This window comes from Pseudomonas sp. DSV-1 (assembly GCF_035830915.1).
Classification (GTDB): Bacteria; Pseudomonadota; Gammaproteobacteria; order Pseudomonadales; family Pseudomonadaceae; genus Aquipseudomonas.
In genome coordinates, this window is record NZ_JAYMYG010000001.1 from 54385 (window position 1) to 165636 (window position 111252).

The window sequence follows — 111252 nt, forward strand, 5'->3', positions numbered from 1 at the left end:
AGCAAGTCGGGCACCTGGTCGATGTAGGCGCTGACGAAACGTGTCATCACCAGATTGCGGTCGACTTCAGGCAGTTGAATGGCGGTGTGAAGGTGTGGCAATTGAGCGGCCAGATGCTTGGCGAGCAGGCCCGTTTCGGCCTCATGTTCTTGGGCACGCGAGATCTGCACGCGGATGGCGGCGGTGTTCATTGGAACTCCAGGGGGGGTGCTAGGCAGGGAAGTACTTTAAAAGTAGCCCTCCTCAAGTCAAGGAGAGGCTTTTTTTCAGGGGGAGTATTGTTATTCATTTTATGACCGGGCAGTGAGTGCCATTTGTCGATGGGGGGTTATTTCATTGTTTTTGCCCCTCCCATTGCGGGGTTGGACTCGGTGTCTATACTCGTTTTTGTAACCGTTTTTTGATGACGCCCGACTGCTTGAGCAGACGAGGCTCGGCGGTAAGAGTTCGCAGGTTTTGAAACCGCCCCCTTGTAGCGCTGCCCGTAACACAGATGCAGACCGGCGCAATAACAAGAAAAATAAAGGGGAGCACCGCGATGCGACATCCACATCTATGGATGGGTTTGCTGTTGTGGTCAGTGTTCGGCCAGGCTCACGCGGCCTGGACAGTGAACATGTCGCCTGGGGCGACCGAAGTCAGTCATGCGGTCTTCGACCTGCACATGATCATCTTCTGGATCTGCGTGGTGATCGGCATCATCGTCTTCGGTGCCATGTTCTGGTCAATGATCGTTCACCGTCGCTCCACCGGCCAGGTGGCGGCCAAGTTCCATGAGAGCACCACGGTCGAAATTCTCTGGACCGTAATCCCTCTGGTCATCCTGATCGCGATGGCCGTGCCTGCGACCAGGACCCTGATCAATATCTATGACAGCAGTGATTCGGATGTGGATATCCAGGTCACCGGCTATCAGTGGAAGTGGCATTACAAATACCTGGGACAGGACGTCGAATTCTTCAGCAACCTGGCCACACCCGCCGACCAAATCCATAACCAGGCCCCCAAGGGCGAGCACTACTTGCTCGAAGTCGATGAGCCACTGGTGTTGCCCATTGGCGCCAAAGTGCGGTTTTTGGTGACCTCGGCCGACGTTATTCACTCCTGGTGGGTGCCTGCCTTTGCGGTCAAGCGTGATGCCATTCCGGGCTTTATCAACGAAGCCTGGACCCGCGTCGAGAAGCCCGGCATCTATCGAGGCCAATGCGCCGAGCTGTGCGGCAAGGACCACGGGTTTATGCCGATTGTGGTCGATGTCAAAACCCGTGCGGACTACGACGCCTGGCTGGCCGAGCGCAAGGCCCAGGCCGCGCAGCTCAAGGAGCTGACCAGCAAGGACTGGACCCTCGACGAGCTGGTGGCTCGTGGCGACAAGGTCTATCACACCGCCTGCGTAGCCTGTCACCAGGCCGAAGGTCAGGGTCTGCCGCCCATGTTCCCGGCGCTCAAGGCTTCACCGATTGCCACCGGCCCGGCCGCCGATCACCTGCACCGCGTGTTCTTCGGCAAGCCGGGCACGGCCATGGCCGCTTTCGGCAAGCAGTTGTCCGAAGTGGATATCGCCGCCGTCGTGACCTATGAACGCAACGCCTGGGGCAACAACAAAGGCGACATGGTGACGCCAAAAGACGTGCTGGCGCTCAAACAGGCGCAAGGCAAGTGAGCCGCTCAGTGACGTGCGCACGCAACGGTCGGGGGCAATGTGCCGCTGGCTTCTTGGTCCAGCTGTTTGCAGGAGTCAGGACATGAGTGCTGTTATCGATGACCACGGACATGCAGACGGCCAGGCCCATGGTCCGGCCAAAGGCCTGATGCGCTGGGTGTTGACCACCAACCACAAAGACATCGGTACCTTGTACCTGTGGTTCAGCTTCTGCATGTTCCTGCTCGGCGGCTCGTTTGCGATGGTCATTCGCGCCGAGCTGTTCCAGCCCGGCCTGCAGATTGTGGCTCCGGCCTTTTTCAACCAGATGACCACCATGCATGGGCTGATCATGGTGTTCGGCGCGGTGATGCCCGCGTTTGTCGGCCTGGCCAACTGGATGATTCCGTTGATGATCGGCGCACCCGACATGGCCTTGCCGAGGATGAACAACTTCAGCTTCTGGCTGCTCCCCGCAGCGTTCCTGCTGCTGGTATCGACCTTGTTTACCGCCGGTGGTGGGCCTAATTTCGGCTGGACGTTCTATGCGCCACTGTCCACAACGTACGCACCCGAAAGCGTGACTTACTTTATTTTTGCCATCCATTTGATGGGTATCAGTTCAATCATGGGCGCGATTAACGTGATCGCCACCATCCTGAATTTGCGTGCCCCCGGCATGACCTTGATGAAAATGCCGCTGTTTGTCTGGACCTGGCTGATCACGGCCTTCTTGCTGATCGCGGTCATGCCGGTGCTGGCGGGCGTGGTGACCATGATGTTGATGGACATCCACTTTGGCACCAGCTTTTTCAGCGCGGCCGGTGGCGGAGACCCGGTGTTGTTCCAGCACGTGTTCTGGTTCTTCGGGCACCCCGAGGTGTACATCATGATCCTGCCGGCCTTCGGTGCCGTCAGCTCGATCATCCCGACCTTCTCGCGCAAGCCGCTGTTCGGCTATACCTCGATGGTCTACGCCACGGCCAGCATCGCATTCCTGTCGTTTATCGTGTGGGCGCACCACATGTTTGTGGTCGGCATTCCGTTGGTGGGCGAGCTGTTCTTCATGTACGCCACGTTGCTGATCGCGGTGCCGACCGGGGTCAAGGTGTTCAACTGGGCCAGCACCATGTGGCAAGGCTCGCTGACCTTTGAAACACCGATGCTGTTCGCCGTGGCCTTTGTGATCCTGTTCACCATTGGCGGGTTTTCCGGGTTGATGCTGGCCATTGCGCCAGCGGACTTCCAGTACCACGACACCTATTTCGTGGTGGCGCATTTCCACTATGTGCTGGTACCGGGAGCAATCTTCGGGATCTTCGCGTCGACCTACTACTGGTTGCCGAAATGGACCGGTCACATGTACGACGAAACCTTGGGCAAGCTGCATTTCTGGCTGTCGTTTGTGGGCATGAACCTGACCTTCTTCCCGATGCACTTTGTGGGGCTGGCGGGCATGCCGCGGCGGATTCCGGACTACAACCTGCAATTTGCCGACTTCAACATGGTGTCGTCGATTGGCGGATTCATGTTTGGCGTTACGCAGTTTCTGTTCCTGTTTATCGTCATCAAATGCATTCGCGGCGGCCCGAAAGCACCGGCCAAACCGTGGGACGGTGCCGAGGGTCTGGAGTGGAGCGTGCCTTCACCTGCGCCTTACCACACCTTTACGACGCCTCCGGAGATCAAGTGAACATCCCTGCAGGAGACGGTCATGACTGAGTCCTCTTCCATCAAGCGCCTGGTCCTGCGCCTGTCACTGATGGTGGTGGTGATGTTCGCCTTCGGCTTTGCGCTGGTACCTATTTACGACGTGATGTGCAGGGCCTTCGGTATCAACGGCAAGACTGCCGGGCAGTACGAAGGTGAGCAGGTGGTGGACCCGAGTCGTCAGGTACGGGTGCAGTTTCTGTCCACCAATGCCATCGACATGGTGTGGGACTTTTATCCCAAGGGCGATCAGTTGGTGGTCAACCCCGGCTCGGTCAACGAGATGGTCTTTGTGGCCTACAACCCCACCGACCACCCCATGTCGGCGCAGGCGGTGCCGAGTATTTCTCCCGCCGAAGCGGCTCAGTACTTTCACAAAACCGAGTGTTTTTGCTTTACCCAGCAGGTGCTGCAACCGGGTGAACGGATCGAGATGCCGATGCGCTTTATCGTCGATCGGGCCATGCCCAAGGATGTGAAACACCTGACGCTGGCCTACACGCTGTTCGATATCACCGCTCGCCATCCGCCCGTCGCCGCTATCGCTGGCAAGGACGCTGACCAGCCTTCCCGATAAGGAGAAAGCCCCATGGCAACTCATGATCAGTACTACGTCCCGGCGCAAAGCAAGTGGCCGATCATTGCCACGATCGGCTTGCTGGTCACGGTGTATGGCCTGGGGACCTGGTTCAACGATCTGAAGGCGGCGCGGCCTGAATCCCATGGCCCGCTGATCTTCTTTGTCGGCGCCCTGATAGTGGCCTACATGATGTTTGGCTGGTTCGGCGCGGTTATCAAGGAGAGCCGCGCCGGGCTCTACAGCTCGCAACTGGACCGTTCGTTCCGTTGGGGCATGACCTGGTTTATTTTTTCCGAGGTGATGTTCTTTCTCGCGTTTTTTGGCGCGCTGTTTTATGTACGCCACTTTGCGGGCCCCTGGCTGGGTGGCGAAGGCAGCAAGGGAGTGGCGCACATGTTGTGGCCTGACTTTCAATTTGCCTGGCCGCTGCTGCACACCCCCGACCCGGCCCTCTACCCGCCGCCCAAAGGCACCATCAGCCCTTGGGGCTTGCCACTGCTCAACACAGTGCTGCTGGTCAGTTCCAGCATCACGCTCACCATTGCCCACTACGCACTGAACAAAGGTCATCGCGGGGCACTCAAGTTCTGGTTGGCCGTCACGGTGCTGCTGGGCGCCGGTTTTCTGGGGTTCCAGGCCGAAGAGTATGTCCACGCGTACAAAGAGCTGGGGCTAACCCTGGGCTCCGGGATCTACGGTGCGACTTTCTTCATGCTCACCGGTTTTCACGGCGCCCACGTGACCATTGGTGCACTGATTCTGCTGATCATGCTGATTCGTATCGTTCGAGGGCATTTCACTGCCGAGCACCAGTTCGGCTTCCAGGCCGCAACGTGGTACTGGCACTTTGTGGACGTGGTCTGGCTCGGCCTGTTCTTGTTTGTCTACGTGCTATGACGCGCTTTCGTCCCGGTGTTGCACCCACCCTGGTGGTGCTGGCACTGCTGCCTGTGCTGGTGTTTCTGGGGTTCTGGCAGCTTGGCCGCGGTGAGCAGAAACGCGTGTTGCTCGACAGCTACGCCGAGCGCCAGGTGGCCGCGCCGGTAACGGTCGGGCAACTGCTGACCCTGGACGGCCCGGCCTTTCGCCGCGTGCAGTTGCGCGGGCATCTGGATGGGCAACACAGCCTGTTGCTGGACAACCGCGTGCGGGACGGCAAGGTCGGCGTCGAGCTGCTGCAACCTTTTCAGGATCAGGCTAGCGGCCAGTGGCTGCTGCTCAATCGTGGCTGGTTGCCGTGGCCGAGCCGCCAGACACCGCCCGTGTTCACCACCCCCGATCAGATACTGGACGTTCAGGCCTGGGTCTATGAGTCTCCGGGCACGCCCTTTCAGTTACACGCCGATCCGTCGGACGCGCCCTGGCCACGACTGGTAACGGCCGTGATGCCTGACAAATTGTGGGCCGAGCTGGGCCGCGAAGGTTTTGCCGATGAGGTGCGTATCGCCCCCGGCCCCGCAGCGTATCAGGCCGACTGGCCGCTGATCTCCACGGGCATGGGCCCGGAGAAACACACCGCTTATGCCGTGCAGTGGTTCGCGATGGCGCTGGCCTTGCTCGGTCTTTATCTGTACCTCGGTTGGCACACTGCTCAGGAGAAACGCCATGGGAACGGCCATCAATCAGCCTGATACCGCACGCGTCCCGTCCCCGGCTACACGTCGGCGCGGACGGTTGCAGCTGGTCTTTATTTTGCTGCTTACCGTTGGCCCCATGGTGTTGGCCACGGGCATGTACAAACTCAAATTCTGGGTGCCCGACAGCCGCAGCTATCACGGTGAGCTGATTGGCGACGGGCAAAGCCGGGCCGCCCTTGGTGTGGCGGCCGATGAGCAACGCTGGCAATTGCTGGTGACCGCGCCACAAGCCTGCGAGGCGGATTGCCAGCAACTGGTGTATCTGGCCCGCCAACTGCAAATCGGCCTGGGCCGCGATGCGTCCCGTGCAACCCACGGGCTGGCGGTCGCACAGCCCGTGGACGCGGCCTACGCCGCCAAGCTGCAACTCGAGTATCCGCAGTTACAGCGCTACACCCTGGACGTGCCGACTTATACACAGGGCGCCGAGGGCAACGGTGCCGCGCAACTGTGGATCATCGACCCCCACGGCAATCTGGTGCTGCGCTACGGCCCCGGGGTTATCGGCAAGGACGTGCTCAACGACCTGCGCCTGCTGCTCAAGCTGTCCAATATCGGATAGGGGCTCTGTCATGGCCAAAGCTGGATTTCGCCTCGCGTTGTTTGCCACCTTGCTGGCGCTGGTGGTGGTGCTGCTCGGCGCCTACACCCGCCTGACCCACGCCGGGCTCGGCTGCCCGGACTGGCCCGGCTGCTATGGCTTTATCAGCGTGCCCAAGACCGAGGCGCAACTGGCCCATGCCGAACTGCACTTTCCCGATACTCCGGTGGAGGCTGACAAGGGCTGGAGCGAGATGACCCATCGTTATTTCGCCGGCACCCTGGGCTTATTGATCGTGCTGTTGGCGGCACGGGCCTGGCGGCAACGGCATGTGCCTGATCAACCGCTCAAGCTGCCGCTGTTCATTTTGCTGGTGGTGATTGCCCAGGCGGCTTTTGGCATGTGGACGGTGACGCTCAAATTGTGGCCGCAGGTGGTCACGGGCCATTTGCTGGGCGGTTTTGCGACCTTGAGCCTGCTGTTTTTGCTGACCCTGCGCCTGTCCGGCGTCTTGCCCGCGCTGGCTGTGCCCCGTCGCTTGCAGCGCTGGGCCACGGCCGGGTTGGTGCTGGCGATCATGCAAATCGCGCTGGGGGGGTGGGTCAGTTCCAACTATGCCGCCGTGGCCTGTGTCGACGTGCCGACCTGTCACGGCCAGTGGTGGCCCGAAGCTGACTTTGCCAATGGCTTTCACCTGACTCAGCACATCGGTCCCAACTACCTTGGCGGGCAACTGGACAGTGAGGCCCGTACGGCGATCCACCTCACCCATCGTCTGGGCGCGCTGTTGCTGACCCTGGTGTTGCTGGGCCTGGCCTGGCAGTTGCGCAGGGTCGGCATGACCCGCCTGGCGGGGTTGCTGCTGGTGGCGCTGGCGGTGCAAATCAGTCTGGGGCTCAGCAATGTACTGTTTGGCTTGCCGCTGGCGGTGGCGGTGGCACACAACGCCGGTGGCGCGGCGTTACTGATGACGCTGGTACTGGTCAACTACCACGCGCGTACGGCCCTGGTCAGGGTCCGGGCCCCGCGCTTTGCCCGCTGGACCTACAGCCTGAAAGGAGAACAGCCGTGGCGACCTTGATTGGCGAACGGGCGCAGCAAGCGTTGTGGCGCGATTATCTGGAACTGACCAAACCCAAAGTGCTGGTACTGATGTTGATTACCTCGCTGGTGGGCATGTTCTTGGCGACCCGTGCCGGAGTGCCCTGGACAGTACTGATCTTCGGAAATCTGGGGATTGGACTGTGTGCAGGCGGGGCTGCGGCGGTCAATCATGTGGTGGACCGGCGCATTGACGCCGTCATGGCCCGCACCCATAAACGCCCGCTGGCGCAGGGGCGTGTGTCACCGCTTGGCGCGCTGTCATTCGCCCTGTTGCTGGCCTTGGCGGGCATGGGGCTGCTGCTGACGTTTACCAATCCCCTCACCGCCTGGCTGACGCTGGCGTCTTTGCTGGGTTACGCGGTGATTTACACCGGTTTTTTGAAGCGGGCCACGCCGCAGAATATTGTGATCGGCGGGCTGGCCGGTGCGGCGCCGCCATTGTTGGGGTGGGTGGCAGTCACGGGGCACGTCACCGCCGAGCCGCTGCTGCTGGTGCTGATTATCTTCGCCTGGACCCCGCCGCATTTTTGGGCGCTGGCCATTCATCGCAAGGAGGAATACGCCAAGGCTGATATCCCGATGTTGCCGGTGACCCATGGCGAGCACTACACCAAGGTGCATATCGTGCTGTACACCTTCGTGCTGCTGGCAGTCAGCCTGCTGCCGTTTGTGATTCACATGAGCGGCTTGCTCTATCTGGCGTGTGCGCTAGGGTTGGGCGCACGCTTTCTGCATTGGGCGTGGGTGTTGTACCGTGGCACCCAGCCGCACGCGGCGATCAACACGTTCAAGTACTCTATCTATTACCTGTTCTTGCTGTTTATCGCGCTGCTTGTCGATCACTACCTAGTGTTGAACCTATGACTAAAACTCAAAAAACCGTCTATATCCTCGTTGCGCTGGTGGCGTTGGTCATGGGCCTGACGTTTAACAAAATGATGTCGGGTAAAAGTCAGGGCGACAACACGTCTCTGATTGATGCGGGGATCATTTTGCTGCCGCAAAGCCGTCAGTTGCCGCAGGTGACAATGACCAACCAGGACGGCCAGCCGGTGGTGATGAACGAGCTGAAAGGCAAGTGGAGCCTGCTGTTTTTTGGCTACACCTTCTGCCCGGACATTTGCCCGACCACCCTCGCCCAGTTGCGTCAGATCAAAAGCGAGCTGCCTAAAGAGGTGCAGGACAAACTGCAAATCGTGCTGGTCAGCGTCGACCCCAATCGCGATACGCCGCAACAGCTCAAGCAGTACCTGGGCTACTTTGACCCGCAGTTTGTGGGCCTGACGCCGGGCTCCATCGATGAACTGCAAACACTGGCCAACGCGGTGAGCATTCCATTTATTCCGGCGGATACCAGCAAGCCGAACTACACGGTGGATCACAGTGGAAATCTGGCGCTGATCGGGCCGGACGGCACTCAGCGAGGTTTTATCCGCGCACCGTTCAACAACCAGAAGATGGTTGCCCAGTTGCCGGGGTTGGTTGAGCGCAAGTAAAGGAAAGAAGCCTGTAGTCGCTGCCGCAGGCTGCGAAGGGGGGGCGAAGCCCCCCGTTTTCTCGAAGGCTTGGAAACTCCCTCCGCAGTTTGCGGCAGCGACTACTGGTAATGCTTAGAACGCCGGAACGATGGCGCCTTTGTATTTTTCCAGAATGAAGGCTTTCACTTCCGGGGTATGCAGGGCTGCAACCAGCTTTTGCATGTCAGCCGAATCTTTATCGTCCGGGCGAGCTACCAGAATGTTCACGTAAGGCGAGTCGCTACCTTCGATGACCAGTGCGTCTTTTTCCGGGTTCAGCTTGGCTTCCAGCGCGTAGTTGGTGTTGATCAGCGCCAGATCAACCTGGGTCAGCACGCGCGGAATGGTGGCGGCTTCCAGTTCGCGGAACTTCAGGTTTTTAGGGTTCGCGGTGATGTCCTTGACCGTGGACAGGATGTTGGTCGAGTCCTTGAGCTTGATCAGGCCAGCCTTGTCCAGCAGCAGCAGCGCACGGCCGCCATTGGTGGCGTCGTTGGGGATGACAACGGTGCTGCCATCCTTGAGTTCATCAAGTTTTTTGTACTTGCTCGAGTAAGCACCCAGCGGTTCAAGGTGAACGGCTGCAACGCTGACCAGGTGGGTGCCCTTGGCCTTGTTGAACTCATCCAGGTACGGCTGGTGCTGGAAGAAGTTGGCGTCCAGGCGTTTTTCGGCCACTTGTACGTTTGGCTGGATGTAGTCGGTGAAGACCTTGACCTTGAGGTTGACGCCCTCTTTGGCCAATGCAGGTTTCACGAACTCCAGGATCTCGGCGTGCGGCACCGGGGAAGCGGCTACCGACAGGTCGCCCGCGTGGGCCGAAAACGCCGCAACAGCGGCCACAGCAGCAAATAACTTCTTCATTCAGCAACTCCTTGTGAATACCTGGGTTCAGGTATCTGCCAGCCGTGGGCTGGCGGTTACGTTTATTGACGCGGGTCGCGTTTACTTGCGTGAAAAGTGAACCACCAGCCTGTCGCCAACGGTTTGCAGAATTTGCACCAGAATCAGCAACAGCACCACTGTGACGATCATCACGTCAGGCTGGAAGCGCTGATAACCGAACCGGATGGCCAAATCCCCCAGACCGCCAGCGCCAACCACGCCCGCCATTGCGGTGTAGCCCACCAGCGTAATTGCCGTCACCGTGATCGCGGCAAAAATGCCGGGGCGCGCTTCGGGCAACAAGGCATTGGTAATAATCTGACGCGTATTGGCGCCCATCGCCTGAGTGGCTTCGATGATGCCGCGATCCACTTCCCGAAAGGCTGTTTCTATCAAGCGGGCAAAGAACGGTGTGGCGCCCACCACCAATGGTGGAATGGCGCCGGCAACACCCAGTGAGGTTCCTGTGATCACCACGGTGAGCGGGATCATGACGACCAGCAAAATGATGAACGGCAGCGAGCGCAGGATGTTCACCACAAAAGACAGCGCGCCATACAGGGTTTTCTGTTCAAGAAGCTGGCGCGGGCTGCACAGGAACAGCAGGATGCCCAGTGGCAGGCCGAGCAATACCGTGAACAGCAGCGAACCGCCGAGCATGATCATGGTGTCGCCGGTGGCTAGCCATATTTCGTACCAATCAATGTTGGAGAAGAAGCCCAGGAAGGATTCCATTAGCGCAGCACCTCCATATGAACGTCAGCAGCAACGAAGCTGGCGAACGCCGCTTCCATGTCGCCACCGGTGATGGCGAGGGTCAGTTGCCCATAAGGGGTGTCTTTGATGCGGTCAATGCGGCCGGCCAGGATGCTGTAATCCACACCCGTTTCGCGGGCGATGGTGCCCAGCAGAGGCGCGTAGGTAGATTCGCCCTGGAAGGTCAGGCGGACGATGCGGCCAGGGACATGAGCGAAATCGTCGCGCTGCTCACTCTCGTCGATCTGCTCGTCTTCTTGCACAAAACGCTTGGTGGTCGGGTGCTTGGGGTGCAGGAACACCTCGGCCACCGGACCTTGCTCAACGATAACGCCAGCATCCATCACCGCCACTTCGTCACACACACGACGGATGACATCCATCTCATGGGTGATCAGCACGATAGTCAGCTTCAGCTCGCGGTTGATCTCGGCCAGCAGTTGCAACACAGAGGCGGTGGTTTGCGGGTCGAGGGCACTGGTGGCCTCGTCGCACAGCAATACTTTGGGTTTGGTGGCCAGGGCACGGGCAATGCCCACACGCTGTTTCTGGCCGCCCGACAGTTGCGCCGGGTACTTTTTGGCGTGATCAGACAGACCTACGCGTTCGAGCAATTCAGCGACGCGCTGATCAATAGCACTGCGGGACAATTCACCGGCAAGTGTCAGAGGCATTGCAACGTTGTCGGCCACAGTCTTGGAGGCCAGCAGGTTGAAGTGCTGGAAGATCATGCCCACTTGCTGACGGAAGCGGCGCAGGCCGTTGGCGTCCATTGCGGTCACGTCTTCGTTGTCGACGATGATCTTGCCGCCGCTCGGGGTTTCAAGGCGGTTGATCAGGCGCAGCAATGTACTTTTACCCGCACCGGAGTGGCCAATCAGGCCGAACACCTTGCCGCTCTCAACACGCAAACTGGTGGAGTGCAGCGCGGGAATGTCCTTACCGGCAACCCGGTAAGTTTTATGAACGTTATGAAACTCAATCACGTAGCGAACCTTGTGGGCGCGTAAATAGAAGTTCAGCGGTAAGCCGGGCACGCATCTTATCGTGCTCGCATATGCTTGACTTAGCATTTATTAATGGGCATTCCTTTGATTTTGGAATAAGAAATCAAAGGTCATAAAATGCCAATCGCCGCGTGTGCCAGTGTTGCGCTAGGGCGCAATACTCTGGGTTGGCACAGGCGGCGACTTTTTGTATCAAGGCTTGCGCGGTGTCAGTACCAATTGCGCAGGCACATGGCGAATGATCTGACGCTCAAGGCTCAGGTCAAACCCGGGGTCGAGCTTTTTAACGCGCTTGCTGATCAGTGTGGCCAGCCACGGGTAGTCCGCGGTACGCGGAACCTGCAGGCTGACGGCACACTGGTAATTGACGATATCTTGCGCGATCAAATCCAGTTGATGGCGAAGTTTCGCACTATCGGTGATGTTCAGCGCTACGGTGGTGCTCAGGGCCGCCGGATCAATCACCTTGGCCGGTGGACGGGCTTCAGCTGCCTTGAGGGCTGCCTCGGCTTTATCCAGCTCGGCCTTGCGTGCCTGGGCAATGGCGCTGTTGACGCCGCCCGTCAGCGCAGGTGCTTTGGGCATCAGGGCGCGGGCACGGCTCAGGGCTGTGGCTGCGGCGTTGACGTCACCTTTTTGAAGAACGATCTGGCTGCGCTGCAGGTAGGCTTCGGCCAGTTGGCGCTGGTACTGCACCCATTGCGGATCATCCGGCGTCTGGGCCTGCAAGGTGCTCAGTTGGTCTTCAGCGGTCGCGAGTTCGCTGCTGGCCAGGTTTTGCTCCAGCTGTGCGATGGCCGCAGCGCGAGCGTCAACGGCAGTAGTATCGGCCGACGGCGTGCTTTGGCAGGCGCCCAGCAGCAAGGAAAATGCGGCCAGGAGCAAGTAACGGAAGTTGAACAGCTTCATTCCTGCGGCTCTCTAAGTGCGCAAAAAACAAGCAAGTCTACACCCCTCGACGGGGCAGAACAAAACTCAGCAAAAACAGTGCAGCGGCACACACCACAATCGATGGTCCCGCTGGCGTGTCCTTGAACCATGACAAGGCCAGGCCACCACACACGGCCAGTATTCCCAGGGCACTTGCGCCCAGTGCCATTTGCTCCGGAGAGCGCGCATGGCGTTGGGCCGCTGCTGCCGGAATGATCAGCAGGGAGGTGATCAACAGCACGCCGACGATCTTCATCGCCACAGCGATCACCACGGCGATCAAAAGCATCAGGGTCAAGCGTAACGCGGCCACTGGCAAACCTTCCACCGTGGCCAGTTCTTCGTGAACAGTAATCGCCAGCAACGGCCGCCACAGCGCAACCAGAAGCGCCAGTACCGCAGCGCTGCCGCCCAGAATCCACATCAGGTCGGTAGGGCTGATGGCCAGTAGGTCGCCAAACAAATACGCCATCAGATCAATCCGAACTTCATGCATGAAGCTTAGTACGACCAGCCCGAGGGACAAGGTACTCGGGGCGAGAATTCCGAGCAACGTGTCGGATGCCAACGATTGGCGTTGCTGAAGCGTGACCAGCAGCACGGCCAGCAGCAGGCAGCCCACGGTTACGGCAATGGTGGGGCTGATGTCCAGCAAGAAACCCATCGCTACACCCAACAGGGCCGCATGGGACAACGTGTCGCCGAAGTAGGCCATGCGCCGCCACACCACGAACGAACCCAGAGGTCCTGCAACTATTGCCAAAGCCAGACCTGCCAGCAGGGCGTAAAGCAGAAAATCAGCCATGCTTGCAGCCTTCTCCGTGAACGTGGGCGGATGCCGCCGTGGTGTTTTCGTTGACCACCGAACCATGCAAGTCATGGGCGTGGTCGTGATGGTGGTGATAAATCGCCAGGCTTTGTGCGTTTTTGCCAAACAACTCGACAAAGGCCGGGTCGCCGCTCACCTGCTCAGGATGGCCTGAACAGCAGACGTGGCGATTAAGGCACACCACCTGATCGGTTGTGCTCATCACCAGATGCAAATCGTGGGAAACCATCAGCACGCCGCAACCGTGGCGGTCGCGCAGGCGGGTGATCAGGGCATACAGCTCCGATTGGCCAGCCACGTCCACGCCTTGAACCGGTTCGTCGAGCACCAGCAATTCGGGTTTGCGCAGCAGGGCACGGGCCAGCAGCACACGTTGCATTTCACCGCCTGAAACGCTTTGCACCGGGCTGTCGATCACCTTCTCGGCGCCGACTTCCTTCAGTGCCTCAAGGGCCTGGGCGCGATCTACGCCGGGCACCAGGCGCAAAAAGCGCAGCACCGACAGTGGCAGTGTCGGGTCAACGTGCAGCTTCTGGGGCATGTAGCCAACACGCAGTTTAGGCTTGCGCCAGACACTGCCGCTGGTGGGCTTGAGCAGGCCGAGTACGGCCTTGACCAACGTGGTTTTACCCGCGCCGTTGGGGCCGATCAGGGTCACGATCTGGCCCGGCTCAACGCTCAGCTCAATATTGTCGAGTACGTTTTGCCCGGAATACGTCACGGTGACGTGTTGCAGGCGAATCAGTGCAGTGCTCATCAGGCCTCCCGGCAACCCGAACACAAACCGACCACTTCGACGGTCTGGCCTTCGACAGTAAAGCCGACATCTCGTGCGCTGTTGATAATCGCGTCACTGATGGATTTTTGTTCAAGTTCGATCGCGGCGTGGCACGTGCGGCAAATCAGGAACTGGCCCTGATGCGGATGCTCGGGATGGCTACAGCCGACAAAGGCATTGAGCGACGAGATGCGGTGCACCAGGCCATTGTCGAGCAGGAAGTCCAGGGCGCGATAAACGGTCGGCGGCGCGGCGCGGCGACCGTCCTGCTCGCTGAGCACGGCCAGAATATCGTAGGCACCCAGCGGCTTGTGGCTCTGCCACACCAGTTCCAGCACCCGACGTCGCAAAGCGGTCAGGCGCAGGCCTTTTTGCGCACACAGAACATCGGCCTCAGTAAGCGCACTGTGGACACAATGAGAATGGTCATGGGGACGACTGGCAAGCGGTGTTATAGGCATGGGCGGCGACGATTTTTGAGAGAGACGTTATTATGTTACCTGTTTCAGCCACCATGAGTGCTCATCGTGCCCCGTCTTTTTTCCCTTTTTCTAGCTCTAAGTGCCAGTTTGCTTGTGATTAACCCGGCTCAGGCCGAGGTGAGCGTGCTGACCAGCATCAAGCCCTTGCAACTGATTGCCGCTGCCGTACAGGACGGCGTAGGGCACCCGGAGGTACTTTTGCCTCCCAATGCTTCGCCGCATAACTACGCGTTGCGGCCATCCGACGTACGGCGTGTGCAGTCGGCGGATCTCTTGTACTGGATCGGTCCGGACATGGAAGGTTTCTTGCCGCGAGTGATCAAGACCCGCACCTTGCCATCAGTGACGGTGCAAACCCTGCCGGGTTTGAAGCTGCGTCATTTCGCCGAAGATAGTCATTCCCACGAAGAAGATGCCGCCGAACATGATCACGATCATCGTCCTGGCACACTGGATGCGCATTTGTGGCTGGCGCCGGACAATGCACGGGTGATTGCTGCAAAAATGGCCGCAGACTTGAGCGAAAAAGACCCCGCCAATGCGGCCAGATACCAGGGCAACCTCAAGGCTTTCAATGAGCGTCTGGACGAATTGAATGCGCGCTTGAAAGCCCGCATGGCCGGAATTGCCGACAAGCCGTTCTTCGTCTTCCATGAAGGCTACGATTATTTCGAAAGCGCTTACGGTCTTAAGCACACGGGTACGTTCAGCGTGGCTTCGGAAGTGCAGCCGGGCGCTCAACACGTAGCGGCCATGCGCAAGCGTTTGCAGGAAGTGGGCAAGACGTGCGTGTTCAGCGACCCGCCGCTGCGTCCGCGTCTGGCTGACACCCTGACGGCCGGCTTGCCGGTCAAGTTGGCGGAGCTGGATGCATTGGGCGGCTATACCCCCGCGACGGCGCAGGGTTACGAGCAGTTGCTGGAAAAGCTGGGCAATGACCTGGCGGGGTGTCTGGAAAGCTTGTAAGCCGACTCCCACAGATTGTGTGGCGTTCACAAAAGTTGCAGCTTGCCAGAACGTCTGTGGGAGCGGGCTTGCTCGCGATTGGATCGACGCGTCTGTTCAGATACACCGCGCCGTTTGAATCGCGAGCAAGCCCGCTCCCACAATTGATTTCAGTGTTTGTTACAACGCGAACGGCAGTTGTACGGTCACCTTCTGACGCAATGCCAGGCGCTTTTCAAATTCGCCCGGATCGTGAATCAGCACGTCCTGACCGGCAAAGGTCTGAGCGGCGATGAGGCGCGACAGCCAGAATCTCACGCACGCAACGCGCAACATGGTTGGCCACAACTCGGCTTCAGCAGCCGTGAACGGGCGCAGTGCCGCATAGGCGCCGAGCAGGGCGCGCGCGCGCGGGGCGTCGATCTGACCTTCTTCGTCAGCACACCAGTCATTCAGGGCGATCGCCACGTCGTACAGCATTGGACCTGAGCAGGCGTTGTAAAAGTCGATCAGCCCCGTCAGATGAGTGCCTTCAAACATCGCGTTGTCGCGAAACAGGTCGCCGTGCAGGTTGGCCCGGGGCAGTGCCAGGATCTGTGCCTTGCGCTCAGTGATTTCCTGTAGCGCCTTTTGCAGCAAATCTGCCGAGTCAGGCGACAAATCAGCCATCAGGGCGGGTCCTTCAGCCAGCATCCAGTCCAGGCCGCGGTCTGTCTTGCGCTCCAGTACCTTGTTGCGCGTGGCTGTGTGCAAGTGACCGAGCAATTCCCCGACCTGGGCGCAATGCTGGGCGTTGGCCTCACGAATATGCTTGCCCGCCAGGCGTGGTTGCAGCAATGCCGGTTTGCCCTTGAGTTCGCGCAGGGCCAGGCCGTCAACGGTGCGCAGGGCAAAAGGCACCGGAAGGTCGGCGTCATGCAGTACATCCAGCAACTCGATAAAGAACGGCATTTCTTTGACCGGGCCGCGCTCAACCAGGGTCAGGACATATTCACCCTTCTCCAGGCTGATGAAGTAGTTGGTATTTTCGCTTCCCGCGGCAATTCCCTGGAAATCGAGCAGGCGGCCGAGTTCGTAAGGCGCAAGGAAGGTTTCCAACTCGCTGCGAGTCAGTGGGGTGAATACAGACATGATTTAAATTGCCAGTACGGGCGCCGTGCGAGGCGGCGCCAATTAAAGTTAAGACGCTACTTCCATTCGAAGATTTTCCACGAAGGAATCAGCATATCCGGCTGGTCGGAACGGATGTAATTGGCATCAGTACCATCAGCCCGCACCAGAAAGTACGGTTTGCCCCCTTTTGGGGTGACCTTGATGGCGTACAGGAAACCGTTTTGACGGTATTCCTGAATGGTTTTATCGCCTTCCGTGCGAATGGTTACATCTGGATCGGCGGTGACTGCTTCATCGGCTGCAAAGGTTACCAGCGGAGTGAATGCAAACAAACCGGTCAGCAACAGGCGATTGAGTGTACGCATGATAACCTTGTCCCTTTGTCGTCATTGGTCCGGACATTCTAGCGCCGGACTCGCCGAAAAGGTTGATCCTGCTCATGAGCCAAGCTCCCCTCGTCCTGGTGGACGGTTCTTCATATTTGTACCGCGCCTTTCACGCGCTTCCGCCGCTGACTACGTCCAAGGGTCTGCCGACAGGCGCCGTAAAGGGCGTGTTGAACATGCTCAAAAGCCTGCGCAAGCAGTATCCGGACAGCCCGTTCGCGGTGGTTTTCGATGCCAAGGGCGGGACATTTCGCGATGACATGTACGCCGAATACAAGGCCAATCGTCCGAGCATGCCCGATGACATGCGGGTGCAAATCGAGCCGTTGCACGCCAGTGTGATCGCGCTGGGCTTCCCTTTGCTGTGCGTTGAAGGCGTTGAAGCGGACGATGTCATCGGCACGCTGGCCCGCAGCAGCGCAGCAGCAGACCGACCAGTGGTTATCTCGACCGGTGACAAGGACATGGCCCAACTGGTTGATGGCCACATCACCCTGGTCAACACCATGACCGGCAGCGTGATGGACATCGAGGGCGTCAAAGAGAAATTTGGCGTCTCGCCCGAGCAAATCATCGATTACCTCGCACTGATGGGCGATTCGTCCGACAACATTCCAGGCGTTCCGGGGATTGGTCCAAAGACCGCGTCTGGCTTGCTGGTGGGTGTAGGCGGTGGCCTTTCTGATCTGTACGAAAAGCTCGATATCGTGCCGACCCTGCCCATTCGTGGCGCAAAAAACCTGCCCGCCAAACTCGAAGAACACCGGGAAATGGCATTTTTGTCGTATCAGCTGGCGACCATCAAGGTCGATGTGCCGCTGGATATCGGCCTGGAAGACTTGCACCTCAAGGCGCCGGACTGCGAAAAACTGATTGAGCTGTACACCGAGCTGGAATTCAAAAGCTGGATTGCCGATGTTGAGCGCGAGGCCAAGCGCGCCGGTCATGTGATCGTGCAGGAAGAGCTGCCCGCCTCAACGGATGAACAGCACTACGAGACCATTCTCGATCAGGCCCGTTTTGACGTATGGCTGAAGAAGCTCAACGATGCGAAATTGATTGCCTTTGACACCGAAACCACCGGTCTGGACGCCCAGCAAGCACAGCTGGTGGGGCTCTCGTTTGCAGTCAAGCCGGGCGAAGCTGCCTATATTCCGTTGACCCACTCCTATATGGGTGTGCCGGAGCAACTGGATCGCGACACCGTCCTGCGTGCCCTCAAACCGTTGCTGGAAGACCCGAGTAAAGCCAAGGTCGGGCAACACGCTAAGTACGACATGAATATCCTGGCCAACTGCGCCATCGGTGGCGATCAGGCGTGCGGGATCATGGTGCAGGGCGTTGCCTTCGACACCATGCTTGAGTCCTATGTGCTGGACTCCACAGGCAGCCGTCACGACATGGATAGCCTGGCCCTCAAGTACCTGGGGCACACCACCACCAGTTTTCAGGACATAGCCGGCAAAGGCGTCAAGCAGCTGACCTTTGACCAGATTTCCCTGGAGCAGGCAGGGCCGTATGCTGCCGAAGATGCCGACGTGACCTTGCGCCTGCACCATGTGCTGCACGAAAAACTGGCAGCGATCCCTGGCCTGAACAGCGTGCTGACAGACATCGAGATGCCGCTGGTGCCGGTGCTGGCGCGTATTGAACGCCAGGGCGCGCTGGTAGATGCCAACCTGCTGGGCATTCAAAGCGTTGAGCTGGGTGACAAGCTGGTTGCACTTGAGCGTGAGGCTTTTGCCATTGCCGGTGAGGAATTCAACCTGAGTTCACCTAAGCAACTGGGTGTGATTCTGTACGAAAAACTCGGTTTACCGATTATCAGCAAAACAGCCAAAGGCCAGCCTTCGACTGCCGAAGCCGTGCTGGCTGAACTGGCCGAGCAGGATTTCCCGTTGCCCAAGGTGCTGATGCAGTACCGCTCGATGAGCAAACTGAAAAGCACCTACACCGATCGGCTACCTGAGCAGATCAATCCGCGTACGGGGCGCATTCATACGTCCTACCACCAGGCTGTTACGGCGACCGGGCGTTTGTCTTCAAGTGATCCAAACTTGCAGAACATTCCGATTCGTACCGCCGAAGGTCGTCGGATTCGTCAGGCGTTCGTTGCTCCAAAAGGCTACAAACTGCTGGCGGCGGACTACTCGCAAATCGAACTGCGGATCATGGCTCATCTGGCCAAGGACGAAGGTTTGCTGCATGCCTTCCGCAACAATCTGGATGTGCACAGCGCTACGGCGGCCGAAGTTTTTGGGGTCGAGCTGGGTGATGTCACCACTGATCAGCGTCGCAGCGCCAAGGCAATCAACTTTGGCCTGATCTATGGCATGAGTGCCTTTGGCCTTGCCAAGCAGATCGGTGTCGATCGCAAACAGTCACAGGCCTATATCGACCGCTATTTCGCGCGGTATCCGGGGGTGCTGGATTACATGGAGCGCACGCGGACTCAGGCCGCCGAGCAAGGCTATGTCGAGACCATTTTTGGCCGTCGCCTGTACTTGCCGGAAATCAACGCGAAAAACCCTGCGCTGCGCAAAGGCGCCGAGCGTACGGCCATCAACGCCCCTATGCAGGGCACTGCAGCCGATATCATCAAAAAAGCGATGGTGGCTGTGGACAACTGGTTGAGTGCGTCCGGCCTTGATGCCCGCGTCATCCTGCAGGTACACGATGAATTGGTGCTTGAAGTGCGTGAAGACCTGGTGGATCAGGTGCGCGACGAAGTACGTGTGCACATGAGCGAAGCGGCGAAGCTGGATGTGCCACTGGTGGTTGAGGTGGGCGTGGGCAATAACTGGGATGAGGCGCACTAAAACTGCCGAGCCTGGGTAGTCGCTGCCGAGGCACGCAGGCTGCGAGCCCTTGATCTTTGTTGATCTTTAAGGGCTCGCAGCCTGTGTGCCTCGGCAGCGACTGCACGTTTTTACGGCTTGGCGCCTGGTCTGCAAGCGGGCTTATTCCAAATCGTTTTTAGCCTCCGGGAACTAAATCTGCCAATCACCACTCAGATTTATTGAATGGGTGGTGAAGCCCTTCAATGCTCCTAATGTTGTGTTAAGTGTTGGCAGATATCTGGACCCCGCCCTAGCGGTCCAGTACTTGAACCCCGGACCTCCTTCCCCCCATGCGAAGTCCGGGGTTTTTTTTGTCCGGCTTTTTTACTCGCCAGCCTCGACCAGCTCTTCGCCTTTGTTCGGCAGTTCCATCCAGCGTGCAAGGACGGTGTACGCCTCTTCCAGGCCCATGCGCTTAGGGGTGGAGAATAGCTGGATAGTGACTGCGTCGCCCCACTGCTTGCGAATATCCGACTGAATTTTGAGCAGCGTATTTTTTGCAGCGCCGTACGTCAGTTTGTCGGCTTTGGTCAGCAAAATATGCATCGGCATGCCGCTCGACACGGTCCAATCGAGCATCAACAGGTCGAAATCGGTCATTGGATGACGGATATCCATCATCAAAATCACACCCTTGAGGCTTTCGCGGCTGCCGAAATAAGCTTCAAGGTGACGCTGCCAGTGCAGCTTCAGCGGGATCGGTACCTTGGCGTAGCCGTAGCCGGGCAGGTCGACCAGGCGACGTTCTTCGTCCAGCTGGAAGAAGTTCAGCAACTGGGTGCGCCCTGGCGTTTTTGACGTACGCGCCAGGCTGGCGTGGGTCAAAGTGTTGAGTGCGCTGGACTTGCCGGCGTTTGAGCGGCCGGCAAACGCGACTTCGTAGCCTTCGTCATCGGGGCATTGATCGACTTTGGCAGCGCTGAGCATGAAGGTAGCCTGTTGGCACAGACCTAGAATGGGGTTCTTGAGTTGCATGGGATTTCCGATGTGAGCGGCGTCAGGAATGGACGCGGCGAGCGTGTCGTTTCCGTTTCAGTGACGCCAGTATATAATGCCGCAGATTTTGTGTGCGCTTTGTCCCAGCGTAGGATGAAGAACACGGGAGTGAAAAAACCAGGTTGCGCATTAGAACGCAGCAAGCTCCCAACCCTGAAAAGGTCGTTTTATGACGAAATGGCTGCTAGTTACCGGTGTCTTGAGGCCACGTTACAGCATTCAGGCTACACAGGATCCGGAAGCCGTGTACAACCGCGTTTGTATTGTCTGCCATGCTGGCCAGCAGTAAGGCCAAGGTTTGAGCAAGGTATGGAGGCGCTGGTGCAACACGTGACCCAGGGTTTCAAGGCGATGCCGCCGCGTGGTTTGTGCATGGACTGCAGTGTCGAGGATTACCGATCTGTCCTACAGTGGATAGGCGAGTGAGCCCGGCCCATAACTCTTTAACCCTTAGCCGTAGTTGGATTAGCTGATGAACAAATTACTCGTGAGTCTGCTGTTGACCTTGGGTGTCACCGGTATTGCCCAGGCTGCAGGCACCGCTGTTGTAGGCGATGCTGCTGCAGGTCAGGCAAAAACCGCTGTGTGTGGCGCTTGTCACGGTCCAGACGGCAATAGCATGGCCCCAAACTTCCCAAAACTGGCCGGGCAAGGTGATCGTTACCTGCTCAAGCAGTTGCATGAAATCAAGGACGGCAAGCGTCAGGTGCTGGAAATGACCGGCCTGCTGACAAACCTGAACGATCAGGACCTTGCCGATATCGCGGCGTACTACTCAAGCCAGAAAAACTCGGTTGGCGCTGCCGACCCGGCACTGGTTGCCCAGGGTGAAGCCCTGTTCCGCGGCGGCAACCTTGAGAAAGGCATGCCAGCATGCACCGGTTGCCACTCCCCGGATGGCCAGGGTAACGCGGCTGCAGGCTTCCCGCATCTGGGCGGTCAGCATGCAAGTTACATCGAGAAGCAACTGACAGACTTCCGTGAAGGCGATCGCACCAACGATGGTGACTCGATGATCATGCGCGGCATTGCGGCCAAGATGAGCAACAAGGACATCAAGGCGCTGGCCAGCTATATTCAGGGTCTGCACTAAGGCCGTTACGATCGCTGGAGACAGTCCTTGAAACGACTGGTCATCTTAACGATCGTTTAATCCTTGAATGTGAACCTCAAAGGGCAGCTTCGGCTGCCCTTTTTCATGGCGTCTACCGTTACACTATCGAACTCAAGTCAGCGCGGGCCTGTCTGAATACAGGTCACGTTGAAACGACCTTATCTGCCCAGGAGTAAAGCATGCGTAATCTGATTCTCAGCGCCGCTCTCGTCAGTGCCAGCCTTTTTGGCATGACCGCTCAAGCTGCCGAACCGCTTGAGGCGGGTAAACAATATGTAGAGCTGAGCAGCGCCGTTCCGGTTGCAGTGCCTGGCAAGATCGAAGTTGTCGAACTGTTCTGGTATGGCTGCCCGCATTGCTTTGCATTCGAGCCAACCATCAACCCTTGGGCTGAAAAGTTGCCGGCTGATGTGAACTTTGTACGTATCCCTGCCATGTTTGGCGGGATCTGGAATGTTCACGGTCAACTGTTCATCACCCTGGAAGCCATGGGTGTAGAAAACAAGGTTCACAAGGCTGTTTTCCAGGCGATCCATGACGGCAAAAAGCTGGCTACCCCGGAAGAAATGGCTGAGTTCCTGGCAGGCGAGGGCATCGATAAAGACAAGTTCCTGAGCACCTATAACTCGTTCGCCGTTAAGGGCAAGGTTGAGGATGCCAAGAAAAAGGCCCAGGCCTATCAGATCTCCGGTGTACCGACCATGGTCGTTAACGGCAAGTATCGCTTTGACCTGGGCACTGCCGGCGGTCCTGAGGGCGCATTGAGTGTTGCCGATCAGTTGATCGCCAAAGAGCGCGCGGCGAGCGCCAAGAACTAAGCGGCGCCCGCCCCCGTGCGTCGCTGGAAAAGCGAGCGAATCGTTGGTCTGCACGAACCGCAGATCAATGAGGACCATCTGGCAACCTGCGGGATGCCGGATGATCGGCGTCTGCGATTGCTCAGTTTCAATATCCAGGTCGGTAACAGCACTCAAGGTTACCGACACTACCTGACCCGCAGCTGGCAGCATGTGCTGCCACACAAGGGGCGGGCCGGTAATCTGGAGCGCATAGGCGACTTGCTGGGCGATTTCGATCTGGTTGCCCTGCAAGAGGCGGACGGTGGCAGCCACCGCTCCGGCTACGTCAATCAGGTCAAGTACCTGGCCCAACAGGGCGAATTCCCCTACTGGTATCAACAACTCAATCGCAATCTGGGTCGCCTGGCCCAGCACAGTAACGGGATGCTGAGTCGTCTGCGTCCTAGTGCAATTGAGGATCATCCCTTGCCCGGCCCTGCGGGTCGTGGCGCCATTCTGGTGCGTTTCGGTGATGGCCCAGATGCATTGGTGGTCGTGGTCATGCACCTGGCGCTGGGGACAAAAACCCGCACCCGACAGCTGGCTTACATTCGTGAGCTGATTGGCGGGTATCAGCATCAAGTGTTGATGGGCGACATGAATACCCATGCCAACGACCTGCTGCATACATCGCCTCTGCGCGACCTGGGGTTGCTGGCACCGCAAATGGAGGCCACTTTCCCCAGTTGGCGTCCACAACGCTGTCTTGATCATATTCTGCTCAGTCCCAGCCTGACCCTTGAGCGGGTGCAGGTGCTGGACCAGCCTATTTCAGACCACTTGCCTGTGGCGGTTGATATCCGTTTGCCAGGCTCGGTGGGTGTTGATTCACAGATTGCCTTGCGACCCACAGACAGTGGGCCCCTGGCATGAGTGACGAAGCTGCGCGCTGGAAAGAGAAATACCTTAAAAGTGTTGAGCAGCAAGACAAGCTGGAGCGTCGCTGGAATGCACGCCTCGACTTGCTGCGCCGTGGACTGGTACGCAGCACCCTGGCGGCAGAAGGCACTGATCGCACCGTCGATCAGTGCATGAAGGAAATGCGCGAAGTGGTGCGCACCAATGAGATGGACGCTGCCCTGGCCGCCTTGCTGCCTCGTCTGGAAAAGGCTGTCCTCGACTCTGAACAGCGTCGCGAAACCCGGGTTGAGCAAGTCGGTGTAGCGCTCAACACCCTGGTCACACAACTGCAAGCTTTGCCGTTGCCCCGTGAAGTCAGCAAACCGCTCAAGGCATTTGCCAAGCAGCTCGACAACCGGGTGGCCCATGCCCGTGAAATACCGCTGTTGCTTGACGAGCTAAGCCGCTTGCAGGGACAGGCTCTGGCGCAGCAAGACAATGGCGCAGAACCGCCCAGACCGGGCTTGTTGCAGCGGCTGTTCGGGGGGCACGACGCCGATAAAACCCAGGGCGAGCCCCCTGAACCTGCGCCGGCAGTTCCCGAGGTGCAGCCGGCACGTATCATGGCGCCCCCGGTTGTTGCCAAACCACTTGAAGCCTCTTCGCCAGAGGTGAAGCCGCGGCTGGCAGTTGAAGTGGCCTCTCCACACATCAACGCCCCGCAGCCCAAGACGGAGTCTTTGGCCGACGCCGAGCTCTTTTCGTCCCATGCACCCGAGCCGCAGGTTGTTGGTGAGCCTGAAGAGCCGGAGCCGGGCGGTGCGCTTGAGTCCGTTGTCGCGCAGGTCGACGCTGAAAATAATGTCCTCCACGTGCCGCCTGAGCCTTCCACCCTTGAAATGGCGGGCAGTCCCGAGTCGGTTGAGGGTGAGATTGACGCCGTCTATGCCCTGCCCGAAAGCCCCGAGCCGTCTTACAGTTCGGTGGCGGTGCATATCGAATCCACACTGCTCGGTCTGCTCAATGATCTATCCCTGCCCGAACATCACCGGCCGCAGGCCGAAGCCATGCGCAAGCGTCTCGAAAAGGGACTGAACTGGTACGAATTACTGCCGATTCTCGATGATCTTGCAGTCTTGATGCTAGCCATTACCGATAGCGGCCAGCATGAGTTTGAAGCGTATCTCAAGCAACTCAACGGGCGCCTTGAGTCGTTCCAGAACAACCTTCAGGCGGCCAGTGAAGGCCATGCCGAAGGACGGTCTGCCGCGGACGACCTGCACTCCCGGTTGCTTGAGCACGTTGATGGTTTGCAAAACAGCGTGCAAGACGCCGTTGACCTGAACAGCCTCAAGCACCTTCTGGAAAACCGCCTGGAAGGGTTGCTGGGCACGATGGATCAGTACCAGCAACAGCGAAATGCCCGTGAACAGGAGCTTTCAGCCCACCTGCAAGGGTTGGCCGAGCGCATAACCCACATGGAGCAGCAGGCCCAGGACTACCGCGAACACCTTGAGGAGCAGCGCCAGAAAGCATTGATAGACCCTCTGACCGGCCTGCCTAACAGGGCGGCATGGGGTGAGCGCCTGCAATTTGAAGTGGAGCAGTGGCAAGTTCATGGCAACCCGTTGCTGATTGCCATGCTCGACCTCGATCACTTCAAGCGTATCAATGATGGCTATGGCCACCTGGCTGGCGACAAGGTGCTCAAGATCATCGCCGCACAGTTGCGCAAACACCTGCTTCCCAGCGATTTTGTTGCCCGTTTTGGTGGCGAAGAGTTCGTGCTGCTGATGCCCGGTACAACACTGGCTGACGGCCTGCAGCGGGCCGAAAGGCTTCGGGCGGCCATCGAGGCGTGTCCGTTCCATTTCAAGGGCGAGCCTGTGACTCTGACGGCCTCCATCGGTGTGTCGGCGTTCAAGGCGGGTGATCGCAGCGAGCACGTGATCAAGCGGGCAGATGAGGCGCTGTATCGGGTCAAGGCTAATGGGCGTAATGGCGTTGATCCGTGTCCATCAACTACTGACTTCATTCTTTAAATAAACACTGTCGATTGAAAGTATCTAAGCAAAGCGTGCTGGGAGTCGTAATAGCTTTCCAGCTGCCCAGTAGTACTTATCGGTTTTTAAACAGTATTGCTTAATGATGTTTGTTGATTCTTGACGTGCGAAGGGTGAGCGACTTATATGAAATAACAGGCTGTTTCAGGTTGCTCTAAGGGTGGCCGCAGCACTGTCATCTGTTTATAGGTCGGATGTTTATTGAGAGCGCCATGCCTGCGTGTTCAGGCTGTGTGGTGCCCTGCGCGACTCAAAAGGTAATATATGAAAACGTTAATTCCCTTGTTGTCCGCTCTTGTTTTACTGGTGGGCGCTATTGCGGTTAATGCGGCGGATAAAACTTCTCTGTATTCAGCGTATATCAACAAAGATGGAACCCTGGCAACGCAGTCGCCTTATTGGATTGACCGTATTGAATATTCCAGTCAGCCCGATTATGCAGCCAGTTATAAAGTAAAGTTGAGGCCCGGCAGCTTCCAAAAAGTGCCAAAGTTTTGTGTGGTGTCGGCCGATGATAAATCAAGTTATGAGCACACGCTTTATGGCATGGCAAAGTTGTCGGGTAAACCGACCCGTGAAGAGGTCAATGTGATCGGCCTGATACTGGGGCTCGATGGGCCGTCGGGCGACTCATCGACAAGCTTTTATCTGGTGTGCGGTAAATAGCCGCTTTCCTCCTGCTCGTGCGCGAGCAGGGGGCTCGTTTCAACTCGCTGCCCTGGTACAGCTGCGCGACACGGGCAGTGAGGTATGCTTGATCATTAATTTTCAGCTGTGTTGTCTTTGCCCATGAAATTTTTAACGTTGATCTTGTCCATCGTTTTGCTGGCCGGGTGTGCCAGTGGCCCTCCCATGGACACCCGCCATCCGTCGGTCAACTACGACAGCCGCGTGCAGTTTGTGGTGCTTCATTACACCTCGACCTCTCTGGAGCGCTCTCTGGAGCTGTTGACCCATGGTCCTGTCAGCAGCCATTACCTGATAGGTGATACCCCGCCAACGATCTACAAGCTGGTGGACGAAAACCAGCGCGCCTGGCATGCCGGTGAAAGCCAATGGAAAGGCCGGACATGGTTAAACTCCAGCTCCATCGGCATTGAAATCGTCAACAAGGGTTTTCGTGACACCCCGCAAGGGCGGGTCTGGTATCCCTACACCGAAGGTCAGGTCCAGTCGCTTATTGCACTGCTCAAAGACATTTCGACACGCTACAAGATCGACCCTCGCAACATCATTGGCCACAGCGACATAGCCCCATTGCGCAAGCTGGACCCCGGGCCGCTTTTCCCCTGGAAGCGACTGGCCGAGGCAGGCTTTGGTATCTGGCCAAATGCTCAAGCCGTCGCCCGTGAGCAAGCCCTGTATGCCAGCAATGTGCCGAGCATTACCTGGTTTCAGCAGCAACTGGCGCTATTGGGCTACGAAACGCCGCAAACCGGGGAGCTGGATGTTGCGACTCGCCACGTGTTGTCCGCGTTTCAGATGCACTTCAGGCCTGCATTATTTGATGGCACGCCGGATGCTGAGAGTGCGGCAATCTTGAAAGTGTTGAATACGCAAAAGCACTGATAACCCGTGAGGGCTACAGTAGCGGTAGCGCCATGTAAAACTGCGTGCCTTGGCCGGGCCGCGAGTACACACCGATGCGCCCGCCATGCAGTTGCACAATCTCTTTGCACAGCGCCAAACCAAGCCCGGCCCCGCCCTTTTTGCGACCCACCTGCACAAAGGGTTCAAAAATACGGCCTTGCTGGCTATAGGCAATACCTTCGCCATTGTCTTCGATACTGATGATCACCCGCTCACCATGGCGCCGGGCCTGAAGTCTGATCTGGCCACCACTGGGGGTATGGCGCAAGGCGTTGTCCAGCAGATTATCCAGCACACGTTCAAGCTGGACTTGATCGGCACTGAGCACAGGCAGAGGCTGTTGCAGTTCGACCAATAGCTCGATATTCCTCGCGGTGGCGGGTTCTGCGAAGCGTGCGCGTGCGTCTTCGAGCATCTGGCCGAGGTCACAGGGGGTCAGCGTCAGCTTTTGCATGCCGTTTTGATAACGAGAGAAGTTCAGCAGGTCATTGATCAGCTGCATCAGGCGCTGCATTTCTTCGTTTACGGTGTTGAGCAAATCGGTTTCGCGCGATTGCGGATCAAAGCGCGCGCGCTCCAGAAACAACCCGAACGCCATGTGCATGCCGGTGACGGGGGTACGCAGCTCATGGGACGCCCGCAGTACGAACTCGCTGCGTACACGCTCAAAAGCGCGTTGCTCGGTGACATCATGGAGCACCATGACCGCGCCAAGAATCGGACCTTTGGGTTGGCTGACCGGGGTCAGGCTATAGGTCAGCAGACGGTTCTCGCCCTCGATGTCGACACTCAAATCTTCCGGTAACCGTTCAAGGCTGCCACCTCGCAGCACCGTTTGCAGTTGCTGGTCGAGTTCGGGGCGTTGCAACGCTTCGCCCAGTGGCTGGCCCAGGCGGCTTTCGTCCCAGCCCAGTTGCCGCTGTGCCACCGGATTCAAATGCTCGAGTCGACCCTGCTGATCAATCATCAACAACCCGTCATCAATACTGTCGAGCACTGCCTGCAGCCGTTGCTGGCCCGCCAGCAGCTCGTCGATATTGGTTGCCTGATGTTGGCGCAAGGCTTCGGCCATCGTGCCGAAGCGCCGTGTCAGCAGGTTCATTTCAGTGGCCGAAGAGAGCGGCAGTACCACCTCAAAGTTACCTTTGCCAATATTGTCGGCGGCTTTGGCCAGCGCCTCGATGGGGGCACCAAAACGCCTGGCAATGCCGTGGGCGGTAACAAAGCCGATGATGAGCACCGCAAGGCCGACCAGGCCCAGCAGGGAAGCGATGATTATGGCGCGATCACGGGCGGCGGCCTGTGCGGCATAAATGGTATCCAGTGCTCGGCGGTGTTCGGTGATCAGGCCATTGCGCAACTGATTGAAGCGATTTGAAAGTTCGTTGTCAGTGCTCAGATTGAGTGACGCGCTATTGGCTTGATGGAACGCTTCCAAAAAACTGCCGTAATCTTTGCGTGCCTGAGCAAAGCCGCTGTGCAGATCGTTTTTGCGCTCATGCTCGATGCCCTCGTCGAGCAGGGCCAGATACTCCTGGCTAGAGGCTTGCAGCGCCTGCGGGTCTGGATTGTTGCGCAGCATCAGGATCAATTGATCACCCAGGGACTGCCGCAGCTTGAGCCCCAGATCCAGAGTGATGAAGTTGTTGCGTATCAGAGCCTCCTGGCTCTTGGCCATCTGCATCACGCTGACAACGCCAAGCAAAAGCCCGAGCAACGCCACTGTGATCAGTGCAGAGATGCTAAGGAACAGACGGGTACGCAGCTTGATCGCAAGTCTCATCGGATGCTCACAGGTTGTACTGCTTACGTTTGCGATACAGCGTCGAGGCATCAATACCCAAGGTTTTTGCCGCCTGATCCAGTGTTTCGCTGGTAGCCAGAACGGCGCCGATATGGGCTTTTTCCAGTTGGTCCAGGCTTAATGCCGCACCAATGCGCGGGGCATTGGGTGTGGTCTGTTCGGCCATGCCCAAGTGGCTGACTTCGACCACTTCCTGGGGACAAATGATACTGGCGCGCTCAACCACGTTGCGCAACTCTCGAATATTACCCGGCCAGCGGTAGTTGGACAGCGCCAGGCGGGCTTCCTGGCTGAAGCCCCGGGCAGGTCGGGCGTATTCCTTGACGAAGCGGGCCAGAAAGCGATCGGCCAGGGTCAGGATATCTTCACTGCGCTCGCGTAACGGCGGCAGATGCAAGGTGATTACGTTCAGGCGATAGAGCAGGTCTTCACGAAAGCGACCATCACGCACCATGTCTTCAAGGTTGAGGTTGGTGGCGGCCAGAATCCTTACATCGGCGCGGCGGGTCACGGGGTCGCCCACGCGTTCGTATTCCTTGTCTTGAATAAAGCGCAGTAGTTTTGGCTGGAGTGTCAGTGGGAAGTCACCGATCTCATCCAGGAACAATGTACCGCCGTCAGCCTGGTTAACCCGGCCCAGTGTGCTTTCACTGGCACCGGTGAACGCTCCGCGGGTATGGCCGAACAGCTCGCTTTCCATCAACTCGGCCGTCAGGGACGGACAGTTAATAGTCACGCACGATTTTTTGGCCCGTTTGCTCCAGCCATGAATCGCCCGTGCCAACTCGCCCTTACCAGTGCCGGATTCACCGAGAATCAAGATGTTGGCATCAGTGCCAGCGACCTGACGTGCCGTTTCCAGTACCGCCATCATGGCTGGGCTGTGGGAGTCCAGGCCGTCCTTTGGCTTGCGCACTTCACCTTCCAGGGCTTCAAGACGGGCGGACAACTGGCGCACTTCCAACTGTTTGGCCGTCGCCAGACGCAACTGGTCAGGGCTGCACGGTTTGACCAGATAGTCCGCGGCACCGGCCTGAATCGCATCCACTGCGGTGTCGACCGCCGAGTGGGCGGTGACAATCACCACGCGCATCCATGGAGCTTGAATGCGCATCTGGGCCAACACATCCAGGCCGTTGTCTTCGCCCAGGCGCAAATCGAGGAAACACAGATCGAACACCTGACGTTGCAGGAGCGAGTCTGCCTGTGCCGCGCTGTTGGCGGTGGCAACGGTGTAACCCTCGTCTTCGAGGCAATAGCGGAATGTGCGCAGGATGGCAGATTCATCATCGACCAGCAGAATGCGGCCCTGGTGCTCTTTGGCTGATTCCATGTCCTGCGTTCCTTTATGAGTGATCTTGGTTAGTGTCGGAATAATCGGGCAAGTTGCATGATTTTTCAGGATTCATTCCGAGGCTAGCACTGAAGGCAGTCTGTTGCCCGGAGTAACTGACTGATTTTAAAGCTGAATAGGCTGAATATCAGGTCTTGATCGATCGTGGGAATTTACCCTCGTAGCATCTGACTCGCGGAGCGAGGCTGCGGGGTTTGCGTGGCAGCGGGATCGTGCATAACGCACGACGGGCATTGGGGCTATCGTGCAGGATGCGCGTAAAAGCGGCCTTTTAAAACAACTAAGTATTTGATTTATATAGGTTTTATATCGATTCGAAAACTGGCATGGCACCTGCAATTACCTTTGTATAGAGCGTCGCGGCTTGCGACTTATCCACACATTGACCACCGGGTGGCAGGAGTTTGAACATGAATCGTCAACAATTCTCCAACATGCGTGTTTCGTCATTGCATCTACAGCAGGGTTTGTTTGCCAGCCTTGCCTTGTCGGTGACATTGATCGGTGGTCAACAGTGGAGCCGATTGGAAGCCGCGCCGCAGCCCGTTGCGACCGTTCTGCACTCTGCCGCCCCACAGCAGCATTTCAAGGCTTACGGATCTGTGACTGACTCCGCTGGCCGTTACGAACTGGCGGCTTCGGACGAGACACAAATAGCCAACACTCAACCTGCACCGGAACGTTGGGTGTTTTGAGTGTTCACAACCTTGAGGCCCTGATCGGGCATCGAGCTATACCAGCGGCATCATCCTGTTTCGCACAGTAATAAGGAGAATCACCATGTTGAGTTGGGCAATTACCTTCCTGATTATCGCCATCATCGCTGCTGTTTTGGGCTTCGGTGGTATTGCGGGCACCGCGACCGGCATCGCCAAGATCCTCTTTGTCGTGTTCCTGGTCATGTTTGTGGTGTCCTTCATCTTTGGTCGTCGCGGTCGAGGCTAGGCATGTTCGCCCCATCCTTTAAGGAAGTGGTCGCTGTCCTGTTAATAACAGGCGGCGACCGAGGGGTATGAAACCGGTTACAGGCTTTAATGATGCCAAGGTTTTGCCTTGGTTTTTTTGTGCCTGAAGAAAATCATCCGGTATACGTAATGCCTTATCAGGGTTCATTTTTTTGAAAACAAATGTGGCCTGAACGGTGCTTCGAAACGTCGACCGTATATCGACAAATAGAAAAATAGCCCGGACTTATATCTGATTTGTGTTGTCGGATATTTCTTGGATATATGCGGCTTTATGCCACTCCCTTCTTGGCTAAAAAGACCTTGAAACAGCCGGTCTACGGCGCTTATGTCGTCTATTCTGTGGAATCGCAGGGGGGGCGATTTGAGGTCTTGTCGGACAAAACCCATGCCGATTCGGCATAGGGTAGGCGTTTACGGCATTAGACGGCCACCTCATGCATGGGAATAGTTGCGCCTTTTTTCGCCTGCCAAAGAGCCTTTCTGGCTCGGTTTGGGCGACCTTCTACGGGGGTGGCGGTTTCTGATTTTTGCGCTTTCGAGCGCTCTATTCTGAGCCTCTGCCCGAGTCCACTTGAAGTAAGGGTAATGACATGAAGAAGGCAAAACTTAGCCTCGCCTGGCAGATCCTGATTGGTCTGGTCCTCGGGATTGCAATCGGCGCGCTGCTCAACCATTTCAGTGCTGAAAAGGCCTGGTGGATCAGTAACGTTCTGCAACCTGCCGGCGATATCTTTATCCGTCTGATCAAGATGATCGTAATCCCAATCGTGATTTCTTCACTGGTTGTCGGGATTGCAGGCGTGGGAGATGCGAAGAAGCTCGGTCGTATCGGTTTTAAAACCATCATTTACTTCGAGGTGGTCACCACCATCGCGATTTTGGTCGGCCTGGTGCTGGCCAACGTGTTCCAGCCAGGTGCCGGGATCGACATGAGCACCCTGGGCACAGTCGATATCTCGAAGTATGCGGCCACGGCGGCTGAGGTCACCCATGAACATGCGTTCATCGAGACCATCCTCAACCTGATCCCATCCAACATCTTCGCGGCCATGGCTCGCGGTGAGATGCTGCCGATCATCTTCTTCTCGGTGCTCTTCGGTCTCGGTTTGTCGAGCCTGAACGCCGAACTGCGCGACCCGCTGGTGAAAACCTTCCAGGGCGTGTCCGAGTCGATGTTCAAAGTCACTCACATGATCATGAACTACGCGCCAATCGGTGTGTTTGCCCTGATCGCCGTGACCGTCGCCAACTTCGGCTTCGCCTCCCTGGTGCCACTGGCCAAGCTGGTGGTGCTGGTTTACGCGGCCATCCTGTTCTTCGCCTTTGCGGTACTGGGCCTGATCGCCAAGCTGTTCGGCTTCTCCGTGATCAAGCTGATGCGCATCTTCAAGGACGAACTGGTACTGGCTTACTCCACCGCCAGCTCCGAAACCGTGCTGCCGCGCGTGATCGAGAAGATGGAAGCCTACGGCGCACCGAAAGCGATTTGCAGCTTTGTGGTACCGACCGGCTACTCGTTCAACCTTGACGGTTCGACCCTGTACCAGAGCATCGCGGCAATCTTTATCGCTCAGCTGTATGGCATCGACCTGTCGCTCAGCCAGCAACTGCTGCTGGTATTGACCCTGATGGTCACCTCCAAAGGCATCGCCGGTGTGCCGGGCGTGTCCTTCGTGGTGTTGCTGGCCACGCTGGGCAGCGTGGGTATCCCGCTGGAAGGCCTGGCCTTTATCGCCGGTGTTGACCGTGTGATGGACATGGCCCGTACGGCCCTGAACGTGATCGGTAACGCCCTGGCGGTACTGGTAATTTCCCGTTGGGAAGGCATGTACGACGACGCCAAGGGCGAGCGCTACTGGAACTCGCTGCCGCACTGGCGCAGCAAGGAAGCCCTGCCAAAAGGTGAGTAACCTCGCCTGGTAGTGCAACTCCCACAAACCCCGGCCCAGGCCGGGGTTTGTTGTTTCTGGGGGTAGGCCGCTATCATTCGCACCATCTTCCAGGAGTTTTCTTGATGCTCAACGGCCTATGGCTCAGCTTTTTCGTCGTCGCTACGGTGTCGGCGCTCGCCCAATGGCTGGTGGGGGGCAATGCGGGGATCTTCTCCGCGATCGTGGAAAGCATCTTCGCCATGGCCAAGTTGTCGGTCGAAGTGATGATTTTGCTCTTCGGCACACTGACGTTATGGCTGGGCTTTTTGCGTATTGCCGAAAAGGCCGGGATCGTCGACTGGCTGGGCAGGGCGCTGGGGCCGCTGTTCAAGCGCCTGATGCCGGAAGTCCCGCCCGGCCACCCGGCGCTGGGCTTTATTACCCTTAACTTTGCCGCCAACGGCCTGGGGCTGGACAACGCTGCCACTCCCATCGGCCTCAAAGCCATGCGCGCCCTGCAAGAACTCAACCCGAGCCCGACCAGTGCCAGCAATGCGCAAATCCTGTTTCTGGTGCTCAACGCCTCGTCCCTGACCCTGTTGCCGGTCACCATCTTTATGTATCGCGCCCAGCAAGGGGCTCCTGACCCGACGCTGGTGTTCCTGCCGATCCTGCTGGCGACCAGTGCCTCAACCCTGGTCGGGCTGCTATCGGTGGCCGTGGTGCAGCGTCTGCGGCTGTGGGACCCGGTGGTGCTGGCGTACCTGGTGCCTGGCGCGTTGATCCTGGGCGGCTTCATGGCGCTGCTGGCGACCCTGTCGGCCACGGCGCTGGCCAGCCTGTCCTCGATCCTGGGCAACCTCACCCTGTTTGGGCTGATCATGTTGTTTCTGGTGATTGGCGCCTTGCGCAAGGTCAAGGTTTACGAAGCGTTCGTTGAAGGGGCCAAGGAAGGCTTCGACGTGGCAAAAAACCTGCTGCCATATCTGGTGGCGATGCTGTGTGCAGTGGGGGTGTTGCGGGCATCCGGGGCCCTGGACTTTGGCCTGGACGGCATTCGTCATGTGGTCGAGTGGTTGGGTTGGGACACCCGTTTTGTCGACGCTTTGCCCACGGCGATGGTCAAGCCTTTCTCGGGCAGTGCTGCACGGGCGTTGCTGATCGAAACCATGCAGACCCAGGGTGTGGACAGCTTCCCGGCGCTGGTGGCGGCCACGGTGCAGGGCAGTACTGAAACCACCTTCTATGTACTGGCGGTGTACTTCGGTGCCGTGGGTATCCAGCGAGCCCGGCATGCGGTGAGCTGCGCCTTGCTGGCTGAACTGGCGGGTGTCGTGGCCGCTATTTTGGTGTGCTACTGGTTCTTTGGCTAAGAGCACACCGTTTACAGCACTGTAGTCGCTGCCGAAGGCTGCGAAGGCTGCGAAGGGTTGCGGAGCAACCCGTTATTCTGAATTTCACGCGACCCTCAACGCAGCCTTCGGCAGCGACTACAGGGCTTGTGCAGCGGGCTTGCGCCACACACTCACCAGCCACGGCTGCTGGTCACGGGGCAAGCCCGCCGGGCGATAGTAGTGTTCAAGTTCGGCAAAACCGGCTGCCATCAGCATCGCACGCCAGTTCTCCAGATCGTGATAAGCGCCATAACGTTCACCGTTCCAGCCTTCACGGTTGTCGCCGCGAGGGTTGGAACTGAGCAGTACGCCCCCGGGTTTCAAGGTAGCGTGCAGCTTGCCCAGTACCTGGCCCAGTTCCTGGGTCGGCACATGGAACAACGAGGCGTTGGCAAAAATGCCGTCGAAGCGCTCAGCGGGCAAATCAAGCTTGAGAAAGTCCTGGTGCCACACTTCGCAGCCGCTGTCCTCGCGGGCCATTTGAGTGAAACGCTCGGTGCCGTCCAGCCCGACCGCGACATGGCCCAGCCGGGTGAAGGTTTGCAGGTCGCGACCCGGACCACAGCCAAAATCCAGAATCGAAAACGGCGAACTGCCCTGGATATGCCGCAGCAGAGCGTTGATGTTCTGGCTCACGTCGTGGTCGCGGGTGCCTTCACGGAAGCCTTCGGCACTCTGTTGATAGTGGCCAAGTGTGATGGCAGCAATCTGTTCGAGGGTCTTTGGATCGAGGGTCATCGCAGGCTCAGTCGGCGTCAGTCAGGCCGCCGACTATACCTCAGCGTTTGTTCAGTGCCAGGGCCAGGCGGTCGCCGCCGAGCTGAATCACGGCCACTAAAATCACCAGCAATACGATCACGGTCAACATCACTTGCGAGTCGAAGCGCTGATAGCCGTAGCGGTATGCAATGTCACCCAACCCGCCTGCACCGATCGCGCCAGCCATTGCCGAAGAGTTGATCATGGTCACCAGGGTGATGGTAAAACCGCCGACGATACCGGGTAAGGCTTCGGGCAACAGCACATGCCAGATGATGTGATGACGCTTGCAGCCCATCGCCTGGGCGGCTTCGATTAATCCGTGATCAACTTCGCGCAGGCTGACTTCGGCAATCCGGGCAAAAAACGGTGTAGCCGCGATGGTCAGTGGTACGACTGCAGCCCAGACCCCGTAGGTAGTGCCTACAATCAGGCGGGTAAACGGGATCAGCGCCACCATCAAAATCAGAAAGGGAATTGAGCGAAACAGATTCACGAACGCCCCCAATGCCTTGTTCAGCGCCGGGGCTTCATAAATGCCACCCTTGCCGCTGGTGACCAGAATCACCGCCAGCGGAATACCCAGGATCAGCGCGATCAGCGAAGACACACCGACCATCAAGAAGGTGTCGATCACCCCCTGCCATAAACGATCAAATCCCATAACCCACCACCTCGACCTGTTGTGCCCATTGACCGGCGCGCTTGCGCAGTTCGTCCACGCCCAGGGACGTGCTGGTCACGCTGAGCAGCAGTTGGCCCAGGGCATGGCCCTGGATGTGCTCGACACCGCCGTGCAGCAGTCGCACCTGCCCACCCAGGGCGCTGAACAACGCGCCAAGATCCGGCTCTTGCGCCTGGTTGCCGGTGAAGCGCAGACGCAGGATCACGCTGGATTGCGAAGACAGCGGTTGCGCGCAAATACGCTTTTGCAGGGCTTCGGGCAGGGTGTCTTGCAGCGGCGCGAGCAGGGTTTTGCTGACATCGTGCTGCGGGTCGCCAAACACTTGCCACACCGGCCCTTGCTCCACCACCCGGCCTTGCTCAAGCACCACTACGCGGTGGCAAATATCCCGAATCACAGCCATTTCATGGGTGATGAGGATGATGGTCAGGCCCAGGCGCTGATTGATTTCGCGCAGTAAGCCCAGAATCGACTGCGTGGTTTCGGGGTCCAGCGCCGAGGTGGCTTCGTCGCAGAGCAGAATCGCCGGGTCGTGAACCAGCGCCCGGGCAATGCCGACACGCTGTTTCTGCCCGCCCGAGAGCTGCGCCGGGTAGGCCGTGTGCTTGCCTTGCAGGCCGACCAGCTCCAGCAGTTCGCGGACTTTCTGCTCGCGTTGCAGCTTGGGAACCCCCGCCACCTTGAGCGGCAGTTCGACGTTCTGCCACACGGTCTTGGCTGACATCAGGTTGAAGTGCTGGAAAATCATGCCGATCTTGCGCCGCAGCGCGACCAGTGTGTCTTCGTCAAAACCGGCGATATCCACCTGGTCAATCAGCACGCGTCCGCTGCTGGGGTGTTCGAGGCGGTTGATGGTACGAATCAGCGACGACTTGCCCGCGCCGCTGCGGCCAATAATGCCGAAAATTTCCCCCCGTTGAATCGCCAGGTCGATGCCTTTGAGGGCATCCACCGGGCCCTGGCGGCCCTCATAGGTTTTGCCGATACCGATAAAACGCACATGGGCGTGGCTCAGCTCGGGGTGCAGCTCGGTGTGGTTCGCGCTGGGCTGCGGCTGATCGAGCCGCTCGCGAGCAATGGCCACGCTCATGATCAGCCTCCCCAGCCGGGTTGGTACAGGTTGCCGTAGGTCTTATCCAGTTGGGCCTTGACCACGGGGGAGTGCTGATAAATGTCGATGAACTTGGCCAGGCGCGGGTCGTCCTTGTTTTTAGGCTGGATCACGAACTGAATCACGTACTCGGGGTGATCGATGCCGTCGAACAGCAACGCCGACTCGGCATCAAAGGTCTTGGCCAGGCGGATGTAGGCAGGGTAGCCCTGAACCAGATCGGCATCGTCGTAGGCACGCACCAGTTGCACGGCTTCAACCTGCAGGATTTTGATCTTCTTCGGGTTGGCGATGATGTCTTCTTCGGTGGCCTTGTAGCCGACGCCGGGCTTGAGGGTAATCAACCCGGCCTTGGCCAGCAGTTGCAGGCCGCGCCCGCTGTTGATCGGGTCGTTGGCGATGGCGACAGTGGCGCCTTCAGGCAAGGCGTCGAGGCTTTTGTATTTTTTCGAATACAGGCCCACGTTGTTGATGATGCCTTTGGCGTAAGGCGTCAGGTCAAACCCGGCAGCGGCCTTGGCGTTTTCCAGAAAGGGGATGTGCTGGAAGTAGTTCACGTCGATATCGCCGCTGGCCAGGCTGACGTTAGGTGCGATCCAGTCGGTGAACTCCACCAGTTCGACCTTGAGCCCTTGCTTGTCGGCCTCGGCCACTGCGGTTTCCAGCGGGATGGCGAAAGCGGCGGTGGTGCCGACCTTGAGGGGCTTGTCGGCTGCGTGGATGAGGCCGCTAAACAGCCCGAGGGCCAGAACCAGTGCGTGTTTTTTGTTCATGGTGTTTTCTCAGTCAAATAGTCGGAATTCGAACCCTGTAGTCGCTGCCGAAGGCTGCGAAGGGTTGCTCCGCAACCCGTTTTCTCGAAATCCCCGCAGGCCTGATCGCAGCCTGCGGCAGCGACTACAGGTCTTGATATCTGTAAGCCGCGCCGGTATGGCGTTGTGGCAAGTGCGCATCCCCGTCGACAAACAGCTTTTGCCGCAGGCTGCCGGTGTCATAAGCGGTTTTATAGGAGCCCCTGCGTTGCAGTTCGGGGACCACCAGGTCGATAAAATCGACGTAGCTTTCAGGGGTGACGATGCGGGTCAGGTTGAAGCCATCGAGGCCGGTTTCTGCGATCCACGACTCCAGTTCATCAGCCACGTGTTCCGGCGAACCCACCAGGGTGATGTAGCGCCCGCCCAGTGCGTGCTGTTCGAGCAACTTGCGCCGGGTCCAGTCGTTGTTTTGCAGCACTTTGGTCGCCGACTGGATCGCGTTGCTCTTCACGTACTGGATCGGCTCGTCCAGCTCATAGTCGGCAAAGTCGATGCCCGTGGAGCTGGAAAAGTGCGCCACTCCCGCTTCGGCGCTGGCATAGCGCAAGTACTCGTCACGCTTTGCCTGCGCCTGTGCCTCGGTCGGTGCAACGATCACATTGAGGCCCATGAACAATTTGATGTCGTCAGGGTTGCGACCCGCCGCCACGGCGCTGGCGCGAACCTTGTCGACCTGGGCTTTGGTGGCGGCCTTGGTCTGGCCACTGATAAACACGCACTCGGCATGGCGCCCGGCAAATACCAGCCCGCGATCCGAGCTGCCCGCCTGAAACAGGACCGGGGTGCGCTGGGGCGACGGCTCGCAGAGGTGATACCCCTCCACCTGATAGAACTCACCGTCGTGTTTGACCTTGTGAACCTTGTCGGGCCGGGCGTAGATGCGCTGCACCGGGTCATTGATCACGGCGTCGTTTTCCCAGCTGCCTTCCCAGAGCTTGTAAAGCACTTGCAGGTACTCATCGGCCTGATCGTAGCGACGGTCGTGCTCGACTTGCTCGGTCAGGCCCATGGCCTTGGCAGCGCTGTCGAGGTAGCCAGTGACAATATTCCAGCCGACGCGGCCGCGGGTCAGGTGATCCAGAGTCGACATGCGGCGCGCGAATAAATACGGGGTTTCGTAGGTCAGGTTGGCGGTCAGGCCAAAGCCGAGGTTTTTGGTGACGGCAGCCATCGCCGAAACCAGCAGCAGCGGGTCGTTGACCGGCAACTGGATCGCCTCTTTGAGGGGGACATCAACCGACTGTTGATAAACGTCGTACACGCCCACGATGTCAGCGATGAACAGCCCGTCAAACAGTCCTCGTTCCAATAGCTGAGCCAGCTCTGTCCAGTACTCCAGGGTGTTGAAGGTGGTCGAGTTGTCCCGTGGGTGCGTCCACAGCCCGTGATTGATATGGCCAATGCAGTTCATGTTGAAGGCATTGATCAGGATCTTCTTTTTACTCATCAAATGGTCCCCCGCAGTGGCGGGTTGGCATCGTTGAGGTAGTAGTTGCCCACGGCGTGGTACTTCCAGCGCACCGGGTCATGCAGCGTATGGACCCGGGCATTGCGCCAGTGGCGGTCGAGACCGTGTTCGGCCAGGGTGGCCTGGCTGCCCGCCAGTTCGAACAGAGTGCTGCCCGCGGCCAGGGAAATTTCAGTGCTCAGGGCTCGCGCCTCAGCGATGGCTATCGAGGCGGCTGCCACGGTGCTGGCGCTGGTGTCGGTCTGGGCGCTGTCGAGGAATTCCCCGGCCCGCTCCAGCAGGGCCTCGGCAGCATGCAGGCGTACACTCAAGTGGCCGAAGCTTTTCAGGGTCAGGGGGTCTTCGCTGGCGATATCGGTGGTGGCGTCGATCCAGGGCCGGGTTTTGGTACGCACAAAATTCAGGGCGTCTTCAAAGGCGGCGCGGGCAATACCGGTGTCGATGGCCGCGTGCAGAATCTGCGCCAGCGGGCCAACCGGGGTCGGACGCTCGAAGGCGCTTTGAAACGGGATCACGTCCTGAGCGGCGACCGATACGTTGTCGAATACCACCGAGCCGCTGCCCGTGGTGCGCTGGCCAAAGCCGCTCCAGTCGTCGATCACGCTCAGGCCGTCGCTGTCGCGGTGGACAAATGCCAGGTGCTGGATACCGTTATCGTCCACCACCGAGGTAGGAATCCGCTGCGCATACAGTGCGCCGGTGGCGTAGAACTTGCGGCCGGTGATGCGATAGCCGTGTTCGGCCTTGGCCAAGTGGGTGGTGCGATCGTGTGCAGTCTTGGTGCCGATTTCGGCCAGGGCATTGCCGAAGCGTTGCCCGGCCAGCACTTCGGCATACAGCCGCTGCTTTTGCTCGTGAGTGCCATTGACCCGAAGAACTTCAAGGGCATAAAAGTGATTCTGCGGGATTTGCCCCAGCGAGGCATCGGCCGCAGCGATCAACGCGATAACCTGGGCCAGGGTGACATTGGACACACCGGCACCGCCGTAGGCCTTGGGCACGGTGATGCCCCACAGGCCGGTGTGGGAAAACAGTTCCAGCTCATCAAAAGGCAGGTGTCGCTCACGATCGCGCAGAGCGCTGTCGCGTTTGAAATGCGCCGCCAGCTCACGGGCTACGCTCAGGGCCTCGGCATCGCTGTGGATAACCGGGACCTGTTTGGATATCAGTGACATGGGTGTCTCCAGGGTCAGATCCAGGAATGCCGGGCAGGCAAGGTGCCGTTGAGGCGGTAAGCGCCAATGGCGTGGTACTTCCAGCGCACCGGGTCGTGCAGGGTATGCACCCGGGCGTTGCGCCAGTGGCGGTCGAGGTTGAATTCGGCAAGGGTGGCGCGGCTGCCGGCGAGTTCGAAGAGCTTTTCGCTGGCCAGCAACGACAGCTCGGTGGTCAACACTTTGGCCTCGGCCACGGCAATGGATGCGCGGGCAGCGGCGGGGGCGTCAATCGCGGCGGCGCTGACTTCGTCCAGCACGCGACCGGCTTTGCGCAGCAGGGCCTCGGCGGCGTGCAACTCAATGTGCAGCTTGCCGATGTCGGCGATCACGTAAGGGTCATCGCTGTTGCGTTCGACCTTGGCGTCGATCCACGGGCGTGAGCGTTCGCGCACAAAACTGATGGTGTCGGCGATGGCGCCCCGGGCAATGCCCAGATCGATGGCCGCCTGGATCAACTGCGACACCGCGCCTTGAATATTGGGCGCATCGTTGAGGCGCGAACTGTCGACCACCAGTTCGGCTTCAACTCGAACATTGTTGAGCAGTACGGTGCCGCTGGCGGTGGTGCGCTGACCAAATCCGGACCAGTCATCGACAACGCGCAAGCCCGGTGTGCCGCGACGTACAAAGGCCATGACCGGCTTGCCGTGATCGTTGATTGCCTTGACCGCAATCCAGTGGGCGAACAGGGCCCCGGTGGAATAAAACTTCTGACCGTTGATGACGAAATCGTCGCCATCGGCGGTGATCCGGGCCTTCAGGTCGAGGGTGTTTTTGCTGCCGCGTTCCGGACCTGCATTGCCGATGCGCCAGCCTTGCAGCACGCTGGCGAACAGTTGTTCTTTTTGCGCCTGGGTGGCCGTGGCAGCGATCAGGCTGAGAATGCCGACCTGATTCTGCGGGATCTGCCCCAGCGCCGGATCGGCAGCCGAGATAATCGCGAACACTTCGGCCAGGGTCACGAATGACACCTTGGGCCCGCCAAACTCGCGACCAATGGAGATACTTCCCAGGCCACTACGGGTAAAGGCTTCTATATGCGACCACGGCAGCTTGCGTTGCTGGTCGCGTTTGCCCGCGTGTTCCCGTGCGCTGGCAGCCAGCGCTCGGGCGGCTTCAAGGGCTTCGTTGTCGGTGCGCAGAACCTGCGCTGCCAGCAACAGAGGCGCGACATCCTGGTCGCTTTGCAGGTGTGCATTGGCCAGATTGGACATTAGTACCGCTCCTTGGCTGCACTCAATGCCCTGGCGTTATGCACAAGGGTGATTGTTTTACGGACCATACCTACCTCACGTTTCATGGGAGCGCCGCTTGAGCGGCGCGGATAAAAGCAGAGAGTCCGGTGGTCCGGTCTATATACCCTAATCGAGTATAAAAATTAAAAGAACTAACTTTTAGGAATATGAATAGATGATTCCATTGCGTCCCCGGCCCTAGCTGCGCCAGTCGGGGTGTGTCTCTGCCGCGTGCAGTGCCTCCCGTGGTGTGGGCTTTAGATAGCGTTTTGCAGCGCCTACCTTGAGTATTCGTGCGGGCGCCCAGCGCGAATTGTTGCCTGCACGGTCGATCACGCAGTAGGTGACTTCCAGTTTGGAGTCTTCGCCGGCTTCCTGAATGATGTGTGGGGGGACGAACACGCCCACAGGCTTGTCGATATCCACCTGGCGCAGTTTGGGCAGGTCCAGGCGTACGTCGCCCCACAGCAGGGTGATCGCGTCTTCGCAGGCCATGTTGCGGTAGGGCTCGATGGTCACGGGTACGCCGCGTCTCATCTGGCTGGAGTTAACCCCGTAACGCTGGATAGGCTCGGGAATGATGAGTGGGGCGAGGCCCTGATTTTCATCGCCGACGGCTTCCCCGCCCGGGCAGTCAAGTTTGACAAATACCTTGAGCTGGGCAGAAACAGCAGGGGTACTGCCGATATGCATCACACGGTAATAAAGACGTGCCGAGCCACTTTGAATGAAACTTTCTGGCACTCTTAACAGCACAGGATGGCCAATGTCAGTGTTTAGAATTTTCTGCGAGGTTACATAACAGCCGTCCCAAAACAACTCGATGAGGTCCCCTTCCTCCATGTTTTTATAAGGTGTTATGGTGATAAGCAAATGTTCGGCGGCCCGTGCGCAGATCGTGTTTTTTTCAGGGTTGGAAAGTGCAGGAGGCGCAAGTTTGTTTATGCATGAGGTAAAGGGCATATATAAAAGATTCCTTTCTGGCTGGTCAGTGGGCGACAGGCGTCGCACAGGCGAGTTCCGGGCCTGGTGCCGTGTGATGCAGGGCCTGTGATGAATGTGGAGTGGTGGGCTGGTGTTAGCTGCACAGTAGGCGATCGATATATAACTACTTCAGTAAGTCAGCCGAGCCGGTTGTTTTATTAGATAAGAGCCTGGGAGTATGAGTGTCAAGGGAGAATGGAGTGCGTTTGAATGTCTTTGGGTTATTCGGAAATCTCCTACTGGTAGAGCGTGCAGGTAATGAAAGGCAAGTGCTAGTTGTTCGGTATTAGTGTCTGTGTGGTACTAAAAGTTATAGAGAGTCAGGTCCGAGAATGGAGGGCGTCTATTTTTATAGCTGTGAAGTGACCCGCGCTGTCGATAAATGGCACTCGTTCAATCAGCAAGGACCAGTGCCATCAAGTTTTTTGGCATTTTTACTATTAATTTCACACGCCTTTTGCATAATCATTGCGCGCGAGGCAGTCGGTTTGCCCGCTTTGTGATGTCCAGCATCAGCCAAATCTCATGGAAGCCCACTCAAATGGCAACAGACCCTCAGTTGATTCCGCCTCTCCCCAAGTCCTCTCGCTTGCGCATGCGCTGGTATTACTGGTTATTGCTGCTTGGCGCATTGCTCTATGGATTGGCGTCGATCATGCATTGGGATGACCGCGGTGCATTGTGGGTGCTGGAGCGGTTTGAAAGCCCGTCTGAGCAGAACGAAAGTGTGTGGCTGCCTGACTACACGGCGGTGATTGATGCCAAGGTGCTGCCGGGGATGGAAAAGGACGAAGCATCAGATCTGGCTTATAACCCGCTGAGCAAAACGCTGTTTTCGGTGATGGGCAAGAATCCGTTCCTGGTGGAACTGACCCTTGATGGCGATGTGCTGCGTAAAATTCCGCTGGTGGGCTGGAGCAACCCCGAAGGCCTGACGGTGATGGAAAACGGTCTGCTGGCCATTGTTGACGAGCGTGAGCACATGCTGAGCATCGTTAATATCGATGCCGACACCAAAACCTTGAACATTGCCGACTTCCCCAAGTACGACCTGGGCCCGTCGAAAAACCAGAACAAGGCGTTTGAAGCCATTGCCTGGGATCCACGCCGCCAGCAGCTGTTGCTGGGTGAGGAGCGTCCACCGCAGTTGTTTGTATGGAAAAGCGATGGCGGCCAGGTACTCACCGGCAGCAAGCAAAAAGTACCCAGCGATGAACTGGATCTGCGCAATCTGTCTGCCCTGAGCATTGACCCGCGCACGGGGCACACACTGGTGCTGTCGGCTGATTCGCACATGCTCCTTGAACTTGATGAGCTGGGCGAGCAAGTCAGTTTCATGACCTTGCTCGGCGGTTTCAACGGTCTCAAGAACACCATTCCCCGGGCCGAAGGGGTCGCGATCGATGAGCACGGTACGCTCTACATGGTGAGCGAGCCGAACCTGTTTTATCGTTTCGAGAAAAAGGCCAGGTAACCAGCCGTCTTGCGCGCCAGACACGTTGTGTATTGAGGGTTAAGGTTGAGTTCAGGCAGTGGTGGTATTTCTCCTGCCTGATTTTTTAGAGTTCGACCTCAATGCGCCGTGTCAGCCGTCCTTTTGCTCTTGTTCTGGGTGTAATGCTCGTGGCTCTTGTGGCCGCCGGATTCGCCGCGCAACACTTTCGAATCTTTGAACGAGCCTGGTTTCAGGCCAGCCAGCTGTGGCAACCCGCCGATCCGGCTGCGATCAATCTGGGCGAGTACCGCGCCGTGCTGCAAGGCAAGGTGATCGAGGGACTTGAGGACGATGTGTCGGCCCTGACCTACGATCCGCTGCGCAAAAGCCTGTTCACCGTCACCAATAAAAAAGCCGAGCTGGTCGAGCTGTCCCTCGATGGTCGTCTCTTGCGGCGCATCGCGCTGGTCGGGTTTGGCGACGCCGAGGCCGTTGAGTTTATTGGCGAGAACACTTACGTCATCACCGATGAGCGTCAACAGCGGCTGATCAAGGTAAGGATCGATGACAGCACCCAGGTGCTGGATGCCAAAGATGCGGAGCAATTGACGCTGGGGATCAACCGGTTGGGCAACAAGGGCTTTGAAGGCCTGGCCTATGACTCTGTGGGCAAGCGCCTGTTTGTGGCAAAGGAGCGCGACCCGATGTTGATTTATGAGGTGCGCGGCTTTCCTCAGGCCAATGCGCAGCAACCTTACGCCACCCATGTGGTGACCAACCCGCGACGTGATGCGCGATTGTTTGTGCGGGATTTGTCGAGCTTGCAGTTTGACGAACGCACCGGGCACTTGCTGGCGCTGTCGGATGAGTCCAGGTTGTTGCTGGAGCTGGACCTGGAGGGGCGCCCGATCAGTGTGTTGTCGCTGAAAAAGGGCCGTCATGGCCTGAAAAAATCAGTACCGCAGGCAGAAGGTGTGGCCATGGACGAAGACGGGACGGTGTACGTGGTGAGTGAGCCGAATTTGTTTTACGTGTTCAAAAAAACCTGATTTGTAGTCGCTGCCGCAGGCTGCGATGGGTTTGGTGCGCCACTGCGACGCAGCGACCCTGCTTAAAAGCGAAGGCCCTGCGGTCCTTATCGCAGCCTGCGGCAGCGGCTACAAGTTTTGCAGTTACTTGCTCAGGGTTTTGACGCCTTCAGGCGTACCCAGCAACAGCAGGTCAGCCGGGCGGGCGGCGAACAGGCCGTTGGTCACGACGCCAACAATGGCGTTGATCTGACGCTCCAGCTCAACCGGGTTGATGATCTGCATGTTGAACACGTCGATGATGATATTGCCGTTGTCCGTCACCACGCCTTCGCGGTAGACCGGATCGCCACCCAGCTTGACCAGTTCGCGGGCCACGTGGCTGCGGGCCATCGGGATCACTTCAACCGGCAGCGGGAACGCCCCCAGTACCGGAACCAGTTTGCTGGCGTCGGCGATGCAGATAAAGGTCTTGGCCACGGCCGCCACGATCTTCTCGCGGGTCAGGGCTGCGCCACCGCCTTTGATCAGGTTCAGGTTTTCGTCGCTTTCATCGGCGCCATCAACGTAGAACTCCAGGTCGCTGACAGTGTTCAGCTCATACACCGGAATGCCGTGGCCCTTGAGGCGGGCAGCGGTGGCTTCCGAGCTGGCCACGGCGCCGTCGAATGCGCCCTTGTGCTGGGCCAGGGCGTCGATGAAGCAGTTGGCCGTGGAGCCGGTGCCGACCCCGACGATGCTCTTGTCATCCAGTTTTGGAAGGATGAAGTCGACTGCAGCCTGGGCTACGGCCTGTTTGAGTTGATCCTGGGTCATGCGGGCTCCGGGGCGGGAAGGTTAAACAAACAGAAGGGCGCAAGTATAACCCAAGCATGTAAAACCTTTGGATTCGTATGGTCGCCCGCGTAAACGCTGGGGTAGACTCCTTGGTCCCTGCCAACCCGCCCAGTGAAGCTTTCCGATGCTCGAACAGTACGTTAAGAAGATCCTAAACTCGCGTGTTTATGACGTTGCCGTAGAAACCCCGTTGCAGCTGGCCAACCAGCTGACCGAGCGGTTGGGCAACCAGATTTGGCTCAAGCGTGAAGATTTGCAGCCGGTGTATTCGTTCAAGATTCGTGGGGCTTACAACAAGCTGATGCACTTGAGCGACGCCGAGCGCGCTTGCGGTGTGGTCACGGCCTCTGCTGGCAACCACGCCCAGGGCCTGGCCCTGGCGGCCAAGGTACTGGGTGTCAAAGCCACTATCGTCATGCCGAAAACCACTCCTGAGATCAAGGTCGAAGGCGTGCGTTCCCGTGGCGGCATTGTGGTGCTGCACGGCGATTCCTTCCCGGAAGCCCTGGCCTACTCGCTGCAACTGGTTGAGCAAAAAGGCTACGTCTACGTCCATCCCTACGATGACCCGCACACCATTGCCGGGCAGGGCACCGTGGCGATGGAAATTCTGCGCCAGCACCCGGCGCCGCTGGATGCGATTTTCGTCCCGGTGGGCGGTGGCGGGCTGATTGCCGGTATTGCGGCGTACGTGAAATATCTGCGTCCGGATATCAAGATCATTGGTGTCGAGCCCGATGACTCCAACTGCCTGCAAGCTGCGATGGCGGCAGGCGAGCGCGTAGTGCTGCCAACGGTGGGGATTTTTGCCGACGGTGTTGCTGTGGGCCAGATTGGCCAGTACACGTTCGACATCTGCAAAGACTATGTGGATGAAGTGATCACCGTCAGTACTGACGAGATCTGTGCGGCAATCAAGGATATCTTCGACGATACCCGCTCGATCACCGAACCTGCCGGCGCGTTGGGTGTGGCCGGGATCAAGAAGTACGTTGAGCAGCGGGGCGTGCGTGGCCAGACTCTGGTGGCGATCGATTCCGGGGCCAACGTCAACTTCGATCGTTTGCGCCATGTGGCCGAGCGTGCAGAGCTGGGTGAAGGCCGCGAAGCCATCATCGCCGTGACGATTCCAGAAGAAGCAGGCAGCTTCAAGGCGTTTTGCCAGGCCATCGGCAAGCGTCAGATCACCGAATTCAACTACCGCTACCACACCGGCAGCGAAGCGCACATTTTCGTGGGTGTGCAGACTCATCCTGAAAACGACCCGCGCAGCGCACTGCTGGCCAGCCTGACAGAGCAAGGCTTTCCGGTGGTCGACCTGACCGAGAACGAACTGGCCAAGCTGCACATCCGCCATATGGTGGGCGGGCATGCGGCGAAGGTCAGTGATGAGTTGCTGTTCCGTTTCGAGTTTCCGGAGCGTCCGGGTGCGCTGTTCAACTTCCTGAACAAGCTGGGCGGGCGCTGGAATATTTCGATGTTCCACTACCGCAACCACGGTGCGGCCGATGGTCGGGTCATGGCTGGCCTGCAAGTGCCTGCCGACGAACGCCATCTGGTGCCGGCGGCACTGGCTGAAATCGGTTATCCGTATTGGGATGAGAGCGATAACCCGGCCTATCAGCTGTTTCTTGGCTGATAGCCGCTACGCTGATTGAACGGCTCAAGGGATTAACATATGGAAACGTTCACAGCGTTAAAACTGCTGCATGGCGTGTCGACACTGCTGCTGTTTGTCAGCGCCATTGCCTTGCTGGTCCTGGTGATTCGTCGTTGGCGTGCAGGGGACAAGAACCTGTCGGGCGGGCTGGTGCAGCGGCCCTGGAGCTTTGTCTGGGCGTTGATGGGGGTGTGCTTGCTGGCGTTGCCGGTCAGTGGCTGGTTTCTGGTGCACTTGGCCGGTTGGCCCCTGAGCCAATTGTGGTTACTGGCGGGCAGCTGTTTGTATGTGCTTGGCAGCTTGAGCTGGTTGTGGCTGGTGGTGCGCCTCAACCGGCTGCGGTTGGGACGAATGGCCAGGTATCCGGGCTTTACGCTGGTTTTGGCGATTTTTTGTGCCGTCTGCTTTATCGCCATTGCCGGGCTGATGGGCGCCAAGCCGGTTTAAGCACACTTGCTTGTGTGGGCGCGGGCAAGCCCGCTCCCACACAGGTTGTGTGTCAGTCGCGCAGCGAGATGACTTCCCAGCCACGCTTGATGGCCTCGGCTCGCAAGTTTGGATCAGGGTCCACCGCCACCGGATGGTCAACCTGCTCCAGCAACGGCAAGTCGTTCATCGAGTCGCTGTAGAAGTAGCTGTCTTCAAGGCTGTAGCCGTTTTCGGCCATCCAGCGGTTCAGGCGTGTGACCTTGCCTTCACGGAAGCACGGTACGTCGGTGCTGCGTCCGGTGTAGCGGCCATCGACGATTTCGCACTCGGTGGCAATCAGATGTTCCACGCCAAGTTTCTGGGCAATGGGGGCCGTGACCACGCGGTTGGTGGCGGTGATGATCACCAGCGTGTCGCCTGCTTCACGGTGCTTGGCAAGCAGGGCCTGGGCCTTGGGCAGCATCAGGCCGTCGATGCAGTCGCGCATGAACTCGCGGTGCCACTGATCCAGTTGCGCCATGTCATGGCGGCCAAAGATTTCCATGCTGAAATTAAGATAGGCAGCGTTGTCGAGCTTGCCGGCCAGGTAATCCTGGTAGAACTCGTCGTTGCGCGCCTTGTAGGCGTCGCCATCGAGAATGCCCCGTTGGCACAGGTAGTCGCCCCAGGCGTGATCGCTGTCACCGCCCAGAAGGGTGTTGTCCAAGTCGAATAAAGCCAGACGCATTGAGGTTACCCGTTGAGTTGCCTGAGAAAAGGCCACAAGAATACGGTCTTTTAATAAGAGTGCACATAAGGCAGGAAGGCGCGTTGCTGCTTTCACAACCTTTGTGGAACAATGCGGTGACATGCGTTTGCGAGGTTGTTGCCGTGATCGACCCCGATGGTTTCCGCCCTAATGTCGGGATTATTCTGACAAATGACGCTGGTCAGGTACTTTGGGCTCGCCGTATCAATCAAGACGCCTGGCAGTTTCCACAGGGAGGCATCAACCCTGATGAGACGCCGGAAGACGCCTTGTACCGTGAGCTGAACGAAGAAGTTGGCCTTGAACGCGAAGATGTAGAAATACTCGCCTGCACGCGAGGCTGGTTGCGTTATCGTTTGCCGCAACGACTGGTGCGTACCCACAGCCAACCGCTGTGTATCGGCCAGAAGCAAAAGTGGTTTTTGCTGCGCCTGGTCTCTAACGAGCAACGGGTGCGGATGGATTTGACCGGTAAACCGGAGTTCGATGGCTGGCGTTGGGTCAGTTATTGGTACCCGTTGGGCCAGGTGGTGACATTCAAGCGCGAGGTCTACCGTCGCGCTCTCAAAGAGCTTGCCCCGCGCCTTTTAACGCGCGCCTGACACGGAGTTCGACCCCGAGCCATGCTCAATACGCTGCGCAAGATCGTCCAGGAAGTTAACTCCGCCAAGGATCTCAAGGCGGCGTTGGGGATTATTGTGTTGCGCGTCAAAGAGGCCATGAGCAGCCAGGTCTGCTCGGTCTATTTGCTTGATCCAGAGACCAACCGCTTTGTCCTGATGGCCACCGAGGGCTTGAACAAGCGCTCGATCGGCAAAGTCAGCATGGCGCCCAACGAAGGCCTTGTGGGCCTTGTGGGCACCCGTGAAGAGCCTCTGAACCTCGAAAACGCCGCCGATCACCCGCGCTATCGCTACTTTGCCGAAACCGGAGAGGAGCGCTATGCCTCTTTCCTGGGTGCGCCGATCATCCACCACCGCCGTGTGGTCGGGGTTCTGGTCATCCAGCAAAAGGAGCGTCGCCAGTTCGATGAGGGTGAAGAAGCCTTCCTGGTGACCATGAGCGCCCAGTTGGCAGGGGTTATTGCCCATGCCGAAGCCACGGGGTCGATTCGCGGCCTGGGCCGTCAGGGCAAGGGTATTCAGGAAGCCAAGTTCGTCGGCGTGCCGGGCTCTCCGGGTGCGGCGGTGGGTACTGCCGTCGTCATGTTGCCTCCGGCGGATCTGGACGTGGTGCCCGACAAAGCCATCACCGATATTCCTGCCGAAATCGCGCTGTTCAAAACAGCCCTCGAAGGCGTGCGCAACGACATGCGCGCCGTGTCGAAAAAACTCGCCACGCAGTTACGCCCCGAAGAGCAGGCGCTGTTCGACGTGTACCTGATGATGCTCGACGATGCGTCGCTGGGCAGCGAAGTCAAAAATGTCATCAAGACCGGTCAGTGGGCCCAGGGCGCGCTGCGTCAGGTGGTGACTGATCACGTCAACCGTTTTGAATTGATGGACGACGACTACCTGCGCGAACGGGCGTCGGATGTGCGCGACCTCGGTCGTCGCCTGCTGGCCTACTTGCAGCATGATCGCCAGCAGAGCATGGTCTACCCCGACAACACCATTCTGGTCAGCGAAGAACTGACCGCCACCATGCTCGGCGAAGTGCCTGAGGGCAAGCTGATCGGCCTGGTGTCGGTACTGGGTTCGGGCAACTCCCACGTGGCCATTCTGGCACGGGCCATGGGCATTCCTACGGTCATGGGCCTGGTCGATCTGCCGTACTCCAAGGTCGACGGCATCCAGATGATCGTCGATGGCTATCACGGCGAGGTCTACACCAACCCCAGCGAAGTGTTGCGCAAGCAATACGCCGAGGTTGTCGAAGAAGAACGCCAGTTGTCCCTGGGGCTGGACGCCCTGCGCGAGCTGCCGTGCATCACCCCGGACGGGCATCGCATGCCGCTGTGGGTCAACACCGGCCTGCTGGCCGATGTGGCGCGTGCGCAGCAGCGTGGCGCCGAAGGCGTAGGTCTGTACCGCACCGAAGTGCCGTTCATGATCAACCAGCGCTTTCCAAGCGAAAAGGAGCAGCTGGCGATTTATCGCGAGCAACTCGCCGCCTTCCATCCGCAACCGGTGACGATGCGCAGCCTGGACATTGGCGGCGACAAGTCACTGTCGTACTTCCCGATCAAGGAAGACAACCCGTTCCTCGGCTGGCGCGGGATTCGCGTCACCCTCGACCACCCTGAAATCTTTCTGGTTCAGGCCCGGGCCATGCTCAAGGCCAGTGAAGGCCTGAACAACCTGCGCATTTTGCTGCCGATGATCTCCGGCACCCATGAGCTCGAAGAGGCCCTGCACCTGTTGCACCGTGCCTGGGGTGAAGTGCGTGACGAAGGGACCGACGTGCCGATGCCGCCCATCGGCGTGATGATCGAAATCCCGGCGGCGGTCTATCAGACCAAGGAGCTGGCGCGCCAGGTGGACTTCCTGTCGGTGGGTTCCAACGACCTGACTCAATACCTGCTGGCCGTGGACCGTAACAACCCACGGGTCGCGGATTTGTACGACTACCTGCACCCGGCCGTACTGCAAGCCCTGCAATCGGTCGTGCGCGACGCCCACGCTGAAGGCAAGCCGGCGAGTATCTGCGGTGAAATGGCCGGTGATCCGGCGGCTGCGATTCTGCTGATGGCGATGGGTTTTGACAGCCTGTCGATGAACGCCACCAACCTGCCAAAAGTGAAGTGGATGCTGCGCCAGGTCAGCCTGAGCCGCGCCAAGGAACTGTTGGCTGAAGTGATGACCATCGACAACCCGCAGGTTATTCGCAGCACCATCCACCTGGCCCTGAAAAATATGGGTCTGACGCGGATGATGAACCCGGCGGCAATCAAGCCGTATTGAGAAGCGGCCACGTGTGGGAGCGGGCTTGCTCGCGATAGATTCAACTCGGTCAATCAGTCAGACCGTGGTGTCTGTATCGCGAACAAGTCCGCTCCCACAGGGTTTATGCCCTCAGGCTTCTATCCTCACTTCCCCCAGCCGCCCCCCGAGCGGTCCGAAGCTGTGCTCCACCACCAACCTTGAACCGTCAGCATTGATGATCAGCGCCGTGCTGGCGCGAGTGCCGTAGCTGGGACTGGCAATGAACACACTCGACAGCAGGCTTTCTGTGGCCAGCCCCACACCGGTATCCGGCAGTTCGCTAAAGGGTGCGGTTTGCGAATCTTTGAGCAAGGCCAGCAGGGCTTGCGGTTGCGGGTCGTCGAGTACCTCGGCCAGCGCTGCCTTGGCCTTCATCAGCTTGGGCCAGGGAGTGTCGAGCCCGGCATTCGACAATCCATAAATACCTTCGCTCAGCGGCTGTGGCGCCAGGTCTTTGGAGTTGAAGTGCCAGAGTTGATCGCGGGTGCCCAAAAGCAGGTTAAAGCCGGCATATTCGACGGAACGTCGCCCAACTTGCGTGAAGTACTCTGCAATGGACTGGTTGCCGGTCAAGAAGTCCGCCACCAATTCACCTCGTGAACGCCGCGAAGGTGGCTTGTGGGGTTCGCGGATATTGGTCAGTGCCGCAAAGCGCCCGTCAGCACCAATCCCCAGCCAGGTTCCGCCCGCCTCAAGGTCGCGGCCAGCATACACCTGGGGCGCATTGGCCCATTGGGCAAAGGGTTTGGCGGGGCGCGCATAAAACTCATCGCGGTTGGCCGCAACGACCAAAGGCTGTGCATGGCCGGGGCGCCAGGCGAAGACAATCAGACACATGGGCAGTCCTTAATGTTTTTTTAATCACTCTACTTATAGATTGCTCAGGCCGGTCGCGCCATACCACTGCAGCGCAGTGGAGCCAAAGCCCTTGCTCCGTTACCATGCGGATCAAATTTGGGGGGCGTCATGGAATTTCTGCTCTATCTGGTGCTGGGAGGTTTTGCGGGCGTGCTGGCCGGGCTGTTCGGGGTCGGTGGCGGAATAATCATCGTGCCGGTGCTGGTGTTCAGCTTCACCTTGCAGGGTTTTGACAGCGAGGTGCTGACCCATCTGGCCGTGGGTACGTCATTGGCCACGATCATTTTTACCTCGATCAACTCGATTCGTGAGCACAACCGCAAAGGCGCCGTGCGCTGGCCGCTGTTTGTCTGGATGACACTGGGCATTCTGATAGGCGCGGGTATTGGTGCGATCACGGCAGAAGCGATTGCCGGTCCTCACTTGCAGAAAATTATTGGCGTGTTCGCCCTGCTGATTGCCGTGCAAATGGCCCTGGGGTTGCAGCCCAAGGCCAGCGGCACGGTGCCGGGCAAGTTCGGTCTGACCCTGGCGGGCACCGTGATTGGCTGGGCTTCGGCGATTTTCGGCATCGGTGGTGGTTCGCTGACCGTGCCATTCCTGGCTGGCGCAGTGTGCCGATGCAGCAAGCCGTAGCCACCTCGGCGGCCTGCGGATTGCCGATTGCGCTGGTGGGTGCATTAAGTTTCATGATCATTGGCTGGCATAACCCCGACCTGCCCGCGCATAGTCTCGGTTTTGTCTACTTGCCAGCGCTGCTCGGGATTGCCCTGACCAGCATGTTTTTCGCCCGTTTTGGTGCGCGACTGGCCCACAAGCTTTCGCCACGCCTGCTGAAACGGCTGTTTGCCGCACTGTTGTTCTGTGTCGGTTTGAGTTTCCTGATCTAACAAGGAGTCGCAATGCTGCCTTACCCGCAGATTGACCCGGTGGCACTGGCCATCGGACCGCTGAAAATCCATTGGTATGGCTTGATGTACCTGATCGGCATTGGCGCTGCCTGGCTGATCCTGTCGCGACGCCTTAACCGCTTCGACCCGACCTGGACCAAGGAGAAACTCTCCGACCTGGTGTTCTGGGTGGCCATGGGCGTGATTGTCGGGGGTCGTTTGGGCTATGTGCTGTTTTACGACCTGAGCGCCTACATCGCCAACCCGCTGCTGATTTTTGAAGTGTGGAAAGGCGGCATGGCGTTCCACGGTGGCCTGATCGGCGTGATGCTGGCTGTCTGGTGGTTCGGCAAGCGCAACGGCAAATCGTTCTTCCAGATCATGGACTTTATCGCCCCTGTGGTGCCGATTGGCCTGGGTGCGGGGCGTATCGGCAACTTCATCAACGCCGAACTGTGGGGCAAGGCCAGTGATGTGCCGTGGGCGATGATCTTCCCTACCGACCCGCAGCAACTGGCGCGCCATCCGTCGCAGCTTTATCAGTTTGCGCTGGAAGGTGTGGCACTGTTCCTGATTCTTTGGCTGTACTCGCGTAAACCTCGGCCAACCATGGCGGTGTCCGGGATGTTCGCCCTGTTCTACGGCATCTTCCGCTTTATCGTCGAATTCGTCCGTGTACCGGATGCCCAGCTAGGCTATCTGGCGTTCGGCTGGGTGACGATGGGGCAAATTCTCTGCATTCCGATGATCGCGGGCGGCCTGTTCCTGATCTGGTGGGCTTACCACCGCGATCCAGCGGCTAACAAAGCTGCGCTTTAAATTCGAATCGCAGGGCGCACAACGCCCTGCATTCAAACGGTAGGAAAACCATGAAGCAATATCTCGACCTCGTTGCCAACGTCATCAAAAACGGCACCCTGCAAGCCAACCGCACCGGCGTGAAGACCATCAGTCTGCCCGGCGCCATGTTGCGCTATGACCTCAAGGAAGGCTTCCCGGCCATCACCACCCGACGCATGGCGTTCAAATCTGCCATTGGCGAGATGTGCGGCTTCCTGCGTCCGGTCAACAGCGCCGCCGATTTCCGTGCGCTGGGTTGCAAGGTGTGGGACCAAAACGCCAACGAAAACGCCCAGTGGCTGGCCAACCCGTTCCGCCAGGGTGAAGACGACCTGGGCGAAATCTACGGCGTGCAATGGCGCAAATGGCCGGCTTACAAGCAAATCGAGCGCAGCAACCAGGCGGCTATCGAGTTGTGCCTGAGCCAGGGCTATCGCCAGATTGCCGAAGGTGAAGAAGACGGTCAGGCCTACGTGGTGCTGTACAAAGCCATTGATCAGGTGCGCCAGTGTGTCGACACCATCATCAATGACCCGGGCAGCCGCCGTATTCTGTTCCACGGCTGGAACTGTGCCCAGCTCGACGAAATGGCCCTGCCGCCGTGCCATTTGCTGTATCAGTTCCACCCGAATGTCGAGACCAGGGAAATTTCCCTGACTCTGTACATCCGTTCCAACGACCTGGGCCTGGGCACACCGTTCAACCTGACCGAAGGTGCTGCACTGCTGAGCCTCATCGGCCGTCTGACCGGGTACACGCCACGTTGGTTCACCTACTTCATCGGCGATGCCCATGTGTATGAAAACCACCTGGACATGCTCAATGAGCAACTGACCCGTGAACCGTTCCCGATGCCTAAACTGGTGATCTCGGATCGCGTGCCGGAATTCGCCAAGACGGGCGTGTATCAGCCGGAGTGGCTGGGCCTGATCGAGCCGAGCGACTTCAGCCTCGAAGGCTATCAGCACCACGCGCCAATGACCGCGCCGATGGCGGTGTAAACCCTCAACGCCAACCCTGTAGTCGCTGCCGCAGGCTGCGACCGAGCCCGAAGGGGTCGCGCTTTTTCAAGAGCGAAGGTCCTTCGGCCCTTGTCGCAGCCTGCGGCAGCGGCTACAGGGTGGTGTCAATGCCCGTGGCTTCTGCCTACATGGCTGGGTTCGCCTTCCGGCGTGCTGACCGATCCGCTGACTTCCAGCTGCTGCAAAATTCCGCAATGTTCCCCGTTCGGCCCTTCGCCACACCGTTGGCGCAGGTCGAGCAGTTGTGTCTGCAAGGCCAGCAAGCCGTCGATCCGTGCCTTGACGTGATGAATATGCTCGTCGATCAGCGCGTTCACGCTTTCGCACTGGTCCTGCGGGCTGTCGCGCAGGTTGAGCAGGCTGCGGATTTCTTCGAGGGTCATGTCCAGGCTGCGGCAATTGCGGATGAACGTCAGGCGCTCCACGTGGGCCTGGGTGTATAAACGGTAGTTGCCTTCACTGCGCGCGGGCTCCGGCAGCAACCCTTCGCGCTCGTAATAACGGATGGTTTCGACCTGACAATCGGTCAATTTAGCCAGTTCACCAATTTTCATCGCGTTTATCTCCGAAAGGTTGCTTGACCCTATAGTGGCTACAGGGTCTTTACTTGGCAACAGGCACCTTTTCCGGACGCAACCTGATGAGCGATTCCATTCACACCCCGCACAAGCACGACCACGATCATGGCAAAAAGCATGACCACGCCAGTCATGGCCACAGCTGCTGCTCGACCGCGGCGGGCCCCAGCGTGATCAAGCTCGGCGCTGCCCCTACGGCGGGGGCTCGGCTGAGCAACTTTCGCATCGAAGCAATGGATTGCCCCACCGAGCAAACGCTGATCCAGAACAAGCTGGGCAAGCTGGCGGGTGTGCAGCAGCTGGAATTCAACCTGATCAACCGGGTGCTGGGCGTGACCCACGACCTGCCGTCGACCGAACCGATTATCGCGGCGATCAAATCCCTTGGCATGGTGGCCGACCCCATTGAGTCCGGGGCAGAGGCGGCCCCGGCTGCGCCACCCGTCAAAAAACACTGGTGGCCGCTGGCGGTAGCCGGTGTGGGGGCACTGGCGGCGGAAGTCCTGCACTTCACCGATGCGGCGCCTACGTGGGTGATCGCGCTGGTGGCCTTGGTGTCGATCCTCAGCGGCGGCCTGACCACCTACAAAAAGGGCTGGATTGCCCTGAAAAACCTCAACCTGAATATCAATGCGTTGATGAGCATTGCGGTGACTGGCGCGGTGTTGATCGGTCAGTGGCCAGAAGCTGCCATGGTGATGTTCCTGTTTACCGTGGCTGAGTTGATCGAGGCCAAATCCCTCGACCGCGCACGCAATGCCATCAGCGGACTGATGCAAATGGCACCGGACAAGGCCACCGTGCAACAGGCGGATGGCAGCTGGATCGAGCTTGAGGTCAAAGACATCGCGCTTGGCGCCATTGTGCGGGTGCGCCCCGGCGAGCGGATTGGCCTGGACGGCGAAGTGATCGCGGGCAGTTCGACGATCGATCAGGCGCCGATCACCGGTGAAAGCCTACCCATCGAGAAGACAGTGGGCGATAAAGTCTTCGCGGGCACCATCAACCAGGCCGGTGCCCTGGAGTACCGGGTGACGGCAGCGGCCAACAACTCGACGCTGGCACGGATCATCCACGCCGTGGAGCAAGCCCAGGGCGCTCGGGCGCCAACCCAGCGCTTCGTCGACAGCTTCTCGAAAATCTATACCCCGCTGGTGTTCGTTTTCGCCTTGGCAGTGGCTGTGATTCCGCCCCTGTTCATGGGCGGCGTCTGGTTCGACTGGATCTATCGCGCACTGGTGCTGCTGGTCGTGGCCTGCCCGTGTGCGCTGGTGATCTCGACACCGGTCACCATCGTCAGCGGCCTGGCGGCAGCGGCCCGCAAGGGGATTTTGGTCAAGGGCGGTGTGTACCTGGAAAGCGGCCACAAACTCGACTTTCTGGCGCTCGACAAGACGGGCACCATCACCCACGGCAAACCGGTGCAAACCGATTACCTGCCCCTTGAACCGTTGGTCACCGACAGCGCCGTGTTGTTGGCCGCAAGCCTGGCCTCGCGCTCCGATCACCCGGTCTCACTGGCGGTCGCCACTGCGGCTGTGGATAAAAACCTGCAACTGAGCGCTGTGGATAACTTCGCCGCCCTGGCGGGTCGCGGTGTGCGTGGAGAGATAGACGGCAAGCTTTACCACTTGGGCAACCACCGACTGGTAGAGGAACTGGGCCTGTGCTCGCCTGCCCTTGAAGAAAAGCTGTTTGCCCTGGAAGAGCAGGGTAAAACAGTCATCTTACTGTGCGACAACTCAGGCCCGATGGCGCTTTTCGCGGTAGCAGACACCGTCAAGGAGACCAGCCGCGAAGCGATTCGGGAATTGCATGAGCTGGGCATCAAAACCTTGATGCTTACCGGCGACAACCCGCACACCGCCAGTGCCATTGCGGCCCAGGTCGGCATCGACGAAGCGCAAGGCAACTTGCTGCCGGAGGACAAGCTCAAGGCGATCGAAGCCCTGTATGCCAAGGGGCATCACGTGGGCATGGTGGGTGACGGAATCAACGACGCCCCCGCCCTGGCCCGCGCCGAGATTGGTTTTGCGATGGCTGCTGCGGGCACGGATACTGCGATTGAGACGGCCGATGTCGCCCTGATGGACGACGATCTGCGCAAGATCCCGGCATTCATTCGCCTGTCACGCCAGACCTCCAGCATCCTCAAGCAGAACATTGCCCTGGCATTGGTCATCAAAGCGATCTTTCTTGCGGTAACCTTCCTCGGTATGGCCACCATGTGGATGGCCGTGTTTGCCGACATGGGCGTGAGTCTGTTGGTGGTGTTCAACGGTTTGCGCCTGTTGCGCAAATAGAGCAAGAGAGGCCGCTGTGCTGAGTGCCGAGCTGAAAGCGTTTTACCGGGTGGCCCAGTTGGGCAGCATTACTCAGGCCGCAAAAAAGCTCGGGCTTAGCCAGCCGACCGTGACCACGCAGATCCGTAACCTCGAAAGCCAGTACGCCGTGGAGCTGTTCTACCGTGGCGGCCGGCGCCTGACACTCAGCGATGAGGGCGTGCGTCTGCTGCCGATGGTCAAGGCGCTGCTCCAGCAAGAAGCCGACATCGAGTTCTTTTTGCGCAACAGCGGCCAGGGCAACGGCACCTTGCGTATCGCCGCCACGGCACCGTATTACATCCTCGATCTGGTGAAGGCCTTTCGCGAACGCTTGCCGCAGATCGAAGTGTCGGTGGACATCGGCAATTCCCAGCAGGTGCTTGAAGCGCTGGATGAATACCGGGTCGACATTGCGGCCTCGTCGCAATTACTCGAAGACCCGCGCCTGATTCGCCGCGTACTCGGCGCCGATCCGCTGGTGCTGGCAGTGCATCGCAATCACCCGCTGGCCAACCTAGAGCACGTGCCGTTGAGTGCGCTGGCCGGGCATTGTCTGTTGATGCGCGAACAGGGTTCGACCACGCGCAAGTTGACGGAAGAACTGCTTGAAAGCGCCGGTGTCAGCTTTGGCCCGCTGCTGGAAATCGGTAGCCGGGAATCGATCCGCGAGGCCGTGCTGCGCAACATCGGCATCAGCATCATTGCCCGGCAAGAAGTGCCCCACGACCCGCAGCTTCGGGTGCTGACCCTGGAAAATGCGCCGGTCATCCACGAATACCTGTACTGCCTCAAAGAGCGTAAATCGGCGCGTTTGCCAGCGGCTTTTCTGGGGCTGGCGCAAGAAATGGCCCCGGCCTGAGGCTTTTGTAGTCGCTGCCGAAGGCTGCGATAAGGGCCGAAGGACCTTCGCACGTGAAACAGCGCGACCCCTGCGGGCTCGATCGCAGCCTTCACTACCCAAATCCACCAATACCACTATCGGCAGCTTTGGTCTTGCTGCCATATCCTGTACGCATTGCGTCTCTAGGATGACCCCCATCTGCTTGATGAGGTGCATCCATGAACAGCTCGAACGCAACCGCTTTGACCCAACCCGGCGTACCGATGAGGGTGCGCAATGTCAGCAAACGCTTTGGCGCCTTTACCGCGCTGGACAGCGTCTCGCTGGAGGTGGCCGCAGGGGAACTGGTGTGCCTGCTCGGGCCGTCAGGTTGCGGCAAGACCACGCTGCTGCGGTGCATTGCGGGGCTTGAACGCCAGGACGACGGCGCGCTGTATCTGGGTGATCGCGATGTGTCCGAGCTGGCACCGCAAGCCCGTGACTACGGGATTCTGTTTCAGTCCTACGCCTTGTTTCCCAATCTGACCGTTGAAGCCAACATCGCTTATGGCCTGGCGGGCAGCAATCGTGATGTGGTGCGCAAGCGCGTTGGCGACATGCTCGAACTGGTGGGCCTGACCGGTAGCGAAAAAAAATACCCGGGGCAGCTGTCGGGCGGCCAGCAACAGCGCGTTGCCCTGGCCCGCGCCCTGGCTCCTTCGCCGTCCTTGCTGTTGCTCGACGAGCCGATGTCGGCACTGGATGCCCGTGTGCGTGAGCACTTGTGTACCGAACTGCGCCAACTCCAGCGCAGCCTGGGCATCACTACGCTGATGGTGACGCACAACCAGGACGAGGCCATGTTGATGGCCGACCGCATTGCCGTGATGAACAACGGTAAGGTCGAGCAATACGCCACCCCGCAGGAAATCTACGACAAACCGGCCACCCCGTTCGTGGCCGAGTTTGTGGGGCAGGGCAACTGGCTGCCGTTCCAGCGCAACAGCGCCAGCCACGCCCAGGTCGGCGGGATGAACATGCGCCTGGCAGACGATGCCGGGCGTGCCGCCTCGGGCCGTCTGTTTTGTCGCCCTGAAGCCATCAGCGTGAACCCGGTGCTGCATCAGGAAAATCTGTTCCCGGCGCGGGTGCGAGAAATCACCTTTCTGGGCAATCGTTGCCGCATGAGTTTTGAACTCAACCACTTGCCGGGCCATGCGCTGACTGCCGAAGTCGGTAGCCAGGACTTGCCGCGCCTTGGCGCCCCGGACATTTTCGTCGCCCTGCCCCCGGGCAGCTTGCAGGTGTTTGCCTGAGATGGCTGCTGATATGGCCCTGCCACTGCCCGGCAACTTGCCCCGCAAAACTACCCGCGCTGAGCTCGGCGACCGCATTTTTGTAGTCGGCGGCAAACTGCTTTTACTGCTGCTGCTGGGGGTTGCCGTGTTGATGCCGTTGCTGGCGATCTTCTGGCGCGGCTTGAGCGCCGAAGAGGGGCAGGGCGGTGGTTGGGTTGCCGCTCGGGAGCTGGTCATCAGCGATAATTTCCACTGGCTGGTGGGCAATAGCCTCAAAGTGGCGCTCAGCGTAGCGGCCATTGTCGTGCCGCTGGCCTATCTGTTTGCCTACGCCCTGCAACGCACCCTGATCCCCGGCAAACGCATCTGGCGCGGCATGTCCCTGTTGCCGCTGATGGCTCCGTCGATGTTGCCCGGCATTGCACTGGTCTACCTGTTCGGTAATCAGGGCATGTTGCGCGGGCTGATTTCGGACAACATCTACGGCTTCTGGGGAATCGTGCTCGGCGAAGTGATTTATACCTTCCCCCACGCGTTGATGATTTTGCTGTCGGCCTTGTCGCTGGCCGATGCACGTTTGTTTGATGCGGCATCGAGCATGGGTGCCGGGCCATTCAAAGCCTTTCGCAGCATCACCTGGCCGGGCACCCGGCAGGCGGTGTTCGCAGCGTTCTGCCTGGTGTTCACCCTGACCATCACTGACTTCGGGGTGCCTGTGGTGGTGGGCGGTGACTATCAAGTGCTGGCGCTGGAAGCCTACAAGGCCGTGGTCGGTCAGCAGCAATTCGGTCGCGGTGCCCTGATCGGCATGGTCTTGTTGCTGCCTGCGCTGTTCAGCTTCGGGGTCGATGCCTGGCTGCGCCGCCAGCACGGCGATGCCATGAGCGGCCGCGCCCAAGTGTTCAAGCCCATGCCTTCCAAGGTGCGTGACCGCTGCTACCTGGCCATCGTGCTGCTGATCTGCGCCATCCTGCTGCTGGTGTTCGGCATGGCCGTGTACTCGTCGCTGGTCACGTTCTGGCCGTACAACCTGTCGTTGTCGCTCAAGCACTACCAGTTCGGCGACACGGCCGGCGGCGGCTGGCTGGCCTATCGCAACAGCGTGACGATGGCGCTGTGCACGGCCTTGATCGGCAGTGCAGTCATCTTCACCGGTGCCTACCTGATGGAGAAAACCAGGGGCCAGAAGGGACTGACCCTGGCCCTGCGCATGCTCAGCTTCGTGCCGATGGCGGTGCCCGGCCTGGTGCTTGGCCTGGGCTACGTGTTCTTTTTCAATTTGCCCGGCAACCCGCTTCACGTGCTCTACGGCACCATGACCCTGCTGGTGGTGTGCACCATTGCTCATTATTTGACCACCGCACAAATGACCGCCACCACTGCGCTGCGCCAGCTCGACGGCGAATTCGAAGCGGCCGCGCTGTCGCTGAAAGCGCCGCTGTACCGCCATTACTGGCGCGTCACCGTGCCGATCTGCCTGCCAGCGCTGCTGGACATCATCCGCTACCTGTTTGTCTCGGCGATGACCACCGTTTCGGCGGCGATCTTCCTCTACAGCCCCGACACCATCCTTGCAGCGGTGGCGGTGCTGAACATGGACGACGCCGGCAACGTGGGCGGCGCGGCGGCCATGTCGACCCTGATCCTGTTCACCTCGGCGGGTGTGTCCCTGCTGCTGGCCCGGGCTTCGCGCGGCTTGCTGAGCCGCTCCCAGGCCTGGCGCCAGGGCGCTCCTGCGCAATGATGCGTGCCCACACAACCCTGCCCCTACAACCATAAAGGAACCGCACCATGTTCAAGCCACTTGCCCTTGCCGCTGCTGTCCTCACCGCTTTTAGCTTCAATGCGTTTGCTGCGAAAACCGAGCTGACCGTATACACGGCCCTCGAAGCCGAGCAGCTCAAGACCTATAAGCAGGCTTTCGAGAAGGCCAACCCGGACGTTGAGATCAAGTGGGTGCGCGATTCCACGGGCATCATCACGGCCAAACTGCTGGCTGAAAAAGCCCGCCCGCAAGCCGATGCCGTATGGGGCCTGGCTGCGTCCAGCCTGGCGATCCTGGATCAGCAAGGCATGCTGCAAAGCTACGCGCCCAAGGATCTGGCCAAGATTGGCGTCAACTACCGCGATGCTGCCAATCCGCCTGCCTGGGTGGGGATGGACGTGTGGGCTGCGACCATTTGCTTCAACACCATCGAAGCCGAGAAACAGGGGCTGACCAAGCCGGTGAGCTGGCAAGACCTGACCAAGCCCGAGTACAAGGGCAAGATCGTCATGCCCAACCCGGCTTCATCCGGTACCGGCTTTCTGGACGTGAGCGCGTGGTTGCAGACCTTTGGCGAGAAGCAGGGTTGGCAGTACATGGACGACCTGCACCAGAACATCGGCCAGTACGTTCACTCCGGCTCCAAACCCTGCAAGTTGGCCGCTTCGGGGGAATTCCCGATCGGTATTTCGTTTGAATATCCGGCGGTACAGCTCAAGCGCCAGGGTGCCCCGCTGGACATCGTGTTGCCAAAAGAAGGCCTGGGTTGGGAAATCGAAGCTACTGCCGTGATCAAGGGGACGCCCCACGAAGAAGCCGCCAAGAAGCTGGCTGACTTCTCCGCCAGCCCCGCAGCGATGGAGCTTTATAAAGAGAACTTCGCCGTACTCGCCCAGCCCGGCATTGCCAAGCCACAGACCGAACTGCCAGCCGACTACGAGCAGCGCCTGATCAAGAACGACTTCGCCTGGGCCTCGCAGAACCGCGACAGCATCCTGGCCGAGTGGCGCAAACGCTATGACGGCAAGTCCGAGAAAGCGGCGCAGTAGTTTTGTAGCCACAAAAGACCTGTGGGAGCGGGCTTTCCCGCGATTGGATCGCTGCGGTTGGACAGCCGCACCGCGGCGTTTGTATCGCGAGCAAGCCCGCTCCCACAAGGGAAGTGAAGTTGCCCTTCAGGACATCGTGATGACTCAACCAATCCTTATCGTCGGCGCTGGCATTCTGGGCTTGTCCCACGCCTACGCCGCTGCAAGACGCGGGCTCAAGGTGCGCGTATTCGAGCGTACGGCTACGCCCTTGGGCGCTTCGGTGCGCAACTTTGGCCAGGCCCTGGTCACCGGCCAACCGCCCGGCGTGATGCTCGATCTGGCCCGGGCCAGTCGCCCTGTCTGGGCCGACTGGGCGCAGCGTGCAGGTTTCGAGCTCAAGCGTAATGGCTCATACCTGTTCGCCCGCACCGAAGCCGAAGAGCACCTGCTGGACGCCTTTTGCCAAGGCCGCGCTCGCGAATTCGGCTATCGTGCCGAACTGTTGCGCGGCGCAGACCTGGACGCGCTGTACGGCGGTCAATTCAGCCATCACCGTGCTGCATTGCACGGTCTGGACGATCAGCAGGTCTATTCCCGGGAAGCGATCCCGGCATTGATTGCGTATCTGCAGCGTGACCTGGGGGTCGAGTTTCATTTTTCGACCCTGGTACGCGAGGTCGAGCCCGGTCAAGTCCACACCACGGCGGGCAGTTTCAAGGGTTCGCAGGTGATTGTGTGTTCGGGGCACGATTACCTGACTTTACTGGCCGAGCCGCTGGCCCGGCTCAACCCGCAGATTTGCCGCCTGCAAATGCTGCGTGTGAGACCCAAGGTCGATTTGAAGTTGCAACACGCCCTGCTGACCGGGCTCAGCTGTGTGCATTACGGTGCCTTTGCCGACTTGCCACAAGCAGCGGCGGTGCAGGACGAAATCCTGCGAGCCAGCCCCCATCTGGATCAGCACGGCATACATCTGCTGATCAGCCCAACGCCCTATGGTGACTTGATTGTCGGCGATTCTCACGATTACAGCCGGGATCCAACACCCTTTAACGGTGAACAGGTTGATAACTGGATGCTACAGCTGTGCGAGGAAACCCTTGGTTGTGAAGTCCGGGTGGTTGAGCGTTGGCAGGGTGTCTATGGGGCAAAAGGGGCCAAGCCGTTCACCTGGCTGGAGGTGGAACCGGGGCTGAATGCGGCGCTGATGCACACCGGCGTGGGCATGAGCGTGGGCCCGGCGATGGCCGAGGGCAATATCGCCCGGATGCTGGAGAGCATGTGATGACAGCTGCGCAGCAAGTGGTTGAAGAGGTGTTTGGCTTGTATCGGCAATATGGCACCGACGATTACATCGGCGAGCCGGTGTCCCAGATCGAGCATATGTCCCAGGCCGCACAGTTAGCGTTGGCCGAAGGCTGTGACGATGAAGTGGTATTGGCGGCGTTCTTTCACGATATTGGCCACTTCTGCGTCAATGATGCAAAGAACATGGAGGGCTATGGCGTGGTCAGCCATGAGCGGGTGGGCGCCAATTATTTGCGCCGTGCAGGTTTCAGCGAGCGGGTGGCCAGGCTGGTGGAGTACCACGTACAGGCCAAGCGCTACCTGACCTTGCGTCAGCCGGGGTACTACGACTTGCTGAGCGAGGCCAGCATTCGCACGCTGGGGTATCAGGGCGGGGTGATGAGCGAGGCCGAGGCGGATGCATTCGAGCAAGATCCGCTGTGTGCGTTGAGCCTGCGCATGCGGGTCTGGGATGAGCAGGCCAAACAAGAGAATGTCCCCATCATTGACCTGCAAATGCTTAAGGACAAGGCCATCCGCCTGCTGAACAGTTAAAGACCCGCTCCCACAGAAGATGCCTTTCAGATGTGTGTGGCCAGCCACTCGATCTGTTCCTGGCGCTCGGCCTGGTTCAACTTCGGATGGGGGTTCAGAGACGACCATTGCGGGTGCGCACGGGCTTTGTTCAGGGCTTCGGGCAATTTGCCCTCGCGCCAGGTTTTGTCCTGTGGGGTGGCGACCTTGATGCTGTCGACAGCGGCATGCCCGCGGGCATTGAGGGCGTGCAGCAATTGCCGTTGGCGCAAGGCCAGCAGGCGCAACACGCTGTCGTCCACGGTCAATTCACGCTGGCCCTTGAGTTTGCCCAGCAAGCGGCTGCCATAGCTGCGTGCGGTCTGCAGCGCACCACCGGCAATGGCGCCGGCCAATGCGGCCGCACCCAGGGTCAGGCCGCCGACCATCAAGTCCACACCGGCCCCGGCCGCTGCCCCTGCAGCAATCCCGCTACCGACCCGCACACCCAGTTGCTTGAGGGTTTCGGGGTTGAACAAGTCATCGCCCCAGCGCCCGTCGAGCAACGGCAAATCGCTGGCCGCCGCATCGCTGGTACGAAAGCCATACAGTTTGAGCATGGCTTCAACGCAGCGCTGCTCACGCTGGCGGATGGCTTCGCGCAGTTGCTGGATGGCCTGTTGTTCGGCGGCTTTTTCGCTGATCACGCTACGACGGCATGCGGCGCAGTCGATCAGCAACTCGGCGATCAAGCGCAGCGCACTGTGCTTGCGGGCTTCTCGTTGAGCCTCCTGGTCTGTAATCAGTCGCTGCAACGCCTCCCGTGAATGTTCCAGCAGCAGGGCCAGGCTTTCATACAAGCGGCGCTCGCCATCTTCGGGCGGGGCCACGCTGTCAAACCGCACCAGAGCATGCAAACCAAGGCGTGCCAGGGCTTCGCGCCATTCAGGCTCGCGGTGCTGCGGGCTGCTGACAAAATTGAGCACCGGCAGCAGCGGCTTGCCGCAACTGGCCAGCACACTGAGTTCGTCGCGGTACTTGGCCAGGACCGGCTCGCGGGCGTCGATCACATACAACCCCGCGTCCGATGCCAGCAGTTGGCGCAGTACCTTGGCCTCCTGCTCAAAACGCTGGCGTGCCTCGCTGCCTTCAAGAAACCGGGCCACCCGCGCCGGGCCATCAAGGCGTTCGCCGGGGTGGTCGAGACGCTCAAGGTAGTCGAGCAGGGCGATGGCATCTTCAAGCCCCGGGGTGTCGTAAAGCTCCAGCAGGGGCTCGCCGTCTACCGACAATCGCGCACCTTCGACATGGCGCGTGGTACTGGGACGATGGGACACCTCGCCAAAGCCGACATCCCGGGTCAGGGTGCGCAGCAAAGAGGTTTTGCCGACATTGGTGTGGCCGACTACGGCCAGCGTCAGTGGCTTAGTCATGGCCTGTCTCCAGCCAGTTCAAGGGGGCAGTGGCGGCGAACGGCAGCCCCAGTTGCTGCAGCGCAGTGTGCCAGTCACCCAGGCGGTCGGCGTCCAGCGCCTGGCCGGGCGGGGCTTGCAGCAGCCACACGCGGGTCTCGCTGGCACTGCGGGCCAGTTCGCCGATCAGCGCCAGGCTGCCGCGGTCCGGCGAGCGCCGCGGGTCGCAAGCGATGGCAAGCCGGGCCGGAGGGAAGCGGGTCATTTGTTCGAGCAGTTTTTGCCGGGACTCGCGGCTGTCGAGAATGCCCGCATCCTTGACCGTGGGCGGCAAGGTGGGTGGCCACGGATGCTGGTCGTCCAGCTCAATGGCCACGATCAATGCGCCATCGGTGTGCAGGTCGCTGTGCCCGCCCTGCACGCTGTGCAATTGCTCGGGGGCGATGTCGTTGACGCCCAGGCGTTCGCTGCTGGGCATCAGCCGTTCGCGCAACTGGCTGTAGCCGGGCAGGTTGAGATCCAGCTCCAGAGCGTTGCGCCCGGTTCTCCAGCGCCACAGGCACAAGGCTGCCAGAAGCAGGCGCGGCAGTACGCCGTAAATCAGTACCACGCCAACCAGCCAGACCGCCCAGGCCTGACGCACCAGTTCGTTGTTGTAGAGGCTGGTATCGTTGCTGATGCGGATCATCTCTACGGTCGGCACGCTCATGCCCAGCCAGTTGGGCAATGCGCCAAGGGCGCGGGTGGCGGCGACAAAGACGTCGGCGCCCAGAATAGTGGTCTCCCAGATAAACCCGTAGCGGCGGGTGGCCATCAGCAACAGCATCATCACCAGCGCGCTGAGCATTGCCAGTAGCCACAGGCCATTGACCAGTGTGCCGAGCGCCCAGCGATTGAGTTTGCGCCGTTGCAGCAACAGCAATAACGCGGGAGCCAATTGCGCGGCCTTGGCGTCACGGGCGAGTTTTTCACTGAGCCACAGCCACAGGCGGCCGAGGCTGGCGCCGTGTTCACCGGCAAACAGCAGGCCGGTTGCCCAGCTCAGAAGCAGTATCAGGTTGAGCCCCAGCAGGCTGCCCAGTGCCCAGAACACATTGACCGGGGTTTGCCCGTCGCCCAGGGCCGCAAATGCAAGGCCGGCGCCGCTGATCACGGCCAGAACGGCCAGCACCAGCAACGCCAGCCGGGCGCCTTGCAGCCAGTGCTGCATGGCACTGAGCAAACCATCGCGTTCGGCCAGCCACAGGGCACGGTTTTGCAGGCGTGTGGATAAGTCGCCAGCCGTGGTTCGGGCACGGCGATTGGCTTCCAGGTCGTCCAGCGGGCCTGCGTGTTCTTCGCGCAGGCGCACGGTCTCGGTCAACCAGAGGCGTTGTAATGGGGAAAGTTGAGTCACGCGACATTCCATTCAAGTGAACAAGGAGCATAACCGCTGTTAGTCAGACGAGGTACTGTCCCCAGCGGGGGGCGGCTCTGGTATCCTCGCCGCCATGAAAAAACCATACATTCTCAGCATGATCGCAGCCCTCGGTGTAAACCATGTGATCGGCTTCAATAACAGCATGCCCTGGCACTTGCCTGCGGATTTCAAATACTTCAAGGCCACTACCCTGGGCAAGCCGATCATCATGGGTCGCAAGACCTGGGATTCATTGGGTCGCCCGTTGCCAGGCCGCTTGAATTTGGTGGTCAGTCGTCAGACCGGCCTGCAGCTTGAAGGTGCCGAAGTATTTGCATCCCTTGAGGCGGCTCTAGAACGTGCCGAGGCATGGGCGAATGAGCAGGGCGTCAACGAAGTGATGCTGATTGGCGGCGCACAGTTGTACGCCCAAGGTTTGGCGGATGCCGATAAGCTTTACTTAACGCGGGTAGATCTGAGCCCGGTAGGCGATGCTTGTTTCCCTGAGTTTGATCAGGCGCAATGGAAGCGGGTGTCAGAAGAACTGCATGCCGCCGCGGATGACAAGCCGGCGTTCAGCTTTGAGGTGTGGGAAAGGGTTTAAGGCAAGCCCGCACCCACAAGCGTGGGCGCGGGGTCAGTCAGGTGTTACGCGTGCGCCAGATCACCATGGTCGTCTTCAGCCAGAATGGCCTTGTCGGTCTGGTGCAGAATCTGGCTGGTCACCGTACCGGCGACCATCGAACCGCTGACGTTCAGCGCCGTGCGACCCATGTCGATCAGTGGCTCAACCGAAATCAGCAACGCCACCAGCGATACCGGCAAGCCCATCGCGGGCAATACGATCAGTGCCGCGAAGGTCGCACCACCGCCCACACCGGCCACGCCCACTGAACTCAAGGTCACAATCGCTACCAGCGACGCGATCCACACCGGGTCCAGCGGGTTGATGCCAACGGTCGGAGCAACCATCACCGCCAACATGGCCGGGTACAGGCCGGCACAGCCGTTCTGGCCAATGGTGGCGCCAAACGAGGCGGCAAAGCTGGCGATGGAAGATGGAATTCCCAGGCGACGGGTTTGCGCTTCAATGCTCAGCGGGATGCTGGCCGCGCTCGAACGGCTGGTGAAAGCAAACGTCAGTACTGGCCATACCTTGCGGAAAAAGCGCAGCGGGTTAACGCCGGATACCGACAGGATCACGCCATGAATCACGAACATCAGGGCCAGGGCGATGTAGGACACCACCACAAAGCTGCCCAGTTTGATGATGTCTTGCACGTTGGACATGGCGACCACTTTGGTCATCAGGGCCAGAACACCATACGGGGTCAGTTTCATCACCAGGCGCACCAGGCGCATCACCCAGGCTTGCAGGGTGTCGATGGCGCTGAGGATCTTGCCGCCTTTTTCCGGTTCATCCTTGAACAGCTGCAGTGCAGCAATACCCAGGAATGCAGCGAAAATCACCACGCTGATGATCGAGGTCGGCTTGGCTCGGGCCAGGTCGGCAAACGGGTTCTGCGGGATAAACGACAGCAGCAACTGCGGCACGTTCAGGTCCGACACCTTGCCCACGTAGTCGCTCTGGATCACTTGCAGGCGGCTCATTTCAGCCGCGCCCGCCACCAGGCCATCGGCGGTCAGGCCGAACAGGTTGGTCAGGCCGATGCCCACCAGCGCTGCGATCATGGTGGTGAACAGCAGTGTGCCGATGGTCAGGAAGCTGATCTTGCCCAGGGATGAGGCGTTATGCAGTCGGGCCACAGCGCTGAGGATCGATGCGAAAACCAGCGGGATCACGATCATTTGCAGCAGTTGCACGTAGCCGCTGCCTACCAGATCGAACCAGCCGATGGACGTTTTCAGGGTAGGGCTATCAGCACCGTAGGTCATGTGCAGGCACAGACCGAAGACCACGCCGAGAACCAGTGCCAGCAAGACTTTTTTAGCCAGGCTCCACGCGGTGTGGCGGGTCAGCGACAGGCCAAACAGCAACGCGAGGAACACCAGCAGATTGAGGATCAGCGGGAAATTCATGAAAACTCCGAGGGGTCGACGTGCATCAGTATTTGTATGCAGCTATTGCGAACCGGAAAGCGTAACAGTTTGAAATAACAGGAAATATACCGTTGTGGAATGACAACCTTTGTTTTTGGAATAAGGCGGTGGCGCATTCACGACGATAGCCGTCGTGTCCGAATCAAAAATTGTCACACAGGTTTGTTAGCTTCGATGCCTTTGACGTGGAGCATAGCTGATGAAACTGACCGCCAAGTTGATCGCTGCAACCCTGTGTCTGGGCCTGACGGGGCAGGCACTGGCCACAGAATTGAAACACTGGCCCGCTGATCAGGCCAGGCAACTGGAGGCCATGATCGCCGCCAACGCGAACAAGGGTAACTTCGCGGTCTTTGACATGGACAACACCAGCTATCGCAACGATCTGGAAGAGGCCCTGCTGCCTTATATGGAGAACAAGGGCCTCATCACCCGCGAAAGCCTGGACCCGTCACTCAAACTGATCCCGTTCAAAGACACCGCTGACCACAAGGAAAGCCTGTTCAGTTACTACTACCGCCTGTGTGAAATCGACGACATGGTCTGCTACCCGTGGGTGGCCCAGGTGTTTTCCGGTTTCACCCTGCAACAGCTCAAGGGTTACGTGGATGAGTTGATGGCGTCGGGCAAGCCGGTGCCGGTGACTTACTTCGAGGGCGATGTGGTCAAGACCTCAGAGGTTCAGCCGCCCAAGGTGTTTACCGGTCAGGTCGAGCTGTTCAACAAACTGATGGAAAACGGCATCGAGGTCTACGTGATGACGGCCGCCTCGGAAGAGCTGGTGCGCATGGTCGCGGCCGATCCCAAGTACGGTTACAACGTCAAGCCGCAGAACGTGATTGGCGTGACCACCTTGCTCAAGGACCGTAAAACCGGGGAGCTGACCACGGCACGCAAGCAGATCAGTGCGGGCACCTATAACGAAAAAGCCAACCTTGGGCTGGAACTGACGCCTTACCTGTGGACTCCGGCGACGTGGATGGCGGGCAAGCAAGCGGCGATCCTGACCTATATCGATCAATGGAAAAAACCGGTGCTGGTGGGCGGTGATACGCCGTCCAGTGATGGCTACATGTTGTTTCACGGGGTTGACGTCGCCAAGGGCGGGATTCACCTGTGGGTCAACCGCAAGGACAAATACATGGCGCAGCTGGAAGGCATGATGGCCAAAAACGCAGCGGCCCAGGCCAAGGAAGGTTTGCCGGTGACGGCGGACAAGAACTGGGTGATCGTCAAGCCTGACCAGATCCAGTAATTCCTGTGGGAGCGGGCAAGCCCGCTCCCACAAGGGTGGTTATGTTGCCCATAAAAAATCCCGGCACCTGGCCGGGATTTTTGTTGTTGCAGGGTGGCTTACGGCACCAGCTTGTCCAGCAATGCTTTGTCACGCACCGCGCCCTTGTCGGCGCTGGTGGCCAGCAAGGCGTAGGCCTTGAGGGCGGTGGTGACTTTGCGCGGACGCACTTCAACCGGCTTCCAGCCTTTCTTGTCTTGCGCGGCACGGCGTGTCGCCATCTCTTCGTCGCTGATCAGCAGGTTGATCGAGCGGTTTGGAATGTCGATCAGCACTTTGTCGCCGTCCTGCACCAGACCTATCGCGCCGCCAGCCGCCGCTTCCGGCGAAGCATGGCCGATGGACAGGCCCGAAGTACCGCCCGAGAAGCGGCCATCGGTGAGCAGGGCGCAAGCTTTGCCCAGGCCTTTGGATTTCAGGTAGGACGTCGGGTAAAGCATCTCTTGCATGCCCGGGCCGCCTTTCGGGCCTTCGTAGCGGATGATCACGATGTCACCGGCCTGCACTTCGTCCGCCAGAATGCCGCGCACGGCGCTGTCCTGGCTTTCGAAGATCTTGGCATTGCCTTCGAACACGTGGATCGATTCGTCTACGCCCGCCGTTTTAACGACGCAACCATCCAGCGCGATGTTGCCGTACAGCACGGCCAGGCCGCCTTCTTGCGAGTAGGCATGCTCGACACTGCGGATACAGCCGTTTTCACGGTCGTCGTCCAGGGTGTCCCAGCGGGTCGACTGGCTGAACGCGGTTTGGGTTGGAATACCGGCCGGGCCTGCACGGAAGAAGGTATGCACGGCTTCGTCGTCAGTCTGGGTGATGTCCCACTTGGCGATGCCTTCGGCCAGGGTCTTGCTGTGTACGGTCGGCAGGTCGGTGTGCAGCAGGCCGCCACGGGCCAGCGAACCGAGGATGGAGAAAATGCCGCCAGCGCGGTGCACGTCTTCCATGTGGTACTTCTGGATGTTCGGCGCCACTTTGCATAGCTGCGGCACGTGACGCGACAGGCGGTCGATGTCTTTCAGGTCGAAGTCGATCTCGGCCTCTTGGGCAGCGGCCAGCAAGTGCAGGATGGTGTTGGTCGACCCACCCATGGCGATGTCCAGCGTCATGGCGTTTTCGAATGCCTTGAAGTTGGCGATGTTGCGCGGCAGTACCGATTCGTCGTTCTCGACGTAGTACTGGCGGCACAGGTCGACGATGGTGCGGCCAGCCTGCAGGAACAGCTGCTCGCGGTCGCTGTGGGTCGCCAGTGCCGAGCCGTTGCCCGGCAGGGCCAGGCCCAGGGCTTCGGTCAGGCAGTTCATCGAGTTGGCGGTGAACATGCCGGAGCACGAACCACAGGTTGGGCAAGCGCTGCGCTCGTACTCGGCAACCTTCTCGTCAGAAGCGCTGGAGTCGGCCGCGATGACCATGGCATCTACCAGGTCCAGGCCGTGGCTGGCGAGCTTGGTCTTGCCCGCTTCCATAGGGCCACCGGAAACGAAAATCACCGGGATGTTGAGGCGCAACGAGGCCATCAGCATGCCAGGGGTGATCTTGTCGCAGTTGGAGATGCACACAATGGCGTCGGCGCAGTGGGCGTTGACCATGTACTCGACGGAGTCGGCGATGATCTCGCGGCTCGGCAGCGAATACAGCATGCCGTCATGGCCCATGGCGATGCCGTCGTCTACGGCAATGGTGTTGAATTCCTTGGCAACGCCGCCAGCGCGCTCGATCTCGCGGGCAACCAGTTGACCCATGTCCTTCAGGTGGACGTGGCCGGGTACGAACTGGGTAAAGGAGTTGGCAATGGCGATGATCGGCTTCTTGAAGTCGGCATCTTTCATCCCCGTGGCGCGCCACAAAGCGCGGGCACCGGCCATGTTGCGGCCGTGGGTGGAGGTTTTCGAACGATAGTCAGGCATGGAACAACTCCGGGCGGCTAATCAGGTAACAAACAGGGAAGTGAGCTTCTAATGACTGGCAGACCACACAGAAAATGACTACGTGTCAGCTAGCTGCCTTAAACGCTGCGGGATCGCCGCGCGCCTGGGCCTGAGCTCATAAACCCGCCGGGGATGATTGGCGATGAATCCGTCGATTCTACACGGCTGGCGGGCGGAGGGAATGGGCAGGGCCGTTACTCCGGAGCACAAATGAGCGACTCGCAGTAACGCACTCGCTGTTCACGGTCAATCGGGCATTGAGTAAGTCCAGGCCTGCCTTTATGTAAGAAGCAGTATTTTTTGAAAGTGACCGGGCCATTTAACGAAATTCAAGCAATAGTGTTCGAATGGTTTTTCAGTGAGGACTCTAAATGCTGACGCTCAACCGCTCCGTCAAAGCCAGCCTGGTGATCGGTCTGGCACAAGGGCTGCTGCTCTGGCTGGCCAGTACTTTGCCCCAGTCCGGGGTCAGGATCGCTTTGGCTACAGCCGTGCTGGTGGGCGGCATCAATCTGCTGCTGTTGGGTGACAGCGTGCGCCAGCGCGGTACGGCATGGCTGGTGATCGGACTCACGGCCGTCTTGACGGCCATCAGTACCTGGGTATTTCTGGACGGTGACAGGCAGTTATTCAACAACAGGTGGCTGACCGGGAGTTGGGTGTTCTTCTCGCTGGTGGTCGCTTACGTCTGTACCGCTTTTATCCTCAGTTGGCCGACCCGTGAGGGGCGGTATCCGCGTTATGAGGACCTGTTCCGCCATGCCTGGGATACGGTGTTTATCGTGCTGCTGGGGCTGCTGCTGAATGCGGTGTTCTGGGGATTGCTGTGGCTGTGGGGCAGTCTGTTCAAGATGCTCGGGATTGTGGTGCTCAATAAACTGTTCTCAACCGAGGGGTTTATTTGCGTCAGTTCGGCGATGGTATTTGCCCTGGGCGTGAACATGGGGCGCGAGAATGATCGTGTCATAGGCATGCTGCGCGGGCTTTTGCTCACGCTCTGCCGTTTTCTGCTGCCCCTGGGGGCGCTGATTGCCATTGTGTTCACCCTGGCGTTGCCATTTACCGGGCTGGAGCCGATCTGGGACACCGGGTATTCGACGCCGATCATGCTGTGGCTGGTGGCGGTCAATCTGTTCTTGCTCAATGGTGTTTTCCAGGACGGCACCCAGGGCAGCGGTTATGCGGTGTGGCTCAAGCGCGTGGTCGACCTGTGTCTGCTGTGCTTGCCGGTGCTGGTGTTGCTGGCAGGGTATTCGACCTGGCTACGCATCGAGCAGTACGGCCTGACGCCTTCCCGTGTGCTGGCAATGTTGCTGGTCGCGGTGATATTTGCCCACAGCCTGGCTGCGGTCTGGGCGGTGGTGGTGCCGCAGCGCCAGTGGCTGTGGAGTTTGCGTCTCACCAACCCGGTCATCGCGCTGGGGACGGTGGTGCTGTTGCTGGCCATTCATACGCCGTGGTTCAGCCCGCTGAATTTCAGTGCAAGTAATCAGGTCGCTCGCGTGCTGAGTGGCAAGACGGCGGTAGAGAACTTTGATGCCGACACCTTGCGCTATCAGCTGGGCCTGCCCGGCAAGCAGGCGTTTGACGAGTTGCTGGTGCAACTGGAGCAAGGCCAGGTATTGACGCCGCCTGAGCGGCAAGCGTTGCTCAAGCGCCTCAGAAGTGTCGACACGGGCGAGGGCAAGCGGGCGCCGAAAGAGAAAACCCTGGAGTGGATTGGCCCTGTAGTTGAAGGCAGTGATCAATTTGAAGCGCCAGATTTTGGCAAGCAGGCGTGTCAGGAGCCGGGCTGTGTGTTGTGGGCCGTTGATCTGGATCGGGATGGGCAAAACGAGGTGGTGCAACTGCCCAAGCGGGGCTGGGTCAGGGAACTGGATTTTTTCAGGCGCGATGGGCAGGGCAAGTGGCAACACGCAGGCTCGTACGAGGCCGATGCCAATGCACTGGAGATGATCGAGCAGATCCGTGAAGGCAACGCGAAGGTAGTGACGCCGCGCTATCAATCATTGTTGATCAATGGCGTGGAGCTCAATCCCCGTTCGAAGGCGCAATGAACGCTAAACCCCGTAGCAGCCGTCGTTCTCGACAGCTGCTACGGGGGCGATGTGCGTCTTAGCTGTTAGGCAGCAAACGGCAGGTGATGCTCTTGATGTAGCGTGTTTCGTTGATGGCCGGGTGTACCGGGTGATCCGGACCCTGGCCACCGCGTTCCAGCAGCTGGATGTTGCGATCCAGATGACGGGCGCTGGTTAGCAGAATGTTCTGCAGGTCGTCTTCCGGCAGGTGCATCGAGCACGATGCGCTGACCAGAATCCCGTCCTTGGTGAGCAGGCGCATGGCTTGCTCATTCAGGCGGCGGTAGGCACTTTCGCCGTTTTTCAGGTCTTTTTTGCGTTTGATGAAGGCCGGCGGATCAGCAACGATCACGTCGAAACGCTCTTCGTTGGCTTTGAGTTCCTTGAGGGCTTCAAACACGTCGCCTTCCATGCAGGTGACTCGCTCGGCAAAACCGTTCAGGGCAGCGTTGCGCTCAACACCGTCGAGGGCGAACGATGAAGCGTCGACACAGGTCACTTCGCTGGCGCCGAAAGCAGCCGCCTGAATACCCCAGCCACCGATGTAGCTGAACAGGTCCAGGACTTTTTTGCCTTTGACGTAAGGCGCCAGGCGGGCACGGTTCATGCGGTGGTCGTAGAACCAGCCGGTTTTCTGACCGGTCATGACCGGCGCTTCGAACTTGACGCCGTTCTCTTCCAGGGCAACCCACTCCGGCACCAGGCCGAACACGGTTTCGACGTAGCGCTCAAGGCCTTCAGCGTCGCGGGCAGCCGAGTCGTTCTTGAACAGGATGCCGCTTGGCTTGAGGACTTGCACCAGCGCTGCGATCACGTCGTCTTTGTGCTGTTCCATGGTGGCCGAGGCCAGCTGGACCACCAGGATGTCACCGAAACGGTCGACTACCAGGCCCGGCAGCAGGTCTGAATCGCCGTAAACCAGGCGGTAGTAAGGCTTGTCGAACAGGCGGTCGCGCAGGGACAGGGCCATGTTCAGGCGGTGAACCAGCAGCGATTTGTCCAATGGCAGCTTGATGTCGCGTGACAGCAGGCGTGCACAGATCAGGTTGTTGGGGCTCATGGCAACGATGCCCAGCGGCTTGCCGCCGGCGGTTTCGAGTACCGCTTGGTCGCCGGCCTTAAAACCGTTCAGCGGTGTGGCGGCTACATCGATTTCGTTGCTGTAGACCCACAAGTGGCCGGCGCGCAGGCGTCGATCGGCATTGGCTTTAAGGCGCAGGCTTGGCAGGGACATGACGTCGCTCCGGGTATTGAAAAGGGCGCGATTATAGCCTTAGACGTAACCTTGAGGCTTGGCTGATTCACCGCATTGCGTCGGATCACGGAGCTAGTCGCGCAGAAATTTCCGTTAGAATCGCCAGCTATTCCAGAGTACGGAGCCCCCATGCCTGAATTACCTGAAGTCGAAACCACCCGGCGTGGCATCGCCCCGCACCTTGAGGGGCAGCGGGTCAGCCGGGTGATTGTGCGCGAGCGCCGTCTGCGCTGGCCGATCCCCGAAGACCTTGATGTGCGCCTGTCAGGGCAGCGCATTGTGCTGGTCGAGCGCCGGGCCAAGTACTTGCTGATCAACGCCGAGGTGGGGACGCTGATCAGCCATTTGGGCATGTCCGGCAACTTGCGGCTGGTGGAGGCGGGCTTGCCCGCTGCCAAACATGAGCATGTGGACATTGAACTGGAGTCCGGGCTGGCCTTGCGTTACACCGACCCGCGCCGGTTCGGGGCAATGCTCTGGAGTCTGGATCCGTTGAACCACGAGCTGCTGGTGCGCCTGGGCCCGGAGCCGCTGACGGACCTGTTTGATGGCGATCGACTGTTTCAGCTGTCGCGTAAGCGTTCGATGGCGGTCAAGCCGTTCATCATGGACAACGCGGTGGTGGTGGGCGTGGGCAATATTTACGCGACTGAAGCATTGTTTGCTGCCGGGATCGACCCGCGTCGCGAGGCCAAGAGTATTTCCCGTGCGCGCTATTTGAAGCTGGCGATTGAGATCAAGCGGATTTTGGCCGCCGCCATCGAGCGTGGTGGCACGACCTTGCGCGACTTTATCGGTGGCGATGGCCAGCCCGGTTACTTCCAGCAGGAACTGTTCGTGTACGGGCGCGGGTATGAGCCCTGCAAGATCTGCGGCACTGAACTGCGTGATGTAAAGCTGGGTCAGCGCGCCAGCGTGTTCTGCCCGCGTTGCCAGACGTAGCCACCAGTCCTGCGCTGAAAGCTTGTGGGAGCGGGCTTGCTCGCGATGCAACCACCTCGGTCGAACGGGTCGATCGCAGTGAATCTATCGCGAGCAAGACCGCTCCCACACAAATCGCATAGACGATGAATCAGGCCTTCCCGGTAATTGCCCGGTACTTTTCCATCAGCTGTTCTTCGGTTTCCGGGTGGGCTTCATCCAGCGGGATGCAGTCAACCGGGCAAACCTGTTGGCATTGCGGTTCGTCGTAGTGGCCAACGCACTGGGTACACAGGTTGGGGTCGATCACGTAGATCTCTTCGCCCTGGGAAATGGCAGCGTTCGGACACTCGGGTTCGCAGACGTCGCAGTTAATGCAATCGTCGGTGATGATCAGGGACATGGGTACTCCGGCCGGGGCGGTCGGCCCGGGCAACTGAAATCGAATGCGGCAATTGTGCCGCATTGGCGCCCGCAGTGCACGCGGGCGCCGCTTCAGTGGTTATTTCTTGCGAAAACGCTCGGTCAGGGCATCAGCCACGGCCGGGTGTACGAATTTGTTGATATCGCCGCCCAATGCTGCGATTTCGCGCACCAGCGTCGACGATATGAACGAATAACGCTCTGACGGCGTGAGGAACAGACTTTCGACATCGGGGGCCAGTTGGCGATTCATGTTCGCCAGCTGAAACTCGTATTCGAAATCCGACACGGCACGCAGGCCACGCAGAAAGACATTGGCGTTCTGTTCTTTGGCGAAATGCGCGAGCAGCGTCGAGAAACCGACCACCTCAACATTGGGCAGGTGTTTGGTGACTTCACGAGCCAGCTCCACACGCTGTTCCAGTGGGAATAGCGGGTTTTTCTTGGTGCTGGCAGCGACAGCAATGATCACGTGATCGAACAGGCGCGAAGCGCGTTCGACCAGATCGCCATGGCCCTTGGTAATAGGGTCGAATGTACCTGGGTACAACACTCGGTTCATCGCGTCGTCCTGGCGGGAATCCGTTGGGGAGTCGGATGGTATCGCAGCATTACCGGTCGGCCAAGTCGCCATTCGAAGAAGAAAGCACTATAGACGCGACGAATTAACTGCTTTTTCATGAACTTTTAAGGCGTTCGGCCAGTTGCGTCGCGAGTTTTGCTGTCAATCCGTACACCGATAATTGTGGGTTGGCACCAATGCTGGTGGGGAATAATGAGCCGTCGTGGACCGATACATTGCGCAATTGATGATGGCGGCCGAGGCTGTCGGTGACGGCCATCTGCGGATTTTCACCCATTGAACATCCGCCCATCACATGGGCACTGGCCAGGCGGGTTCGATACAACTCAAGGCTCAAACTGTCGATCTGGTCACGTGTTTCGCGAAGGCGTGTCATGTAGCGCGCATCGCTGTGCAATGGCATGACTGCGCTGGCACCCGCCGCAAACTGGATTTCGGCCATGCTGTGGAAGGCGCGCTTGAGCCCCTCCCAGCCGTAGGGCGTGAGGGTGTAATCGAGCACCGGACTGTCATCGCTGCGCAACTCGACACTGCCACCAGGGCTGTCAGGATGAAAACCGTCGCGCATCAGCGCCAGCATCATGTGGGTAGTGGGCAGTTTGGCCATTTGTTCAGCACTGCTCTGGCCAAAGCCTGAAAACAAGGTGGCGGCCAATGCCGGGTGCAGCGGTGGCACTTCGAGTTTGTAGCCCATAGGGCCTTTGGGACCGTCTTTCCATTGAAAGTGATCTGAGTAAATCGACTGCGGCGCACCGTAGAAAGGATTGATTGCAGTAGGAAATTGCGCTGCGGAGAAGTTGACCAGATGCAGAAATGTCCGCTTGCCCAGTCGCTTGTGTGGGTCGGGTGCGTCGGAGCGCATCAGCAGGCCGGGCGTATTGATGCCACCGCCTGCCAGAACGTAGTGGCGGGCCTTGACCGTAATCGTGTGGCCGTTGGGGGTTACGCAGCGGCTGTCCATTGCCTGGCACTCCAGGCCGGTGACATGGTCGCCACTGATGGATAACCGCCACGCGCGGGCCAGATACAGCAGTTCGCCGCCGTTCTCCAGAGTCGCGGGAATGGTTGTGACCAGCATTGATTGTTTGGCGTTGGTCGGGCAGCCCATGCCGCAATAGCCCAGGTTCCAGCAGCCCCGCACGTTGCGGGGGATCACATGCCAGCTGTAGCCGAGCTTTTCGCAGCCGTTGCGGATCACTTCGTTGTTGGCGTTGGGCGGGACTTGCCAGGGCGCAACACCCAGGCGCTGCTCCATGTGTTCGAACCAGGGAGCCATCTGTTCCTCGCTGTGGCCTGCGACTGCGTGCTCGCGGGCCCAGTGCTCCAGGGTGGGCGCCGGGGTGCGAAAGCTGGAGGTCCAGTTCACCAGCGTGGTGCCGCCCACGGCCCGGCCTTGAAGAATGCTGATGGCGCCGTCTTTGCTCATGCGCCCCACACCTTCCTGATACAGGCTGGCGTAGGCCTCGTCCTCGAGCAGCTTGAAATCGCTGCTGGTCTTGAGCGGCCCTTCTTCGATCAGTAGGACCTTGTAGCCCGCTGCGCTGAGGATTTCAGCCGTGGTGCCGCCGCCTGCACCGCTGCCGACAATGGCGACGTCTGCCTCCAGTGTCAGGTCGCCCTCCAGTTGCGAGCCATCATGGGTTTTCCAGCCTCGGGCCAGGCCTTCGCGAAACGGATCGGTTACGGGCATCAGGGTTACTCGAGATGAGTGCGGGAACGTAAGTGTTTTTATATTTTTGGCGGACCCGGGTAGCCGCAGGCCGCCCATGATTGCGGGCACTCGTACCAACTCATCATGACCAGCTGCACCAGCGAGCCATGACCCATTTTCAGCAAGCCCAGGCTGCTGTTTTGCCAGCGCTGGAGAAAGTGCCGGATCTGCTCGGGGCTGGCGTTTTCCCAGCGACCCCAAACCCCGGTCAACGGGCCGCGTGTCATGGGCATGGCCAGCACGTCGAACAGTTGTTGGGTAAGGCTGAGCAGCGCGGGAGACAAGTGGTTGAGGTTGTCGTCCAGAGTGTTCAGCGTGGCCTTCGTAGCGTCGGACATCGAGGATGCAGGCACGCTGCCAGCGAGCATGACCGGGATCAGCGCGCGCAAAAAAAACAGGTCGCTGCTGCGCAATACCTCAAAGCCACTGGCGCTGCTGCTGGCCGAGCAGCCGCTGAGGCTGGCACCTAGCCCGGCAGTCGCCAGTAATGCACTGGCACATGCACCGACCTTCAAGACCCCGCGACGTGAAAGCAGGGCGTTCTCGAGACTGAGTACAGGCATGGCCAAGGCTCCGCTAGCGGATGAACAGTTTCTGGATCAGGCGCACCAACTGCCGGCCGTAAGGCGGGTAGATCATCAGCGAACTGTTCCAGCGCTGTTTGACCAGGACCCCTTTGGCCTTGCTGAAGGTCAGAAACCCTTCGTGACCATGGTAATGGCCCATGCCCGAGTGCCCGACCCCGCCAAAAGGCAGGTCGTCGATGGCCACGTGCAGCAGTGTTTCATTGATGCTGACACCGCCCGAGTGGGTGTGCTGGATGACGCGCTGTTGCTCGGCCTTGTTGTAGCCGAAGTAATAAAGCGCCAAGGGGCGAGGTCTGGCGTTGATGTACGCCAATGCCTGATCGAGATGGGTATAGGTCACGACGGGCAGCAGCGGGCCAAAGATCTCGTCCTGCATGACCTGCATGTCGTCGCTGACCTCCAGCACCAGTGCGTGGGGCATTCGTCGCCCCTGGCCTTGTTCATATAACGGAACCAGGCGTGCGCCCTTGAGGGTCGCATCGGCTTGCAGTCGTTCAAGGCGCGCCACCTGGCGTTCGTTGATGATTGCGGTGTAGTCCGGGTTGTCGATCAGAGTCGGATAAAAGCTGTGGACCGCCTGGCGGTAGGCGTCGATAAAACCGTCTACCCGGTCCTGGGGTACCAGCACGTAATCCGGGGCGATGCAGGTCTGTCCCGCGTTCAGGGTCTTGCCCCAGGCGATGCGCTGGGCGGCATCCTTGAGCGGTACATCGGCCGACACAATGGCAGGAGATTTACCGCCCAGTTCCAGGGTGACGGGGGTCAGGTTTTCAGCGGCCGCGCGCATCACCTGCTTGCCCACGTGGGTGGAGCCGGTGAACAGCAAGTGATCAAACCCCAGGCTGGAGAACGCTACAGCCACATCGGCTTCGCCCAGCACCACCGTCACCATGTCTTCGGGAAAGATGCGCCCCAGCAAATCCTTGAGCAAACGCCCTGTGGCCGGGGTGAACTCGCTGAGCTTGAGCATGACCCGGTTGCCGGCGGCCAATGCCCCGACCAAAGGGCCAATTGCCAGGTACAGCGGGTAGTTCCACGGCACGATAATTCCGACCACGCCCAGTGGCTGGTACACCACCTTGGCGCTGGCGGGGACGAACATCATGCCGACGCTGCGCGTTGAAGGCTTCATCCAGCGCTTGAGGTGTCTGAGGGTGTAATCAATGCTGTGCAGGCAAGGCATCAGCTCGGCAAACAAGGTTTCGTCCGGACTGCGATGGCTGAAATCCTGACTGATGGCGTCGATCAAGACTTCACGCTCGGCACTGAGCAGTTGGCGCAGACTTTTTAACCATTGCTGGCGTTGCGCAAGAGGTGCAAACGGATGGGCTGCGTAGGCCTGACGCTGTTTGTCGAGCAGTGAATTGAGCTCATCCTGAAGGGCTGAGACGTTGTGATCGTAGGCACTGTCGACAGACATGGTTGCTCCAGGCGTTTTTTCTATGGGTTTTTATCGTTGGAGAGCAGGGATGTTTTTAGAGCTTGTGCTCTAAGTTGTCAATCGCCGGGCCTGTCACCCGTGTTGTTTATCGATTCAAGGTTAGGCCGTAAGATGCCTTTCGTTTTTAAATTAAGCGCAAGCCCATGGCCATACGACTAAAAACCAGCCAGCGCATCGCCAATAGCAGCCTGGAGCTTTTTAACCAGCTGGGCGAACGCAGTGTCAGTACCAACCACATTGCGGCCCATATGGAAATTTCGCCGGGCAATCTGTATTACCACTTCCCGAACAAGCAGGCGATCATCTCGGTGTTGTTCAGTGAGTACGAAGCACTGGTGTTGAGTTTTTTACACCCGCCAGAAGGGCGTTTGCCCACCGTTGCCGACAAGCGCCATTACTTGCAGCAACTGCTGGATGCCATGTGGCGCTACCGTTTTTTGTACCGCGACATTGAGCATTTACTGCACAGCGATTCGGAACTGGCCATCCGCTATCGACGCTTTTCACAGCACTGCCTGGCTCAGGCGGGGGCGATCTATGCCGGATTCGTCGAGGCCGAAATCTTGCGTATGACCTCCCAGCAAATCGAATCCTTGAGCCTTAACGCGTGGATTATTCTTACCTCGTGGGTCGGATTTTTATGCACCACCCGTGAGAACAGTGAGCAGCTCAGCGAGCAGGCGATCAAGCGTGGTGTGTATCAACTGCTGGTGCTGGAGGCGGGGTTTGTCACCGACCAGGCCCGTGAAGCAGTCGATGAACTGATAAAGGAATATTACGTTCCCCTGGAACATGCGCTGTACGCTCAATAACTGCATTTCACCCCCTCACAGGAGTTCACTATGCCCGTTGCGCAACTGATCAGCCCTCAAGCCCTGAATGAACGTCAGGCGCAGCCCGGTCTGGTTATTCTGGACTGTCGCTTTGCCTTGGAAGACCCGGATTATGGCCGTTGCAGTTATGCCGAAGGGCACATTGCCGGCGCACAGTTTGCCGACCTTGAGCGTGACCTGAGCGGGCCGGTGATCAAGGGCGTGACAGGTCGCCATCCGCTGCCCGATCCGCGCACCCTTGTGGAGCGACTGCGCACCTGGGGTGTAAATGCCGACAGCGATGTGGTGCTGTATGACGATGGTCCCGGTGCCTTTGCTGCTCGGGCATGGTGGTTGCTGACCTGGCTGGGCAAGCGCGACGGCGTGTTTATCCTGGATGGCGGCCTCAAGGCCTGGCATGGAGCGGGCTTTCCCCTGAGCCTGGATGCGGCTCCGACGTTGCGCGGCACGTTCGAAGGTAAACCTGACAGCCATATGCTGCTCAGCGCGGAGCAACTGCAAAAGCGCCTTGGCAAACCGCAGATGACCTTGATCGATGCCCGTGCGCAGCCGCGCTTTCGAGGCGAGGTGGAGCCCATCGATCCTGTTGCCGGACATATTCCAGGCGCGCAATGCGCAGCGTTCAGCGAAAACCTCGATAGCACGGGGCGTTTTTTGCCTGCCGAGCAACTCAAGCAGCGGTTCGCCGAAAAACTGGGGGATCGCTCGCCCGATGAACTGGTGGCCTATTGCGGGTCCGGTGTGACGGCGTGTCATAACCTTTTTGCGCTGGGGCTGGCGGGTTATCCGCTGGGCAAGCTCTATGCGGGCTCGTGGAGTGAGTGGATCAACGATCCGGCGCGTGGCATTGCTACCGGCGATTGATCAACCGAGGGCGGTTTAGTGTGTGGGAGCGGGCTGCAATCATCGGCGGTCCGAGTTGGCACTGGCCAAGCGATACGCACCAGGGCCAACGCCATAGACCTTCTTGAATTGCCGACTCAGGTGGCTCTGGTCGGCAAAACCCAATTGCGTCGCCACTTGTAGCGGCAAGCAGCCTTGTTGCAACAAGGCCCGGGCATGGGCGATGCGCTGCTGCATCAGCCAGGTGTGTGGCGGCATGCCAGTGGCTCGTTGAAACACCCGGGCAAAGTGGAACGCAGACAAGTTGACCGCTGCGGCGAGCTCTTCCAGTGAGGGTGGCTCTGCCAGCCGGGCGTTTAACAGTTCCTTGGCCCGGCTTACGGCACGATGCTCGACGCCGGGTTTTGCCGGCATCGGCAGGCGGGCATGGCGATTGAGCAGGGCTAGCATCATCTGGCGCCATACAGTTTGCTGGTGCAAGGCGGTTTCTGGCCCTTCCAGCAATTGATGCAGCCGGAACAACCCGTGAAACAGGTCGCTGTCGTACAGCAATGTGTCATTGAAGGTCGGCAAGTGCGTGGCGGGCAGTTCGAGTTCTTCGAGCAATTGTTGAATTTGCGCGTTGTCCGGGTAAAAAGCCCGGTAGCGCCAGCCCGCATCATGGCCTTTGTGCCCATTGTGGACTTCGTCCGGGTTGATCAGCACCAGCGTGCCCGTGGCGGCCAGGTGTTCGGCGCCCCGATAGCGATAACGCTGGGCGCCCTCGACGATCATGCCGATCACAAAACCATCATGCACATGGGGCACGAAGCGGTGCTCGATATAGCGCGCCGTGAGCAATTCGACACCCGTCAGGGGCGGCGTCTGCCAGAAGCGAATCGACTCACCCTGCTGTGCGTCCATTACTCGGACTCAAGCCGCAGCGCGGCCAGCCATTGGGGAATCCGTCGCTCAAGGTAGTAACCCGGCCTGGTCGGCGTACCTTCCAAAAAGCCGACATGTCCGCCTTTGGCGTGCAATTCAAGTTGCGTGCTGGGCGACAGCTCGCTGGTTTCAGGGATGCTGTGCTTGAACACGAACGGATCGTCCGTGGACTGGATAATCAGGGTTGGGGTGTCGATAGTACCAAGGAAGTAACGACTGGAGGCGCGACGGTAGTAATCATCGACGTTGAGATAGCCGTTAAGGGGGGCTGTCACACGGTCATCGAATTCCCAGAAGGTACGCATCTTTCCCAGCGTCTTCACTGAACCCAGCTCGGCCAGCCTAGCGAGGCCTTCGTGTTGGGCATCGAGCTGGAACCGGTGCTTTTTGACTTTGACGTAGGCCAGCATCTCGCGCATGAAATGAGCCTGGTAGACCCTCGAAAACCCGAGGCCGATCCGGTCTGCACACTGGTCAAGACGGAACGGTACCGATACGGCGACGGCACCTTGCAAGCCACTCTCGTGGCCGCTTTCGCCCAGATACTTGAGCAGCACATTGCCCCCCAGCGAATAGCCCACGGCATACAGCGGCGCCAACGGGTGTGTGGCGCGCAAATGCGCCACGGCCTCGGCCAGGTCTTCGCTGGCGCCTGAATGATAGCTGCGAGCCAACAGGTTGGGTTCGCCCGAGCAGCCTCTCCAGTTCAGTGCAGCACTGGTCCAGCCGCGTGCGGCAAGGGCGTTTTGCAGCCCCAGAACATAGTGCGAACCCGATGAGCCGGTCAGGCCGTGCAGCACCAGAACGACGGGGGCATATGCCTGCGGCGTGCCGTGCCAGTCCAGATCGAGAAAGTCGCCGTCCTTGAGCCAGATGCGTTCACGCCGATGCTCGATGGCAGGTTTTGTGCGCCATAACGGCCCCCATAACGTCTGGATATGAGGATTGCCCAAACCCGGCGCCGTGACAAACGGCTTGAGGGGTAAAGCATGGCTGGCTGAAAAAGGCACGGTGGTTCTCATCGGATGACAGGTACGGCGGGTGTCTAAATTGCCACATTGCAGCCCGGCACCCAAGTGTTGCGTAATGGCCAGTTAGTTATCTGATGGTTGGCATGCAACGGGGTCCCATCAAAAGAACCGGCTGGGCTTGCGAAGGCAGGAGAGGGTGTTACGCAGGGATTTTGTGTTTGCAGGCGCGCTCAAGGCATCGCCCGGACCGTGGAGCCGCTGCCGTAGGCTGCGATAAGGGCCGAAGGGATTGCTCTTGAAAAAGAGCAATCCCTTCGGGCTCGATCGCAGCCTGCGGCAGCGGCTACAGGTTATTGTGCGGCCGCAGCCTCACGCTGCCACAGGGCGTAGTTCACGCCCCCGGCTTTTTGCTCGCGGTGCAGGCGCCAGTTGGCAGGCAGGCTCAGTTCCGATGGGCGGACTTCGCTTTCGGTGTAAACCCATGCGTCATCGGCCAGCCAGCCGCGTTGCTCCAGCAGGTCGCAGGCCGGCTTGAGCAGGTCCTTGTTGAACGGCGGGTCCAGGAAAACCACGTCGAACGTGTCAGTTGCCGTCGCGTCCAGATAACGAAGGGCGTCGGTCTGCTGCACTTCGCCGACCGTGCAGCGCAGGATGCCCATGTTCTCGCGAATGTTGGAAATCGCATCGCGGTTGCTGTCCAGTGCCACGCCTTTGGCTGCGCCGCGGGACATGGCTTCAAGGAACAGCGCGCCGCTGCCGGCGAATACGTCCAGTACCTTGGCGCCGCCGATGTGCGGGGCCAACCAGTTGAACAGGGTTTCTCGCACGCGATCCGGTGTCGGACGCAGGCCCTCTACATGGGGGAAGTCGAGCTTGCGGCTGCGCCATTCCCCGCCAATGATGCGTAACTGACCCGCACCTGAGTGCGATGTGTTTTTTGGCTTTGCCATTAATGCTCCGGAACCCCAAGAGGTTGCTCTGAAGGTTTGTCGGTAGGAGGTGGCAGTGGTTTTTGCGGCACGGTTGGGCCAGCGGTCACTACGACCATTTTGTCGGCGCTCAGGTGCTTGTTCATGGCGGCCTTGACCTGATCGGTGGTCAGGTCCTGGGATTTCTGCATGAAGGTTTCAAGATAGTCCAAAGGCAAATCATAGAAGCCCATTGCGCCAAGTTGGCCGACGATGGCTGAGTTGCTGGCAGTGGACAGCGGGAAGCTGCCTGCCAGTTCACGCTTGGCATCGTCGAGTTCTTTTTGCGTCGGACCATTTTTCAGGTAATCAGCCAAAATGTCTTGCACCAATTTGAGCGTACCTTCGCTCAATTCGGCACGGGTTTGCAGGTTGATCATGAACGGGCCACGGGCTTGCATCGGGCTGAAGCCGGAATACACGCCATAGGTCAGGCCGCGCTTTTCACGCACTTCAGTCATCAGGCGCGTGCCGAAACCGCCGCCACCCAGGATGCTGTTGCCCAAAGCCAGTGCGGCATAGTCGGGATCGTCACGGTCAATGCCCAGCTGGGACACCAGCAAGTGGGTTTGCTTGGACGGGAACTCGATGTGGGTTGCGCCGGGTTTTGGCTCGCTCGGTTGCACTGTTTTTGCAACGGCCGGGCCCTTGGGCAGCGCGGCCGAAACCTGGGCTGCGATGGCTTCTGCTTCAGCGCGAGACAGGTCGCCAACGATCGCAATGACTGCGTTGCCAGCGGTGTAGGCCTTGTTGTGGAAGGCCTTGAGTTGATCGATGGTTATAGAGATGATGCTTTGGGCGTTGCCATCGCTGGCGTGAGCGTACGGGTGATCGCCGTACAGGCGCTTGAACAGCTCATCGCTGGCCAGTTTTCCGGGGTTTTGCTTCTGGAACTCAAAGCTGGCGAGCAACTGGTTTTTGATCCGCGCCAGGGAGTCAGCCGGGAATGTCGGCTTGCCCACCACCTCGGCGAACAGATTGAGCGCCGGAGTGCGTTTGTCCACATCGCTCAGGCTGCGCAGTGAGGCAACGGCCATATCGCGATAAGCACCATTGCCGAAGTCGGCACCCAGGCCTTCAAAGCCCTGGGCGATGGCGCCTACATCTTTGCCGGCCACGCCTTCGTTGAGCATGGCGTTGGTCAGCAGTGCCAGGCCTGGCGTGTTGTCGTCCTGGCTGCTGCCGGCGGCGAAGGTCAGGCGCAGGTCGAACATCGGCAGCTCCCGTGCTTCGACGAACAGCACTTTGGAGCCTTCGGCAGTTTTCCAGGTTTGCACGTTCAGCGCACGGTGGCTGGGAGCCTTGCCGTCGAGTTCGGCCAATGACTGGAGTTTTTGCTCGGTCTTGGCCTTGTCCAGCGCCTGGCTTGCAACCGATTGGTCGGGATTGGCAAAAAAGTAGCCGAGTGCGCCAACCAGAACGGCAGCGCTCAGACCGAGCAGGGCGAAGCGGGAGGCTTTACGCTCACTCATGGGTTTTCTCCTCGGGCAGAACATGCGCAACGCTCAGGCGGTCGCGAGTGAAATAGGTGCGGGCGGCTTGCTGGATATCGGCCGGTGTGACCTTTTGCAGGTCAGCCAGCTCGGAGTCCATCAGCTTCCAGGACAGGCCGACGGTTTCCAGTTGGCCAATCGAGGTGGCCTGGCTGGTGATCGAGTCGCGCTCGTAGACCAGGCCGGCAATCACCTGGGCACGCACGCGCTCAAGTTCTTCAGTGGTAGGCGGGGTCTTTTTCAGGTCGTCGAGCAAACGCCACAAACCCGCTTCGGCCTGGGCCATGGTGACTTTTTTCTGGCTGTTGGGCATTGCTGAAAGCATGAACAGGCTGTCGCCACGGGTGAAGGCGTTGTAGCTGGACGATGCCCCGGAGACCAGTTCTTCACCGCGCTCAAGCTGGGTCGGCATGCGTGCGCTGTAGCCGCCGTCCAGCAGCGCAGAAATCAGGCGCAGGGCATTGGCGGTGATCGGGTCTTTGGCCGTCGCAATGCTTGGCACGTTAAAGCCCAGCATCAAGCTTGGCAGTTGGGTCTGTACGTGTATCTTGAGCAGGCGCTCGCCAGGGGTTGGCAGCTCCAGCGGGATTTTGGCGACAGGAATTTCGCGTTTTGGAACAGGCCCGAAGTAGCGTTGAGCCAGGGCTTTGACTTCATCCGGGGTCACGTCGCCGACCACGACCAGCGTGGCGTTGTTGGGCGCATACCACTCTTCATACCATGCGCGCAGTTCGCCAACGCTCATGCGCTCAAGGTCCACCATCCAGCCGATGGTCGGAGTGTGGTAGCCGCTGGACGGGAAGGCCATTGCACTGAACAGCTCGTAGGCTTTGCTCATGGGCTGGTCGTCGGTGCGCAGGCGGCGTTCTTCCTTGATCACTTCGATCTCGCGCTTGAACTCTTCAGGCGGCAGGCGAAGGCTGGCCATGCGGTCGGCCTCAAGTTCAAAGGCCACGCCCAGGCGGTCACGGGCCAGCACCTGGTAATAGGCGGTGTAGTCGTCGCTGGTGAAGGCGTTTTCCTGGGCGCCAAGGTCGCGCAGGATCAACGAGGCCTCGCCGGGGCCGACCTTGTTGCTGCCCTTGAACATCATGTGCTCAAGGGCGTGGGACAGGCCGGTCTTGCCGGGCGTCTCGAAACTGGAACCCACTTTGTACCAGACCTGGGAGACCACTACGGGCGCGCGATGGTCTTCGCGCACAATGACTTTCAGGCCATTGTCCAGGCGGAACTCGTGAGTAGGCTGCGGTTCGGCCGCCAGGGCCGAAAGCGGAAGTAAAACTGTGCTGAGCAACAGGCCAGCAGCGCGGCGGGCTAGATTCATTCGTTTTTTAACCTGTTGGGCTACCTGCTCGGCCTTAGCGTCTGCAGGTGAGGAGGTGCTAGGATACTGATCCGTTTTACCGGCGGCCACGCCTATCAGGCCATTGACGATCAGACTAAGGTTGATCGGGCAGTATAGGAGCCCGCTTGGAAGTGTGGATGTATCCCGGTAAATTTCGCATTTTTGCCGACTTTCCCGTGACAGACCCGAGTTAAGACGAAGTTCACGAGGTGCGTTTTACCCTCTGAACACAGTTGCGTGCGAACAAGCTGACAAAATTACAGTCTGTTTCACACCGAATATTATTTGCCGGGGCGCCACAGTGGCGCACCGCTACGATGAGATAGCCGTCCTCCATGTTTGGTTCCAACGACGACAAGAAGAACCCAGCTGCGGCTGGCGAGAAAAAAGGCCTGTTCGGATGGCTGCGCAGAAAGCCGCAGGAAACCGTCGTGGAACAGTCCGCGCCTGCGCCCGAAATTACCCCGCAGCCGTTGATTGAGGCCACTGTGGTCGTCGAGGCAACGCCTGAAGTGGTCGTCGTGGCCGCAGCACCAGCGGTTGAGCCAGCCATTGAACCGCCTGTCGCCCCTGAGGCGGCGCCCTGGCCGCCGTTGCCTGTTCCCGAAGAGCCGGTGGCACTGGTTGCCGACGTGCAAGCGCCGCATGTCGTGCCTCCGATTCCTGAGCCCGAGGTGGTTGTTCCCGAGCCGGTGATTGCCCCGGAGCCTGTGGTTGAAGAGCCCGAGGTGGTTGAACCCATCGTTGAGCCAGAGCCAGAGCCAGTTGCCGTTGTTGAGCCGGTCATCGTGCCAGCTCCTGTAGTGGCTGCAGCCGCTCCTGTGGTTGAAGCCCCGGTGCCGGCTCCGGTGGTTGCCGCTGAACCCAAGACAGGCTTCTTTGCCCGTCTCAAGCAAGGTCTGTCCAAGACCAGCGCCAGCATTGGCGAAGGCATGGCCAGCCTGTTTCTGGGTAAAAAGGCCATTGATGACGATTTGCTCGAAGAGATCGAAACCCGTTTGCTGACCGCCGATGTGGGCGTTGAAGCAACGTCGGTGATCATTAAAAACCTGACGCAGAAAGTCGCCCGCAAGCAATTGACCGATGCCGACGCACTGTACAAGTCGTTGCAGGACGAGCTGGCGGCCATGCTCAAGCCGGTTGAACAGCCGCTGAAAATCGAATCGCAAAACAAGCCATTCGTGATTCTGGTGGTGGGCGTCAACGGTGCCGGTAAAACCACCACCATAGGCAAGCTGGCCAAAAAGCTGCAGCTTGAAGGCAAGAAAGTCATGCTGGCGGCCGGTGATACCTTCCGCGCCGCGGCCGTTGAGCAGTTGCAGGTGTGGGGCGAGCGCAACCATATCCCGGTCATTGCCCAGCACACTGGCGCTGACTCGGCATCGGTGATTTTTGACGCCGTGCAAGCCGCCAAGGCCCGTGGCATCGACGTATTGATCGCTGATACCGCCGGTCGCCTGCACACCAAAGACAATCTGATGGAAGAACTCAAGAAAGTTCGTCGGGTTATCGGCAAGCTCGACGCCGACGCCCCGCACGAAGTGTTGCTGGTGCTTGATGCTGGCACGGGGCAGAACGCTATCAGCCAGACCAAGCAGTTTGATCAGACCGTTGCCCTCACAGGCCTGGCGCTGACCAAGCTGGACGGCACGGCCAAGGGCGGGGTGATTTTCGCCTTGGCCAAGCAATTCAATATCCCGATCCGCTTTATCGGTGTGGGTGAAGGCATTGATGATTTGCGTGACTTTGAGTCCGAACCCTTTGTCCAGGCTCTGTTTGCGGAGCGGGAGCGTCCATGATTCGTTTCGAGCAGGTCGGTAAGCGCTATCCAAATGGACACGTGGGCCTGCACGAGCTGAGCTTTCGGGTCCGTCGGGGCGAATTCCTCTTTGTGACCGGCCACTCCGGCGCAGGTAAAAGCACGCTGTTGCGCCTGCTGCTGGCGATGGAACGTCCGACCACCGGCAAGTTGCTGCTGGCCGGGCAGGACCTGGGGCAGATCAGCAATGCGCAGATTCCTTTCTTGCGTCGCCAGATCGGCGTGGTGTTCCAGAACCACCAGCTGTTGTTTGATCGCACGGTGTTCAACAACGTCGCCTTGCCGCTGCAGATTCTCGGGTTGTCCAAACCTGAAATCGCCAAGCGAGTCGACTCGGCGCTGGAGCGTGTTGCGCTGTCGGACAAAACCGATCTTTATCCAGGTGACTTGTCCACAGGTCAGCAACAACGCGTGGGCATTGCCCGAGCCATTGTCCATCGTCCGGCCTTGCTGCTGGCCGATGAGCCCACCGGTAACCTCGATCCGCGTCTGGCGGCGGAAATCATGGGCGTATTTGAAGACATCAACCGTTTGGGCACCAGCGTACTGATCGCCAGCCATGACCTGGCCCTGATCGCACGCATGCGCCATCGTATGCTGACCTTGCAGCGCGGGCGATTGATTGGCGACGGGGAGGCCGCCGTATGAGTGCAACACGCAGCTCCAAAGTGTCCGAACGCGTAGCACCCAAGGCAGCCGATCCGCAGCCACCGAAGAAAAAACACGACGATGACGATGGTCCGACCTTTGGCATGTTGTTTCACGCCTGGGTTGAGGCCCACCGTGCAAGCTTGCTCGATAGCCTCAAGCGCCTGGGCAAGCAGCCCATTGGCAGTTTTTTTACCTGTCTGGTGATGGCCGTTGCTCTGAGTCTGCCCATGGGCTTGTCGTTGTTGCTTAACAACGTCGAGCGCTTGGGAGGTTCCTGGCAGCGTGCAGCGCAAATCTCTCTGTACTTGCAGATGGATGCCAGCAGCGAGCAGGGTGAAAAACTCAGCGATCAGATAAAAGGTATGGCGGGGGTGGCTGACGCAGAATTCATCAGCCGTGAAAAAGCTCTTGAAGAGTTCCAGCAGCAGTCTGGGCTGGGCGAAGCGCTTAAAGAACTGCCCGATAACCCGTTGCCGGGCGTAGTGCTCGTGACCCCGGCCGAGGTCGATAAAGCCACACTTGAGGCGCTTCGCGAGCGTCTTGCGCAGTTGCCAAATGTGCAACAGGCGCAACTTGATCTAGTCTGGGTCGAGCGCTTGGCGGCCATCCTGAAATTGGGTGACCGTTTTGTGTTTGGCTTGACGGTGTTGCTGGTATCAGCTTTGCTGCTGGTCATCGGTAATACGATTCGTTTGCATATCGAGAATCGTCGTATCGAAATTGAAGTCATCAAGCTGGTCGGTGGTACTGACAGCTATGTGCGCAGGCCATTTCTGTACATGGGCGCGCTGTATGGTTTCGGTGCGGGAGTGCTTTCCTGGGGCGTTTTGGCTTTCGGCCTGAATTGGCTAAACGACGCGGTGGTGGGATTGGCTGGTCTGTATGGCAGCAATTTTGCCCTGGCGGGTGTGCCGGTAGCCGATGGTCTGTCTCTCTTGCTTGGCGCGGTGTTGTTAGGGTATATCGGTGCATGGATTGCAGTCGCGCGTCACTTACGTGAGCTTTCGCCCAAGTAGTGTCTTTACACCTGTTGACCTTTTCAGCTTTTTTTGGGAACTTTTTTCCAGGTTTTCGGTCAACTTTCGCAGTGCTGAACTGCACGAGTTATGTAAGACGGAGGTTTTTTCGTATGACCACTTCTTTGCAACCTGCGTATGCGTTGGTCCCTGGTGCGAACCTTGAGGCCTATGTCAACACGGTGAACAGCATTCCACTGCTGACACCGGAGCAGGAGCGTGAACTGGCCGAGAGTCTCTATTATGAGCAGGATTTGGGGGCGGCTCGGCAGATGGTGCTCGCCCACCTGCGTTTTGTTGTACACATTGCCCGTAGTTATTCGGGCTATGGCCTGGCTCAGGCTGACCTGATCCAGGAAGGCAACGTCGGCCTGATGAAGGCGGTCAAACGCTTTAACCCTGAAATGGGCGTGCGTCTGGTGTCGTTCGCCGTTCACTGGATCAAGGCAGAGATCCACGAGTTCATTTTGCGTAACTGGCGGATCGTGAAAGTTGCGACCACCAAGGCTCAGCGCAAACTGTTCTTCAACCTGCGCAGCCAGAAAAAACGTTTGGCCTGGCTGAACAACGACGAAGTTCATCGTGTGGCTGAAAGCCTCGGCGTAGAGCCTCGCGAAGTGCGCGAGATGGAAAGCCGCCTGACCGGTCATGACATGGCCTTCGACCCGGCAGCTGAAGCTGACGACGACAGTGCATTCCAGTCGCCAGCCAACTACCTGGAAGACCATCGGTACGACCCGGCGCGCCAACTGGAAGATGCTGACTGGACCGATAACTCCACCAGCAACCTGCATGAAGCGCTGGAAGTGCTGGACGACCGCAGTCGCGACATTCTGTATCAGCGCTGGCTGGCTGAAGAGAAAGCCACGCTGCACGACCTGGCACAGAAGTACAACGTGTCTGCCGAGCGGATTCGTCAGCTTGAAAAAAGCGCGATGAACAAGCTCAAACTGTCGATTGCCGCCTAACCCGGCTCGATAAAAAAACGCCCCGGCTCGCAAGAGTCGGGGCGTTTTTGTATGTGTTGCAATTGCGTTCATTCTACGGCGCGGATGGTGTGGGGGGCTGCTTCAGTCAGCCCACGGCGCCTTGCGCGAGTTATTCAGGGTGTCGAGGTAGCTATCACCGCCCAACTGGCGCATTTGCTGGCGAATCCAGCCTGCGCGGCGGCTCACGTAGGTGCTGGGGTGGCTGGCACTCCAGTTCAGCGGGCTGGGCAGCACCGCTGCCAGGTAGCTGGCCTGCTGGGTTGAAAGGTTCTTGGCACTCACACCGAAGTGATGGCGAGCTGCCGCTTCTGCGCCGAATACGCCTTCATCCCACTCTGCACTGTTGAGATACACCTCAAGAATTCGCTGCTTGGGCCAAAGGATTTCAATCAACCCGGTAAACCAGGCTTCCAGGCCCTTGCGTAACCAGCTGCGGCCCGACCATAAAAACAGGTTCTTCGACACTTGCTGGCTCAGCGTGCTGGCGCCGCGCAATGTGCCGCCCTGCTCGTTGTGCACCAGGGCAGCGCGGATTGCACCGAAGTCGAAACCCCAGTGCTCGGGAAATTTCTGATCCTCGCCAGCCATGACTGCGACTTTGAGGTCGTTGGAGATTTCATCCCACGGCCGCCAACTGCGCTGCAGGTCGATGGGCTCACCATCGAACCAGGACTCGACCTTGCGCTCGACCATCAGTGCAGTGCCGGGTGGTGGCACCCAGCGAAAGATCAGCACCAGCAATGCGCTGCCCACTGCGAACCAGAGCAGGGCTTTAAGAAAGCGGTGAACAAGAAAACGCAGCATAGATGGCTTGGCCGAACCCGTTGAGCGGGCCATTATACAGACCCTGCGCCATTCGATGATCCTGACTGGAGTTACCCCATGCTGCGCACTTATTTGATGCTGGCCGCTTTCTTTGGCTTTACCGGTGTTGCGCTGGGCGCATTCGCCGCCCACGGCCTGAAAGGTCGCTTGAGTGAGCAGTATCTGGCTATTTTTCATACAGGCGTGACCTACCAACTGGTCCACACCCTGGCCCTTTTCGGCGTGGCATTGCTTGCCACGCATCTGCCCGGACGCCTGGTGACCTGGGCAGGTATCTGTTTCGCCCTCGGGATCGTGCTGTTCTCGGGCAGTCTGTACCTGCTGACCATGACTGGCATCAGCAAGCTGGGGATCATTACACCCTTCGGTGGCCTGGCATTTTTGGCCGGCTGGCTGTGTTTGGGGCTGGCCGCCTGGCGCCTGAGCTGAGACCACAAGATGAATGGCTTGGGTCGGCCTGACTGATCGGGCTAGAATGCTGGCCCCTTAAAATGAAGGCAGCGTCGCGCATGCTCATTCAGTTGAACGGTGAATCCTTTGAACTACCGGACGGCGAGACCGTCGCGGATCTGCTGGCACGCCAGGAGCTGACGGGCCGTCGGGTCGCGGTCGAGCTCAATCTGGACATTGTCCCGCGCAGCCAGCATGCCGAAACGGTACTCAAAGCAGGCGATCAGGTTGAAGTGGTGCACGCCATCGGTGGCGGCTAGGTTTTGCCACACACTTCACGCCCGGCCCACAGTGCACACAATTAAAGAGGATTCCCGATGAGCAACGTTCGCAGCGACAAGCCCTTTACCCTGGCTGGCCGTACCTATCAGTCGCGTTTGCTGGTAGGCACCGGCAAGTACCGTGACCTTGAAGAAACCCGCCTGGCCATCGAAGCCTCGGGTGCTGAAATCGTCACTGTTGCTGTGCGTCGCACCAACATCGGCCAGAACCCGGGCGAGCCCAACCTGCTGGACGTGTTGCCGCCGGATCGCTACACCATCCTGCCGAACACCGCCGGTTGCTATGACGCGGTCGAAGCTGTACGCACCTGCCGCCTGGCCCGTGAACTGCTCGATGGCCACAAGCTGGTCAAGCTCGAAGTGCTGGCAGATCAGAAGACCCTGTTCCCCAACGTCATCGAAACCCTCAAGGCCGCCGAGATTCTGGTCAAGGACGGTTTTGACGTCATGGTGTACACCAGTGATGACCCGATCATTGCCCGCGAGCTTGAAGCCATGGGCTGTATTGCCGTGATGCCGCTGGCTGGCCTGATTGGTACAGGTTTGGGGATCTGCAATCCGTACAACCTGCGCATCATTCTTGAAGAAGCAAAAATTCCGGTGCTGGTCGATGCGGGTGTGGGTACTGCCTCCGACGCGACCATTGCCATGGAAATGGGCTGTGAGGCGGTGCTGATGAACTCGGCCATCGCCAACGCCCAGCACCCGATCATCATGGCCGAAGCCATGAAGCACGCCATTGTGGCGGGCCGTCTGGCGTATCTGGCCGGGCGCATGCCGAAAAAACTCTATGCCAGCGCCTCTTCGCCGCTGGATGGTCTGATCAAGTAAGAGCCACTGATGACTGAATCACTAGACACCCCAATCCCGGAAGAAGGCGAAGATCGCCAACACCGCCGCATCAAGAGTTTTGTGATGCGCGCCGGGCGCATGACCGAAGGCCAGCAACGCGGCCTCGATCAAGGCACGCCGCTCTATGTACTGCCGCTGGCTGACGCGCCGGTCGATTTTGATCAGGTGTTCGGCCGCTCCGCGCCGCGTACCCTCGAAATCGGCTTTGGCATGGGCCATTCCCTGCTGGAAATGGCGGCTGCTTCGCCTGAGCAGGACTTCATCGGGGTAGAGGTTCACCGCCCGGGTGTGGGCGCGCTGTTAAATGGCGTGCTGACCCAGGGCCTGACCAACCTGCGGGTTTACGATTGCGATGCGATCGAAGTGCTGACCCGTTGCGTGGCAGACAACAGCCTTGACCGTCTGTTGCTGTTCTTCCCGGACCCTTGGCACAAGAGCCGTCACCACAAGCGCCGGATCGTGCAAGCGTCCTTCGCCGAGCTGGTGCGCTCCAAGCTCAAGGCCGGTGGCGTGCTGCACATGGCTACCGATTGGGAACCGTACGCTGAATACATGCTGGAAGTGATGAACGTCGCGCCGGGCTACCGCAACCTGGCTGAAGATGGCCTTTGCGTGCCGCGTCCGCCTGAGCGCCCGGTGACCAAGTTCGAACGCCGCGGCGAACGTCTGGGTCATGGCGTGTGGGATTTGAAGTTCGAAAAACTGGCGTAGTCGCTGCCGAAGGCTGCGAAGGGTTGCGTAGCAACCCGTTTCTTTGAAGATCCACGAGGTAAGTGCGACGGCTTCGCCGCCGGTCGCAGCCTCGTGCCTCGGCAGCGACTACAGTCAGGTACGTCTACCCCCGTCGATCCGCCACAACCCCGATCAACACCAGCACCACCAACAACACCGGCGCCAGGCTGTAGTTGTTGAACTGGCTCAATCCGCGCTCTACCCACGGCGTGGCATAGATCAACGCAGCGCCGCTGCCGATCAGGCACAGCAAGGCCATCAGCGGAACGCGCAAGGCGCCGGCGATGCTGCCCAGACGTTGTTCGACCCAGCCCTTGAAGTCGGCACCAAACAGCACCAGCACACAGCCAATCAATGCCAGAGCGATCTCCGAGAGATGGCTGCGGCTCCAGCGCGATACGGTGGCAAGCAGGTCAAGTACCAAGTCCATTCGAGTTCCTTAGGTCAAAAAGTGCTGCAACAAGTCGTTGAGAAACAGCTGGCCCCGGGCGGTTGCCGCCAGGCGTGACGGTTCGACCTGCAATAAGCCACTTTGTTCGGCTTCTTTACGTCCAATGCTCAGGCTTTCCAGGGGCAACCCGGTGCGCTGAGGGTAGAGCACCGAGTCGACGCCATCGGTCAGGCGCAAGGCGTTCATTAGAAACTCGAAAGGTAGCTCTTCGGCTGTAAGGGTTTTCTCGCCTGCTTGAAAGTTTTTAGCTGGATTCAGGTAGTCCTTCGGCAGGCGGGTTTTCCAGGTGCGTACGATACGGCCATCGGGATGGCTCAATTTGCCGTGGGCTCCGGCGCCGATGCCGATAAAGTCGCCAAAGCTCCAGTAGTTGAGGTTATGCCGCGCCGCACGACCGGGCTGGGCATAAGCCGAAACTTCGTACTGGGCGTAGCCGTGTTCGGCGAGCAGTGCCTGGCCGGCTTCCTGAATATCCCACAAGGTGTCGTCTTCAGGCAGAACCGGCGGCTGGTTCCAGAACACGGTATTGGGTTCCAGTGTCAGCTGATACCACGACAGGTGGGTCGGCTTGAGTGCGATCGCCTGGCGCAGGTCGCCCAGGGCGTCTTCCAGCGACTGATCGGGCAAGCCGTGCATCAAGTCCAGGTTGAAATTGTCAAAGCCCGCCTGACGCGCCATCCCGGCGGCACGCACGGCCTCGTCACCGTTGTGGATGCGGCCCAGGGCCTGCAGTTTTTCTTGCTGGAAGCTCTGGATACCAATCGACAGGCGATTGATCCCCAGTTGGCGGTAGGCCACGAACTTTTCCTGCTCGAACGTACCGGGGTTGGCTTCCAGGGTGATTTCGATATCGCTGGCAAACGGGATACGCGCTTCAACACCCTTGAGCAAGCGCCCCAGGGATTGCGCGCTGAACAGGCTGGGTGTGCCGCCGCCGAAAAATATCGAGCTCAGCTCACGGCCATAGACGGCATGCAGGTCCTGATCAAGATCGGCCAGCAGCGCGTCGACGTACTCGTCTTCGGGCAGCACCGGGCTTGCGGTGTGGGAGTTGAAGTCGCAGTACGGGCATTTGCGCACGCACCACGGGATATGGATGTACAGCGACAGGGGTGGCAATTGGCTCAGCGGCGCGCGTGGCGCCTGCTGGGTAAAGCCAGCCGCGCCCAGATAGAGCGGCTGTGGAGGTGTGTCGTGGGTCATTTCAGGCCCAAACGCTGACGCAGAAGAACCATGGCCCGGGCACGATGGCTCAGCTGGTTTTTCTCGATCGGGCTGAGTTCGGCGCTGGAGCAGTTGCGCTCCGGGACCCAGAACAGCGGGTCATAGCCAAAACCGTGTTCGCCACTGGCCACAGGCAGGATGCGCCCGTGCCACAAGCCTTCGCAGATAATCGGCAGCGGATCATCGGCGTGGCGCACCAGCGCCAGCACGCAGACAAACTGTGCGCCGCGCTCGGCTTCAGGCACGTCCTTGAGGGCGTCCAGCAGCTTGGCGTTGTTCGCCGCGTCACCTTGGCCGTCAGCGTAACGCGCCGAATAGATGCCCGGCGCGCCACCAAGAAAGTCCACCGCCAGCCCCGAATCGTCGGCCAGTGCCGGCAAACCCGAGATGCGCGCCGCATTGCGGGCTTTGAGAATCGCGTTTTCAACAAACGACAAACCGGTCTCATCCGGTTCGACGCTGCTGAACTCTCCAATCGAGCGCAACTGCACCGACTCGCCGAGCATGGCCTGAAGTTCTTTGAGTTTGCCGGCGTTGTGGCTAGCCAGTACCAGTTGCGTGAGGTTCATCATTCGATTGGAGCGACCATTTGAGAAAATTGGATGGTTTCAGAGGTTGCGCCGCCAGCCTTCACATCCACCTTGAAGGTGAAGGTTTGCGGTCCGGCTACCGGGAACTGGGCCAGATAGTTGATTTCGCCGTTCTTGCCCACCTGCCGGAACGTCAGCGGTGTCGGTTTGGCGTCGCCACTCTGGACCGTGCCCTGAACGTTGGCGGCAATGTTTTTGCCGCCCTTGTTCAGGGTGATGTTCAGGACCGCATTGGTTTTGCTGCGGGTGACTTGAAATTCGTTGGCGATGTCCGGCGTCAGGAAAGTCGACGGGAACGCGTTGTAATACACCGTTGTGTCGCCAAACGTCTGCTGACGCTGGGCAGAGGTGCCGTCACCGGCAAACGCCTGCATGCCAAAACACATTGAAAGCAGTAGTAATCCAATACGACCCATTGTCACTCTCCTTGAACTTGCTGGTTTAGACCGCGACCTGATGATCTTGAAGGCCAGGGCTGCTGACACGATAAATGCCAATCTCGCCCAACAGGTTAGGCCATATCTTGCTTGCCCACCCGTGTCGGTGTTGTTGATCCACGGCAAGACGGTTGATCACCCGGGCTTCACGACCACGGCACAGCGCTTCGAAGTCTTCGAAGGTGCAGAAGTGGATGTTCGGCGTGTTGTACCAGGTGTAGGGCAGAAAGTCGGAAACCGGCATCCGTCCCTTGCTGGCCAGGTACCAGCGGCAGCGCCAGTGGCCGAAGTTGGGGAAGGTGATGATGCATTGGCGACCCACACGCAGCATCTCGTCGAGGATCCGGTCGGGGTAATGCACGGCTTGCAGCGCCTGAGTCATGACCACGATGTCGAAACTGTTGCTGGCGAAGTTGCCCAGGCCTTTGTCGAGGTCTTGCTCGATGACGTTGATGCCCTTGGCAACGCACTCGGCGATATTGTCCGGGTCGTTTTCCAGGCCGTAGCCGGTGACTTGTTTGTTGTCGCGCAGCCAGCTCAGCAGCTCACCATCACCACAACCGAGGTCGAGCACGCGGCTGCCGGCGGGGATCCATTCTTGGATGATTTCCAGGTCGGCTCTCATGGCGTTCTCACAGTTCTATTCGGTTCATGTAGTTGCTGAAGGCTTGCAGGTAGCGCGGAATCGGGATCAGGAAGGCGTCATGGCCCTGCGGAGCGTCGATTTCCAGATAGCACACGTCTTTTTTCGCGGCCATCAGGGCATCCACCAGCTCCCGCGAACGGGCCGGCGAGAAGCGCCAGTCGGTGGTGAACGACATCACGCAAAAGCGCGCCTTGGCACCGGCAAAGGTTTTGGCCAGGTCGTCGTCGAAATTGGCCGCGGGGTCGAAGTAGTCCAGCGCCTTGGTCATCAGCAGGTAGGTATTGGCGTCGAAACGCCCGGAGAACTCTTCACCCTGATAACGCAGGTAACTCTCGACCTGGAACTCGACGCTGTGGAAGTCGTAGTTGAGGTTTTCGTTTTTCAGGCCACGGCCGAATTTTTCACCCATCGAGTCATCGGACAGATAAGTGATGTGCCCTACCATGCGTGCCAGCATCAGGCCGCGCTTGGGGATTACGCCTTTTTCCTGGAACGAACCGCCGTGGAACTCGGGGTCGGTGAGGATGGCCTGGCGGGCGACTTCGTTGAACGCGATGTTTTGCGCAGACAATTTGGGTGCCGAGGCAATCGCCAGACAATGGCGCAGGCGATCCGGGTAGCTGATGCTCCACTGGAGCGCCTGCATGCCGCCCAGGCTGCCACCGATCACGGCGGCCCACTGGTAGATGCCCAGCCGGTCGGCCAGACGTGCCTGGCTGTGGACCCAGTCTTCGACGGTCAATACCGGGAACTCGGCGCCAAACGGGCGACCGGTTTCGGGGTTGGTGCTGCTGGGGCCGGTAGAGCCGTTGCAGCCGCCCAGATTGTTCAGGCTGACGACGAAGAACTTGTTGGTGTCGATTGGCTTGCCGGGACCGATGCAACTGTCCCACCAGCCGGGCTTGCGATCATCGGCGCTGTGATAGCCCGCCGCATGATGGTGCCCTGACAGCGCATGACAGATCAGTACCGCATTGCTGGCGGTGGCATTGAGCTGACCGTAGGTTTCGTAAATCAGGTCGTAGGCAGGCAGCGAGCGGCCGCAGGCTAACGCTAGGGGCTCGTTGAAGTGCGCCGTTTGCGGCACAACCAGACCAACGGAATCGGGGGGAAAGGCAGCTGGCATCGACCCTGCTCTCATTTAAATGAGGCGTAAGTCTAATGAGCGGGGGACCCAGCAGCAAGCAATGGTCTGGGCTGATTTTATGAGCTGACCCAAACCTGTAGTCGCTGCCGCAGGCTGCGAAGGGGATCGTGGGCGCCCCCTGGACAACGAGTCGCTACGCAACTCTTCGCAGCCTGCGGCAGCGACTACAAATTTTGGTTCATGGCCTGGCCAGCCCTGGCAGGTCCGGCAGTTTTTTCGGGCCGTGCAAGCGCACTCGTTTCTGACGGTTCAGTTCGCCGCTGATCAGGCTTACCTGGCTTTTGGAGATGCCAAACGCCTTGGCCAGAAAAGCCATCAGGTGGGCATTGGCCTTGCCTTCTACCGGCGGGGCAGTGAGGCGGATTTTCAGACGATCACCGTGCAAGCCAGCGAACTCGTCGCTGCTGGCCTTGGGTTGCAGGTGACAGTCGAGAATCAGGTCCTCGCCGTCCCAACGGAAGTAGCTCATCAGATCAGGCCGAACAACACGACCGGCATGCCGACGTACATCGCCAATGGCGGGATCACGTAGCTCTGGATCAACTGGATGACCATGAACGCCAGGATCGGCGAGATATCCAGGCCGCCCATGCTTGGCAGGAAGCGGCGAAACGGTGCCAGTGCAGGCTCGGTGATCTGGTTGACCAGTTCAGCGCCCGGGCTGGTGCTGCCCGGTGCAACCCACGACAGGATCACGCTGATGATCATGGCGAAGAAGAACACCTTCAAAAACAGTGCGGTCACGCCAATGATCGCCCACAGCAGCAGGCCCAGCACGTTGAACGACATGTAGCTGAGCGTCAGTACCACGGCGAAAATCACCATCTGCACGACGATAGCCAGTACCAGGGACGACATGTCCAGGCCGAACAGGCTTGGAATCACCCGGCGCAGAGGCTTGAGCAAAGGCTGGGTGGCCTTGACCGTGAACTGGCACAACGGGTTGTAGAAGTTGGCGCGCACCAGCTGCAGGATGAACCGCAGCAGTACGATCAGCAGGTAGAGGCTACCCAGGGTTTGAATTACGAAAATGGCTGCGCCATTTAGTCCTGACATCATGTGCTCCTTATTGACCCAGTTGTTCGGCCATTTCGGCCGAGCGGTGCGCGGCGGCACTCAATGCTTTTTCGACCGAGGCTGCGAAGCCGTCGGCCTGGAATGATTTGATTGCAGCTTCGGTGGTGCCGGCTGGCGAAGTCACGCGGCGGCGCAGTTCGGCGGCGTCGACATCGCTGCCCACGGCCATGTGCGCGGCGCCCAGGGCGGTCTGCTCGGCAAGCTGCTTGGCGACTTCGCGGGGCAGGCCGAGCTTGACGCCAGCCTCGGTCATGGCTTCGATCAGCAAGAAGAAGTACGCAGGACCACTGCCGGACACGGCGGTCACGGCATCGATCTGCGCTTCGGTATCAACCCACACCACAATGCCCACGGCGCTCAACAGTTGCTCGGCCAGCTGGCGTTGCTCGGCGCTGACGCCGGAGGTGGCGTACAGGCCGCTCACGCCTTTGCCCAGCAGCGCCGGGGTGTTGGGCATGCAGCGTACCAGCGGTTGGTTGCCCAGCCAGTTGAAGAGGCTGGCGCAGGTAATGCCTGCGGCAATCGATACCAGCAACTGATGCGGCAAGAGGTGCGGGCGCAGGTCCTGGCACACGGCTTTCATGGCCTGTGGCTTGACTGCGATCACAATCACATCGGCGTCTTGAATGGCTTGGGCGTTATCGGCAAACAGCTCGACACCGTGCTCGGCTGCCACTTTGGCCCGGGTCTCGGCACCGGGATCGCTGGCGCGGATCTGTGCTGCATCCAGACCTTTGGCCAACAGGCCGCCGATCAGGCTGGAAGCCATGTTGCCGGCGCCGATAAAGGCAATACGCGTTTTGCTCATAACCGATCCTTATAAAAAAAGAGAAGGCCCCTTCAGGCCTGGCCGTAGTCGCGGGCGCCAAATAATGCGGTGCCAATGCGCACCCAGGTGGCACCTTGGGCAATAGCCGACTCAAGGTCGTGGCTCATGCCCATCGAAAGCGTGTCGAGCCCCATGTTCAGGCTCTCTTGCAGCGTACGTACCGCCGCAAATGCGGCGTCCTGCTCGGCGCGGTCTTGCGTTGGTTCCGGAATCGCCATCAAGCCGCGCAGTTTCAAACGGGGCAGCGCGCTGATTGCGGCCGCCAGCGCAGGCAAGTCTGCCGGGTTACAGCCCGATTTACTGGCCTCGCCACTGACATTGACCTGAATGCAGATGTTGAGCGGCGGCAAGTCTGCCGGGCGCTGGTCAGACAAGCGCTGGGCAATCTTGAGCCGGTCAACGGAATGCACCCACGCAAAATGCTCGGCGATGTCGCGCGTCTTGTTCGATTGAATGGGGCCGATGAAGTGCCAACACAAGGGCAGGTCGGCTAATTCGACCTGTTTGGCGCGGGCTTCCTGCAGGTAGTTTTCGCCAAAGTCGCGAACCCCTGCGGCATAGGCTTCACGCAGTGCGGCGGCAGGTTTGGTCTTGCTGACAGCGAGCAGGTGAATGCTCGTTACATCACGTTGCACAGCCAGTGCTGCTGCACGGATGCGAGCCTCAACCTGTGCAATGTTGCCTGCTATCGTGGACATTCGTTTAAGCCCGCCGTTGTGAAAGTCTGCGGCATTCTACTGGAATTGGGAGGGGGGATGGATATCGCCGACCTGTTGGCGTTAAGCGTCAACCACGGGGCTTCGGACTTGCACCTGTCAGCGGGCGTGGTGCCGATGCTGCGCATTGACGGTGACATGCAGCGTTGCGATTTGCCGGTGCTGGAGGCAGGGCAAGTGCGAAGGCTAGTCCAGGGCGTCATGAGTGAAGCACAGCGCCGAGGGTTTGAGGCGCGACTCGAAGCCGATTTTGCGTACGCCCTGCCGGGGCTGGGTCGCTTCAGGGTCAATGTTTTCGAACAGCAGCGCGGCCCCGGAGCCGTGTTTCGCCGCATTGCCGAGACGGTGCCCAGCCTTGAATCGCTGGGCCTGGGCGACGTATTCAGCCAGCTCTGCCAGGCACCCCACGGGCTGGTCCTGGTCACGGGCGCGACGGGCTCGGGCAAGACCACCACCCTGGCGGCGATGATTGATCACCTCAACCGCACCCGCCAACGGCACATCCTCACCCTTGAGGACCCGATCGAGTTTATCCACCCGCCGCGTCAGTCCCTGATCAGCCAGCGCGAGGTGCATCGCCACACCCACAGCTTTGCAGCCGCCTTGCGTTCGGCCATGCGCGAAGACCCGGATGTGATCATGCTGGGCGAGATGCGCGACCTGGACACCATCAGGCTGGCGCTGACAGCGGCAGAAACCGGGCATCTGGTGTTTGCCACGCTGCACACATCGTCGGCGGCCAAGACCATCGACCGGATGGTGGATGTGTTTCCCGGCGACGAAAAGGCAATGGTGCGCGCCATGCTCTCGGAGTCACTGCTGGCCGTGGTTTCCCAGACACTGGTGAAAAAAGCAGGAGGGGGGCGTGTGGCGGCTCACGAAATCATGCTGGCTACGCCTGCGATTCGACATCTGATTCGGGAGAACAAGGTGGCGCAGATGGTTTCAGCGATCCAGACCGGCGCAGCGGTGGGCATGCAGACGCTTGAAATGGGCCTGAACAGGCTGAGGGAGCAGGGATTGACGCAATAATCGGGTGGGGGTGTTGTTTCTGTGGGAGCGGGCTTGCTCGCGATCCAGGCGGCGCGGTTCAGCGGGTGAACCACATCGCTCCCATCGCGAGCAAGCCCGCTCCCACAGCTTTAGCGTTGTACAACCTGCAGCGGGGCTTTCTCTTTAGGTAATACGCGCTTGGCGACCACGTAGTGGCTCTGCCAGTAAGGCTTTTTCAGCGTGTCGATAGTGACCGACTTGCCGCGACGCGGAGCGTGGATGAACCGGTCGTTGCCCAGGTAGATGGCAACGTGGTTGACCTTGCGGCTCTTGATGTTGAAAAACAGCAGGTCGCCAGGCTTCAGGTCCTTGCGTTCGACCTTCTGACCATGACCACTGGCCATTTCGCTTGAAGTGCGAGGCAAGTCGACTGCTGCAACGTCATTGAAGGCATATTTGACCAGGCCGCTGCAGTCAAACCCTTTGCTTGGGCTGCTGCCGCCCCAACGATAAGGGGTGCCCAACACGTTTACAGCGCGGCTCAGGACCGTGCTGCTTTGCTTGTTGGCGGCTGCCAGTGAAGCGGTCGCAATTTTGCCTGGGGCTTTGCGGTGGGCTTTACTGGCTGCAGGACGTGCTACGGTCTTGCTGTTAGAGGCAACGTAAGCGGCGCCCGCAGATGACTTTGCGGTGTAGCCGGTGAAGCCCGAAGGAAGATGTTGCTCACGATTGGTGGCGTGGGCGGCCAGTGGCAATAATAGGCAAATGGTTAGCCATGTCTTGAATATAGGACGCATTCGGCAGGGCTCAATGGTTATAAACGCGAAACTTTATAACAGCTTTTTTGTCCTTTCTCAGGCCATTTGTCAGTTGGACTATGGGGTCAAATTCCGCAAAGGTGGTGGCAAATTGTCACATGGTGACGGCGCAGGTCAGGTCCTATAAGGCTTTGCGCCATTTCTTGTAAGACACTTTTACCTTTTGCACGACAGTAAAAAAGTCACAAAAAACTTCACAATATTTTTCTATCAGCAGCAACGAGGGCATTTATGAGCGGCTATCGAGACGATATACAACGCGATACTCACAGCAAAGTGCTGGGCTACCTGCTGTGGATTTTCGGTTTTCTGGGGGCGCATCGCTTCTATTACGGCAAGCCGGTGACCGGGACGATCTGGTTTTTCACCTTGGGCTTGTTGGGAATTGGCTGGTTGATCGACTTGTTCCTGATCCCGAGCATGGACCGTGAAGCTGACTTGCGATTCACCTCAGGTGACACAGACTACAGCGTGGCCTGGATTCTGCTGACGTTTCTGGGGTTGTTCGGCGTACACCGCATGTACATGGGCAAATGGATCACCGGGATCATCTACCTGTTTACCGGTGGTTTGTTCCTGATCGGTATCCTGTATGACTTCTGGACCTTGAACGAGCAGATCTCGATCAAGAACGCAGAGCGTCGTTAAACCGTCGCACATTAAAGCCTGTGGGAGCAGGCTTGCTCGCGATTCAGGCACCTCGGTCCTTCTGAAAGACCGAGTTAATCCAATCGCGAGCAAGCCCGCTCCCACAGGGTGCACTTCAGGCTTCAGCCTTCGTAACTGATCCGACCATCCACCAGCGTGTAACGCACGGCACTCGGCAGGCAATGGCCGAGGAACGGGCAGTTATCGCCTTTGGAATGCCATTTTTCGCCGACCAGGGTCGAGGCCGCCGGGTCAAACAGCACCAGGTCTGCAGCCGAGCCTACCGCCAGCTTGCCGGCCGGTAGGCGCAGCGCCTGAGCCGGGCCTGCGCTGAGACGAGAAAGCAGTGTCGGCAAGTCCAGCAGGCCGTCTTCTACCAGGGTCATCGCCAGCGGCAGCAATACTTCAACACTGCTCATGCCCGGTTCGGTAGCCCCGAACGGTGCCAGTTTGGCGTCGCGTTCGTGGGGCTGGTGATGGCTGGAGATGGCTTGCACCACACCCGACTTCACCGCCTCGCGCAGACCATCACGGTCGGCACGGGTACGCAACGGCGGTTGCACGTGGTAAACGCTGGAGAAATCCTCCAGGGCCTCATCCGTCAAAATAAGCTGATACAGCGCCACATCGGCAGTGACCTTGAGGCCGCGTGCCTGGGCCTGGGCGATCAGGGCCACACCCCGTGCACTGGTCAGTTGACTGAAGTGGGCGCGCACACCGCTTTGCTCAACCAGCAGCAGATCCCGGGCCAGCGCCACGGTCTCGGCGGTTTCCGGGATGCCCGGCAAACCACGGAACGCGGCCATCGCGCCATCGTGGGCAATACCGCCTTCGGCCAGGTCACGGTCCTGGGAGTGGAAAATCACCGTCAGGTCGAACGTGGCCGCGTATTCCAGTGCCCGGCACAGGGTGCGGGTGTTGGTGAAGCTGTTGAGGCCATTGCCAAACGCCACACAGCCGGCGTCGCGCAAAGCGATCAGCTCTGCAAGCTGCTCGCCCTCCAGGCCCTTGCTCAGTGCGCCAATGGGGAACACTTTGCAGTTTCCGGCTTCGCGGGCGCGGTCCAGGATCAGCTCGGCCACCGCCGAGGTATCCAGTACCGGCTTGGTGTGCGGCGGGCAGCACAGGCTGGTGACGCCACCGGCTGCCGCAGCACGGGTTTCGCTGGCAATGGTGCCTTTGCGGCTGTAACCCGGTTCGCGCAGGGCGACGTTCAGGTCAACCAGGCCGGGGGCGGCTACCAGGCCCTGGGCCTCAATGGTTTGAGTCGGGGTGAAACCGGCTGGCGCTGCGCCAATGGCAATGATCTTGCCGGCTTCCAGATGCAGGTCAGTCACTTGATCCAGCTGGGTGCCCGGATCAATTACACGGGCGCCGAGAATGCTGAGCTTCACTGGGCGTTCTCCTGTTCGAATTGGCGCTGGGCGGTTTGTCCGCTCATGGTCATGGACAACACGGCCATGCGTACGGCAATGCCGTAGGTCACTTGGTTGAGAATCACCGAGTGCGGACCGTCGGCCACGGCGGACTCGATTTCGACCCCGCGGTTGATGGGGCCCGGGTGCATCACGATGCAATCGGGCTTGGCACCGGCCAGGCGTGCAGTGGTCAGGCCGAACAGGCGGTAGAACTCGCCTTCGCTCGGCAACAGGCCGCCGGACATGCGCTCGCGCTGCAGGCGCAACATGATCACCACGTCGACGTCTTTCAGGCCTTCGGTCATGTCGGTGTAGACCTTCACCCCATATTGCTCGATGCCGATCGGCAGCAAGGTCTTGGGTGCAATCACGCGGATGTCAGGGCAGCCGAGGGTCTTGAGGGCGATCATGTTCGAGCGCGCGACCCGCGAGTGCAGGATGTCGCCGACGATGGCCACCGACAGGTTCTCAAAACCGCCCTTGTGCCGACGAATGGTCAGCATGTCGAGCATGCCCTGGGTCGGGTGCGCGTGACGGCCGTCGCCACCATTGATGATCGCTACCTGAGGGCACACGTGCTCAGCAATGAAGTGGGCGGCACCGGAGTCGCCGTGGCGTACCACGAACATGTCAGCGGCCATGGCTTCAAGGTTGCGCAGGGTGTCGAGCAGGGTCTCGCCCTTGCTCGCCGACGAGGTCGACACGTTGAGCGTGATCACGTCGGCAGACAGGCGCTGGGCGGCCATTTCAAAGGTGGTACGGGTGCGAGTGGAGTTCTCGAAGAACACGTTGCATACGGTCTTGCCGCGCAGCAACGGGACTTTTTTCACCGCTCGGGCACCGACTTCAAGGAACGAGTCAGCGGTGTCGAGGATTTCAGTCAGCAGCTCGCGGCGCAAACCGTCGAGCGACAGAAAGTGGCGCAGCTGGCCCTGATCATTGAGCTGCAGCGGGCGCTTGGCGTCTGTAGGCGTCATCGCAATGGTCTCATCTCTTAATGGGCAGGAAGGGCTAGGTCTTGAAGTTCGAGTGTCAGTGGCGCAGGGCCGGACAACTTCACCCGCTCGCTCGGCTTGAGGCACAAGGTCGCCCCCACCACATCCGGCCGGATCGGCAGCTCGGCCGCGTCCAGGTCCAGCAGGCTGACTAGCGTCACGCTGGCCGGACGTCCATAGTCGAACAGTTCGTTAAGTGCCGCGCGGATGGTGCGACCGCTCATCAGCACGTCGTCGATCAGCACCAGGTGCTGGCCTTCGATTTCGAACGGCAGCTCAGAGGGACGCACTTGCGGGTGCAGGCCGTTCTGGCTGAAGTCATCGCGGTAGAACGATACGTCCAGCGTACCCAGCGGAGCATCGCTGTTGAGCGCCCGCAGCAGCGCCTGGGCAACCCAGATGCCGCCAGTGCGGATACCGATAAAATTCGGTTCAGTGATGCCGCGACGGGCAAGGTGGGCCTTGAGATCAAGGGCCATCTGGGAGATCAGTTCAGCGGGAACAGGCAGGATCATGGTGGCTCCTTTAAAGGCCCGCGCAGCAAAACGTGCAGCGGCGGGCGCAAACAACGGGGCGGGTCAAGTGATACAAGCGCCGGGTCAGTCTTGGGTTTGAGCCGGGTTTTCGTCGAGCCAGCCTTGCAGCACCAGCTTGGCGGCGATGGCATCGACGGGGTTGTCGCGGTAGCTGCCGCGCTGGCCGCCCTGGGCCCGGCGTTCGCCCTTGGCCTCGAAGGTGGTCAGGCGTTCATCGTGGGTGAAAACGGGCAGATTGAAGCGGCCATTCAGACGGTTGGCAAATTTTTGCGCACGGGCGCAGAAGTCGCTTGGGGTACCGTCCATGTTCAACGGCATGCCGACCACCATTGCGTCGGGCTGCCATTCCTTGATCAGCTTTTCAATTTCTTCCCACCTGGGAATGCCATTTTCGGCTTTCAAGTTGCATAGCTCGCGGGCTTGGCCGGTAATCATCTGGCCGACAGCGACACCGATGGATCGGGTGCCGTAGTCAAAGCCCAGCAGTAAACGAAGGCCGGCCATCAGGAATGGCCTGCTTGGGTGCTTAACAAATTGAGGTTCACTCCGAGGTGTTTCGCGGCCGCGTCGAGGCGCAGCTCGCTAGGGGTTTCAAACAGGACGTCAGCTGAATACGGGCAGGTCAGCCACGCATTGTCGACCAGTTCGGCTTCCAGCTGGCCAGCGTCCCACCCGGCATAGCCCAGGCAAATCAGGCTGCGGTTCGGGCCGTGCCCGTCGGCAATGCTGAACAGCACATCGGCCGAGGTGCTGAGGGCCAGCCCGTCAGCCAGCTCGACGGTGGCGTCAAAGCTCATTCCCGTGGGGTGCAGGACAAATCCACGGTCAGTCATCACTGGCCCACCGCCATAGATCGGAACGTGCTGGCACAGGGCCGAGGAGAGTTTTTCCGGGCGCAACTGCTCAAGAATGTCCGCCAGGCTCAGTTCCAGCGGGCGATTGATCACCAGTCCCATGGCCCCACTGGCCGTGTGCTCGACGATGTAGGTCAAGGTGTGGGCAAAATTCGGGTCGGCCATGTGCGGCATGGCGATCAGGAATTGATGCTTGAGGTAAGTCGGTGCGTGGTTTTTCATGAGTCTTAGTGTGGCGCTGGCAACGTGAACTGACAAGTTTGAGGATGATAAAAGCCCTGTAGTCGCTGCCGAAGGCTGCGATAAGGTCCGCAGGACCTTCAAAAGCCAGGGCCGCGGTGCGCCCCATCGCAGTCTTCGGCAGCGACTACAGGTTTTACCTCAGTTGCTCGAAAGCCGATCGCCTTGGGCGAACTTCCAGGTGCGGATGATTTCGAGCCGGTCGATGTCTGCCAGGTCGCCCGTGAACGGTGCAAAGGGTGCGGCCAGGCGCACGATGCGTTGAGCAGCCTGATCCAGCAGCGGCTGGCCCGATGACTCAAGCACCAGCACTTCATGCAGCGAACCGTCCCGGTTGATCGACACCAGCAGCCGCAGCTTGCCGTAGATTTTTTCGCGACGTGCCTGTTCGGGGTAATTCAGGTTGCCGATGCGCTCGATCTTCTTGCGCCAGTCCTCTTTGTACCAGGCGCCCTTGTCGCGCATGGTCGAG

Annotated in this window: 110 protein-coding genes and 2 pseudogenes (2 of these 112 cut by a window edge); 54 read left to right on the forward strand and 58 right to left on the reverse strand. The window is 59.3% G+C overall.

Annotation, left to right across the window (positions count from 1 at the left end; genetic code table 11):
• Positions 1 to 191, reverse strand: partial view of a hypothetical protein gene (locus VSQ83_RS00285; RefSeq protein ID WP_133075084.1) — the beginning only. Its footprint begins 445 nt before the window's first position; only the first 191 of its 636 coding nucleotides appear in the window; its start codon is at positions 189 to 191; its stop codon lies beyond the left edge, outside the window.
• Positions 192 to 538: 347 nt separating this feature from the next.
• Between VSQ83_RS00285 and coxB the strand changes: the two genes are divergently transcribed.
• The 9 genes from coxB to VSQ83_RS00330 all read left to right on the forward strand — a co-directional run bounded on the left by coxB (position 539) and on the right by VSQ83_RS00330 (position 8710).
• A complete protein-coding gene (gene coxB / locus VSQ83_RS00290; RefSeq protein WP_326425004.1) occupies positions 539 to 1663 on the forward strand; it encodes a cytochrome c oxidase subunit II in 1125 nt (374 codons plus the stop codon).
• An 82-nt stretch (positions 1664 to 1745) separates the two neighbouring features.
• A complete protein-coding gene (gene ctaD / locus VSQ83_RS00295; protein WP_133075086.1) occupies positions 1746 to 3335 on the forward strand; it encodes a cytochrome c oxidase subunit I in 1590 nt (529 codons plus the stop codon).
• A 21-nt stretch (positions 3336 to 3356) separates the two neighbouring features.
• A complete protein-coding gene (locus VSQ83_RS00300; protein ID WP_133075087.1) occupies positions 3357 to 3929 on the forward strand; it encodes a cytochrome c oxidase assembly protein in 573 nt (190 codons plus the stop codon).
• Between the two features lie 12 nt (positions 3930 to 3941).
• Positions 3942 to 4829 carry a cytochrome c oxidase subunit 3 gene (locus VSQ83_RS00305; RefSeq protein WP_133075088.1) on the forward strand — a complete coding sequence of 296 codons (888 nt, stop codon included), beginning with the start codon at positions 3942 to 3944 and terminating at the stop codon, positions 4827 to 4829.
• A complete protein-coding gene (locus VSQ83_RS00310; protein ID WP_219262028.1) occupies positions 4826 to 5563 on the forward strand; it encodes an SURF1 family protein in 738 nt (245 codons plus the stop codon). Before VSQ83_RS00305 ends, VSQ83_RS00310 begins: the two co-directional genes overlap by 4 nt.
• Positions 5538 to 6131 carry a hypothetical protein gene (locus VSQ83_RS00315; RefSeq protein WP_219262029.1) on the forward strand — a complete coding sequence of 198 codons (594 nt, stop codon included), beginning with the start codon at positions 5538 to 5540 and terminating at the stop codon, positions 6129 to 6131. Before VSQ83_RS00310 ends, VSQ83_RS00315 begins: the two co-directional genes overlap by 26 nt.
• A gap of 10 nt (positions 6132 to 6141) precedes the next feature.
• Positions 6142 to 7191: a COX15/CtaA family protein gene (locus VSQ83_RS00320; protein WP_133075091.1), complete on the forward strand. Its 1050-nt coding sequence runs from the start codon at positions 6142 to 6144 to the stop codon at positions 7189 to 7191.
• A complete protein-coding gene (gene cyoE, locus VSQ83_RS00325) occupies positions 7179 to 8078 on the forward strand; it encodes a heme o synthase (RefSeq protein WP_133075092.1) in 900 nt (299 codons plus the stop codon). Before VSQ83_RS00320 ends, cyoE begins: the two co-directional genes overlap by 13 nt.
• The gene (locus tag VSQ83_RS00330) at positions 8075 to 8710 is read left to right on the forward strand and encodes an SCO family protein (protein WP_133075093.1); all 636 of its coding nucleotides are present in this window, start codon (positions 8075 to 8077) and stop codon (positions 8708 to 8710) included. Before cyoE ends, VSQ83_RS00330 begins: the two co-directional genes overlap by 4 nt.
• Positions 8711 to 8824: 114 nt before the next feature.
• Here VSQ83_RS00330 and VSQ83_RS00335 read toward each other — a convergent pair whose 3' ends face one another.
• The 7 genes from VSQ83_RS00335 to VSQ83_RS00365 all read right to left on the reverse strand — a co-directional run bounded on the left by VSQ83_RS00335 (position 8825) and on the right by VSQ83_RS00365 (position 14377).
• Complete coding sequence (locus tag VSQ83_RS00335; protein ID WP_046809345.1) at positions 8825 to 9595, reverse strand: MetQ/NlpA family ABC transporter substrate-binding protein; 771 nt, start codon at positions 9593 to 9595, stop codon at positions 8825 to 8827.
• Positions 9596 to 9676: 81 nt separating this feature from the next.
• A complete protein-coding gene (locus VSQ83_RS00340) occupies positions 9677 to 10351 on the reverse strand; it encodes a methionine ABC transporter permease (RefSeq protein WP_219262030.1) in 675 nt (224 codons plus the stop codon).
• A complete protein-coding gene (locus VSQ83_RS00345) occupies positions 10351 to 11358 on the reverse strand; it encodes a methionine ABC transporter ATP-binding protein (RefSeq protein WP_133075341.1) in 1008 nt (335 codons plus the stop codon). The genes VSQ83_RS00340 and VSQ83_RS00345 overlap by 1 nt, the downstream gene beginning before the upstream one ends.
• A gap of 213 nt (positions 11359 to 11571) precedes the next feature.
• Positions 11572 to 12288, reverse strand: coding sequence for a PA5502 family lipoprotein (locus VSQ83_RS00350; RefSeq protein ID WP_133075095.1), 717 nt, complete (start codon positions 12286 to 12288; stop codon positions 11572 to 11574).
• 37 nt (positions 12289 to 12325) lie between these two features.
• Entirely contained in the window at positions 12326 to 13114 is a 789-nt protein-coding gene (gene znuB, locus VSQ83_RS00355; RefSeq protein ID WP_133075096.1) for a zinc ABC transporter permease subunit ZnuB, read from the reverse strand.
• Positions 13107 to 13895, reverse strand: coding sequence for a zinc ABC transporter ATP-binding protein ZnuC (znuC, locus tag VSQ83_RS00360; protein WP_133075097.1), 789 nt, complete (start codon positions 13893 to 13895; stop codon positions 13107 to 13109). Before znuC ends, znuB begins: the two co-directional genes overlap by 8 nt.
• Entirely contained in the window at positions 13895 to 14377 is a 483-nt protein-coding gene (locus tag VSQ83_RS00365; protein ID WP_133075098.1) for a Fur family transcriptional regulator, read from the reverse strand. The genes znuC and VSQ83_RS00365 overlap by 1 nt, the downstream gene beginning before the upstream one ends.
• Before the next feature lie 66 nt (positions 14378 to 14443).
• On the opposite strand from VSQ83_RS00365, the gene VSQ83_RS00370 reads away from it, so the two are divergent.
• Positions 14444 to 15364, forward strand: coding sequence for a zinc ABC transporter substrate-binding protein (locus tag VSQ83_RS00370; protein ID WP_133075099.1), 921 nt, complete (start codon positions 14444 to 14446; stop codon positions 15362 to 15364).
• Positions 15365 to 15523: 159 nt separating this feature from the next.
• Here VSQ83_RS00370 and VSQ83_RS00375 read toward each other — a convergent pair whose 3' ends face one another.
• Complete coding sequence (locus VSQ83_RS00375; RefSeq protein WP_219262031.1) at positions 15524 to 16474, reverse strand: homoserine kinase; 951 nt, start codon at positions 16472 to 16474, stop codon at positions 15524 to 15526.
• Positions 16475 to 16530: 56 nt separating this feature from the next.
• Complete coding sequence (locus tag VSQ83_RS00380) at positions 16531 to 16821, reverse strand: DUF2782 domain-containing protein (RefSeq protein WP_019828138.1); 291 nt, start codon at positions 16819 to 16821, stop codon at positions 16531 to 16533.
• Positions 16822 to 16895: 74 nt separating this feature from the next.
• Here VSQ83_RS00380 and polA point away from each other — a divergent pair, with 74 nt between their 5' ends.
• A complete protein-coding gene (gene polA / locus VSQ83_RS00385) occupies positions 16896 to 19661 on the forward strand; it encodes a DNA polymerase I (RefSeq protein WP_326425009.1) in 2766 nt (921 codons plus the stop codon).
• 345 nt (positions 19662 to 20006) lie between these two features.
• Here the strand turns inward: polA and yihA are convergent, their stop codons facing one another.
• Entirely contained in the window at positions 20007 to 20657 is a 651-nt protein-coding gene (gene yihA / locus VSQ83_RS00390; protein ID WP_019828135.1) for a ribosome biogenesis GTP-binding protein YihA/YsxC, read from the reverse strand.
• 190 nt (positions 20658 to 20847) lie between these two features.
• On the opposite strand from yihA, the pseudogene VSQ83_RS00395 reads away from it, so the two are divergent.
• The 7 genes and pseudogenes from VSQ83_RS00395 to VSQ83_RS00425 all read left to right on the forward strand — a co-directional run bounded on the left by VSQ83_RS00395 (position 20848) and on the right by VSQ83_RS00425 (position 27103).
• Positions 20848 to 21104: pseudogene (locus tag VSQ83_RS00395) on the forward strand (c-type cytochrome).
• Positions 21105 to 21150: 46 nt separating this feature from the next.
• Positions 21151 to 21771 (forward strand): c-type cytochrome, encoded by a 621-nt coding sequence (locus VSQ83_RS00400; protein WP_133075102.1) that lies wholly within the window; start codon positions 21151 to 21153, stop codon positions 21769 to 21771.
• Between the two features lie 200 nt (positions 21772 to 21971).
• Positions 21972 to 22610 carry a thiol:disulfide interchange protein DsbA/DsbL gene (locus VSQ83_RS00405; protein ID WP_133075103.1) on the forward strand — a complete coding sequence of 213 codons (639 nt, stop codon included), beginning with the start codon at positions 21972 to 21974 and terminating at the stop codon, positions 22608 to 22610.
• Between the two features lie 15 nt (positions 22611 to 22625).
• The gene (locus VSQ83_RS00410; protein WP_133075104.1) at positions 22626 to 23504 is read left to right on the forward strand and encodes an endonuclease/exonuclease/phosphatase family protein; all 879 of its coding nucleotides are present in this window, start codon (positions 22626 to 22628) and stop codon (positions 23502 to 23504) included.
• Positions 23501 to 25513 (forward strand): GGDEF domain-containing protein, encoded by a 2013-nt coding sequence (locus tag VSQ83_RS00415; RefSeq protein WP_326425011.1) that lies wholly within the window; start codon positions 23501 to 23503, stop codon positions 25511 to 25513. Before VSQ83_RS00410 ends, VSQ83_RS00415 begins: the two co-directional genes overlap by 4 nt.
• 285 nt (positions 25514 to 25798) lie before the next feature.
• Positions 25799 to 26200: a hypothetical protein gene (locus tag VSQ83_RS00420; RefSeq protein WP_326425013.1), complete on the forward strand. Its 402-nt coding sequence runs from the start codon at positions 25799 to 25801 to the stop codon at positions 26198 to 26200.
• A gap of 123 nt (positions 26201 to 26323) precedes the next feature.
• Positions 26324 to 27103, forward strand: a complete 780-nt coding sequence (locus VSQ83_RS00425) for an N-acetylmuramoyl-L-alanine amidase (RefSeq protein WP_133075107.1) — start codon at positions 26324 to 26326, stop codon at positions 27101 to 27103.
• A gap of 13 nt (positions 27104 to 27116) precedes the next feature.
• Here the strand turns inward: VSQ83_RS00425 and VSQ83_RS00430 are convergent, their stop codons facing one another.
• Complete coding sequence (locus tag VSQ83_RS00430; RefSeq protein WP_219262036.1) at positions 27117 to 28907, reverse strand: KinB sensor domain-containing domain; 1791 nt, start codon at positions 28905 to 28907, stop codon at positions 27117 to 27119.
• Positions 28908 to 28914: 7 nt separating this feature from the next.
• Positions 28915 to 30261, reverse strand: a complete 1347-nt coding sequence (gene algB / locus VSQ83_RS00435) for a sigma-54-dependent response regulator transcription factor AlgB (protein ID WP_133075109.1) — start codon at positions 30259 to 30261, stop codon at positions 28915 to 28917.
• Between the two features lie 431 nt (positions 30262 to 30692).
• On the opposite strand from algB, the gene VSQ83_RS00440 reads away from it, so the two are divergent.
• From VSQ83_RS00440 to VSQ83_RS00455, 4 genes are all read left to right on the forward strand, one after another.
• Positions 30693 to 30977 carry a hypothetical protein gene (locus VSQ83_RS00440; RefSeq protein ID WP_133075110.1) on the forward strand — a complete coding sequence of 95 codons (285 nt, stop codon included), beginning with the start codon at positions 30693 to 30695 and terminating at the stop codon, positions 30975 to 30977.
• 85 nt (positions 30978 to 31062) lie between these two features.
• On the forward strand, positions 31063 to 31227 hold the full coding sequence (locus tag VSQ83_RS00445; protein WP_019828122.1) for a DUF1328 domain-containing protein: 165 nt from the start codon (positions 31063 to 31065) through the stop codon (positions 31225 to 31227).
• A 613-nt stretch (positions 31228 to 31840) separates the two neighbouring features.
• The gene (gltP, locus tag VSQ83_RS00450) at positions 31841 to 33160 is read left to right on the forward strand and encodes a glutamate/aspartate:proton symporter GltP (RefSeq protein ID WP_133075111.1); all 1320 of its coding nucleotides are present in this window, start codon (positions 31841 to 31843) and stop codon (positions 33158 to 33160) included.
• 104 nt (positions 33161 to 33264) lie between these two features.
• Positions 33265 to 34494, forward strand: coding sequence for a nucleoside recognition domain-containing protein (locus tag VSQ83_RS00455; RefSeq protein WP_133075112.1), 1230 nt, complete (start codon positions 33265 to 33267; stop codon positions 34492 to 34494).
• 117 nt (positions 34495 to 34611) lie between these two features.
• Here VSQ83_RS00455 and VSQ83_RS00460 read toward each other — a convergent pair whose 3' ends face one another.
• From VSQ83_RS00460 to VSQ83_RS00495, 8 genes are all read right to left on the reverse strand, one after another.
• Positions 34612 to 35253: a class I SAM-dependent methyltransferase gene (locus VSQ83_RS00460; RefSeq protein ID WP_219262693.1), complete on the reverse strand. Its 642-nt coding sequence runs from the start codon at positions 35251 to 35253 to the stop codon at positions 34612 to 34614.
• Between the two features lie 40 nt (positions 35254 to 35293).
• Entirely contained in the window at positions 35294 to 35938 is a 645-nt protein-coding gene (locus tag VSQ83_RS00465; protein WP_019828117.1) for a methionine ABC transporter permease, read from the reverse strand.
• Complete coding sequence (locus VSQ83_RS00470) at positions 35928 to 37049, reverse strand: methionine ABC transporter ATP-binding protein (RefSeq protein WP_219262692.1); 1122 nt, start codon at positions 37047 to 37049, stop codon at positions 35928 to 35930. Before VSQ83_RS00470 ends, VSQ83_RS00465 begins: the two co-directional genes overlap by 11 nt.
• A 2-nt stretch (positions 37050 to 37051) precedes the next feature.
• Positions 37052 to 37843, reverse strand: a complete 792-nt coding sequence (locus tag VSQ83_RS00475) for a MetQ/NlpA family ABC transporter substrate-binding protein (RefSeq protein WP_326425017.1) — start codon at positions 37841 to 37843, stop codon at positions 37052 to 37054.
• Positions 37844 to 37967: 124 nt separating this feature from the next.
• Positions 37968 to 39332 carry an LLM class flavin-dependent oxidoreductase gene (locus tag VSQ83_RS00480; protein WP_133075116.1) on the reverse strand — a complete coding sequence of 455 codons (1365 nt, stop codon included), beginning with the start codon at positions 39330 to 39332 and terminating at the stop codon, positions 37968 to 37970.
• Positions 39332 to 40528, reverse strand: a complete 1197-nt coding sequence (locus VSQ83_RS00485; RefSeq protein ID WP_219262690.1) for an SfnB family sulfur acquisition oxidoreductase — start codon at positions 40526 to 40528, stop codon at positions 39332 to 39334. The genes VSQ83_RS00480 and VSQ83_RS00485 overlap by 1 nt, the downstream gene beginning before the upstream one ends.
• 14 nt (positions 40529 to 40542) lie before the next feature.
• Complete coding sequence (locus tag VSQ83_RS00490) at positions 40543 to 41784, reverse strand: SfnB family sulfur acquisition oxidoreductase (protein ID WP_219262689.1); 1242 nt, start codon at positions 41782 to 41784, stop codon at positions 40543 to 40545.
• A gap of 219 nt (positions 41785 to 42003) precedes the next feature.
• A complete protein-coding gene (locus VSQ83_RS00495; protein ID WP_326427670.1) occupies positions 42004 to 42768 on the reverse strand; it encodes a hypothetical protein in 765 nt (254 codons plus the stop codon).
• 562 nt (positions 42769 to 43330) lie between these two features.
• Between VSQ83_RS00495 and VSQ83_RS00500 the strand changes: the two genes are divergently transcribed.
• Both VSQ83_RS00500 and VSQ83_RS00505 read left to right on the forward strand, forming a co-directional pair.
• Positions 43331 to 44263, forward strand: coding sequence for an SdiA-regulated domain-containing protein (locus VSQ83_RS00500; protein WP_219262687.1), 933 nt, complete (start codon positions 43331 to 43333; stop codon positions 44261 to 44263).
• Between the two features lie 101 nt (positions 44264 to 44364).
• Positions 44365 to 45273, forward strand: coding sequence for an SdiA-regulated domain-containing protein (locus VSQ83_RS00505; RefSeq protein ID WP_133075120.1), 909 nt, complete (start codon positions 44365 to 44367; stop codon positions 45271 to 45273).
• A 123-nt stretch (positions 45274 to 45396) separates the two neighbouring features.
• On the opposite strand, the gene rpiA is transcribed toward VSQ83_RS00505, so the two are convergent.
• A complete protein-coding gene (gene rpiA, locus VSQ83_RS00510; RefSeq protein WP_133075121.1) occupies positions 45397 to 46068 on the reverse strand; it encodes a ribose-5-phosphate isomerase RpiA in 672 nt (223 codons plus the stop codon).
• A gap of 145 nt (positions 46069 to 46213) precedes the next feature.
• On the opposite strand from rpiA, the gene ilvA reads away from it, so the two are divergent.
• Together ilvA and VSQ83_RS00520 are read left to right on the forward strand one after the other, a co-directional pair.
• On the forward strand, positions 46214 to 47728 hold the full coding sequence (gene ilvA / locus VSQ83_RS00515) for a threonine ammonia-lyase, biosynthetic (protein ID WP_133075122.1): 1515 nt from the start codon (positions 46214 to 46216) through the stop codon (positions 47726 to 47728).
• A 39-nt stretch (positions 47729 to 47767) separates the two neighbouring features.
• On the forward strand, positions 47768 to 48196 hold the full coding sequence (locus tag VSQ83_RS00520; protein WP_133075123.1) for a DUF2269 family protein: 429 nt from the start codon (positions 47768 to 47770) through the stop codon (positions 48194 to 48196).
• A 52-nt stretch (positions 48197 to 48248) separates the two neighbouring features.
• Here VSQ83_RS00520 and VSQ83_RS00525 read toward each other — a convergent pair whose 3' ends face one another.
• The gene (locus tag VSQ83_RS00525; protein ID WP_133075124.1) at positions 48249 to 48905 is read right to left on the reverse strand and encodes an HAD family hydrolase; all 657 of its coding nucleotides are present in this window, start codon (positions 48903 to 48905) and stop codon (positions 48249 to 48251) included.
• Positions 48906 to 49048: 143 nt separating this feature from the next.
• Between VSQ83_RS00525 and VSQ83_RS00530 the strand changes: the two genes are divergently transcribed.
• Positions 49049 to 49528 (forward strand): RNA pyrophosphohydrolase, encoded by a 480-nt coding sequence (locus tag VSQ83_RS00530; RefSeq protein WP_019828104.1) that lies wholly within the window; start codon positions 49049 to 49051, stop codon positions 49526 to 49528.
• A 21-nt stretch (positions 49529 to 49549) separates the two neighbouring features.
• Complete coding sequence (ptsP, locus tag VSQ83_RS00535) at positions 49550 to 51829, forward strand: phosphoenolpyruvate--protein phosphotransferase (protein WP_133075125.1); 2280 nt, start codon at positions 49550 to 49552, stop codon at positions 51827 to 51829.
• Between the two features lie 111 nt (positions 51830 to 51940).
• Here the strand turns inward: ptsP and VSQ83_RS00540 are convergent, their stop codons facing one another.
• Complete coding sequence (locus VSQ83_RS00540; RefSeq protein ID WP_133075126.1) at positions 51941 to 52687, reverse strand: NRDE family protein; 747 nt, start codon at positions 52685 to 52687, stop codon at positions 51941 to 51943.
• Between the two features lie 129 nt (positions 52688 to 52816).
• On the opposite strand from VSQ83_RS00540, the pseudogene VSQ83_RS00545 reads away from it, so the two are divergent.
• From VSQ83_RS00545 to VSQ83_RS00555, 3 genes and pseudogenes are all read left to right on the forward strand, one after another.
• A pseudogene (locus VSQ83_RS00545) lies at positions 52817 to 53598 on the forward strand (sulfite exporter TauE/SafE family protein).
• Between the two features lie 12 nt (positions 53599 to 53610).
• Entirely contained in the window at positions 53611 to 54417 is an 807-nt protein-coding gene (gene lgt, locus VSQ83_RS00550; RefSeq protein ID WP_133075128.1) for a prolipoprotein diacylglyceryl transferase, read from the forward strand.
• A 50-nt stretch (positions 54418 to 54467) separates the two neighbouring features.
• Positions 54468 to 55439 carry a thymidylate synthase gene (locus VSQ83_RS00555; protein WP_219262684.1) on the forward strand — a complete coding sequence of 324 codons (972 nt, stop codon included), beginning with the start codon at positions 54468 to 54470 and terminating at the stop codon, positions 55437 to 55439.
• Between the two features lie 125 nt (positions 55440 to 55564).
• On the opposite strand, the gene cadR is transcribed toward VSQ83_RS00555, so the two are convergent.
• Positions 55565 to 56014, reverse strand: coding sequence for a Cd(II)/Pb(II)-responsive transcriptional regulator (cadR, locus tag VSQ83_RS00560; protein WP_133075130.1), 450 nt, complete (start codon positions 56012 to 56014; stop codon positions 55565 to 55567).
• 86 nt (positions 56015 to 56100) lie between these two features.
• Between cadR and VSQ83_RS00565 the strand changes: the two genes are divergently transcribed.
• From VSQ83_RS00565 to VSQ83_RS00595, 7 genes are all read left to right on the forward strand, one after another.
• Complete coding sequence (locus tag VSQ83_RS00565; RefSeq protein ID WP_133075131.1) at positions 56101 to 58341, forward strand: heavy metal translocating P-type ATPase; 2241 nt, start codon at positions 56101 to 56103, stop codon at positions 58339 to 58341.
• 16 nt (positions 58342 to 58357) lie between these two features.
• Positions 58358 to 59221: a LysR family transcriptional regulator gene (locus VSQ83_RS00570; RefSeq protein WP_133075132.1), complete on the forward strand. Its 864-nt coding sequence runs from the start codon at positions 58358 to 58360 to the stop codon at positions 59219 to 59221.
• 200 nt (positions 59222 to 59421) lie between these two features.
• Positions 59422 to 60498, forward strand: coding sequence for a putative 2-aminoethylphosphonate ABC transporter ATP-binding protein (locus VSQ83_RS00575; RefSeq protein WP_133075133.1), 1077 nt, complete (start codon positions 59422 to 59424; stop codon positions 60496 to 60498).
• 1 nt (position 60499) lies between these two features.
• On the forward strand, positions 60500 to 62224 hold the full coding sequence (locus VSQ83_RS00580; RefSeq protein WP_326425019.1) for a putative 2-aminoethylphosphonate ABC transporter permease subunit: 1725 nt from the start codon (positions 60500 to 60502) through the stop codon (positions 62222 to 62224).
• A gap of 47 nt (positions 62225 to 62271) precedes the next feature.
• Positions 62272 to 63294 (forward strand): putative 2-aminoethylphosphonate ABC transporter substrate-binding protein, encoded by a 1023-nt coding sequence (locus VSQ83_RS00585; protein ID WP_133075135.1) that lies wholly within the window; start codon positions 62272 to 62274, stop codon positions 63292 to 63294.
• A 139-nt stretch (positions 63295 to 63433) separates the two neighbouring features.
• Positions 63434 to 64561 (forward strand): TIGR03364 family FAD-dependent oxidoreductase, encoded by a 1128-nt coding sequence (locus VSQ83_RS00590; RefSeq protein WP_326425020.1) that lies wholly within the window; start codon positions 63434 to 63436, stop codon positions 64559 to 64561.
• Positions 64561 to 65118: a phosphonate degradation HD-domain oxygenase gene (locus VSQ83_RS00595; protein WP_219262680.1), complete on the forward strand. Its 558-nt coding sequence runs from the start codon at positions 64561 to 64563 to the stop codon at positions 65116 to 65118. Before VSQ83_RS00590 ends, VSQ83_RS00595 begins: the two co-directional genes overlap by 1 nt.
• A gap of 26 nt (positions 65119 to 65144) precedes the next feature.
• Here VSQ83_RS00595 and VSQ83_RS00600 read toward each other — a convergent pair whose 3' ends face one another.
• The gene (locus VSQ83_RS00600) at positions 65145 to 66509 is read right to left on the reverse strand and encodes a GTPase/DUF3482 domain-containing protein (protein ID WP_133075138.1); all 1365 of its coding nucleotides are present in this window, start codon (positions 66507 to 66509) and stop codon (positions 65145 to 65147) included.
• Positions 66502 to 67884 carry a DUF2868 domain-containing protein gene (locus VSQ83_RS00605; RefSeq protein ID WP_133075139.1) on the reverse strand — a complete coding sequence of 461 codons (1383 nt, stop codon included), beginning with the start codon at positions 67882 to 67884 and terminating at the stop codon, positions 66502 to 66504. The genes VSQ83_RS00600 and VSQ83_RS00605 overlap by 8 nt, the downstream gene beginning before the upstream one ends.
• Positions 67885 to 67978: 94 nt before the next feature.
• Between VSQ83_RS00605 and VSQ83_RS00610 the strand changes: the two genes are divergently transcribed.
• Complete coding sequence (locus tag VSQ83_RS00610; RefSeq protein WP_326425021.1) at positions 67979 to 68491, forward strand: dihydrofolate reductase; 513 nt, start codon at positions 67979 to 67981, stop codon at positions 68489 to 68491.
• 44 nt (positions 68492 to 68535) lie between these two features.
• On the opposite strand, the gene VSQ83_RS00615 is transcribed toward VSQ83_RS00610, so the two are convergent.
• Positions 68536 to 69927 (reverse strand): L-cystine transporter, encoded by a 1392-nt coding sequence (locus tag VSQ83_RS00615; RefSeq protein ID WP_133075141.1) that lies wholly within the window; start codon positions 69925 to 69927, stop codon positions 68536 to 68538.
• 220 nt (positions 69928 to 70147) lie between these two features.
• On the opposite strand from VSQ83_RS00615, the gene VSQ83_RS00620 reads away from it, so the two are divergent.
• Positions 70148 to 71203 carry a haloacid dehalogenase-like hydrolase gene (locus tag VSQ83_RS00620; protein ID WP_219262677.1) on the forward strand — a complete coding sequence of 352 codons (1056 nt, stop codon included), beginning with the start codon at positions 70148 to 70150 and terminating at the stop codon, positions 71201 to 71203.
• Positions 71204 to 71301: 98 nt separating this feature from the next.
• Here the strand turns inward: VSQ83_RS00620 and ilvD are convergent, their stop codons facing one another.
• A complete protein-coding gene (gene ilvD, locus VSQ83_RS00625; RefSeq protein ID WP_133075143.1) occupies positions 71302 to 73149 on the reverse strand; it encodes a dihydroxy-acid dehydratase in 1848 nt (615 codons plus the stop codon).
• A 392-nt stretch (positions 73150 to 73541) separates the two neighbouring features.
• Here ilvD and VSQ83_RS00630 point away from each other — a divergent pair, with 392 nt between their 5' ends.
• Positions 73542 to 75227: a DUF4153 domain-containing protein gene (locus VSQ83_RS00630; protein ID WP_326425022.1), complete on the forward strand. Its 1686-nt coding sequence runs from the start codon at positions 73542 to 73544 to the stop codon at positions 75225 to 75227.
• A gap of 58 nt (positions 75228 to 75285) precedes the next feature.
• On the opposite strand, the gene VSQ83_RS00635 is transcribed toward VSQ83_RS00630, so the two are convergent.
• On the reverse strand, positions 75286 to 76482 hold the full coding sequence (locus VSQ83_RS00635) for a class I SAM-dependent rRNA methyltransferase (protein ID WP_326425024.1): 1197 nt from the start codon (positions 76480 to 76482) through the stop codon (positions 75286 to 75288).
• 150 nt (positions 76483 to 76632) lie between these two features.
• Here VSQ83_RS00635 and mutM point away from each other — a divergent pair, with 150 nt between their 5' ends.
• On the forward strand, positions 76633 to 77445 hold the full coding sequence (gene mutM, locus VSQ83_RS00640) for a bifunctional DNA-formamidopyrimidine glycosylase/DNA-(apurinic or apyrimidinic site) lyase (RefSeq protein WP_046810369.1): 813 nt from the start codon (positions 76633 to 76635) through the stop codon (positions 77443 to 77445).
• 130 nt (positions 77446 to 77575) lie between these two features.
• Here mutM and VSQ83_RS00645 read toward each other — a convergent pair whose 3' ends face one another.
• From VSQ83_RS00645 to VSQ83_RS00665, 5 genes are all read right to left on the reverse strand, one after another.
• Positions 77576 to 77827: a YfhL family 4Fe-4S dicluster ferredoxin gene (locus VSQ83_RS00645; protein WP_016782613.1), complete on the reverse strand. Its 252-nt coding sequence runs from the start codon at positions 77825 to 77827 to the stop codon at positions 77576 to 77578.
• Positions 77828 to 77926: 99 nt separating this feature from the next.
• Positions 77927 to 78409 carry a pantetheine-phosphate adenylyltransferase gene (gene coaD / locus VSQ83_RS00650; protein WP_004419754.1) on the reverse strand — a complete coding sequence of 161 codons (483 nt, stop codon included), beginning with the start codon at positions 78407 to 78409 and terminating at the stop codon, positions 77927 to 77929.
• A 115-nt stretch (positions 78410 to 78524) separates the two neighbouring features.
• Positions 78525 to 80120 carry a GMC family oxidoreductase gene (locus VSQ83_RS00655; protein WP_133075146.1) on the reverse strand — a complete coding sequence of 532 codons (1596 nt, stop codon included), beginning with the start codon at positions 80118 to 80120 and terminating at the stop codon, positions 78525 to 78527.
• Between the two features lie 38 nt (positions 80121 to 80158).
• Positions 80159 to 80704 carry a twin-arginine translocation pathway signal protein gene (locus VSQ83_RS00660; RefSeq protein WP_326425027.1) on the reverse strand — a complete coding sequence of 182 codons (546 nt, stop codon included), beginning with the start codon at positions 80702 to 80704 and terminating at the stop codon, positions 80159 to 80161.
• Between the two features lie 13 nt (positions 80705 to 80717).
• Entirely contained in the window at positions 80718 to 82148 is a 1431-nt protein-coding gene (locus VSQ83_RS00665) for a coniferyl aldehyde dehydrogenase (protein WP_219262674.1), read from the reverse strand.
• A 164-nt stretch (positions 82149 to 82312) separates the two neighbouring features.
• Here VSQ83_RS00665 and VSQ83_RS00670 point away from each other — a divergent pair, with 164 nt between their 5' ends.
• Together VSQ83_RS00670 and VSQ83_RS00675 are read left to right on the forward strand one after the other, a co-directional pair.
• On the forward strand, positions 82313 to 82981 hold the full coding sequence (locus tag VSQ83_RS00670; protein WP_326425030.1) for a TetR/AcrR family transcriptional regulator: 669 nt from the start codon (positions 82313 to 82315) through the stop codon (positions 82979 to 82981).
• 30 nt (positions 82982 to 83011) lie between these two features.
• Positions 83012 to 83866: a sulfurtransferase gene (locus VSQ83_RS00675; protein WP_133075150.1), complete on the forward strand. Its 855-nt coding sequence runs from the start codon at positions 83012 to 83014 to the stop codon at positions 83864 to 83866.
• 39 nt (positions 83867 to 83905) lie between these two features.
• Here VSQ83_RS00675 and VSQ83_RS00680 read toward each other — a convergent pair whose 3' ends face one another.
• The 5 genes from VSQ83_RS00680 to VSQ83_RS00700 all read right to left on the reverse strand — a co-directional run bounded on the left by VSQ83_RS00680 (position 83906) and on the right by VSQ83_RS00700 (position 89525).
• Positions 83906 to 84748 (reverse strand): AraC family transcriptional regulator, encoded by an 843-nt coding sequence (locus tag VSQ83_RS00680; protein WP_219262673.1) that lies wholly within the window; start codon positions 84746 to 84748, stop codon positions 83906 to 83908.
• Positions 84748 to 85779 (reverse strand): hydrolase, encoded by a 1032-nt coding sequence (locus VSQ83_RS00685; protein ID WP_326425032.1) that lies wholly within the window; start codon positions 85777 to 85779, stop codon positions 84748 to 84750. Before VSQ83_RS00685 ends, VSQ83_RS00680 begins: the two co-directional genes overlap by 1 nt.
• Positions 85780 to 86090: 311 nt before the next feature.
• Positions 86091 to 86690, reverse strand: a complete 600-nt coding sequence (gene rsmD / locus VSQ83_RS00690) for a 16S rRNA (guanine(966)-N(2))-methyltransferase RsmD (RefSeq protein WP_133075153.1) — start codon at positions 86688 to 86690, stop codon at positions 86091 to 86093.
• On the reverse strand, positions 86690 to 88180 hold the full coding sequence (locus VSQ83_RS00695; RefSeq protein WP_326425034.1) for a M16 family metallopeptidase: 1491 nt from the start codon (positions 88178 to 88180) through the stop codon (positions 86690 to 86692). Before VSQ83_RS00695 ends, rsmD begins: the two co-directional genes overlap by 1 nt.
• Positions 88173 to 89525, reverse strand: coding sequence for a M16 family metallopeptidase (locus VSQ83_RS00700; protein WP_133075155.1), 1353 nt, complete (start codon positions 89523 to 89525; stop codon positions 88173 to 88175). The genes VSQ83_RS00695 and VSQ83_RS00700 overlap by 8 nt, the downstream gene beginning before the upstream one ends.
• Before the next feature lie 356 nt (positions 89526 to 89881).
• Between VSQ83_RS00700 and ftsY the strand changes: the two genes are divergently transcribed.
• The 4 genes from ftsY (at position 89882) to rpoH (ending at position 94000) form a co-directional block, all read left to right on the forward strand.
• Positions 89882 to 91345, forward strand: a complete 1464-nt coding sequence (gene ftsY, locus VSQ83_RS00705; RefSeq protein WP_326425036.1) for a signal recognition particle-docking protein FtsY — start codon at positions 89882 to 89884, stop codon at positions 91343 to 91345.
• Complete coding sequence (gene ftsE / locus VSQ83_RS00710) at positions 91342 to 92013, forward strand: cell division ATP-binding protein FtsE (RefSeq protein WP_019828060.1); 672 nt, start codon at positions 91342 to 91344, stop codon at positions 92011 to 92013. Before ftsY ends, ftsE begins: the two co-directional genes overlap by 4 nt.
• A complete protein-coding gene (gene ftsX, locus VSQ83_RS00715) occupies positions 92010 to 93032 on the forward strand; it encodes a permease-like cell division protein FtsX (protein ID WP_133075157.1) in 1023 nt (340 codons plus the stop codon). The genes ftsE and ftsX overlap by 4 nt, the downstream gene beginning before the upstream one ends.
• A 113-nt stretch (positions 93033 to 93145) precedes the next feature.
• Entirely contained in the window at positions 93146 to 94000 is an 855-nt protein-coding gene (gene rpoH, locus VSQ83_RS00720; RefSeq protein WP_004419731.1) for an RNA polymerase sigma factor RpoH, read from the forward strand.
• A gap of 102 nt (positions 94001 to 94102) precedes the next feature.
• Here rpoH and mtgA read toward each other — a convergent pair whose 3' ends face one another.
• Positions 94103 to 94858 carry a monofunctional biosynthetic peptidoglycan transglycosylase gene (mtgA, locus tag VSQ83_RS00725; protein WP_133075158.1) on the reverse strand — a complete coding sequence of 252 codons (756 nt, stop codon included), beginning with the start codon at positions 94856 to 94858 and terminating at the stop codon, positions 94103 to 94105.
• A 45-nt stretch (positions 94859 to 94903) separates the two neighbouring features.
• On the opposite strand from mtgA, the gene VSQ83_RS00730 reads away from it, so the two are divergent.
• The 4 genes from VSQ83_RS00730 to trmB all read left to right on the forward strand — a co-directional run bounded on the left by VSQ83_RS00730 (position 94904) and on the right by trmB (position 97140).
• On the forward strand, positions 94904 to 95275 hold the full coding sequence (locus VSQ83_RS00730; RefSeq protein ID WP_133075159.1) for a DUF423 domain-containing protein: 372 nt from the start codon (positions 94904 to 94906) through the stop codon (positions 95273 to 95275).
• Positions 95276 to 95355: 80 nt separating this feature from the next.
• On the forward strand, positions 95356 to 95556 hold the full coding sequence (gene thiS, locus VSQ83_RS00735) for a sulfur carrier protein ThiS (protein ID WP_016782550.1): 201 nt from the start codon (positions 95356 to 95358) through the stop codon (positions 95554 to 95556).
• Positions 95557 to 95613: 57 nt separating this feature from the next.
• Positions 95614 to 96408, forward strand: a complete 795-nt coding sequence (locus VSQ83_RS00740) for a thiazole synthase (protein ID WP_019828053.1) — start codon at positions 95614 to 95616, stop codon at positions 96406 to 96408.
• 9 nt (positions 96409 to 96417) lie between these two features.
• Entirely contained in the window at positions 96418 to 97140 is a 723-nt protein-coding gene (gene trmB / locus VSQ83_RS00745; RefSeq protein ID WP_133075160.1) for a tRNA (guanosine(46)-N7)-methyltransferase TrmB, read from the forward strand.
• Between the two features lie 124 nt (positions 97141 to 97264).
• On the opposite strand, the gene VSQ83_RS00750 is transcribed toward trmB, so the two are convergent.
• The 10 genes from VSQ83_RS00750 to VSQ83_RS00795 form a co-directional block, all read right to left on the reverse strand.
• On the reverse strand, positions 97265 to 97591 hold the full coding sequence (locus tag VSQ83_RS00750; protein WP_046810379.1) for a DUF3392 domain-containing protein: 327 nt from the start codon (positions 97589 to 97591) through the stop codon (positions 97265 to 97267).
• Positions 97592 to 97600: 9 nt separating this feature from the next.
• Positions 97601 to 98815 carry a radical SAM family heme chaperone HemW gene (hemW, locus tag VSQ83_RS00755; protein WP_326425038.1) on the reverse strand — a complete coding sequence of 405 codons (1215 nt, stop codon included), beginning with the start codon at positions 98813 to 98815 and terminating at the stop codon, positions 97601 to 97603.
• Positions 98812 to 99408, reverse strand: coding sequence for an RdgB/HAM1 family non-canonical purine NTP pyrophosphatase (rdgB, locus tag VSQ83_RS00760; RefSeq protein WP_133075162.1), 597 nt, complete (start codon positions 99406 to 99408; stop codon positions 98812 to 98814). The genes hemW and rdgB overlap by 4 nt, the downstream gene beginning before the upstream one ends.
• Entirely contained in the window at positions 99405 to 99842 is a 438-nt protein-coding gene (locus VSQ83_RS00765) for a DUF4426 domain-containing protein (RefSeq protein ID WP_133075163.1), read from the reverse strand. The genes rdgB and VSQ83_RS00765 overlap by 4 nt, the downstream gene beginning before the upstream one ends.
• Before the next feature lie 25 nt (positions 99843 to 99867).
• Positions 99868 to 100488: a methionine biosynthesis protein MetW gene (gene metW, locus VSQ83_RS00770; protein WP_326425041.1), complete on the reverse strand. Its 621-nt coding sequence runs from the start codon at positions 100486 to 100488 to the stop codon at positions 99868 to 99870.
• Between the two features lie 7 nt (positions 100489 to 100495).
• Positions 100496 to 101635: a homoserine O-succinyltransferase MetX gene (gene metX, locus VSQ83_RS00775; RefSeq protein WP_133075165.1), complete on the reverse strand. Its 1140-nt coding sequence runs from the start codon at positions 101633 to 101635 to the stop codon at positions 100496 to 100498.
• Positions 101636 to 101834: 199 nt separating this feature from the next.
• A complete protein-coding gene (locus VSQ83_RS00780; protein ID WP_019828043.1) occupies positions 101835 to 102125 on the reverse strand; it encodes a DUF167 domain-containing protein in 291 nt (96 codons plus the stop codon).
• On the reverse strand, positions 102125 to 102712 hold the full coding sequence (locus VSQ83_RS00785; protein WP_133075167.1) for a YggT family protein: 588 nt from the start codon (positions 102710 to 102712) through the stop codon (positions 102125 to 102127). Before VSQ83_RS00785 ends, VSQ83_RS00780 begins: the two co-directional genes overlap by 1 nt.
• A gap of 10 nt (positions 102713 to 102722) precedes the next feature.
• Positions 102723 to 103541: a pyrroline-5-carboxylate reductase gene (gene proC / locus VSQ83_RS00790; protein ID WP_326425043.1), complete on the reverse strand. Its 819-nt coding sequence runs from the start codon at positions 103539 to 103541 to the stop codon at positions 102723 to 102725.
• Positions 103542 to 103573: 32 nt separating this feature from the next.
• The gene (locus tag VSQ83_RS00795; RefSeq protein ID WP_326425045.1) at positions 103574 to 104260 is read right to left on the reverse strand and encodes a YggS family pyridoxal phosphate-dependent enzyme; all 687 of its coding nucleotides are present in this window, start codon (positions 104258 to 104260) and stop codon (positions 103574 to 103576) included.
• A 57-nt stretch (positions 104261 to 104317) separates the two neighbouring features.
• On the opposite strand from VSQ83_RS00795, the gene VSQ83_RS00800 reads away from it, so the two are divergent.
• Positions 104318 to 105310 (forward strand): type IV pilus twitching motility protein PilT, encoded by a 993-nt coding sequence (locus VSQ83_RS00800; protein WP_133075170.1) that lies wholly within the window; start codon positions 104318 to 104320, stop codon positions 105308 to 105310.
• 110 nt (positions 105311 to 105420) lie between these two features.
• Here the strand turns inward: VSQ83_RS00800 and VSQ83_RS00805 are convergent, their stop codons facing one another.
• On the reverse strand, positions 105421 to 106068 hold the full coding sequence (locus tag VSQ83_RS00805; protein ID WP_133075171.1) for a C40 family peptidase: 648 nt from the start codon (positions 106066 to 106068) through the stop codon (positions 105421 to 105423).
• A gap of 252 nt (positions 106069 to 106320) precedes the next feature.
• Here VSQ83_RS00805 and VSQ83_RS00810 point away from each other — a divergent pair, with 252 nt between their 5' ends.
• On the forward strand, positions 106321 to 106737 hold the full coding sequence (locus tag VSQ83_RS00810) for an NINE protein (RefSeq protein WP_133075172.1): 417 nt from the start codon (positions 106321 to 106323) through the stop codon (positions 106735 to 106737).
• Between the two features lie 122 nt (positions 106738 to 106859).
• Here the strand turns inward: VSQ83_RS00810 and VSQ83_RS00815 are convergent, their stop codons facing one another.
• From VSQ83_RS00815 to VSQ83_RS00840, 6 genes are all read right to left on the reverse strand, one after another.
• Entirely contained in the window at positions 106860 to 108131 is a 1272-nt protein-coding gene (locus VSQ83_RS00815; protein ID WP_133075173.1) for a dihydroorotase, read from the reverse strand.
• Positions 108128 to 109132 (reverse strand): aspartate carbamoyltransferase catalytic subunit, encoded by a 1005-nt coding sequence (locus tag VSQ83_RS00820; protein ID WP_019828034.1) that lies wholly within the window; start codon positions 109130 to 109132, stop codon positions 108128 to 108130. Before VSQ83_RS00820 ends, VSQ83_RS00815 begins: the two co-directional genes overlap by 4 nt.
• 17 nt (positions 109133 to 109149) lie before the next feature.
• A complete protein-coding gene (pyrR, locus tag VSQ83_RS00825; RefSeq protein ID WP_133075174.1) occupies positions 109150 to 109665 on the reverse strand; it encodes a bifunctional pyr operon transcriptional regulator/uracil phosphoribosyltransferase PyrR in 516 nt (171 codons plus the stop codon).
• Between the two features lie 84 nt (positions 109666 to 109749).
• Positions 109750 to 110190, reverse strand: coding sequence for a Holliday junction resolvase RuvX (gene ruvX / locus VSQ83_RS00830; protein ID WP_133075175.1), 441 nt, complete (start codon positions 110188 to 110190; stop codon positions 109750 to 109752).
• Positions 110190 to 110762 carry a YqgE/AlgH family protein gene (locus tag VSQ83_RS00835; RefSeq protein ID WP_133075176.1) on the reverse strand — a complete coding sequence of 191 codons (573 nt, stop codon included), beginning with the start codon at positions 110760 to 110762 and terminating at the stop codon, positions 110190 to 110192. The genes ruvX and VSQ83_RS00835 overlap by 1 nt, the downstream gene beginning before the upstream one ends.
• A gap of 159 nt (positions 110763 to 110921) precedes the next feature.
• A protein-coding gene (locus tag VSQ83_RS00840; protein WP_133075177.1) for a TonB family protein crosses the window boundary here: on the reverse strand, positions 110922 to 111252 show its end. The gene runs 569 nt beyond the window's last position; 331 of the gene's 900 nt are visible here — the last part of the coding sequence; the start codon falls outside the window, past its right edge — the gene reads right to left on this strand; the stop codon is at positions 110922 to 110924.

Excerpts from the sequence above, each read along its gene's own strand:
- coxB (WP_326425004.1), top strand. The coding sequence starts at position 539 with ATGCGACATCCACATCTATGGATGGGTTTGCTGTTGTGGTCAGTGTTC.
- ctaD (WP_133075086.1), top strand. The coding sequence starts at position 1,746 with ATGAGTGCTGTTATCGATGACCACGGACATGCAGACGGCCAGGCCCAT.
- VSQ83_RS00300 (WP_133075087.1), top strand. The coding sequence starts at position 3,357 with ATGACTGAGTCCTCTTCCATCAAGCGCCTGGTCCTGCGCCTGTCACTG.
- VSQ83_RS00305 (WP_133075088.1), top strand. The coding sequence starts at position 3,942 with ATGGCAACTCATGATCAGTACTACGTCCCGGCGCAAAGCAAGTGGCCG.
- VSQ83_RS00310 (WP_219262028.1), top strand. The coding sequence starts at position 4,826 with ATGACGCGCTTTCGTCCCGGTGTTGCACCCACCCTGGTGGTGCTGGCA.
- VSQ83_RS00315 (WP_219262029.1), top strand. The coding sequence starts at position 5,538 with ATGGGAACGGCCATCAATCAGCCTGATACCGCACGCGTCCCGTCCCCG.
- VSQ83_RS00320 (WP_133075091.1), top strand. The coding sequence starts at position 6,142 with ATGGCCAAAGCTGGATTTCGCCTCGCGTTGTTTGCCACCTTGCTGGCG.
- VSQ83_RS00330 (WP_133075093.1), top strand. The coding sequence starts at position 8,075 with ATGACTAAAACTCAAAAAACCGTCTATATCCTCGTTGCGCTGGTGGCG.
- VSQ83_RS00335 (WP_046809345.1), bottom strand. The coding sequence starts at position 9,595 with ATGAAGAAGTTATTTGCTGCTGTGGCCGCTGTTGCGGCGTTTTCGGCC.
- VSQ83_RS00340 (WP_219262030.1), bottom strand. The coding sequence starts at position 10,351 with ATGGAATCCTTCCTGGGCTTCTTCTCCAACATTGATTGGTACGAAATA.
- VSQ83_RS00350 (WP_133075095.1), bottom strand. The coding sequence starts at position 12,288 with ATGAAGCTGTTCAACTTCCGTTACTTGCTCCTGGCCGCATTTTCCTTG.
- znuB (WP_133075096.1), bottom strand. The coding sequence starts at position 13,114 with ATGGCTGATTTTCTGCTTTACGCCCTGCTGGCAGGTCTGGCTTTGGCA.
- znuC (WP_133075097.1), bottom strand. The coding sequence starts at position 13,895 with ATGAGCACTGCACTGATTCGCCTGCAACACGTCACCGTGACGTATTCC.
- VSQ83_RS00365 (WP_133075098.1), bottom strand. The coding sequence starts at position 14,377 with ATGCCTATAACACCGCTTGCCAGTCGTCCCCATGACCATTCTCATTGT.
- VSQ83_RS00375 (WP_219262031.1), bottom strand. The coding sequence starts at position 16,474 with ATGTCTGTATTCACCCCACTGACTCGCAGCGAGTTGGAAACCTTCCTT.
- VSQ83_RS00380 (WP_019828138.1), bottom strand. The coding sequence starts at position 16,821 with ATGCGTACACTCAATCGCCTGTTGCTGACCGGTTTGTTTGCATTCACT.
- polA (WP_326425009.1), top strand. The coding sequence starts at position 16,896 with ATGAGCCAAGCTCCCCTCGTCCTGGTGGACGGTTCTTCATATTTGTAC.
- yihA (WP_019828135.1), bottom strand. The coding sequence starts at position 20,657 with ATGCAACTCAAGAACCCCATTCTAGGTCTGTGCCAACAGGCTACCTTC.
- VSQ83_RS00400 (WP_133075102.1), top strand. The coding sequence starts at position 21,151 with ATGAACAAATTACTCGTGAGTCTGCTGTTGACCTTGGGTGTCACCGGT.
- VSQ83_RS00405 (WP_133075103.1), top strand. The coding sequence starts at position 21,972 with ATGCGTAATCTGATTCTCAGCGCCGCTCTCGTCAGTGCCAGCCTTTTT.
- VSQ83_RS00415 (WP_326425011.1), top strand. The coding sequence starts at position 23,501 with ATGAGTGACGAAGCTGCGCGCTGGAAAGAGAAATACCTTAAAAGTGTT.
- VSQ83_RS00420 (WP_326425013.1), top strand. The coding sequence starts at position 25,799 with ATGAAAACGTTAATTCCCTTGTTGTCCGCTCTTGTTTTACTGGTGGGC.
- VSQ83_RS00425 (WP_133075107.1), top strand. The coding sequence starts at position 26,324 with ATGAAATTTTTAACGTTGATCTTGTCCATCGTTTTGCTGGCCGGGTGT.
- VSQ83_RS00430 (WP_219262036.1), bottom strand. The coding sequence starts at position 28,907 with ATGAGACTTGCGATCAAGCTGCGTACCCGTCTGTTCCTTAGCATCTCT.
- algB (WP_133075109.1), bottom strand. The coding sequence starts at position 30,261 with ATGGAATCAGCCAAAGAGCACCAGGGCCGCATTCTGCTGGTCGATGAT.
- VSQ83_RS00440 (WP_133075110.1), top strand. The coding sequence starts at position 30,693 with ATGAATCGTCAACAATTCTCCAACATGCGTGTTTCGTCATTGCATCTA.
- VSQ83_RS00445 (WP_019828122.1), top strand. The coding sequence starts at position 31,063 with ATGTTGAGTTGGGCAATTACCTTCCTGATTATCGCCATCATCGCTGCT.
- gltP (WP_133075111.1), top strand. The coding sequence starts at position 31,841 with ATGAAGAAGGCAAAACTTAGCCTCGCCTGGCAGATCCTGATTGGTCTG.
- VSQ83_RS00455 (WP_133075112.1), top strand. The coding sequence starts at position 33,265 with ATGCTCAACGGCCTATGGCTCAGCTTTTTCGTCGTCGCTACGGTGTCG.
- VSQ83_RS00460 (WP_219262693.1), bottom strand. The coding sequence starts at position 35,253 with ATGACCCTCGATCCAAAGACCCTCGAACAGATTGCTGCCATCACACTT.
- VSQ83_RS00465 (WP_019828117.1), bottom strand. The coding sequence starts at position 35,938 with ATGGGATTTGATCGTTTATGGCAGGGGGTGATCGACACCTTCTTGATG.
- VSQ83_RS00470 (WP_219262692.1), bottom strand. The coding sequence starts at position 37,049 with ATGAGCGTGGCCATTGCTCGCGAGCGGCTCGATCAGCCGCAGCCCAGC.
- VSQ83_RS00475 (WP_326425017.1), bottom strand. The coding sequence starts at position 37,843 with ATGAACAAAAAACACGCACTGGTTCTGGCCCTCGGGCTGTTTAGCGGC.
- VSQ83_RS00480 (WP_133075116.1), bottom strand. The coding sequence starts at position 39,332 with ATGAGTAAAAAGAAGATCCTGATCAATGCCTTCAACATGAACTGCATT.
- VSQ83_RS00485 (WP_219262690.1), bottom strand. The coding sequence starts at position 40,528 with ATGTCACTGATATCCAAACAGGTCCCGGTTATCCACAGCGATGCCGAG.
- VSQ83_RS00490 (WP_219262689.1), bottom strand. The coding sequence starts at position 41,784 with ATGTCCAATCTGGCCAATGCACACCTGCAAAGCGACCAGGATGTCGCG.
- VSQ83_RS00495 (WP_326427670.1), bottom strand. The coding sequence starts at position 42,768 with ATGCCCTTTACCTCATGCATAAACAAACTTGCGCCTCCTGCACTTTCC.
- VSQ83_RS00500 (WP_219262687.1), top strand. The coding sequence starts at position 43,331 with ATGGCAACAGACCCTCAGTTGATTCCGCCTCTCCCCAAGTCCTCTCGC.
- VSQ83_RS00505 (WP_133075120.1), top strand. The coding sequence starts at position 44,365 with ATGCGCCGTGTCAGCCGTCCTTTTGCTCTTGTTCTGGGTGTAATGCTC.
- rpiA (WP_133075121.1), bottom strand. The coding sequence starts at position 46,068 with ATGACCCAGGATCAACTCAAACAGGCCGTAGCCCAGGCTGCAGTCGAC.
- ilvA (WP_133075122.1), top strand. The coding sequence starts at position 46,214 with ATGCTCGAACAGTACGTTAAGAAGATCCTAAACTCGCGTGTTTATGAC.
- VSQ83_RS00520 (WP_133075123.1), top strand. The coding sequence starts at position 47,768 with ATGGAAACGTTCACAGCGTTAAAACTGCTGCATGGCGTGTCGACACTG.
- VSQ83_RS00525 (WP_133075124.1), bottom strand. The coding sequence starts at position 48,905 with ATGCGTCTGGCTTTATTCGACTTGGACAACACCCTTCTGGGCGGTGAC.
- ptsP (WP_133075125.1), top strand. The coding sequence starts at position 49,550 with ATGCTCAATACGCTGCGCAAGATCGTCCAGGAAGTTAACTCCGCCAAG.
- VSQ83_RS00540 (WP_133075126.1), bottom strand. The coding sequence starts at position 52,687 with ATGTGTCTGATTGTCTTCGCCTGGCGCCCCGGCCATGCACAGCCTTTG.
- lgt (WP_133075128.1), top strand. The coding sequence starts at position 53,611 with ATGCTGCCTTACCCGCAGATTGACCCGGTGGCACTGGCCATCGGACCG.
- VSQ83_RS00555 (WP_219262684.1), top strand. The coding sequence starts at position 54,468 with ATGAAGCAATATCTCGACCTCGTTGCCAACGTCATCAAAAACGGCACC.
- cadR (WP_133075130.1), bottom strand. The coding sequence starts at position 56,014 with ATGAAAATTGGTGAACTGGCTAAATTGACCGATTGTCAGGTCGAAACC.
- VSQ83_RS00565 (WP_133075131.1), top strand. The coding sequence starts at position 56,101 with ATGAGCGATTCCATTCACACCCCGCACAAGCACGACCACGATCATGGC.
- VSQ83_RS00575 (WP_133075133.1), top strand. The coding sequence starts at position 59,422 with ATGAACAGCTCGAACGCAACCGCTTTGACCCAACCCGGCGTACCGATG.
- VSQ83_RS00580 (WP_326425019.1), top strand. The coding sequence starts at position 60,500 with ATGGCTGCTGATATGGCCCTGCCACTGCCCGGCAACTTGCCCCGCAAA.
- VSQ83_RS00585 (WP_133075135.1), top strand. The coding sequence starts at position 62,272 with ATGTTCAAGCCACTTGCCCTTGCCGCTGCTGTCCTCACCGCTTTTAGC.
- VSQ83_RS00590 (WP_326425020.1), top strand. The coding sequence starts at position 63,434 with ATGACTCAACCAATCCTTATCGTCGGCGCTGGCATTCTGGGCTTGTCC.
- VSQ83_RS00595 (WP_219262680.1), top strand. The coding sequence starts at position 64,561 with ATGACAGCTGCGCAGCAAGTGGTTGAAGAGGTGTTTGGCTTGTATCGG.
- VSQ83_RS00600 (WP_133075138.1), bottom strand. The coding sequence starts at position 66,509 with ATGACTAAGCCACTGACGCTGGCCGTAGTCGGCCACACCAATGTCGGC.
- VSQ83_RS00610 (WP_326425021.1), top strand. The coding sequence starts at position 67,979 with ATGAAAAAACCATACATTCTCAGCATGATCGCAGCCCTCGGTGTAAAC.
- VSQ83_RS00615 (WP_133075141.1), bottom strand. The coding sequence starts at position 69,927 with ATGAATTTCCCGCTGATCCTCAATCTGCTGGTGTTCCTCGCGTTGCTG.
- VSQ83_RS00620 (WP_219262677.1), top strand. The coding sequence starts at position 70,148 with ATGAAACTGACCGCCAAGTTGATCGCTGCAACCCTGTGTCTGGGCCTG.
- ilvD (WP_133075143.1), bottom strand. The coding sequence starts at position 73,149 with ATGCCTGACTATCGTTCGAAAACCTCCACCCACGGCCGCAACATGGCC.
- VSQ83_RS00630 (WP_326425022.1), top strand. The coding sequence starts at position 73,542 with ATGCTGACGCTCAACCGCTCCGTCAAAGCCAGCCTGGTGATCGGTCTG.
- VSQ83_RS00635 (WP_326425024.1), bottom strand. The coding sequence starts at position 76,482 with ATGTCCCTGCCAAGCCTGCGCCTTAAAGCCAATGCCGATCGACGCCTG.
- mutM (WP_046810369.1), top strand. The coding sequence starts at position 76,633 with ATGCCTGAATTACCTGAAGTCGAAACCACCCGGCGTGGCATCGCCCCG.
- VSQ83_RS00645 (WP_016782613.1), bottom strand. The coding sequence starts at position 77,827 with ATGTCCCTGATCATCACCGACGATTGCATTAACTGCGACGTCTGCGAA.
- coaD (WP_004419754.1), bottom strand. The coding sequence starts at position 78,409 with ATGAACCGAGTGTTGTACCCAGGTACATTCGACCCTATTACCAAGGGC.
- VSQ83_RS00655 (WP_133075146.1), bottom strand. The coding sequence starts at position 80,120 with ATGCCCGTAACCGATCCGTTTCGCGAAGGCCTGGCCCGAGGCTGGAAA.
- VSQ83_RS00660 (WP_326425027.1), bottom strand. The coding sequence starts at position 80,704 with ATGCCTGTACTCAGTCTCGAGAACGCCCTGCTTTCACGTCGCGGGGTC.
- VSQ83_RS00665 (WP_219262674.1), bottom strand. The coding sequence starts at position 82,148 with ATGTCTGTCGACAGTGCCTACGATCACAACGTCTCAGCCCTTCAGGAT.
- VSQ83_RS00670 (WP_326425030.1), top strand. The coding sequence starts at position 82,313 with ATGGCCATACGACTAAAAACCAGCCAGCGCATCGCCAATAGCAGCCTG.
- VSQ83_RS00675 (WP_133075150.1), top strand. The coding sequence starts at position 83,012 with ATGCCCGTTGCGCAACTGATCAGCCCTCAAGCCCTGAATGAACGTCAG.
- VSQ83_RS00680 (WP_219262673.1), bottom strand. The coding sequence starts at position 84,748 with ATGGACGCACAGCAGGGTGAGTCGATTCGCTTCTGGCAGACGCCGCCC.
- rsmD (WP_133075153.1), bottom strand. The coding sequence starts at position 86,690 with ATGGCAAAGCCAAAAAACACATCGCACTCAGGTGCGGGTCAGTTACGC.
- VSQ83_RS00695 (WP_326425034.1), bottom strand. The coding sequence starts at position 88,180 with ATGAGTGAGCGTAAAGCCTCCCGCTTCGCCCTGCTCGGTCTGAGCGCT.
- VSQ83_RS00700 (WP_133075155.1), bottom strand. The coding sequence starts at position 89,525 with ATGAATCTAGCCCGCCGCGCTGCTGGCCTGTTGCTCAGCACAGTTTTA.
- ftsY (WP_326425036.1), top strand. The coding sequence starts at position 89,882 with ATGTTTGGTTCCAACGACGACAAGAAGAACCCAGCTGCGGCTGGCGAG.
- ftsE (WP_019828060.1), top strand. The coding sequence starts at position 91,342 with ATGATTCGTTTCGAGCAGGTCGGTAAGCGCTATCCAAATGGACACGTG.
- ftsX (WP_133075157.1), top strand. The coding sequence starts at position 92,010 with ATGAGTGCAACACGCAGCTCCAAAGTGTCCGAACGCGTAGCACCCAAG.
- rpoH (WP_004419731.1), top strand. The coding sequence starts at position 93,146 with ATGACCACTTCTTTGCAACCTGCGTATGCGTTGGTCCCTGGTGCGAAC.
- mtgA (WP_133075158.1), bottom strand. The coding sequence starts at position 94,858 with ATGGCCCGCTCAACGGGTTCGGCCAAGCCATCTATGCTGCGTTTTCTT.
- VSQ83_RS00730 (WP_133075159.1), top strand. The coding sequence starts at position 94,904 with ATGCTGCGCACTTATTTGATGCTGGCCGCTTTCTTTGGCTTTACCGGT.
- thiS (WP_016782550.1), top strand. The coding sequence starts at position 95,356 with ATGCTCATTCAGTTGAACGGTGAATCCTTTGAACTACCGGACGGCGAG.
- VSQ83_RS00740 (WP_019828053.1), top strand. The coding sequence starts at position 95,614 with ATGAGCAACGTTCGCAGCGACAAGCCCTTTACCCTGGCTGGCCGTACC.
- trmB (WP_133075160.1), top strand. The coding sequence starts at position 96,418 with ATGACTGAATCACTAGACACCCCAATCCCGGAAGAAGGCGAAGATCGC.
- VSQ83_RS00750 (WP_046810379.1), bottom strand. The coding sequence starts at position 97,591 with ATGGACTTGGTACTTGACCTGCTTGCCACCGTATCGCGCTGGAGCCGC.
- hemW (WP_326425038.1), bottom strand. The coding sequence starts at position 98,815 with ATGACCCACGACACACCTCCACAGCCGCTCTATCTGGGCGCGGCTGGC.
- rdgB (WP_133075162.1), bottom strand. The coding sequence starts at position 99,408 with ATGATGAACCTCACGCAACTGGTACTGGCTAGCCACAACGCCGGCAAA.
- VSQ83_RS00765 (WP_133075163.1), bottom strand. The coding sequence starts at position 99,842 with ATGGGTCGTATTGGATTACTACTGCTTTCAATGTGTTTTGGCATGCAG.
- metW (WP_326425041.1), bottom strand. The coding sequence starts at position 100,488 with ATGAGAGCCGACCTGGAAATCATCCAAGAATGGATCCCCGCCGGCAGC.
- metX (WP_133075165.1), bottom strand. The coding sequence starts at position 101,635 with ATGCCAGCTGCCTTTCCCCCCGATTCCGTTGGTCTGGTTGTGCCGCAA.
- VSQ83_RS00780 (WP_019828043.1), bottom strand. The coding sequence starts at position 102,125 with ATGAGCTACTTCCGTTGGGACGGCGAGGACCTGATTCTCGACTGTCAC.
- VSQ83_RS00785 (WP_133075167.1), bottom strand. The coding sequence starts at position 102,712 with ATGTCAGGACTAAATGGCGCAGCCATTTTCGTAATTCAAACCCTGGGT.
- proC (WP_326425043.1), bottom strand. The coding sequence starts at position 103,541 with ATGAGCAAAACGCGTATTGCCTTTATCGGCGCCGGCAACATGGCTTCC.
- VSQ83_RS00795 (WP_326425045.1), bottom strand. The coding sequence starts at position 104,260 with ATGTCCACGATAGCAGGCAACATTGCACAGGTTGAGGCTCGCATCCGT.
- VSQ83_RS00800 (WP_133075170.1), top strand. The coding sequence starts at position 104,318 with ATGGATATCGCCGACCTGTTGGCGTTAAGCGTCAACCACGGGGCTTCG.
- VSQ83_RS00805 (WP_133075171.1), bottom strand. The coding sequence starts at position 106,068 with ATGCGTCCTATATTCAAGACATGGCTAACCATTTGCCTATTATTGCCA.
- VSQ83_RS00810 (WP_133075172.1), top strand. The coding sequence starts at position 106,321 with ATGAGCGGCTATCGAGACGATATACAACGCGATACTCACAGCAAAGTG.
- VSQ83_RS00820 (WP_019828034.1), bottom strand. The coding sequence starts at position 109,132 with ATGACGCCTACAGACGCCAAGCGCCCGCTGCAGCTCAATGATCAGGGC.
- pyrR (WP_133075174.1), bottom strand. The coding sequence starts at position 109,665 with ATGATCCTGCCTGTTCCCGCTGAACTGATCTCCCAGATGGCCCTTGAT.
- ruvX (WP_133075175.1), bottom strand. The coding sequence starts at position 110,190 with ATGGCCGGCCTTCGTTTACTGCTGGGCTTTGACTACGGCACCCGATCC.
- VSQ83_RS00835 (WP_133075176.1), bottom strand. The coding sequence starts at position 110,762 with ATGAAAAACCACGCACCGACTTACCTCAAGCATCAATTCCTGATCGCC.